Below are 115343 nucleotides of genomic sequence, written 5' to 3' on the forward strand. Positions count from 1 at the left end.
GACCAGTGAGTATCGACGGGCACTGATCTGGGTCGACTACCCGACGATGCCCGGCCCCGAGGTCGAGCGACGCATCGAGGTGTTCACCCGACGCAAGGCCCGCTTGGACAGTACCTCCGACCCGCTGCATCTCGACGCGGTGCTCGACGAGTCTGTGTTGCGCAGGCCGATCGGCGGCACGTCGGTCATGGCAGACCAGATCCGATATCTTGCGGAAGTAACTGAGCAGAACAACATTTCGGTGTATATCGTCCCCCTGGATGCGGCAGCATACGCAGGCCTGCGTGTCGGCCCGTTCGTGATGCTCGAGTTCCCTAGGCACCCGACGGCACATCTCACCGAGCCACCAGTCGTATACATGCAGGGTTTCACCGGCGACCTGTATCTTGAGAAGTCCGAGGAGATACGGGAATACCGACAGGCGTTCGCCGACATCCGACGATCGGCACTCGACGAGGTTCGCAGCCGATCCCTCCTCCGCAAGATCGCAAAGGAGTTTGCCGAGTGAACGTCGATCCCTCCACTGCCTTGTGGTTCAAAAGCAGCCATAGCAGCTCGGACAAAGAATGCGTTGAGGTCGCGTTCCTTGCTCCCGACCTCGTGGGTATGCGCGACTCGAAGAATCCCGCCGCACCGGCGCTTGTGTTCACAGCGAGTGAGTGGGACACGCTCACTGCCCGCATAACCAGAGGTGAACTCGACCGCTCACAGTTCTGAGACAGCCTCGACGGCAACTCCGGAACCTCCTTCGCCAGAGGTTCCGGGGGATGCTCGCTCACAACTCCCCCGGAACCATCGACCTGCTCGTCAGACCGCTTGCCCCCGATGAACCCCGGCGGTAGCGTCAACTTTCGTTGCGGGGGGCGGAGAAGCCGGTCCGGCCTCGAAGAGCCAGGGACAACACCGGTGCGCAAGGGGGACCAATGAAGTCAGGGCAGAGTTCGGGGCGTCTGGCCACCCTCGCCGTAGGTACCGCACTCGTTCTGACAGGCTGCGACTCCTCGACCGAGGGTGATGCGACTCCGACCGGGAGTTCCCCAACCAGCCAGAGCATCGCACAGGATGTCCCGACCGGCTACAACCCGTGCAACGACATCCCCCAGAGCGTGCTCGATTCCGAGAATCTGCGGGGGAAGCAGAACGAGGACTCCAACGCTTCCGGCGGCGTCAAATGGCGCGGCTGCGCATGGGTCCAAACAGATGGGTACTCGCCTGCCATTCGAACAACGAACCTCACTGTCGACATGGTGCGGGCCAAAAACTTCACTGACACCCGTGAGTACGCGGTAAGCGGACGCCGCGCCATATCCACGCGGCAGGTGGACGAACATCCCGAGGCTGTCTGCACCGTGAACGTGGAGATGAAGGGCGGTAGCCTCGAATTCTTCCTGAGCAATCCGCCGTCGAATCGTAAGACTGGCCAAACGGACACTTGCTCACTCGCACGAACTCTTGCAGAGAAAGTTGTCGCGACGATGCCCGCCAATGTGTAGACCACACTGATACTGGAGCAACTCACCGGGAGGGAAGAACAGATGGGTGACGACAAGACTCCACCGGATCGACCGATGGCGAACGTCCTCAGCGCCGTTCGCGACGGCCAAGCCAATCTCGAGATGAGAGCCGAGGACTTCGTCTACATAGATCGAGATTGCGAGTTCTTCAAGGATGCGATTCGCAACATTCAGCGCGCCATGGACATCGTTTCACAGCAGACGCATTGGGGACTGGGGGAATCCAACAGTGACATGGTGTCCGCCTCCACGTTGGTGGACCGCTTCAAGAAGAAGGCGCGCGGAGCGGAGGATGGCAACAGTGTCTACCAGATCATGGAAGAGCATTTTCGTATCGTTCAAGACATCCAAGAGGTCCACCGGATAGCCCGCGATCGGCTCATGCAGGCGGACAGCAACTTCGCCGCTGAGTTCAACCATTTGAACGCCACCCTCCCCGAGCGCCCACCCGTACAACTGCCATTCGGACCGGTCTCACTCCCGGACGGGACCGGCAGATGAACGGCTACGAGAGCACCCGTATCCCGAACGGCGGCGAACATCCCGATAGCTGGGAACACTCGCGGATCAACGAGACATTCAGCCCGCTCGACATCACCGACGCAATCAACCAGGCGAACAAGTACTGGCAGGCTCGCACCCAATGGGAGCAGGGCGTGGAAACCTTCGCCCGCTCCATCCAGACCTCCATCGCCCAAGCCTGGTCCGGCCCCGCTGCGGAACAATCCAAGAACGCGATCGCCAAGTACACCAGCGACGCGCAGAATCTCACGAACTCCTTGGAGGAGCTGTACTGCCGGGTCCGTGACGCCGCTACCGCCATCGCCAATACGAAGAGAGCCCTCCCGGATACCGTCGACTATTCCTTCCGCGAGCGGGTCTTCCACCCGACGCGCTGGAGTCTGTCGGACGAGCGGTCCGAGGCCGAGCAGGCCGCGCGGGCGGCGATGAAAGAGTTCTACGTACAGCCGTTCAGTGAGATGGACGGCAAGATTCCGGTGCTGCCCACTCCGGTCGGTCCGACCGCGTCGGTGGACATTCCCGCGCCTCCGCCAGGTGGGTACCAGAGTGGCGACAACAACGGTCCGGGCTCGAACGACCCGGGCACCAGTCCTGCCGCCACCGATTCGGGCACTCCCGGTGACAAGGACGGCGACGGCGAGCCCGACGAGACGAGCACCGAGGAACAGCAGTCCACCGACGAGTCGGCGCAGGACCAGCAATCCTCCGACACGACAGCTTCCGACACTTCGACCACACCCACCGGCGTGGACCCCGCCTCTACAACCCCCGCCACCACCACGGACCCGACCAAGACAGTGCCGGCTGGCACCCCGTCGCCGCACAGTCCAGGCACACCTGGCAGTCCTGGCAGTCCTGGCACACCCAACCAGCCGCAACCGGGACGCAGCGTCGCGGGCGCACCTGGGATGCCGACCACATCGATGAACCAGGCCGCCGCGTCGGCTGCCACGGCGGCGCGAGGTATGAGCGGTATGCCGGGCATGATGGCGCCCGGCGCTCGCGGCGGCGGCAAGGACGACGAATCCGAGCACAAGACGCCGGACTACCTGATCACCCAGGAGAACACCGACGAGCTGCTCGGCGAGGTTCCGAAAACCGTGCCCGGTGGCGTCATCGGCGGCACGCAGACCTGATCGGGGCCACTTACTCTCGACTCGGCACACGCCCGCACCACAGCTCGGCGGCGGGCGTGTGCGCGTGGACAGTGGCCGCTTCGACACGGCCGGATGGGATCGCACATGGCTGAATGGATTTGGGAACCGGACGATTTCGCCGCGCTCTGGTATGGCGACGCGCACGACCGGATCCCCGGCCCATTGCGCTACACCAGTCGTTTCGCCTTCCGCGACGACTTCGCCGCCCACCGCGCGGCCGTGTGGGGGCACTATTCCGCGGACGAACTCGACGAGATCAACGCGGCCCTGCACATCCTGGGCGCCTCCGAGTTCCGCATCGAGATCCTCGGCGGCACGTGCAAGCACAAGAACAGCACCGGCACCCAGGACGTCCGCGAGTACCGGATCCTCGGCGCCCGCGACAGCTACCGCGCTGTCGTTCTGAGCCAAGCGGGCAACCACCACAAGCACGGCCCGATCCGCGTGCGCATGTTCCCCGCCGAGCAACTCCCCGTCCGCCTGGTCAAGGCCGTTCCGGCCTGCGCGCCCGGAGCCGAGAAGCCCGCCACGTTCCATCCCGACGACCTGATCCCCCGCCGGGACACCTACCTCGAGGACAACGCGCGCAACACCCCCCGCGAGCAGTACCAGCGCCTCCTGGGCCGCCCGGTCGACGGCGGCGGCACCGCCGTCCTCCTCACCGCTCCCCTGCACACCCGGACGAAGCCCGCCAAAGTCCTCCAGTGGCACGACATCTCCGACGACGGCCGCTACACCGAACACCGCGCCGACCACATCACCGTCCGCCCCACCACCCCCACCGACCTGACAACCCACTTCACAACCTGGATCGACCAGGCCCTCCAACGCTTGGCAGCCGCCCGCCCGGAAAGTTGGTAGCGAGACCAGCGGAACCGAACCGGGTCACTCGGCGTCCAACTCTGTACGCAGGCAACTACCACAAGCCGACAGAAGTGACCGAGGAAGAGAGCCGCAGTGCCGAAGACGGTGTTCCCACAGCGGGTCGTTATCGAAAGACGAAGGAATTCGATGAGCGAGTTCACCCGTTCGATCGGCGTGGGACTGTTCACGATGCATCTCGACGACGGACGCCTTCCGGTGGATGTCGTTGTGAGCCGGAATATCCACGACCGCCTGGATCCACCGGACTTCTCCGCGGCGGCGATGACCGGCTATTACCTGGCGCTGTGGCGGCACGACGCGCCGGTCATCGCATCGGGCAGATGGACCGAATTGACCGTATCCCAGTCTCGCCGCACAGAACTGATCACGCTCCTCGACACCCGGTCGCTCGCCGAATTCGAGATGGTCGAACGCTCCTTACGGCTGAGTGATGAATTCGTCGGGCGAGGGCCAGTGACCGATTTCGGCGGGCCATCGATCACGATGGTCGCGAGCATCTCTCGCATCGGCAGCATCGAGGTAGATCCGCGGTGGGCTGCCACGGCCAGCCCGTCCTACATCGCGCACGACATCCTCGACTGCGCGAACCAGATCCGGCAACAGCGCCCACGGTTCCACGAAGACGGGTCATGGGCCGACCGCACCGACGATGAGCTCGAACACGAACTCGCGGAATACAAGCGCTACCTGATGAGGAACTCGTAATGGTCGATTTCGCAGCGGATCTGAACCAGTTGGTGAAGGCTGCCCGAGCCTGGGATCACGCGTCGGACACCCTCACCGTCGCCGCGACGCAGGCGCAGAGTATCCATTTCAGTCACCAGGACGTCGCCTGGGGGCTGTTCCGCGATACCTGGGAAGCCCAAGTGGCGGCCGCGCGGTACATGTACGAAAGACTGGTCGAGGGTAGAGATGAAACCAATGCCATCGCCGCGGTTCTGGACCATGTCGCGAAGGTCTATCAGGAGCAGGACCAGAACTTCGCAAACGTCCTGATCGAACTGGAAGCGGATCACTGATGGGTGACACGAAATCACTGGACGAGATCAACACCGTACTCGATCAGTTCTCGGACCAGATCGCGGAGATCAGGACGCAGCCAGCCAAGGTGGATGAGGCGTTCCGGAAGGCGGCGATCGCCGCTGCCGAGGCCGAGGCAGCGACCTTCTTCGGATTGGCCGGTGCGGTGGCCGGTGCCGTCTACGGTGCGATGACCGAGGACGACTTCACCGGCTACATGCAGGACCACAAGGAAGTAATCAAGAAGAGGATTCAGGAGCTCTTGGAAAAACTCCAGGGCGCGGTCGACAGTTTGAAGGCGCCCATCGCCTTCCTGCAGACGAGCGAGGCATGGTCGCAGCTGGAATCCAAGATCGGCGAGGCGCAGAACAACGAGGTGGCCAACGGCAACGTCATCGGTTACTGGGCAGGTGCGGCCGCTCTCAAGTACACGGCGGCTCGCACACTTCAGGACACCGCAATGGACTCCGCCAAATCGATCTGCAACAAGCTGAGCGCTGCGCTCGCCCAGGTATCGGATACGGCTTGGGATTTCTACTCCAAGATCGTCAAGGATGTCGCGGATCTGATCACCGCGCTGGGGTCGGCTCTCCTCAAGATCGGCACCTTTGTCGCCGCTCCGGTCGGAATATCGGATGCGATCGATGTCCTCGGAAAGATGATCAATAAAGCCATAGAATATACCGATCATCTCGCCAAGGGCTTGCTCACTCAAAGAGAAATCATCAAACAAATCACTACCGCCACATCGGAACCAAAAGGATTTCTCAACGATCGTTGGCCGCGCAGCGCCTCCGACGACTTCGTCATCAACTCTCCCAGCCCTGAATGGCAGGCGACATGAACTGGCGAAAAGTTGTCGCGACTTCGGCGCTGGCCCTACTACTTTCGGGTTGCGATCTGTTGCCGCGTACTCATCCCGAAACATATGAGGTGCCGACGAGCAACCACACCATCCAAGAGTTGTGCGACGCTACAAAACAGTTCTTCACCATCCGAGCTGGTACCGATAACCTGAAGATCAGCCCGGGCGCCGGCGGCAAGGCGCTGACCGATGAAATCGGCGGCGGCAACGGGTGCTTCTATGAGAAGGCAGACGGGTCCGCATGGCGTCACCTCGGATTGGTATCGCTGTTCCGCATAATCGTCAGTGGTAACACCCTGTCCGAGCCCCCGTCGACGACCGGGAACTACCCGGCCGAGTTCCTCACCGTGAACGGCGTGACTGTCAAGGTTGTCACCGAACCACTCCCCAAGGGGGCGAATCCCGCCACTACGCTGCTCGAGATCGAACTCACCGCCAGCATCGACGGCTGGGAGGGCGCACTTCACTTCTACGGCACCCGTGATCGAACGACGCCAGATGACCAACCGACACGAGAAGGCGCCCACGCACTGGTGAACATGATCCGCACGTTGAAGGGCTGATCGCTCCGCTCGACACGTGGAGCGGCAACGCGCACATAGCAGGGCAAGCACACCTCATGCTCTCGGAACAGATCACGGCCGTCGCTCTGGCGGTTCGGAGCTGTGCAGGTCACCGTCACAGGATCGGGCGGTACCAGGTATGCCCGCACCACACCTAGGTCTGATTGCGCCAACGACTGGGCCGTCGCCGGAATCCGGCGACGGCCCAGTCGTTGGCGCACCTCGGAGGCTCGGTTGTGCTCTCGTAAACCACCGCCCAGCAGACGGATTCGCAGGCGGCCGCGGGCACTGTGCGACTGATTTTCGTCTCCTAGCGTGGCGGCCGAAATCTCCGCGACATACTCCGATTGCTCACGTTCCCGAGAACGGCACCGCAGCAGGGCCGGACGATAAATCCGCACTGGAGCACCCCCCACCGGTCAACGCCTGGCAACGATCTGGAAAACGGACAAAAACGGATGCCAGGACGCGTTGCCGAGGCGCTGTTTCTAGGGCATTAATGGAAGTAACCGGGCCACACACAGAGTCGGGCACCCCCCGGTATAGAGGAACCAGCAAACAGAGAGGCAGCGACATGCCTACTTTCCTCTTCCCGTCCTCGGGACATCAATGGTGGGGTCCCCGTGTCACCGCGACCGGCGTCTCGGCGGACGACACCCCGGTACACGCGGAAGCGCGACACCACGAACCCTCCTCCTTCGCATACGGGTTCAACTAGATTCCCCGGTCCTTCGGCGAATCGACGTCACGACGCAGTCCGACGCGCGGGTTTACTCCCCCTACCGGGTGCAGTCCGGCTCCCCCGTCGTCCTGCTTCGACCCATCCTCGGCGACCGATGGTCGCCGCACCGCAATCCGATCATCGGGAGGCACGGAATGATGCCACCGGAATACACAGAACTCAATCGTATGGGCGCATCGGGGTCTTCGCGCCACGGAGCGCGGATCACCAATTTCCTGCTGCACACGCAGGAAGGCGACGGCACGGCCGAGAGCCTGGCCAGTTATCTCAACGATCCCGGCCACGGGGTCAGCTATCACTACACCGTGCGGGATGGCATCGTGTGCGATGTCCTCGACACCGACCTCGCGAGTTGGTCGGTGCTGGACGCGAACCCGTACACGATCAACTTGTGCTTCGCCGGAAGCCGCGCGGGGTGGGGACCGGACGACTGGGCACAGATCGACGGAGACATTCGGATCGCGGCGTGGCTGGCTGTCCAGGACGCGAGGAGATACGGCTTCGCCATCGACGTCATCACACCGCCTTACCAGCAGCGCGAGGGCGTGAGCGACCACAATTACGTGACGGAATGCCTCGGCCTCGGCACACACACCGACGTGGGCTTCAACTTCCCTTGGACCCGCTTCATAGGCTATGTCCAGGAATACGCCGCCGGTGCACCCGCCGCAGCGCCGCCGGACGCGATCGATGACATCTACGCCGTCAATCCCTGGCTCGGAGACCGAATCAGCGGCGGCGAGTCCGTCACTTCGGACAGAGTGGGCCGATACGCCCAGTTCGAGCACGGCTTCATCTACTGGCATCCCTCGACCGGCGCGCATCCGATCCCGCACACGTTGTGGCAGAAGTTCGGCGAGTTGGGCTGGGAAGCAGGCCCGCTCGGATATCCGGTCACCGACTGCACCGTGTTGGACGGACCTGACGGCCTGCCGTGGGGTGAGGTACAGGGCTTCCAAGGCGGTGCGCTGTACCGGCGTGACGGCGCGAAGGCCTACTGGATGCACGGTGCGATCCGCGACCGCTGGAACCGCAGCGGCTCCGAGAACGGCCGCCTCGGCTGGCCGACCTCCGACGAGATTCCCTGGGACACCGGTACCTACCAGAACTTCGAGAACGGTCTCGTCTACTGGACGCCGCGCCAGACCCTGGCCACGGTGACCGCCGACGGCATCGATGAACCCCTGCACGACCCACACAATGGAGAAAGGGAAAACCGATGAACAATGTCATCACCATCCTGCGCAGCGAGCCCGTCCGCGCCTTGCTGTACCCGCTGCTGGTAGCGCTGATCGGATACGGCGTCACCAAGGGCGTCGTCTCGTCCGATCTTTCCGGATTCGTTCTCGCCGTCGTCGCGGCGGCGCTGGGCCTGCCCGCGGTCGAGGCGGCACGGCACCGGGTGAGCCCCGCGCCACCCGACAGCGGTGAACCAGCATGAAAACCCCGAAGGAGAAGACCCGACACGACCCCTTCGAAGTAGTGCTGTGCGCCGTCTTCGGCGTCTCGATGGTGTTGCAGTGCGTCTATGGCCCGCCATCGGGTTCGGCGATCGCGGCCATGCCCTCGCATTTCCGCACGCTGTGGCTGATCCTCATGCTGATCGGCTGCGTGGCGACGCTGACCGGTGTGTTCGCCCGGCGTGTCTGGGGTTACCTGGTCGAACAAATCGGTTTAGGGGCGCTGGGCTGGTCACTGGTGGCCTTCGGTGCGCAACTGCTGCTGTTGCAGGTCCAGCATGGAACCCTGGGTCCGGCCACGGTTCTCGGGGGTCCGCTGCCCATCGCCTTGGGGATCGCTTTCCTGTGGAAGCGCAGACAGGTACTGCAGGACGTCAGGACGCTGCACGCGGTGAAGATTCGGGAGGCGTCATGAACGTGATCCAGCAGTCTCCGATTTTCGCGGCGCTGGTGCTCATCGCCAGCTCGTCGGTGCTGTCCGCGGCCGTGACGGCGTGGTTCAAGCGCGGCGACGTCGACGCCACCATGACGAAGACGAAAGCCGACGCCGCGAAAGTGCTGAGTGACCTGGCCATTTCGCAGACACAGCAGATGTCCGAGCAGATGGGCGCGTTCCGGATGGCGCTGCGGGCGCACCGGGAGTGGGACCGGAAGATGGTGACCAGGGCACGGCAGGCGGGCATCGAGTTCGACGACCCACCCGAACTGTTCCTGTGAGACCGGAAGTTTCCTTCCTGGCCGGACGCTGACGAACGTTCCGCTTGGTCGCCAATCGTTCGCCGGGACCGCGGCTCAGAAGGAGCCGCCCTCCGGCAGACGGCGGCACAGCGCTGCCGAAAACATCGCTGCCACACCGTCTGCCAGGAAGTTCGTGCCGCAACCTGCCGCACCGATGGCGATTCGAAAACGGACCAAAACGGAGCGCCAGACACGTTGCCAGGCATCGCTCCAGAGGTGTTAATGGAATTAGCCGGGCCGTTGAACAGCGGCGGGCGCCCCCCGGTGCAGAGGAATCATCACCACGGCAAATAGGAGGCAGCCATGCCTACCATCACTTCCCTCTCCCCGACCTCAGGCCCAACCACGGGGGGGACCAATGTCACGATCACCGGTACCGGTTTCAGCGGTCCAATGACCGTGCGGTTCGGGGGTACCGCGACCACGTTCACTATCAACTCCCCCACCCAGATCACGGCCATAGCTCCCGCCGGATCGGTCGGTACGGTGCAGGTCACCGTCACCAGCTCCGAGGGAACCAGCAACGGCCTTCCCTACACCTATGTTCCGGTCCCCGCGTTGAACAGCATCAACCCGAACCAGGGCTCCACCGGAGGCGGGACGACGGTCACCCTCACCGGCTCGGGCTTCACGGGAGCCACCGCGGTCAACTTCGGTAGCACACCGGCGACTTCGTTCACCGTCAACTCCGACACGCAGATCACGGCTGTGACGCCCGCCGGGACCGGGATCGTTCCGGTCACCGTCACCGGACCGGGTGGTACCAGCGGCGCGGTGCCGTTCATCTACGTCGTCGTTCCGACCATCACGTCGATTGTGCCGACCGCCGGTCCCGCCTCGGGCGGCAACACTGTCACGATCACCGGCACCGGATTCACCGGTCCCCTGACCGTCCGGTTCGGCAATACCGCAACCATTTTCACGGTCAACTCGCCCACTCAGATCACTGCCGTCGCACCCCCGGGAACGGGCACCGTGCAGGTGACGGTCACCGGCTCCGGGGGAACCAGCAACGGCGTCTCCTACACCTATGCCGGTGTCCCCGCACTCACCAGCCTTGTGCCCACCACCGGTCCGACAACCGGCGGGACGACGGTGATCATCACCGGAACGGGCTTGTCGACCGCCACCGCGGTCAACTTCGGCGGCACTCCGGCGACCTCGTTCACGGTCAACTCCGACACCCAGATCACCGCCGTAGCACCCGCCGGAACGGGGACCGTGCAGGTCACCGTCACGACACCTGGAGGGACCACTAATGGACTCCCCTTCACCTACGTGGCGGTGCCGACCCTGACGACGCTGGTGCCGAATGCCGGTCCGGTTACGGGCGGGACGACAGTCGTCATCACGGGCACGAATCTGACGGGAGCCACGGCCGTCAACTTCGGTGGCACACCGGCGAGCTCGTTCACGGTCAATTCGGCTACCCAGATCACGGCGGTCGCGCCGGCCGGCAGCGGGACCGTACAGGTCACCGTCACCACTCCGGGCGGAACCAGCAACGGCCTCCCCTACACCTACATTCCGGTGCCCGCCATCACCGCGGCGGTACCGAATGTCGGACCGGTGACCGGAGGGACGACCGTCGTCATCACCGGAACGGGACTGACCGGAGCGACCGCGGTCAACTTCGGCGCGACGCCGGCAGCCTCGTTCACGGTCAACTCCGACACCCAGATCACCGCCATCGCACCCGCCGGAACCGGAACGGTGCAACTCACCGTCACCACACCGGGCGGAACCAGCAACGGCGTCGCCTACACCTACGTCGCAGTGCCTACTGTCACCGCGGCGGTGCCGAACGCAGGTGTGGAAGCGGGCGGGACGACAGTGGTCGTCACCGGCACAGGGTTGACCGGGGCGACCGCGGTCAACTTCGGCGCCACACCGGCGACCTCGTTCATCGTCAACTCCGACACCCAGATCACCGCCATCGCACCCGCCGGAACCGGAACCGTGCAACTCACGGTCACCACACCCGGCGGAACCAGCGGCGGCGTCGCCTACACCTACATCCCGGTGCCCGCCGTCACCACGGTGGTTCCGAATGTCGGCCCGGCGACCGGCGGCACGACGGTGATCGTCACCGGAACGGGGCTGACCGGGGCGACCGCGGTCAACTTCGGCGCCACACCGGCGACCTCGTTCACCGTCAACTCCGACACCCAGATCACGGCCATCGTTCCCGCCGGAACCGGAACCGTGCAACTCACGGTCACCACACCGGGTGGAACCAGTAGCGGCGTCGCCTACACCTACATCGCGGTGCCCGCACTGACCGCAGCGGTTCCGAATGTGGGGTCGGAATCGGGCGGCACGACAGTCGTTCTCACCGGAACGAATCTGACCGGCACCACAGCGGTGAACTTCGGCGCCACACCGGCGACCTCGTTCACCGTCAACTCCGCCACGCAGATCACCGCCGTAGCACCCGCCGGGACCGGCACCGTGCAAGTCACGGCGACCACGCCCGGTGGAACCAGCAACGGCTTGGCCTTCACGTATGTGCCGGTACCCGCGCTCACCACGGCGGTTCCGAACGTGGGCCCGGTGGCCGGCGGGACGATCGTCGTCCTCACGGGGACAGGGCTGTCCACCACCTCAGCGGTGAACTTCGGCGCCACACCGGCGACCTCGTTCATCGTCGGTTCCGACACCCAGATCACGGCCGTGGCACCGGCGGGCACCGGGACGGTTCAAGTCACGGCGACCACCGCGGGTGGCACCAGCAACGGCGTGGCCTACAGCTACGTCGGGCTTCCCACCCTCACCACGACGGTTCCGAACCTGGGCTCGGTATCCGGCGGCACGACAGTCGTTCTCACCGGAACGAATCTGACCGGCACCACAGCGGTGAACTTCGGCGCCACACCGGCGACCTCGTTCACCGTCGACTCTCCCACCCAGATCACCGCCGTAGCACCGGCGGGAACCGGGATCGTGCAAGTCACCGCCACCACCCCGGGCGGAACCACCAACGGCGTTCTCTATACCTACGTCGCGGTTCCCACCCTGGCGGCGGCGGTTCCGAACCTGGGCTCGGCATCCGGCGGAACCACCGTCGTGCTCACCGGCACAGGACTGACCGGAGTCACGGCGATCGACTTCGGCGGCACACCGGCGACCTCGTTCACCGTCGACTCCGCCACCCAGGTCACCGCCGTAGCACCGGCGGGGACGGGGACCGTACAGGTTACCGCCACCACTGCGGGCGGGACCAGTAACGGCGTCGCCTACACCTATGTTCCGGTGCCCTCCCTCACCGTGGGGGTTCCGAGCGTAGGCCCGGCATCGGGCGGCACGACGGTCGTTCTCACCGGAACCGATCTGACCGGAACCACCGCGGTGAACTTCGGTGCCACACCGGCGACCTCGTTCACCGTCGACTCCGCGACACAGATCACCGCCGTAGCACCGGCGGGAACCGGGATCGTGCAAGTCACCGCCACCACCCCGGGCGGAACAACCAACGGCGTCGCCTTCACCTACCTGGCGGCGCCCAGCCTGGCGACTTTGCTGCCGAACGTAGGTTTGGAAACGGGCGGAACGGTCGTCGTTCTCACCGGTGCCGACCTGGCCGGGACCACAGCCGTGAACTTCGGCGCCACACCGGCGACCTCGTTCACGGTCGACTCACCGACCCAGATCACCGCCGTGGCACCCGCCGGGACCGGTACGGTGCAAGTCACCGCCACCACCTCCGGCGGAACCAGCAACGGCCTCGCCTACACCTACATCGCGGTACCGACACTGGCGGTCGTGCTTCCGAATGTAGGACCGGCGGCCGGCGGAACGACAGTCGTCCTCACCGGGACCGACCTGACAGGCACCACCGCCGTCGATTTCGGCGGCACACCGGCGACCTCGTTCACCGTCGACTCCGCGTCACAGATCACCGCCGTCACTCCCGCTGGAACGGGAACAGTGCAAGTCACCGCAACCACGTCCGCAGGAACCAGTAATGGTCTTCCATTCATCTATATCTGACGGCTGATGCGGCTGGGCCGTCGGCAGGCTTTTGCCGACGGCCCAGTTTCGTTGCGGTGAGCCAATACAAGAGAGCCTCCGTCATCGTCGACAGAGGCTGCAGGGGTAAGGGGGTTTCGTTGGCGACCGTACTGAAGATGCTGCTAGCGGAGCGGCATCTGAAAAGTCATCCGGATTTCCTTGCCGCGTACGACAGATGCGCGGCGCAGCTGGACCCGCCCATTCCCCCAGGGCATGGGCCGGCGAAAGCGCAGTACTACCAGTGGCTGTCGGGCCGTATGGTCGGGCTTCCTCGCGACTATCACTGCCGGGTGCTCGAGAAGATGTTTCCCGGCTGGACTGTTGAAGGACTGTTTCAAATGGCCAACTCGACACCGGAAGGCACGCGGTCACTCGGGTCGGGTCCTACCGGCACCGACATCCGGCTCGAGGCATTCCTCGGGGTGGAGACCAGCACCAGGGGCACAACTCTGGTGTATCCGTCGTTCGAGCTGTCCAGGTCGTCCGTGGAAGTACTGCGGGCGGCGGGGATCTCCCGTCGGCGAGTTTTCGGGAAGCAGGAGGGTGCTTTCCCGGAGCGTCCCGTCGACATTCCCTCCGTGCTGTCGGAGAACGATTTTCGCGGGCTGCTGTATGTGTTCTCCTTGCTGCAGCGCTACACCAACATCCGCGCCGAGGTTCGCAGCGACCGCTACATGGTCACCCATCACGATCGCCCGTACATCAGTTTCGGGTTGAGCGGCAACGACTGCACACAGTTGTATCCGCGAATCGTCGAGCACCCGCTGTTCACCATCCGGGACAGCGGCGACGACTCGGTGCACCTGGAGCTCAGTGACGGAAGCCGGTACGACTCGGGCGACGACCGCAACCTCGGCGTCATCGCGCGAGTGCGGCCGTGCCCGGATCAGCATCCCGATCGGTACTGGATCTATTGCGGGGGTTTGGGGCCGCGCGGCACCGCAGGAGCGGGCTGGTATCTCGCCAACTCGTGGTTACCCCTCCAGCACCGTGTCGGTGACAGCGAGTTCGTTGCGGTCATCGGCGTCGACGAGTACTCCGACCGGACGACCAGTTTGGAACATCTGCTGATCGCGTCGTCCGAGCGGGATCGACGGTAGGCCGCCGTCGGCCCGGACAGTCGCCATGACCACTGTCCGGGCCGGTGCGGATGCCTCGGCTCCCGTGCCTGCGCACGTATCGGGCCGGGCCTGACGAAGGAGGACTCCGTGAACTATCGGTCGACACTTGTTCGGGTGGCCCGGCTTCCCCGGCCACGAGACCGTGAACTCCGGTTCTGGGTCGTCCCCGTGTGGGAGCGAAGGCGCATCAGTACCCGGCGGGCAAGGCTGCCAGCATGTCCCGTGTCACCGCGACGGCATTGTCGGAGCTACCGCCTTTGACCAGCAGCGTGGCGAACGCGATGTCGCCGCGGAAGCCCACGAACCAGGAGTGCGAGCCGCCGTCGACTTCGGCCTCGCCGGTCTTGCCGTATACCTCGCCCTGATCGGCGATCCGTTCCGCCGTGCCGCCGACGACCACCTGGCGCATCATCGCGCGCAACCCCGCGACGACGTCGGGGGCGAGAGCCGGACGGTCGCCATCGATCCGGGTGGGCCGTCCCGCGATCAGGTAGGGCACGGGCGCCGAGCCGTGTGCGATGGTCGCGGCCATGAGCGCCATGCCGAACGGGCTGACCACCACTTTGCCCTGGCCGAGGCCGTCCTCGGTGCGCTGGATCAGGTCGTCGGCCGACGGCACCGAGCCGGAGGTCGTCGGCAGCCCCACTATCGAATAGGCGGGCCCGACACCGAGCTTCGCGGCGGCCTCGTGCAGAGCGGGACCGGGCAGCTCACTGGCGAGCTTGGCGAACGAGGTGTTGCAGGAGCGCTCGTAGGCCGTGGACATCGGCACGTTGCCGACGGTGAACAAGTTGTAGTTGGGAATGGTCCGCTCACCGATGACGATGCGGCTCGGGCACGGCAGCACCGTATCCGGGGTCGCGAGACCGTTCGACATGGCCGCGGCCGCGGTCACCGTCTTGAACACCGAGCCGGGCGGGTACTGGCCGATCGTCGCGATAGGCCCCTCCCGAGCGGCCGCCTTGTTCTGCGCGACCGCCAGGATCGCGCCGGTGGACGGGCGCAGCACCACCATCATGGCCTGCTCGGTACGCGGCTGCACGGCGCGCTGGGCGGCATTCTGCACGTGGCGGTCGACGCTGAGCGAGAACGACGGCGCGGGCTGCGAAGGTACCTCCATCAGCACATCGGTGTCGGCGCCGTTGGCGTTCATGGTGACCACGCTCCACCCCGCCTTGCCGTCCACCTCCGCGATCACCGTCTTGCGCACCTGGGTGAGCAGGTCGGGCGCGAATTCCCGGTCGGTGGCGACCAGATCCCACTGCTGGGTCAGCGTGACCCCCGGCAGCCCGATGAGATCGGTGGTGACCTGGCCGGATTCGTGTTCGTTGAGCAGGGCGACGGTGTAGGCGCCCGCGGCGGCCTTCGCCGCGTCGAGGATGGACTCCGGCGTCAGCGACTTGTCGAAACGGTGCAACGAGGCCGCCAGCGCGGTGGCCACGGTCGCGGGATCGGGGGCGTCGGCCGCGGCGAACGCCACCCGGGACACTCTGCCGGGCACCATCACGTCGCTGCCGGACTGCTCGTTGACCCGCGCCCGCGGCGGCGGATTGGACCGCAACGCCATGGTCTGGGTGTCACCGAGTTTGGGGTGAATGTTGGACGAGGTCCACCGGACCATCCAGCGTCCGTTGCTCCGGCCCATCTGCAACAGGCCCGAATACTTCCACATCCGGTTCTTGGGCAGCCGCCACTCGTAGGTGTACTCCACGGTCGCGGTGTCCCCGGTTACGCGGGCCGCGCCGGTGCGCGCGGTGAGCTGTTCGGCCTGCAGCTGATCCCAGGCCGAACGCAATGCGCCGCTGGCCTTCTCCGGCAGGTTGGTCAGGTCCGCCGCGGCGCCGACCCGGTGCTCGGCAAAAGCTTTGACGAACGCGTCCGCGGCGGGAACGGGTCCTTGCGGCTCGCTCGCGCACGCGGCGGCGGCCACCGTGAGGGCCGCGACGGTGAGCGAGAAGAGCATCCGAGTCGACATCGGCACCGATCGTAATGGTCACTGACGGGCAAACGCCTGCGGCACTCCGGAATTCGCCGGGCGTGCTCAGTCGACCAGGACGGTGGCGAAGGTCGCGATCTGCCGGAACCCGACCCGGCAGTAGGCGCGGCGGGCGATCGCGTTGAAGTCGTTCACGTACAGGCTCGCGGTGCGGCCGGAGGCCACCACGGCGTTCGCGACCGCCGCGGTGCCCGCGGTGCCACGCCCCTTCCCACGGTGATCGGGATGCACCCAGACCCCCTGGATCTGGCCCGTGCGCCTGGACAGCGACCCGACCTCGGCCTTGAAGACCACTTCCCCGTCCTCGAAACGGGCCCAGGCGCGGCCGGATTCGATCAAGCTCTGGATGCGGCGGCGATAGCCGCGACCGCCGTCGCCCGCGCGCGGATCGACGCCCACCTCCTCGATGAACATGGCGATCGCCGCCGAGAGGTATCGGTCGAGTTCGTCCTGACGTACGCGGCGAACCTCTTGGTCGGGCGTGGCCAGCGGCGGCTGGGCCAGCGCCAGCAGCGGCTGTTCCCCGCGCAGTTCCCGTTCCGGGCCCCAATGTCCGGCCAGCATCTCCCACAGCGGCAACGCCAGCTCTCTGCGCCCGACCACCGAGGAACAGATCCGCGGCCAGCGGATCGCCCGGTCGGCGAACGCGCGCAGTGCGTCTCGGTCGCCGAGCAGCGGCACCAGATTCGCACCCGAGAAACACAGTGACTCCGCGGGGCCGCCCCGGCTCCAGAGCTCGCCCTGACCACACCGGGTGTCCAGGCCGAACTCCTGCAACCGGGCGGCGACCATGCACGAAGCCACCGGATCGGCATCCAGCACACGCAGCACCTGAGCAAGGTCTCGATTAGCGAGCTGCCGCGCAGGGGCATATTTGGCCCGTCGCGCCGGCTCCAGCAGACTCCGCACGGTGACAGCCTGCCACGAACCGGCGCGATGCGGTATGGCTATGCCGAAAGCGCTGGTGAGCGGCTGCTCAGCTGACAGTGACGACGGGTTCGCCCGCGCCGGCGTCCGCACCCATCTCCTCGGCGATGCGCAGCGCCTCTTCGATGAGCGTCTCGACGATCTGCGCTTCGGGAACGGTTTTGATGACCTCGCCCTTGACGAAGATCTGGCCCTTGCCGTTGCCGGAAGCCACGCCCAGATCCGCTTCGCGCGCCTCGCCGGGCCCGTTCACGACGCAGCCCATGACGGCCACCCGCAGCGGCACCGCCATACCCTCCAGACCGGCGCTCACCTGATTGGCCAAGGTGTACACATCCACCTGCGCACGACCGCAGGAGGGGCACGACACGATCTCCAGCTTGCGCGGGCGCAGGTTCAGCGACTGCAGGATCTGCCCGCCGACCTTGACCTCCTCGGCGGGCGGCGCCGAGAGCGAAACGCGGATCGTGTCGCCGATGCCCTCCGAAAGCAGCGCGCCGAACGCGACGGCGGATTTGATCGTGCCCTGGAAGGCCGGGCCCGCCTCCGTGACGCCGAGGTGCAGCGGGTAGTCGCACTGCGCGGCCAGCTGGCGGTAGGCCTCCACCATGATCACCGGGTCGTTGTGCTTGACCGAGATCTTGATGTCGCCGAACCCGTGTTCCTCGAACAGGCTCGCCTCCCACAGCGCCGACTCCACCAGCGCCTCCGGCGTGGCCTTGCCGTACTTCTCCATCATTCGCTTGTCCAGCGAACCGGCGTTCACGCCGATGCGGATCGGGATGCCCGCCGCGCCCGCGGCCTTGGCGACCTCCGCGACCCGGCCGTCGAACTCTTTGATGTTGCCGGGGTTGACCCGTACCGCCGCGCAGCCCGCGTCGATGGCCGCGAAGATGTAGCGGGGCTGGAAGTGGATGTCGGCGATCACCGGAATCTGCGATTTCCGCGCGATCGTGGCCAGCGCGTCCGCGTCCTCCTGACGCGGGCAGGCCACCCGCACGATGTCGCACCCCGACGCGGTCAGCTCCGCGATCTGCTGCAGGGTGGCGTTCACGTCGTGCGTCTTGGTCGTGGTCATGGACTGCACCGAGATCGGGTGAGCGCTGCCCACCCCGACATTGCCCACCATCAGCTGGCGGGTCTTACGCCGGGGAGCGAGCACCGCCGCGGGAGCGGTCGGCATCCCCAATCCGATTGTGCTGGTCACCTTCGGCTGCCTACTTTCATCGTGTCCGGCCGGTTCGCTGCCGAGTCTAGCCGTGGCAGACGACGCCCACCTTGTGACAGCAATGACAAGGCCTCCCCCGGCCGACCGCGCCGACCGCTCGGCAGCCCCGGTCAGAACAACTTGATCGGGTTCACGATGTCGGCGGCCAGCGTCAACAGCATGTAGGCGCCGCCGATCACCACGACCACATAGGTCGCGGGCAGCAATTTCAGGTAGTTCACCGGGGCGCCGGGCGCGAGACCCTTCCAGCCGCGGATGGTGTTGCGGACCTTCTCGTAGAGCACCACCGCGATGTGCCCTCCGTCCAGCGGCAGCAACGGCAGCAGGTTGAAGACGCCGAGGAAGAAGTTCAGGCTGGCCAGCACGAGGATGAACAAGTTCCACAGGCCGCGTTCGGCGGTCTCGCCACCGATCTTGCTGGCGCCGTAGACGCTGACGGGAGTCTCCGGATCCCGCTCACCGCCGGTGACCGCGTCCCACAGCGAGGACACTTTGGCGGGCATCTGGGTCAGCGAGTCGACCGTGCGCACGAACATGTCACCGGTGAAGGCGCCTGCGGCGGGCACGGCTGCCAGCAGGCCGTACTGCACCGGCTCGTAGCGGTCCGGCGCCACGCCGACGGCTGACACTTCGCGGCCCGCGCCACCGCCCTCGGGGTAGCGGACGACCCGCTCGGGGGTGACCGGAATGCTGAGGGTGCGGCCATCCCGCTCGACGACGTAGGTGAAGGGGCCGGTCTGCTTCTGGGTTTCGGACTGGAACTCCCGCCAGGTATCCACCTCGACGCCGTTGACCTGTTTGACAATGTCACCGCGCTGCAATCCGGCGCGCTGCGCCGGGCCCGTGCCGGTGCACGGCTCGGTGGAGCCGTCGGCGTTCTGCTGCGCGACGCAGCTCATGGTGCCGAGCGCGGTGGCGGGCGGCTCTTTCAGGTTCGGCAACCCCCAGCCGACCGCGAGCACCACGATCAGGATGAAGCCGAGGACGAAGTTCATCGCGATGCCGCCGGACATGACCAGCAGCCGCTTCCAGGTGGCCTGGCGGTACATGGCGCGGTCGAGTTCTTCGGGGCGCAGTTCGTCCAGCGCCGTCATGCCCGCGATGTCACAGAAACCACCGAGCGGAAGCGCCTTCAAGCCGTACTCGGTCTCACCGCGGCGGAACGAGAAGATCTTCGGCCCGAATCCGATGAAATACCGCCGCACCTTCATGCCGGTCGCCTGGGCAGTCCACATGTGCCCACATTCGTGCAGCGCGATCGACACCGTGATGCCCAGCGCGAACAGCACGAATCCCAACGCGAACACCATTTGCTCTACAGCCCTCCTGCGTTTGCGCAGCTCGAATATCCCGCACGCACGCGTCCGCTCCTGGCCGCGAGCACTCTGATCACCCTAACCGGACAGAGACCTGCCCTGTGTCTTCAGTGTGCCAGGACGCCGTCGTTGCGCGCGTCCGATCCGTCATCGAGCGGTCTCAGCCGCCTACCCGAGCGGCGGCGAACTCCCGCGCCCAGGCGTCCGCGGCGAGAACCTCCTCGAGCGAATCCGGCTCGGTGCGCCACCGGTCGGCCGCCTCGACCGCGGCGGCCACCGTGCCGACGATCCGCGGGAAGCGGATGGCGCCGTCGAGGAAGGCCTGCACCGCGACTTCGTTCGCGGCGTTGTAGACCGCGGTGACGCTGCCCCCGGCCTGCCCGGCCGCGCGGGCCAGCTCGACCGCCGGGAAGACCTCGTTGTCGACCGGTTCGAACGTCCAGGTGGACGCGGCGCCGAAATCGCAGGCCGCGGCGGCGCCGGGCACCCGGTCCGGCCAGCCGAGCGCCAAGGCGATCGGCAGCTTCATGTCCGGCGGACTGGCCTGGGCGAGCGTGGAACCGTCGGTGAAGGTGACCATCGAATGCACGATCGATTGCGGGTGCACGGTGACGTCGATGCGGTCGTAGGGCACCCCGAACAGCAGGTGGGTCTCGATCAGCTCCAGTCCCTTGTTCACCAACGAAGCCGAGTTCAGGGTGTTCATCAAGCCCATCGACCACGTGGGATGCGCCTTGGCCTCGGCGGGCTCGACCGACTCCAGCATTTCGGCGGTCCACCCGCGGAACGGGCCGCCGGATGCGGTCAGCACGAGCCGGTCGACCTCGTCGGCGCGACCGCCGCGCAGGCACTGCGCCAGCGCGGAATGCTCCGAGTCGACCGGGACGATCTGCCCGGGAGCAGCGGCCCTTGTCACCAGAGAACCACCCGCGACCAGCGATTCCTTGTTGGCCAGGGCGAGGCGGGTGCCCGACTGGAGGGTGGCCAGGGTCGGCTCCAGCCCGAGCGAGCCGACCAGCGCGTTGAGCACGACGTCCGCCTCGGTGCGGCGCACCAGCTCGGTCACCGCCCCAGGACCACCCAACGGCAGATCCAACCGCTGGGCCGCCGCCGGGTCGGCGACTGCGACATTGCTGGTGCCCGTGGCGGCCATCTGGGCGGCGAGCAGCTCGGTGTTGCCGCCGCGCGCGGCGAGTCCGACCACCTCGAAGCGGTCGGGATTGGCGGCGATCACCTCGAGCGCTTGGGTGCCAATGGATCCGGTGCTGCCCAGCAGCAGGACTCTCACGATGTCGGACACGACTTCATTGTGTCCTACCCGCCGCACCGTGTTCGACGGGCGCGGGCCGACTTACAACGACGCACCGTCGTATGCCACGATATGCGGCAGTAGCTCATCGAGTGCGTACCGGAATCGCGGTACGAAGGAACAGCTAAGGAGCGATCGTGGCCGCCACGGAACTCGAACACGCCGACACCGAGCGCGGCATCGTCACTCGCGTGGACCCCGCCGAAGTTCCCTCCGCGGCCTGGGGTTGGAGCGGCGAGTCGCGGCGCACCTTCCGGGTCGCCGGCTGGATCGTCGCGCTGATCCTGCTGGCCATGCTGGTCGGCAACCACAGCGGCCAGGTCGAGAACCTCTTCCTCGTCGGCTTCGCCGCCCTGATCGTGGGCATCCTGATCCGCGACTCGTTGTTGCAGCGCAAGCCGCGCTAGTCACTACCGCGTAGCCGCGCCCCGGTACCGTGTGCGTCCGAGGTCCGCGTCCCAACCGGGTCGCGGGCCTCGATTTCTATTCACCCGAACCTTTAGGACGCAATGATCAAGACCTGTTCCGCCGCCCTGCTCGTCGCGAGCGCCTTCGGCTCGCTGCTGTTGCTGCCCGCGGCGCCCGCGTACGCCCAGTCGGCGGCGTGCGGCGCGGCCATCGACGCGATCAACGCCGCCATCGACCAGTCGGGCGGGAATCTGGACTCGACCGTGCAGCAATCCCTGGCCGCCGAGCTGTCGGCGATCCCGGCCGAAGGTGCGGAGAAGGACGCCATCGCCGCCTACGCCCACGCCCTCACCGACGACGAGGTCACGAATCTGAACCCGGCGACCGACGAACTGAACCGGGTCTGCAACGGCTGATCGCCGGGCGGTGCGGACCGGCCGGGGTTCGCACCGCCGCCAGTCCTGGGCGGCACGAAGCGGCTAGCGCCCGCGCCGCCGGGCGGGCTTGTTCTTGGCGGGAGCCGGACGACCGCCTGTCTTCTTGGCCGAAGGCTTCTTCCGCGGCTCGTTCGTGTCGGCCCGGGCCGGGGCGCGTGAGCTGCGCTCGGAGCGGCCGCGCACGACGCCGATGAAATCCTCGACCGCCTCGGTGGTGTGATCAGCGGGCCAGGCCAGCGCGATTTCCGTGTCGGAGACACCGAGCATCGTGCGGTAGACGAGGTCGCGGCGATGGTGCAGACGAGCCAGCGAGTGGGGCACGATCGCCGCCCCACCGGCCGCGGCGACGAGTTCCAACACGCCGGCCACCGCGTCGACGTCCGACGTGTCCTGCAGATGCTCATCGGCCAGGTCGTCCATGCGTACGTCGTCGAACACCGAGAGCGGGTGTTCCTTCTGCACCACCACGACGGGGACCTCGCGATAGAGCGGGATCGCGCTCATGCCTTCGCGGTCGATCGGCAGCCGGACGAAGCAGAGGTCGACGCGTCCCTCGCGCAAGGCCGCCTCCTGCTCCGCTTGCGGCAGCGCGATCACCTCGAGCGGTGTGCCCGGATACCGCTCAGCCCAGATCCGGGTCCATTTGGTAACGGTGACCCCGGGCACGAAACCCACACGCAGGACAGCCGGAGCCTCCGCCTGCTGCCGCACCGCCGATTCGGCCCGCGCGATGATCTCATCCGCCTGCTCCAGCAACTCCCGTCCCTCGTCGGTGAGCCGGGTCGGTTGCGCGCCGGGCACGAAAAGCTTCGTGCCGAGTTCGTTCTCCAGGTCGATGACGGTATGGCTCAGCTTCTGCCGCGAGATGTGCAGCGCCTTCGCCGCGCGCGCGAAGTGCAACTCTTGCGCGACCGCGACGAACCAGCGCAGGCGCACCACATCTATCGACTCCAACCGGCTCATTCGTGGAAGCGTATGCCAATGGCCGATGGGAACCGCCCGCGCCGCCGAGTAGCGGCTGCCCGCCTCCGCGTTGCGCGAGTCGGACTGCGGACGAATCCGTCCGGCGGCGCCCGTTAGGCTGTATCGGTGAGCCCGGACAATAAAACGCAGACGATGAAGCCGCTGACGGCGGCGAACAAACTCGGCATCTACCTTCCGGCCGCGCCCGAGGAGTTCCGCACCGCACCGATCTCGCGCGCCCAGCTCGACGCGCTGCGCGACGATCCCCCTGCCTGGCTCACCGAACTGCGGCGCAACGGCCCGTTCCCGCGCGACGTGGTGGCCCGCAAGCTCGGCGTCTCCAACACCGGCTTGACCCGCGCCGAGGTCTCCGATCACCTCACCGCCGACGAGATCGACGCCCTGCTCGCCGACCCGCCGGAATGGCTCGTGCGCGAGCGCGAGAATTACGCCGCGGTCCGCGCGGAGAACGCGCGCATCAAGGCGAAGGAAGCCGAACGTCGCGCCGCCACCAACCGCCCGGCGAAGAACCGCGGCTAGCGCGTTTCAGTTCTCCGCGGCCAGTTGTCCGCAGGCGGCCGCGATTTCCTGACCGCGGGTGTCGCGGACCGTGCACGGCACCCCCTGCGCGTTCACGCGCCGGACGAACTCCTGCTCGACCGGCTTGGGGCTGGCGTCCCACTTGGAGCCAGGGGTGGGGTTGAGCGGGATGACGTTGACGTGCACGCGGGAGCCGAGCGCCCTGTGCAGTTTCTCGCCGAGCATGTCCGCGCGCCATGGGTGGTCGTTGATGTCGCGGATCAGCGCGTACTCGACCGAGACGCGACGGCCGGTCGTGTCGGCGTAGTAGCGGGCCGCGTCGAGCACCTCGGCGACCGGCCAGCGATTGTTGACCGGGACCAGGGTGTCGCGCAGTTCGTCGTCGGGCGTGTGCAGCGAGACCGCGAGCGTGACCGACAGGCCCTCGTCGGCCAGCTTGCGGATGGCGGGAGCCAGCCCCACGGTCGAGACGACGACATTGCGCTGCGAGATGCCCAAGCCGTCCGGTGCGGGCGAAGTGATCCGGCGGACCGCGGCGACCACACGCTTGTAGTTGGCCAGCGGCTCGCCCATGCCCATGAAGACGATGTTGGACAACCTGCCCGGACCGCCCGCCACTTCCCCGTCCCGCAACGCGGCGGCCGCGGCACGCACCTGGTCGACGATCTCGGCGGTGGACAGGTTGCGGTTCAGCCCGCCCTGGCCGGTGGCGCAGAACGGGCACGCCATGCCGCAGCCGGCTTGGCTGGAGATGCACAGGGTCGCACGGTCCGGGTAGCGCATGAGGACGCTTTCCAGCAGCGTGCCGTCTCCAGCGCGCCACAATGTCTTCCGGGTCTCGCCGTCGTCACACGCGACGTGCTTGACAACGCTCAGCAGCGGAGGGAACAACGCCTCGCCGATCTTCTCCCGCACCCCGGCGGGCAGATCGGTCATCCGTGCCGGGTCGGCCTGCAACCGCGCGTAGTACTGCCGGGCGATCTGATCGGCGCGGAACTTGGGCAGGCCCAGTTCCTCGACGGCCGCGCGCCTGCCCTCGGCATCGAGGTCGGCGAGATGGCGCGGCGGCATGCCGCGGCGCGGAGCGTCGAAAACCAGGGGCAGGGAGACGGTCATAATCGCTCCATTCTCCCATCCGTGCGAACCGGTCGCACACTCGACCGCGTCCGAGCAGCCCGACATGCCGAGCCGCATGCGGGAAATGCCCGCGTCCGCGACAGCGGTCGGCCATGATCGAGACATGGCCACCCACTCCGAATACCCGCACGAACCGGATCCGGATCTCTCGCGTGGCGGGCGCGCTCCACAACCGGACGCTCAGATCACGCCGACACCGACGAAGTCCCTGTCGTCGCGTACCGGTTACACCTGGACCGGGCTCGTCACCGGCGTCCTGATCCTGGTTCTGTTGCTGATCTTCATCCTGCAGAACCTGGAGCAGATTCAAGTGCGCTTCTTCTTCTGGGACTTCTCGCTGCCGCTCGGCGTCACCGTGCTGCTGTCGATGATCGGCGGCGCGCTCGTCATGGCCTCCGTGGGCGGCGCCCGCATCCTGCAGTTGCGCCGCGCCGCCAAGAAAGGCTGACGCGCCGGATCACAGCAGCGTCGACAGCACCAGCCAGGAGACGAACGCCGAAGGCAGCATCGAGTCGAGACGGTCCATGATGCCGCCGTGGCCCGGCAAGAGCGTGCCCATGTCCTTGATGCCGAGTTCGCGCTTGATCTGCGACTCGATCAGATCCCCGCAGGTGGCCACCAGCACCAGGCCGACGCCGAGGACGACGCCGATCATCGAGTTGGCCTCCAGCAGCAGCGTCACCGTGAGCAGACCACCGATCACGCTGAACACCAGGGAGCCGCAGAAGCCCTCCCACGACTTCTTCGGGCTGATCGAAGGCACCATCGGATGTTTGCCGAACAGCACGCCTGCGACGTAACCGCCGACATCCGAGCAGACCACCAGGATCATGAACGTCAGCACTCGCAGGTTGCCGTCCGGCTCGAGCAGCAGCAGCGTGGCGAACGAGGCGAGCAGCGGAATCCAGGCCAGCGTGAACACCGTGATGGCGGTGTCACGCAGGAAGTTTCGCGGCGCGGTCTGCAAACCGTGGTCGAACAGCCGCCACACCATGCAGATCAAGGTGGTGGCGGCGAACGCGCCCGCGACACCGCTGGCGCCGTAGGGCCAGCCGAGCCAGAACACCGCCTGGCCGCCGACGATCAGCGGAACCCGCGGGACGAGCACGTCGGCTTCACGCAGGCGCTTGGCGACCTCCCAGGTCGCCACGCCCACACCGGCCGCCGCGACGCCGATGAACAGTTTCGGCACGAACAGCAGGATGGCGATCAGCGAAAGACCCAGACCGAAGCCGACGGTCAGCGCGGCGGGCAGATTACGACCCGCGCGCGAACCACTCGACGGCGCGGCGGTGCGGGCGGCCGCGGCATCCGACCCCGACGCCGCGGCGGAGCCTAACGGTTCATGACCGGACGCAGCAGCATCGTGCGACTGCTCGTGCATCGCATCGGCTGTCCCGTTCACCGGCGGCTCCTCTGCCGCACCGGCCGCGGCGGCGTTCTCGGCCACGATTGTCCCGTCGCTCAACTCGTCGTTCCGTTCGTCCCCCGCCCGGGCGGGCCTCCGCTGGGTTCCGGCGGCACTCGCGGTGACCGGGCCTCCTCCGGGCCCGTCACTCCTGCCGACCGATCCGCGTCAGACCTCGAGCAGTTCGGCTTCCTTGTGCTTGACCAGTTCGTCGACCTGGCCGACATACTTGGCGGTGGTCTTGTCGAGCTCCTTCTCGGCGCGCCCGACCTCGTCCTCCCCCGCCTCGCCATCTTTCTGGATGCGCGACAGTTCGTCCATCGCCTTGCGACGGACATTGCGGATGGCGACCTTGGCGTCCTCGCCCTTGCCCCTTGCCTGCTTGGCGAGTTCGCGGCGGCGCTCCTCGGTCAGCTGCGGCACCGAGATCCGGATGATGTCACCGTTGTTGGTGGGGTTGACGCCCAGATCCGAGTTGCGGATCGCGGTCTCGATCGCCCCGAGCTGGCCCGCCTCGTAGGGCTTGATCACGACCATGCGCGGCTCCGGCACCGTGATGCTGGACATCTGGGTGATCGGGGTCGGCGATCCGTAGTAGTCGACGACGACCCGGGAGAACATCCCCGGATTCGCCCGACCGGTACGAATGGTTCCGAGATCGTCCTTCGCCACCGAGACGGCCTTTTCCATCTTCTCCTCGGCGTCGAAGAGCGCTTCTTCAATCACGACCGTTTCCTCCACAGCGTCGTCATGTCACGATCCGCGGTCAGCGGGTATCAGGACCTAACCAGTGTGCCGATCTTCTCACCGGCGACCGCGCGGGCGATATTGCCCTTGGTCAACAAATTGAACACCAAAATCGGCATCTGGTTGTCCATGCACAAGCTGAATGCGGTCGCGTCGGCGACCTTGAGGTCGCGCTCGATGACCTCTTTGTGGGTGATCTCGGAGTACATGGTCGCGGTCTCGTCGACGCGCGGGTCGGCGGTGAACACTCCGTCGACCGCCTTGGCCATCAACACCACGTCCGCGCCGATCTCCAGCGCGCGCTGCGCCGCCGTGGTGTCGGTGGAGAAGTACGGCATGCCCATGCCGGCTCCGAAGATGACCACGCGGCCCTTCTCCAGGTGCCGCTTGGCGCGCAGCGGAAGGTAGGGCTCGGCGACCTGGCCCATGGTGATCGCGGTCTGCACCCGGGTGTCCACGCCCTGCTGTTGCAGGAAATCTTGCAGGGCAAGGCTGTTCATCACGGTGCCGAGCATGCCCATGTAGTCCGAGCGCGCGCGTTCCATGCCGCGCTCCTCGAGCTCGGCGCCGCGGAAGAAGTTTCCGCCGCCGATCACCACGGCCACCTGGACGCCGGTGGCGACCACCTCGGCGATCTGTTCGGCGACCGTCTGCACCACATCCGGGTCCAGCCCGACCTTGCCTCCGCCGAACATCTCCCCACCGAGTTTCAGCAGCACCCGGCGATATCCTGGGCGATCGGTCCCCGGGTCCGTCATGGGTCTCCAGTCTCCTTCGGCGGTGGATTGTCGATTTGCGGCGATTCGGCGCGCACGGCGGGAGCCCGTGGCGTGGAGCTAGGCAGAGCGGCATCCATCCTGCCTTACTCGGTTCCGGCGGCAGCAGAAGACCCCCCGTCAACCGGCGTTCGTTCGGTCGGCGGGGGGCCTGCTCGCTGGGGGTGCGGCGGGACTTAGTTCGCGCCGACCTCGAAGCGGGCGAAGCGGGTGACGGTGACACCGGCCTCGTCGAGCAGCTTCTTGACGGTCTTCTTCGAATCGGTGACCGACGGCTGCTCCAGCAGCACGACGTCCTTGAAGAAGCCGTTGACCCGGCCCTCGGTGATCTTCGGCAGCGCGGCCTCGGGCTTGCCCTCCTCGCGAGCGGTCTGCTCGGCGATGCGGCGCTCGTTCTCCACGATGTCGGCCGGGACCTCGTCGCGGGTCACGTACTTGGCCTTGAGCGCGGCGACCTGCATGGCGGCGGCGCGGGCGGCCTCGGCCGCGGCATCGCCCTCACCGGTGTACTCGACCAGCACGCCGACGGCGGGCGGCAGGTCCGAGGCACGCTTGTGCAGGTAGGTGGCGACCGGGCCGTTCAGCGAGATGACGCGGCGCAGTTCGAGCTTCTCACCGATCTTCGCGGCGAGCGCCTGCACGGCCTCCTCGACGGTCCTGCCGCCGAGGTCCAGCGCCTTCAGCGACTCCAGGTCGCCCGGCTTGGCGGCCGCCGCCGCGGCGACGACCTGCTCGGCCAGCTGCTGGAACTCCGCGTTCTTCGCGACGAAGTCGGTCTCGGAGTTGATCTCGACCATGACGCCGTCTTTGGCGGCGACCAGGCCTTCGGCGGTGGTCCGCTCGGCACGCTTGCCGACGTCCTTCGCGCCCTTGATGCGCAGCAGTTCGACGGCCTTGTCGAAGTCACCGTCGGTCTCGGCCAGCGCGTTCTTGCAGTCCATCATGCCGGAGCCGGTCAGCTCCCGGAGCCGCTTCACATCGGCAGCGGTGTAGTTCGCCATCCTCGGCGAGCCTCCTTCGGAGAAGTGTGGGTGTTGGCAGCGGCGATCACGATGGCACTCGCTCGTGATCGCCGCCGAAACAGCGGATGAAGAGTCTCAGGCCTCGGCCGAGCTCTCGGCGGCCTCGGCACCGGGCGCGGCCTGCGCGAGCAGCTCCTGCTCCCACTCGGCCAGCGGCTCACCCGCGCCCGCCTCCGGCTTCTCGTCGCCCGCGGACGCGCCGGCGCGCGCCTGCACGCCCTCGGCCACCGCGGAGGCGACCACCTTGGTCAGCAGGGCGGCGGAGCGGATCGCGTCGTCGTTACCCGGGATCGGGTAGTCGACCAGGTCGGGGTCGCAGTTGGTGTCCAGGATCGCGATGACCGGGATGTTCAGCTTGCGCGCCTCGCCGACGGCGATGTGCTCCTTGTTGGTGTCGACGACCCAGATGGCCGAAGGCACCTTCTGCATGTCGCGGATACCGCCGAGGGTGCGCTCGAGCTTGTTCATCTCACGCGTCAGCATGAGGATTTCCTTCTTGGTGCGACCCTCGAAACCACCGGTCTGCTCCATGGCCTCGAGCTCCTTGAGGCGCTGCAGGCGCTTGTGCACGGTGGAGAAGTTGGTGAGCATGCCGCCGAGCCAGCGCTGGTTGACGTACGGCATCCCGACGCGAGTCGCCTCGGCCGCGATCGACTCCTGGGCCTGCTTCTTGGTGCCGACGAAGAGGACGGTGCCGCCGTGGGCGACGGTCTCCTTGACGAACTCGTAGGCCTTGTCGATGTAGGTCAGCGTCTGCTGCAGGTCGATGATGTAGATGCCGTTGCGGTCGGTGAAGATGAACCGCTTCATCTTCGGGTTCCAGCGCCGGGTCTGGTGTCCGAAGTGTGCGCCGCTGTCGAGCAGCTGCTTCATGGTTACGACAGCCATAGCTCCCGTATCTCTCTTTCATTTGCCGGTTGACGCAGCGAATCGGCGATCCGCTGCCCTGGCGCCGCCGAATCGTCGGACCCGGCCGGGAAGGCGGGGACCAGCCGGCGATTCACTGTCCCGAACACGCTGCCGCGAACCCGGAAATCTCGGGCTCGATTCGGACAGCGCCGCTAGGAACAAGCACGGGTGGCGCGCGAAGTCGGTCCATGCAGGCACAGACCGCTCGATCAGTTTACGGCCTCGCCGCACGCAGACCTAAATCGATCCGAGCGGAACCCTTTGACCAGGCGGAACGGAGGCTTTCCACAGGCAAGCGAGTTATCCCCATTCCGGGGATCCGGCCGTCGGCCGCGGTTCGACCACGGGAGGGTGGAGGACATGAAACCGATTTCCACCGTGACGACCTTCCTGGTTCCACTGTTGTTCGTGCTCGGCGTCGTCGTCACGCCGCCGGCCGGGGCCGAGGCGCCCGCGCCGGAACCCGCGCTCGGGGCGTGCGCGGGTTCGGTCTGCCCGCCGTCGCTCTCCGATCTGCTGCGGCGCGCGCCTCGCCCGTTCCGGCAATCCGGCCGCGACGCCGGTGGGCACGACCGACTCGAGACGACTTCCGCCGAGCCGGCATCGCGACCGGAGACGGACTTCCCGGTACGGCGGGAATGACATCGCCGCACGGCAGGCGGCTGGGCCGGTGGCTTGCTCCGCTGCTCGGAATCGCCGTCGCCGCGGTCGCCGCCACGGAGCCGATGGCGACGGCCGCACCCGGCCGGTTCGGGTGGCCGCTACAACCGCGCCCCGCGGTGCTACAGCGCTTCGACAAGTCGGCGCAGAACTGGCTGCCGGGGCATCGGGGGGTCGATCTGGCCGGCAGCGAGGGGCAGGCCGTGCTCGCCGCGGGGGAAGGGATCGTCGTGTTCGCGGGGACGGTGGCCGACAAGCCGGTCGTGTCCATCGCCCACCCCGGCGGGCTGCGCACGACCTACGAGCCGGTTCGCGCCGAGGTTCCCGTCGGCAGGCGCGTCGGCCGGGGCACCCCGATCGGCGCGCTGGAGGCCGGGCATCCCGGATGCGCGACGCCGTGCCTGCACTGGGGCGCACGCGCCGAGGGCGATAGCCGACGCAGCCGTGAGTATCTGGACCCCCTGGGGCTCCTGTACCTCGCTCCCCTGCGGCTCAAACCTGTGCGTCCCTGAACCGGGCGCCTGGATTCGTTGCTTCTTCGCGCACTCAGGGGCGGGTGGCGCGCCGCTGGCGGTGCCAGGTGCGATGCGGCTGTGGACACGGGCCCATGGCGTCGCGGAAGCCCCCTCCACGAATCGGCGTGTCGGTGGGGAGAGCTGGCGGTACCGGGTGGGCGGGGTGAAGATCAGAGCATGGAGGATGGGCTGTCAGCGTTCACGTATTCCGAGGTCGGCGCGACCCGAGGGCCGCTGCCGGAGGGATATCACGGGTTGCGGCTGCGGCGGCGCATCGGGCGCGGACGAGCACTGTTCGAGCACGCGGGTGCGGAGATCCGCGCCTATCGGGTGCAGAAGGGCACCGGGATCTTTCGATCCGCCGACACCCCGACCGCCGAGCCCGGCACCACCATCACAGTGCGCCTGGGATTCGGTCCGTTCGGGATCGTCGCGCCGTGCCGGGTGGTGTACGTCCTCGACGAACCCGACAGGCGAGGCTTCGCGTACGGGACCTTGCCCGGACACCCCGCGTCCGGCGAGGAACTGTTCGCCGTCGAGTACGACGCCGCAGACGACGCGGTGTACGGACTGATCGTCGCGTTCTCCCGCCCCGCCACCTGGTACACCCGCCTCGGCGGACCCGCGGTCCGGCTGATCCAGCGCTTCGTCGCGAGCAGGTACCTGGCAGCCTTACCGAAGTCTGTTTGAGTGAGACGTCTCCGTCCGGCGCGGCGGAGACCTACAGCAGTTCGGTCAGGACCCGAGCCTCGGCATGCAAGGCCTCGCCACACACGGCTGGGCATGTGGCCGCGGCGTCTGAAATCGCTTCTATCAGAACTTCCGACTGTCCATCGATCGACCAAGAGGCGCGCGATACTTTTCCGGTGACCGCCGAACCCGAGATGGCCGGGGAGCCCTCGAATCTTCCGGTAGATCCAGCGTCGCCCGTCTACGACGAGATGCTTGACGCCCGTGTCGAGATCCAGGAGATCATCGAATCTTCACGGCTGATGGGCCTCGATTCCATGTCGTTCGATCAGTTGATGACCTACATCACGGCCAAGCGCGAATACCAGGCATCCGCGTATTCGGACACCGAAGCCGTCGACCGCGCCCGGCGCGACCACGAGTTGCAGGCGGAGTCGAGGCGCACCGAACTGGCGAAGGAAGAGGCGGAAGCGAGGAACAAGATCCTCGAATCGCGCTACCGCGCTGGACTGGCCACGGCGCTCGTGGCAGGTACGGTCGCCGGAGTCATGTTCGGCATTGTCAAAGGTGTACCGGCGCAGGAGCTGACGCAATATCTGGCGCCGGTATCCGGCCTTGCCGGGATCGTCGTCGGCTACTTCTTCGGGCGGGAGTCGAGATGAGATGCTCGCAGGCTCTCGTATCGGCGACCGGGCCGACACCGGCGCCCGCCCGAGGACCGGCCGCCTGTGGCGTGACCGGCCGGACGCCTACGGTGTGACGATCGCGAAATCGGGATCCGGGGCGTCGAAGATGTGCACCAGTTCGGCGAGCTTGGTGACATCTCCCTCGATGACGATATCGCCGGCGGCAGCCGCGACGCCGAAGTCGTCGCCGGCCAGCAACACCCGGATCAGGGTGGTTTTGGCCAGCGTGAATGTGGCGTCCGGTTCGGGTAGCCGCATGCCGGGGGCGACATCGAAGTGGGTGAGGCGACCGTTGCGCAGTTCGAGCCGGTGCGGGCGGTCCTGGTCGGTGAGGATCCAATCCGTGACGAGCCGATGGTCCCACGCCTTGGGACCGTCGACGCGCAGCGCCAGGGCGTCGAAGATCTGGTCGATACTCAGCGCCGCGACCATGGTCGGCGATTCGGGCTTGGCCGGCGTGCCGAACGAACCGTAGCGCAGCTCGTAGGCTCCGCTGAGATAGAAATTGCGCCAGGTCGCGTTCTCCGCACCATAGGCGAGTTGCTCGAAGGTACTGGCCTGCAACGCTTTCGCTGCATCGTTGTCCGGGTCGGCGAAGATGACGTAATCGAGCACCTGCGCCACCCAGCGATAGTCCCCGGCCTCGTAGGAAGCCCGGGCCTTGCGCAGCACCTCCTCCGCACCGCCCATGAATTCCACGTGCCGCCGGGCCGATTCGACCGGCGGGTGCTCCCAGAGGTGCGCCGGGTTGCCGTCGAACCAGCCCATGTAGCGCTGATAGATGGCCTTCACGTTGTGATTGACCGAACCGTAGTATCCGCGCGCATGCCAGGCCTCGGCGACCGCGGGCGGAAGCGTGATCAGTTCGGCGATCTCCGCGCCCACGTACCCCTGGTTCAGTAGACGGACGGTCTGGTCGTGCAGGTACCCGTACAGGTCCCGTTGCAGTGCGAGGAACTCCACCAGGCGCTCGGTGCCCCAGGTCGGCCAATGGTGCGAGGCGAAGACGACGTCGGAGTCCCGGGCGAACAGGTTGATCGCCTCGGTCAGGTATTTCGCCCAGACGTGGGCGTCGCGCACCACCGCACCGCGCAGTGTGAGCACATTGTGCAGAGTGTGGGTCGCGTTCTCGGCCATACACAGCGCGCGGCGGTCGGGAAAGTAGAAGTTCATTTCCGCGGGTGCCTCGGTGCCGGGCGTGAGCTGAAAGACCATTCGTATCCCGTCGATGGTCTCCTCCTGACCGGTCGCGGTGATGTCGACGGTCGGGGGGATCAGTGTGACGGTGCCGACCGACGTGGTCTGGCCGAGCCCGGAGCCCACCGCGCCGAGCGGACCGCGCGGCAGCACCGCGCCGTACATGTACCCCGCACGGCGCGCCATCGCCGTGCCCGCGTAAACGTTCTCCGCGACCGCGTGCTCCAAGAAACCGGCGGGCGCCAGCACCGGACAGCGCCCCTGCTCGACCGCCTCCGCTGTGACGACTCCGTGCGCACCGCCGAAGTGGTCGACGTGCGAATGCGTGTAGATCAACCCGGTCACCGGGCGATCGCCACGATGGGCGCGGTAGAGCGCGAGACCCGCCGCCGCGGTCTCGGCCGAGATCAGCGGATCGATGACGACGACGCCGGTTGCGCCTTCGACGAGCGTCATGTTGGACAGGTCGAGCCCGCGGATCTGGTAGATGCCGTCGGTGACCTCGAACAACCCCTGCCGCACGAGCAGGCCGGACTGCCGCCAGAGGCTCGGATGCACCGACGCGGGGCAGGGTTCCCGCAGGAACGCGTAGGAGTCGTTGTCCCACACGACGGTTCCGTCTTCGGAGGCGACCACGCCGGGTGTCAGCGCGGCGATGAATCCGCGCTCGGCGTCGGCCGGATCGGTCGTGTCGGCGAAGGGCAGTGCGGCGGCCGCACGCTGGTGCTCCGCGACGATGAAATCGCTCGGCTCGCTCGCTGTGCTCATTGTCGTCCTCCTGTCGTCTCGGACCTTGCTGAGCCGCCACCCTGCTCGGGTAGCGGTTCGAGGGAGCCGGCCGCCGCCGCGGTCACCGCGACCACGACCACCGCCGCGGCCGTCGCGGCGACAATGCGACCGCCATGGGCGTAGCGACCCCGGCGAAGACCGTGGTTGCGCAGGTAGCAGGCCCCGGCCAGCGCCGCCATCGCGAGCGCGGCCGCGACGGGCGCGAACGCGGAGGCACGCCACCCGCTGCCGAGGGCCTGATGCACGAACAGCGTGCCGACGACCATCGCCGCCACGGCGGTGCGCCGCCACGCCAGTGCGGTGCGTTCGGCGGACAGATGGGGCGCGCTCACCGCAGCAGCACCGCCACCGCCGCCAGCACCGAGACGACCGCGATGCCCGCCGACAGGATCGGCACCAGCACCGTGTCCGGCAGCGGTTCACCGCGCCGCATGGCCACGCCGACGCGCCGCCAGTGCGCGTACGCGCCGACCGCGACGACCGCCGCCAAGACCAGGCAACTCAGCGCGATCACGCGCCGCAGTCCCGCGATTCGGAACGACTGGACCAGGGTGTGCACCGCGACACCACCGGCCAGCAACCCCAAGGAGGTCCGCATCCACGCGAGGAAGGTGCGCTCGTTCGCGAGGGTGAAGCGGTAGTCGAGTTCCTCTTCACCGTCTTCCGATTCGGCTTCGGGATTCGGCAGCGTCACGCCGCCTCGGCTCGGATAGGAAGAACCCGGGTGCGCGACCGCGTGCGACCGGCCCACTCGCGCCGAAGCGCACGGCGCCCGGGATGCGGCGACGTTCCGGTGCACGGGATCACGCCGGACTGCACGGTGCTCACGGCACACCACGCTAGTGCGGATCGCGGCAACTCGCGGGACACCGTCGCCGACCGCGGGAACACGATCGATGTGGGGACGCACGCCGGACACCTCGCCACAGAAGGTTCGCTCGCCGCCGCGTTACGCGGATAGCTGATCGAAAGCCAGATCAGTCCCGGACCGCCCCGGATCAAGGCTCCAGTGGAGCACATGGAACGGCGCGCGTCTCGTGTTCGCTGGCCTATATCACGCAATCGGACCAGTTCGCAGCGCTTCTCCGCCGGGTAGCTCCGATTGGTGACGCTCACGGGCACCACTCCATAGCTGGTAGCGTTGGCAAATAATCAGCTACGTCAGCGTAACCGGCGCCACGGGACCCGTCCACGCTCCGCCCCGCCCGTGACCGGCTGGTTATGCGCGATTCGAGCGGGGTGTCAGATCACGATCGCGTTCTCGAACGTCATGGCCAGCCGCGCCACGGACGAGGACATCAGCGCGCGCCGCGGCAGGCCGAGCGACCGGAGTTCCGCGGCGATCTCGTGATCGCCGAGTTTCAGTTCCGCTCCGCCGACCCGCGCTCGCATGCCGGAAGGCCGCATTTCCCAGCGCGTACAACGGGTGACACCGTCGATGTGCGAGTAGGCGTCGAACGAGGAGGCGGCAGCGCGTCCGTTCGGGGTCGCGAACCCGGGCCGCACCCGGAGATCCGCGATCAGCCGCCCGTTCTGGTGCAGCGCGCCACTGCGCGTGCGGGCACCGTGGTCGACGACGAATTCGGCGAGTTCCTTGGGAAACCCCCAGATGCCGCGCCCGGCGGCCAGGGTGAAATCCCCGTCGACCGGCAGCCGGTGGATCAGTACGCCCGCACGCCCGGTCACCAGCGCCTTCGAATCACCGAAACGCTCCGCCGTTCCCGCGGTGTGGTGTCGCACCATGAACGAGACACCGAACTCGTTGTAAGGGCCGAGATCGCCGTCGACGTAGTCGACGAAGACCAGCGTGCACATCGCCCGCCCGCCGGGTAGCCGGAGGATTCGCAGCCCGGAGTAGTCGATGAGGCGTTGAGCCGACCCGGCAGGCACCAGGTAGGTGGCCATGAAGGCGTGCGCGAGCCGGATACGGACCGGCATGTGTATCTCACGACCGAGAACGGTGTGCGTGCTCACGTCGACGCCTTTCTGCGCATCGGCACGGGCGCGCCGGATCGCGTGTCCACTGGTCATGTATTGGAACACGTATCAGTTTATCGACGCAATGCACGTTTCCATGCGATTTCAGTCGCAAGGAACACGTTTCAATCTGATGGGCTCACTCCTCCGCGACACGAACCTCGGACGACTTCGGCGCGTTACGCAGGCGAGCTTCCAGGCCATCGAGGACGCACAGCAGGCCGAAGTCGAAGGCCATCGCGCGCGCGACCTCCGGGTCGGTCGGCACGGCCGCCTCATAGTCCGCGAGCATTTCGGGATAGTCGCCGGCCAGTTCGTTCATCACGCGCAGCATGCCGTCGGTGTCCATCTCGGCTCCCTGGGACGCCGCGTCCCAAGCGATTTCGGGAATCACCTGGCCGAGGACGAAACACATCACCGATCCGCTGGCCAGATAGATGTCCACACCCCGAAAACCCGCCTGGACGAACGCGCGGCGCAGCCGATCGCTCAGCCGCAGGGAATTCGGGCCGATACTGGGCAATCGCCCGACCAAGGACGCCACCCACGGATGCTCCCGGATGGTCGCGCGAAAGCTGTAGGCGAAGGTGGTCAGCAGTTCCCGCCAAGACGCCTGCTCGGGCTCCGGGGTCCGGACCATGCCCCAGAACTCGTCGAGCACCAGCTCCAGCAGCTCATCCTTGTTGGAGACGTGCCAGTAGAGACTGGTCGCTCCCGCACCCAGCTTCGCGCCGAGCTTGCGCATGCTCAGCGAATCCAGCCCTTCGGCATCGAGTATCTCGACCGCCGCGGCGATGATCTGCTCCCGGTGCAGCCCGGACGTCCTGGGCTGGCGCGGCTGCTTGGTCCATACCGACGAGAACTGCTGCTTGGTCACGACACGATCCTATATTCGCTCGCACACCGTTCGACTTTCTCGTACGCTGTGCGAGTGGAATCGAACGTTGTACGAGACCCCCGCCGGTGGTGGATCCTGGGGGTCCTCTGTCTTTCCTTGCTCGTGCTGATGCTCGACAGCACCGTGCTCAATCTCGCGATCCCGTCGCTGATCCGGGAGCTAGGCGCCACTCCGTCGGACGTGCAGTGGATTCTGGACGCCTACGTGCTGGTCTTCGCCGGTCTCCTGCTCACCGCGGGCAGCCTGTCCGACCGCTTCGGCCGGAGGCGAGCGCTGATCTGCGGGCTGGCCGTGTTCGGTGTGGCGTCGCTGGCCGCCGTACTGGCCACCGAACCGTGGCAGGTCGTGGCCGCGCGCGTCGCGATGGGCGTCGGCGGGTCGCTGCTGATGCCGTCGACCTTGTCGATCTTGATGACCACCTTCGCCGAGGACGAACGGCGTACGGCCATGGCGGCGTGGTCGACGGTCTCCATGGTCGGCATCGTCGCCGGACCGACGCTGGGCGGATTCCTGCTCCAGCACTACTGGTGGGGTTCGGTTTTCTTGCTCAACATCCCGGTGGCGGTTCTCGCGATCGTGGCGGCCGTCGTGCTGATGCCGGAGACCACCGGGGAGCAACGGCCGGTCGACCTGGTCGGCGTCGTGCTCTCGGTCGTGGCGCTGACCGCGACGGTCTACGTGATCATCGAGCGGGAATGGAACATTCCCGTGCTCGTGCTGGCCGCCGTCGCGGCGGCCGCGTTCGTCGTATGGGAGAGCCGGTCCGTCCATCCGATGCTGCCGTTGGCGGTGTTCCGCAGTCGCGACTTCACCGGCACCTGTTTCACCCTGCTGCTGATGGTGTTCGGGATGGGCGCGGTGATGCTGATGCTCACGCAGTACCTGCAGTTCGTGCTCGGCTACGGGCCGATGAAAGCGGGTCTGGCGCTGCTGCCGTACGCCGTGGCCGCGGCGGTCTGCAACGGCCTCGGCGCGACTCTCGGCAAAACGCTGAGCAACAAGACGCTCATCGTGTCCGGTCTGCTCGTCATGGGCGTGGCCTTCGGCATCCTCGCCCTCGCGACCGGCTATCTCTGGATTCTGGTCAGCATGCTCGTGATGGGCGTGGGCGGCGGTTTGGCGGGTCCGGCCGCCTACGCGGCGATCATGAGCGCGATCCCGCTGCAGCACGCCGGTGTCGGCTCCGCGATGAACGACACCATCCAGCAGGTCGGCATGGCGATCAGCATCGCCGTCCTCGGTAGCGTGCTGGCCGGTGTGTTCACCTCCCACATGCCCGCCGACGCGCCCGACATGGCGCGTGAATCCATCGGCGCCGCCTTCCAGCTCGGCTACATCGAGCCCGCCAAGGAGGCATTCACCGCCGCCATGTCCACCGGCGCGTGGATCAGCGCCGGATTCAGTATCGCGGCCGCCCTGCTCGGCGCGGGCCTGCTGCGGGCACGGCGACCGAAGCCGGCCGAACAGCCGGAGACCGTCCCGGTCGCGAACGCCTGACCGTGCCGGTGAGCCGTGACGGGCGCGTGCGCGTCATCCGCCCGTCACGGCGCAGCCGCCCCGGACGGTGGGCCTCCGGTTCGCGTCGAGTAGCGATGGCGACGCCTTCCCGGATCCCCCGGTATGAATGATTCCGACCCGGGGGTTGATGGTCTTGCGCGTGTCCTCCGAGCAAAGTTGAAGGTGTTCACATCTGACGGCCTTCAACAAACGAGGGCTAGTGAAAGCAATCAATCCTCTGGAGACATCATGACCACGAACAAAATGCGCGCAACGGCGGCGGCGGTAGCGCTCGCACCGATCATCGCACTCGGTTCAGGTTTTGCTTCCGCTGCCCCGGACGTATCCCCGGGACCAGTGGCGGATAATTCGACGCCGATCCCGGCGCAGGTCGAACCCGCGACGCTGGGCCTGGTTTGGCCGCTGGGTATTTTCTGTGCTCCTCTCCTGCTGCTTCCGCCGGTCGTCAACGCGGTGGCCGTATTCGTGTGCGCCGCCTGACCCGACTTCCGAGAAGGGAGCTGAGGACCAGGGCACGATGCGACTCGTCTCGGATCGTGTCGTAAGTGGCTCGCACATACCCTGACCGGGCTCTCCGTCGATGGGCCTGCCGATATGGCCGCCGGTCCACCGGCGCACCCGGTCAGGGAACTTCTGCGAATCAATCATGCGGCTCGGATAAGTGCGGTTGAATTACCGGATGGCCAAGTTCAGGAAACTCGTGAGCGCTGCCGCGGCACTCGCCGCAGGCACGGCGCTGTTCGGGGCGCCCGGGGCCGCACACGCCGAGTCTCCGTCCGTTCTGGGCGGCGGCTCGGGCATCGTCGTCGGCGGTCAGAACATCTGCAGCCTCACCACTATCGGACGTGATTCCGGTGGCCGGTTGGTCGGATTCACCGCAGCGCATTGCGGTGAAGTGAACTCAACGGTCGTGGCCGAATCCAACCGGGACGCCGGCGCCGTCGGCACTGTCGCCTATGCCGACAGCGGTTTGGACTATGCCGTGATCGTGTTCGATCCGGAAATGGTCGTGCCGGTCAATCAGGTGGGCGGTACGACGATCACCGATCTGGGCGGTCCCGCCCAATCCGGGGACTTCGTCTGCAAGGAAGGCCGGACAACCGGGCGGACCTGCGGGCCCGCCTATGGCAATGTCTTCACGGCCGGCAATGCGACCTGGACGCAGACGTGTGTCGTCGAGGGCGATTCGGGCGGGCCGGTAGTGGTCGGGACCACCCTGGTCGGCATGGTCAACGGCTACCTGGTCGTACCGTGCCTCGGACCGCAACTCGGAACCGACTTCAGCGCGGTCGTCGCCGACGCGAACGCTCGCGGCGAGGCAGGGGCCGGTTTCCAACCGATTTGATCGGACACACCGGTGCCCCGATCCCGCATCCGGTCCGGCCGAATCCTTTACCTCTCCTGATCTGTGACAACGCCGAATTCGATGGCGCGTTCGACCAGGAACAGCCGCTTTTGGTTCGGGGGTAAGGCTTCGACCCGGAATATCCGGAACAGCGCTCGCATATGCGTCTTGACCGTCGAGATACTCAAGCACAAATCGTGTGCGATCTGGCTGTTGGAGGCGGGGTACGCATACCCGTTGCGCGCGTCGTAGGGTCGGCACAGCGCCTCGAGGACCATATGCTGAGCCGGGGTCAGTGAATCGCGATTCGGCAGTGGTGAATGGGCAAGCGTCATCTCCTCGTCGGAGGATGACGCGGCCTTGAAGACGAATACCGATCGCCCCACCCGAATGGTGTCGCCGGAGTCGAGTTTCCGCCGCCCGCCGACGCGTTCACCATTGACGAATGTCCCATTCTTCGACAGCCCGTCGTCGACGATGACCCAGCAACCGCCCACCCGCTCGATAATGGCGTGCAAACGGGAGACGGTCACGTCGGTCAGGGCGATATCGGCGGCGGCGGACCGCCCGATGGTCACTTTCGACACTCCCCCGTCCAGAGAAATCTCGCGCGCCGTTTCGGGGCCGACGGGCTTGGAGGTAGTGGAAATGGCGGCGGACTGCCGCCACGCGGTCTGCCCTGCCAATGGGTATGTTCCGCGATGCAGGGCCTGTGGTCCGCTGAACGTAGACATCGTTCGTTTTCCCATCGAAGTACGTCGTGAACTGCGGGCACCGATTCGCTCTCTTCAGGGTGCGCCTCTTCGGCGGTGATCACATACGGTTTCGCCTACTTCGATGCCTGACCGGGACGTGCGGCCATCGACTGTGCGCCCGCAGCGAAAGGCGGATCAGGATGGTCGGATGAGCGTCATGATCCGACCGCGGACCGGCACCGACCTCGACGCCTGCGTCGCGGCCTTGCGCGAGGTCCACGACGTCGACCGATATCCGGAACTCTGGCCCACGGACCCCGGTGGGTTGGCTGTCGCCGCCCAAGCTCCTCGCGGCCGTTGTCGCCGAACGCGACGGGATGGTCATCGGGCATATCGGTCTCGGCGTGAGCGGCCGAACACCGCAAGCGGTGCGGGATGCGGTCGGCACGGCGGCTGTCGTCTCGGTGATCCGGCTGTTCGTGGTCCCGGGTGCGCGTCGGACCGGAGTGGGCGCGCGCTTGCTGGCGGCGGCGGTCGGCGTAGCCGAGAGCCGTGGGCAGCGGACAGTGCTCACCGTGGAGTCCGGCAGCGCTGCGGCGATCGCGATGTACGAGCGGAGTGGGTGGCTGCGCGTGCACAGCGGATCCGGCGGTTGGTACACGGCGAACGGGCAAGAGGCTCGGGTGCACTACTACGTCAGCCCGTCAAGGCACGGATCGTCATGGTGAACCGCGACCGACGCACTGTCCTCCGCCTTGCTCGGGCGGTGCGGCGCCTTCGAGCTAGCATCCGCGCGCGGTCGGTGGAGGCAGGGTGCGCTCGTACGCCGTTGCCCTAGACGGCTTCTTCTGGCCCAGGCGTATGGCTCGTCGTCGGCCTCGTCGTTGGGATGGGACGAGGCGCCCGGCGCGTGCCATGCGGTCGGCCGGCTGCGTCAGGCGCGAGGGTGGGCCTGGTCGTGCACCTTCTTGAGGCGGTCGATGGAGACGTGTGTGTAGAGCTGGGTGGTGGCCATACTGGCGTGGCCGAGGAGTTCCTGGACCACACGCAGATCCGCTCCCCCCTCGAGGAGGTGCGTCGCGGCGGTGTGCCGCAAACCGTGCGGACCCATGTCCGGTGCACCGGGGATGGCTGAGACCACCTCGTGCACAACGGTTCTGGCCTGACGCTGATCGAGGCGTCTGCCGCGGCGACCGAGCAGCAGCGCTCGACCGGATTCCGCGGTGGCGAAGGCCGGGCGCCCGTAGCGCAGCCAGTTGCCGACCGCCTCGTCGGCGGGCGCGCCGAACGGCGCCGAGCGCTCCTTGTTGCCCTTGCCGAGCACACGCACCACGCGCCGTTCGCGGTCCACGTCCTCGATATCCAGCCCGCACAACTCGCTGACCCGGATGCCGGTGGCGTACAGCAATTCCACGATCGTCCGATCGCGCAGTGCCATCGGATCACGCTGGGCAGCGCCGGATTCCGCCGCATCCATGGCGCCCAGCGCCTGTTGGCGACCGAGCACGGCGGGAAGGACGCGATGGGCCTTCGGCGAACCCAAGCGCAGTCCCGGATCGGCGGGCAACCGGCCGGTCGCGGTAAGCCAGGCGGTGAACGTGCGCGCCGAGGACGCCCGCCGGGCCAGGGTCGTTCGCGCCGCGCCCACCGCCGCTTGCCGTGCCAGCCACGACCGCAGCAATAACAGGTCCAGCTCGCGGATCGCCGAATCGGCCGACCGCGAGTACAGATGCTCCAGCAGCGATCGCGCATCCCCCAAGTAGGCGCGCACAGTGTGCTCCGAGCGGTTGCGCCCGAGGCGCAGATGCCTGCCGTACTCCACCAGCAGCGCTTCCAGATCTTCGGGCAGCTCCTCCATCCTTCCACCGTCCCGACCCGCGCCCCCGATGGCAAGCCCCCGCGCCGGACGCGCTCATGCGCGGTGAGCCCCTCGCCGCCAACCGCTTTCGTCGCCGACCACCAGATCCGCCAATTCGAGGGCAGACAGCGCCGCACAAACCACCGGAAGGGGCAACGCGCACTGTCTGGACAGCTCCAGCGGCAACCGCGAACCGACCCGTGGGAGCGCGGCGAAAATCAGCGCCTCGTCGCCGGTCAGCCGACTTTCCGGATCGGCGGCCGCCGCCGCTGCGGGAAGCGACAGCCGTAACGGCCCCGCCTCGTCGACGACTTCCTCGGCCCGGGTCACCAGGAGAGCTTCGCCGTCGCGGATCATGCGATGGCAGCCCACCGAAGCGGCCGAGGTCACCGGGCCCGGCACGGCCAGGGCGGGACGGCCCATGCGGCGGGCCCATTTGACGGTGTTGCGCGCGCCGCTGCGCAACCCTGCCTCGACGACGAGCACACCGTCGGCGAGGGCGGCGATCAAGCGATTCCGCGCGAGGAATCGGTATTTCTGCGCGGTCACCCCAGGCGGATATTCGCTGACCACCAAGCCGGATTCGGCTATGTCGACCAGCAAGCGCTCGTGCTGCACCGGATAAGGCCGGTCGATGCCGCAGGCCAGCACGGCGATCGTGAGGCCGTGCACCGCCAGCGCCGCCCGGTGCGCCATGCCGTCGACCCCGAACGCCGCCCCGGAGACGATGGTCCACCCCTGCGCGGCCAGGTCGCCCGCGATCTCCCCCGTGACTCGATTGCCGTACCCGGTACTGCACCGCGCCCCGACCACCGCCACCGCGCGTTCGCTGGCCTCCAGCAGCGAGCGTGGGCCGCGCACCCACAGCACGAGCGGTACGGCGCCGTCGCGGTCCCGGCCCGGCTCGAGCTGCGCGAGGCCCAGCATGCGCCAGGCGGGCCATTCCGGGTCGTCCGGTGTCACCACGCGCCCGCCGATCCGCTCGATGGTCTCGATATCCCGCTCCGCGACATCACTATGGCGCCGCTGCGCCGTCGGCCCGCGCAGCGCTTCGGGCAGCGCGCACTCCCGCACGGCACGCGCGGCTTCGACCACCCCGACCGACTCGATAAGCGCCGACAGCGGCGCACACGGCCCCTGCACCACCCTCGACAGGTAGACCCACGCCAGCCGCCGGGCGTCGAGTTCGCCGGACGGCGACCCGGAATCCGACGCCGGCGCGTCGACCACCCCAGCCGCCTCCGCCGCCGTGCCTTCGGTCGGCATCGTCGTGCTCATTGCGCACCCCGCTGACGAAAATTCAACGCGGCCAGCACATCCTGCGCTGCGGGCAGTTCGCCGCCGCGCAGATCGCAGATGGTCCACGCGACCCGGATGGCCCGGTCCGCGCCGCGCGCGGACATGCGACCGAGACGCAGAGCGGCCTCGACCGGAGCGAGCGATTCGCGTGGTAACCGGAACCGCTGGCGCAAGATGTGACCGGGCACTTCGGCATTGGTGAGCCACCCGTACTCGCGCCAGCGCTCAGCCGCGGCGCGCCGCGCGATGGCGACCCGGCTGCGGACGACTTCGCTGCTCTCGGCCTCGTCGGTGCTGAATGCGGCACCGGACTGCCCGTGCATCCGCACCCAGATGTCGATCCGATCCATCAGCGGCCCGGACAGCTTGCCCAGGTAGCGCCGGCGAGCCAGCGGCGCGCAGATGCAGTCGACATCGCGAGCCGGGGCGCACGGGCACGGGTTCGCCGCCAGCACGAGCTGAAAACGGGCCGGGTAGCGCGCGACACCGTCGCGGCGGGCGATGCGCACTTCCCCTTCCTCCAACGGCGTTCGCATCGCCTCCAGCACCTTCGTGCCGAGTTCGGCGCATTCATCGAGAAACAGCACGCCGCGGTGGGCCCGGCTGACCGCGCCCGGCCGGGCGGTCCCCGAACCGCCGCCGATCATCGCGGTCACCGAGGTCGAGTGATGCGGGGCGACGAACGGTGGCGCGGTGATCAACGGGTGGTCACCGGCGAGCGTGCCCGCCATGGAGTGGATCGCGGTCACCTCCAGCGCCTCGATCTCCGTGAGCGGTGGCAGGAGACTCGGAAGCCGTTGCGCCAGCATCGTCTTACCGATGCCGGGCGGCCCGGTGAGCAGCAGATGGTGCCCGCCCGCCGCGGCCACCTCCAATGCCCAGCGAGCTTCGTCCTGCCCCACCACCTCGCTCAGATCGCCGCTCTGCCGCACGGCGTCCGGCAGATCGCCGTCCGGCTCGTCGAGCGTGCCTTCGCCGCGCAGCCAGGCAACGACACCGCGCAGGCTGCGTGCCCCGAAGACCTCGATCCCCTCGACCAGCCCGGCCTCGGCCATGGTCACCGCGGGCACCACGACGGTCGACCAGCCCGCGTTGCGCGCCGCGAGCACGGCGGGCAGGACGCCACGCACCCGCCGCACTCGCCCGTCGAGCGCGAGTTCACCGAGCAGTACCGTCTTCGCGAGCCGCTCGGAGGGGACCGAGCCCGACGCGTCCAGCACCGCGACCGCCAGCGCCAGGTCGTAGACGCTGCCCAGCTTCGGCAAGGTCGCGGGCGACAGCGCGAGAACCACCCGGCCGTCGGGCCACTTCTCCCCCGAGTTCGCCACCGCGGAGCGGACCCGATCACGCGATTCCTGCAACGCGGTATCGGGCAGCCCGACCAGGTGAACGGAGGGCAGGCCCTGCCCGATATCCGCCTCGATCTCGACGAGCAGACCGTCGACACCGGTGACCGCGACCGAATGCGCCCGCCCGAGAGCCATCAGAACACCGCCTCGAGATGATCGATGACCGGTGCGCGACCGTGCGCAACCAGCACCGACACCACATCGAACCGGATGCGGCGCCACGGCCCGTCCTGCTCGGCCAGCCACAGCAGGGCCAGCCGCCGGATCCGCTGCTGCTTGGCGAAGGTGACCGACTCGGCGGGCGTGCCGTACCCGAGACCGGAACGCGTCTTGACCTCCACGAACGCGGTCACGTCCCCGTCCAGGACGATCAGATCCAGCTCGCCGTATCGGCAACGCCAGTTCCTGGCGACGATCTCCATCCCCGCGGCGCACAGAAACTTCGCCGCCAGTTCCTCCCCGCGCGCCCCGAGCGCCTGTTTGTCAGTCACCCGGCCAGCGTGCGCCGGGACCGCGTCAGGTCAGCGCCGCCGACCTGGGAAAACAGAAAACCTGTTGATAACCGAGTCGCTGTGGAGAACTCCGCGGCCGCTCACTCCGGCAGCCGCAGATCCGGCTTCTCCAGCTCCTCGATGTTGACGTCCTTGAAGGTGATGACCCGCACGTGCTTGACGAAGCGAGCCGGGCGGTACATGTCCCACACCCACGCATCGCTCATCCGCACCTCGAAATACACCTCGCCGTCCGCGTTCTGCGGCCGCAGCTCCACGGAATTGGCCAGGTAGAAGCGGCGCTCGGTCTCCACCACGTACGAAAACTGACCGACGATGTCCTTGTACTCGCGATACAGCGAGAGCTCCATCTCGGTTTCGTACTTCTCGAGGTCCTCGGCACTCATCGGGTGGGACGTCCTCCTTCTCGCCGCATCGCGTCGTGTGATGACATCATCGCGCATGCGCTGCGTCGGTAGCCACTCGGCCAGCCGTACGCTCATTCGGAAACTGCTCGGACAGCGCTTCGTCCAGTCCGCCCGCGAGCACCGCGTCCGCGTCGTCGGCCACCGCCGCGACCGGCCGCAGTCCCGCCGCTTCGCGCACGTTGCGCCAGGAGCGCCGGTGCTCACTGCTGGGACCGAGACGTCGCAACGCGGCGGTGTGCTCGGGCGTGTTGTAGCCCTTGTGGGCGGCGAAGCCGTAGCCGGGGAATCGCTGGTCCAACTCGACCATGATCCGGTCCCTGGTGACCTTCGCCAGGATGCTGGCCGCCGCGATGCACGCCGCCGCACCGTCGCCGCCGATCACCGGCAGCGAGGGCACCGGGATGCCGGGCACCCGGAAACCGTCGGTCAGCACGTAGCCGGGCGTCCGGCCGAGCCCGGCCACGGCGCGGCGCATTCCTTCGATATTGGCGACATGGATGCCGATCGAGTCGATCTCCCAGGCCGGGATGATCACGACCTGATAGGCCAGCGCCAGACGGACGATCACCGGATACAGCTCTTCGCGAGTGGCCTCGGTGAGCTTCTTGGAGTCGTCGAGGCCTGCCAGCTTGTCGTACGCCTTCGGGGCCAGCAGACACGCCGCGACCACGAGCGGTCCCGCGCAGGGACCGCGGCCCGCCTCGTCGACGCCGGCGACCGGCCCCAAGCCACTGCGGATCAATGCCGCCTCGAGCGTGCGCAGCCCTGCGGCCCTGCGCATCACCACGCGCGGCGGCCAACCGTTACCCACCGGCACTCGACCTTGCCCCACCCTCCGATTATCCTGCGCCCCGACCGATCAGTTCTGCTGGGGATTCTCCGAACTCACCGGTCCGATCCGGCCGGGCGGCCAGATCTTGAACACCGCCTTGCCGCGGATGTTGTCCACGGGGATGGTGCCCTGCAGCTCGTCGTTGATATGGGCGCGGGAGTCGGCCGACTGGTTGCGGTTGTCGCCCATCACCCACAAGTGCCCCTCGGGCACCTTCACGGGCTTGAACTCGCGTCCGCCACCGGCGCCATACGGCTGGCCCGGCACGTACGGGGCGAGGTAGCGGGCGTAGGGCTCGTCCAGCGGCTTGCCGTCCACGATGACCCGGCCCTGCGGATCGCAGCACTCCACGGTCTGACCGCCGACCGCGATCACTCGCTTCACCAAGTCGTTCTCGTCCGGCGGCACCAGGCCGAAGAACGAGAAGAAGTTCTGCACGCCGCGGATGGCGGGGTTGTCCGAGCGGATCGACTTGTAGTGGGTGTTCCAGGAGGGCGGGCCGACGAACACGACCACGTCGCCCGGTTGCGGATCACCCCAGTAGTAGGTCAGCTTCTGCACGTAGATGCGGTCGCCGGTGCATCCGGCGCACCCGTGCAACGTGGTTTCCATCGACTCCGACGGAATCACGTACGGCCGTCCGACGAAGGTGACCATCAGCGCGGCGATCACCGCCGCGATCACGATGAGGATCGGCAATTCCTGCCAGAACGGCCGCTGCTTCTTCTGCGACCGCCGCTTTGCGCGACCCGACCGCCTACCCTCGTCGCCCGATTCGGACACCGACACCGACCCACTTTCGTCTGCCACGCCGAACAGATTAGCCCGGCAGCGAAACCGAGGTCCGATGCCGGGCTGAGGAAGATCTGTTGAGCCGAAGAGCTAGCTCAGCGCTTTTCCTTGATCTTGGCGGCCTTGCCGCGCAGGTCGCGCAGGTAGTACAGCTTGGCGCGGCGGACATCACCGCGGGTCACGACATCGATGTGGTCGATGTTCGGGCTGTGCACCGGGAAGGTGCGCTCCACGCCGACACCGAACGACACCTTGCGGACCGTGAAGGTCTCGCGGATGCCACCGCCCTGGCGGCGGATCACGACGCCCTTGAAGACCTGGATGCGCTCCTTCGAGCCTTCGATGACCTTCACGTGCACGTTCAGCGTGTCGCCCGGCCGGAAGTCGGGGACGTCGCTGCGCAGCGACTTTTCGTCGACGAAGTCAAGGGTGTTCATTTTCATCCTTCTGGTTCGCGCGAACAGAGGACCCTGGCGGCACTGTGCGTGCTCGGCCGGTTCATGCTCCGATTAAGGGGGTGCGCCGGGTCGACAACCACCCAGGGCAACCTGAGCATTGTGCCAGATCGGCGCGACGCGGAAGAAATCGGCCCGCAGCGGCGGCGCGTCGGTGCTCCTTCACGGTACGCCCGGCACGGTGCACGGCCACGGCGAACCGCGGGCGGCCCTTCTCAGTGGTTCTGTTCGCCGGAGATCGCGTCCTGGGCGGGCGGGGGGCCAGGAGTATGCAGCGGACCGTGATCGGGGTGCCAGAGCGAATGGTGCCGGTGCGGAGCGGGCGGAGCGGGCACCACCGTGCGGGTGAGTTCCGCTTCCGCCGCCGTGCGGACGTGCTCGACGTCCGGTTTCCCCGCGACCAGATCCTGGACGAAGATCTTGGCTCGGATCACCGGGCGGCGATATCGCCGTTCCCGGACGATGGCGCGGTACATCAGGCGCCTGCGGTCGGCGTAACGCCAGCGCGCCCAAGGCGCGCCGGGACGACTCAGCCGCAGCGCGCCGACGAACAGCAGCGGCAGGAAGAACATGCCGAACAGGCCGGTCCAGATCTTTCCTTTGGCGATCACGATCGCGGCGAGCCCGAGGTTGACCACGGCGAACACGACGACGAACAGGCGGACCTCGATGCTCGGATCGCGCCGGAAGTCGTTGATGTCCAGCATCCACAGCGGATGGAAGCCGAGCAGCAGCAATCCCGTCACCGCGAGCGCGACGAACACCGCGTCCACCGACGTGCGGCCCTGTTCCTCCCAATACACGTCGCGCAGGTAGAAGATCAGCGCGAATTCGTCGAGGACCAGCGCGGCGCCCACGCCGAAGACGGCCGCGAGGACGCTGGCCGTGGTCGTGTCGGCGCTCTGGTATTCGGTGACCATGCCGATGCCCGAGGCGAGCACGAGGATCACGCCGAACACCATGTGGTGGATGTGGGTGTCACCGGCCCGCAGGTTGCCCGGCCACCAGCGCACCCGTGCGCGGATCATGCGGACGCTGAGGCGGATGAACAGGAATCCGACGATGAAGCCGAGCAGGAAGCACAGCAACGGCAGCCGCCCTTGGGCGATCACGTCCTCTTGGAGCCACCGTCGCATGCCGCTACTCCCTCCCGCGCACCGGACTACTGACCGAAGCCCGCCCTGCGCAACGCGTCCGCCATGGCGCCGCTCGGTGCGGGGGCGTTGCGGCGCTGGTTGCCGCCGCGCCCCTGCGCTTGACCACGGCCCTGGCCCTGCTGCTTGTTCTGACCGCTCTGCCGCTGCCGCGGCTCGCCTCCGCCTGGTCGGCCGCCCTGGCCGCGCTGCCGGTTGTCGCCGCCCTTCGCGGGCGTGCCTGGCTCGTCGTCCAGGCGCAGGGTCAGCCCGATGCGCTGGCGCGCCACGTCCACCTCGAGCACCTTCACCTTGACCACGTCGCCGGACTTGACCACGTCGCGCGGGTCCTTGACGAAATTGTGCGACATGGCCGAGACGTGCACCAAGCCGTCCTGATGCACGCCCACGTCGACGAACGCGCCGAATGCCGCCACGTTCGTCACCACGCCCTCGAGCACCATGCCCGGTTTCAGGTCGGCGACCTTCTCCACGCCCGCGGCGAACTCGGCGGTCTTGAACTCCGGCCGTGGGTCGCGGCCCGGCTTCTCGAGCTCGGCGATGATGTCGGTGACGGTCGGGACACCGAAGCGCTCGTCGGTGAAGTCCCCGGCGCGCAGCGAGCGCAGCACCGTGGTGTTGCCGATGACCTCCGCGACGGGGCGGCCGGTCGATTCGAGGATGCGCCGGACCACCGGATACGCCTCCGGGTGCACCGCGGAGGTGTCCAGCGGATCGTCGCCGCCGCGGATGCGCAGGAAGCCCGCGCACTGCTCGAACGCTTTCGGCCCCAGGCGCGGGACGTCCAGCAGCGCGGTCCTGCTGCGGAAGGGCCCGTTCTGGTCCCGGTGCGCCACGATGCTCTCCGCCACCGAGCCCGCGATGCCGGAGACCCGGGACAGCAGCGGCACGGAAGCCGTGTTCACGTCGACGCCGACCGCGTTCACCGCGTCCTCGACCACCGCGCCGAGCGAGCGGGCCAGCAGCGATTCGGACACGTCGTGCTGGTACTGGCCGACGCCGATGGACTTCGGGTCGATCTTCACCAGCTCGGCCAGCGGGTCCTGCAGCCGCCGCGCGATCGACACCGCGCCGCGCAGCGACACGTCCAGGTCGGGAAGTTCCTGCGAGGCGTAGGCCGAGGCGGAGTACACCGAAGCGCCCGCTTCCGACACCACGATCTTGGTGGGCTTGTTCTCCGGGATGCGCGAGATCAGCTCGGCGGCAAGGGCATCGGTCTCGCGCGAGGCGGTGCCGTTGCCGATGGCGATGAGTTCCACGCCGAACCGGGCGACCAGCGCGCCGAGCACCGCCAGCGACTTCTCGGTCTGGCCCTGCGGTTTGTGCGGGTAGATCACTTCGGTGGCGACCACCTTGCCGGTGGCGTCGACCACCGCGACCTTCACGCCGGTGCGGTAGCCGGGGTCCAGGCCCATGGTCGTGCGGGTGCCCGCGGGTGCGGCGAGCAGCAGATCGCGCAGATTCGTGGCGAATACGTCTACCGCGTCCTTCTCCGCCGCCTGCCGCAGGCGCATCCTGGTGTCGATGCCGAGGCTGACCTGCAGCTTGGTCCGCCAAGCCCAGCGCACGGTGTCCAGCAGCCAGGAATCGGCCCGGCGGCCCCGGTCGGCGATGCCGAAGCGGGCGGCGATGCGGCCCTCGTAGATGGTGCGCTCGCCCGGCTGCGGCTCCTCGGTGTCCGGCTCGAGGTGCAGGGTGAGCACCTCTTCCTTCTCCCCGCGCAGCAGAGCGAGGATGCGGTGGGAGGGCAGCTTGTCGAACGGCTCGCTGAACTCGAAGTAGTCGGCGAACTTCGCGCCCGCCTCCTCCTTGCCCGGGCGCACGGTCGAGGTGACCTGCCCGCGGTTCCACATCAGTTCGCGCAGCTCGCCGACCAGGTCGGCGTCCTCGGCGAAACGCTCGACCAGGATGGCGCGAGCGCCGTCGAGCTGCTCGGCGGTGTACTGCGCCGGATCGGTGTTCGGGTCCTGGATCAGGGCGTCGGCCACCGGCTCGTGCCCTGCCTCGCGGGCGATCTGCGCCTTCGTGCGCCGCTTCGGCTTGTACGGCAGGTAGATGTCCTCGAGGCGGGCCTTGGTCTCGGCGAGCAGGAGCTGCTGGTGCAGGGCGGCGTCGAGTTTGCCCTGGGCGCGGATCGATTCGACGATCGCGGCGCGGCGCTCGTCGAGTTCCCGCAGGTAGTGCAGACGTTCGTCGAGCAGGCGCAGCTGCGCGTCGTCCAGCCCGCCGGTGACCTCCTTGCGGTACCGGGCGATGAACGGCACCGTCGAGCCCGCGTCGAGCAGCTCGACGGCGGCGCGTACCTGGGTCTCGCGCACCGCGAGTTCCTCGGCGATGCGACGGTTCACGCTGGCTGGGCCCGCGGTGTCGGAGCGCGGCACGGCGGGGTTGGACTCTGCACTGGCAGTCTCGGGCGCTGTCGTCACGTCGGAGACACTACCGTCGCCGCCTGACAGGCGATCCACACCCAGGTGAACCTCCCCACATCAGTCCTCGCCCGGTCCCAGCAGTCGCCGGGACTGCTCCCGCATCTCGGTCTTGCGGATCTTGCCGGTGACCGTCATCGGGAATTCCTCGACCACGTGCACGTAACGAGGAATCTTGAAGTGCGCCAGCTTGCCGGTGGCGAACTCGCGCACGGCCGCCGCGTCCAACGGCGTTGCGCCCTCGCGTATCCGGACCCAGGCCATCAACTCCTCGCCGTACTTCGCATCCGGCACGCCGATCACCTGTGCGTCCAGGATGTCGGGATGGGTGTAGAGGAATTCCTCGATCTCGCGCGGGTAGATGTTCTCGCCGCCGCGGATGACCATGTCCTTGATCCGGCCGGTGATGGCCAGGTACCCCGCGTCGTCCATCACGCCGATGTCGCCGGTGTGCATCCAGCGGGCGGCGTCGACGACCTCGGCGGTCTTGTCCGGATCGTCCCAGTATCCGAGCATCACCGAGTAGCCACGGGTGCACAGCTCGCCGGGTACGCCGCGTGGCACGGTGAGACCCGTTGCGGGATCGATGATCTTGACTTCCAGATGCGGCCCGACCCGGCCGACCGTTGCGGTGCGCCGGTCGAGGTCGTCGTCGCGACGGGTCTGGGTGCTGACCGGGGATGTCTCCGTCATGCCATAGCAGATGCAGACCTCGCGCATGCCCATCCGGTCGATCACCCGCTTCATCACCTCGACCGGGCACGGCGAGCCCGCCATGATCCCGGTGCGCAGCGTGGACAGATCCGCGGCGGCCGTGTCGAGTTCGGCGAGCATGTCGATGAACATCGTCGGCACGCCGTAGAGGGAGGTGCAGCGCTCGGCCTCGACCGCCGCAAGCGTGGCCTTCGGATCGAACGACGGCGCTGGGATCACGATGGCCGCACCGTGGCTGGTGCTCGCCAGGTTCCCCATCACCATGCCGAAGCAGTGGTAGAACGGCACGGGGACGCAGATCCGGTCTCGCTCGGTGTATCCGCACAGCTCACCGACGAAGTAGCCGTTGTTCAAGATATTGTGGTGGCTGAGCGTGGCGCCCTTCGGGAATCCCGTTGTTCCGGAGGTGTATTGGATGTTGATCGGGTCGTCGGCCGACAACTGCGCGCCCAGCGTGGCGAGCCGGTCGGCGTCGATCTCGGTGCGCGTCAGCGCTTCCCACCCGGCTGTGCCGAGCACGAGCACCTGCGCCAGTGCCGGGCAGTTCGGCCGGACCTGCTCGATCATCGCGACGTAGTCCGAAGACTTGAACCGCTCGGCGGCGACCAGCATCCGCACACCCGCTCGGCGCAGCACGTACTCCAGTTCGCCGGTGCGATAGGCGGGGTTGAGGTTGACCAGGATCGCGCCGATCTTCGCCGTGGCGTACTGTACGAGCAGCCATTCCGCGCAGTTCGGCGCCCAGATGCCGACCCGGTCTCCCTTGGCGATGCCCTGGCCTGCGAGTCCACAGGCCAGCGCGTCGACCGCGGCGCCGAGTTCGCGATAGGTCCAGCGCCGGCCGGTCGGGCGGTCCACCAGCGCTTCCCGATCCGGGAACGCCGCCACCGCGCGATCGAGATTACCGCCGATGGTGTCGCCGAGCAGCGGGACGTCGGACACGCCGGAGGCGTAGCTGGGCAGGGGCATCGTCACCGGGCACCGCCCTGCCGCAGCACGAACCGCTGCACCTTGCCACTGGGCGTCTTCGGCAGGCTCGGCACGAAATGAACCTTGCGCGGGTAGGCGTGCGCGGCGAACTTCTTCTTCACCAGGCTCTGCAATTCGGCTTCCAACGCGGGACCGCCCGTGGCACCGTCGCGCAGCACGACGAACGCTTCGAGCACTTCGCCGCGCAGCTCGTCCGGCATGCCGACCACGGCCGCCTCCGCGACCTGCTCGTGCAGCACCAGCACGCTCTCCACCTCGAACGGGCCGATGCGGTAGCCCGCCATGATGATCACGTCGTCGTCGCGGGCGGAGAAACGGAAGCAGCCGTCCGCGTCCTGAGAGCCCGCGTCGCCGGTCAGGTACCAGCGGCCGTCGGCGGTGTAACGCTGTGCGGTGCGTTCCGGAGCGTCGAGGTAGCCGAGGAACCACAGCAACGGGCTGCCTTCGGTGTCGATCGCGACCCGGCCCAGTTCTCCTGCCGGAGCCACGGTGTCGGCGTCGTCGGCGAGCACGGCGCAAGTCCATCCCGGCAACGCGCGGCCCATGGATCCCGCGGGAGTCTCGGTGTCGAGGTCCTCGTGCCAGGCGTTGCAGATGACCATGCCGTGCTCGGTCTGGCCGTAGTGGTCGCGCACGGCGACACCCAGGTACTCCACGGACCAAGCGACGACCTCGGGTGTCAGCGGCTCCCCCGCCGACGACGCGCGCCGCAACCGGGAGTGCACCGGCGGCGTGGCGCCATCGGCACGCAGCGCGCGATAGACCGTCGGTGCGGCGGCGAAGTTCGTGACGCCGAAGGTCTCCAGCACCTGCCAGGTCAGCGCGGCGGAGAAGCCCGCGTGCAGCAGGATGCTGCGGATGCCGGTGGCCAGCGGGGCGAGGATGGCGTAGTAGAGGCCGTAGGCCCAGCCCGGATCGGCCGCGTTCCAGAAGACGTCGTCGGGCCGGACGTCCAGCGCGAATTCCTGGTACGCGTGGAAGGAGGCGAGCGCGCGCAGCGGAATCGGGACACCCTTGGGCGTGCCGGTGGTGCCGCTGGTGAACAACTGGACGAGCAGTCCGTCGCCGCCCACCGCGACCGCGCGAGCGTGCGGGTGGGTGGCCGAGTGGGTGCCGAGCAGTTCGTCCATCCGCAGCGCCCCCTCGGGAGCCGCACCCCCGGCGACGATCAATCGCCAGGACGGGTTCGCGGGCAGATCCGGGCCGGGCGCCAGTTTCGGCGCCTGGTCGGCGTCGGCGATGACGACCGAAGCCCGGCTCGCCTCCAGCCGCAGGGCGATGGCGGGCGGCGCGAACGCGGTGAAGAGGGGAACGTGCACCGCCCCGCGGCGCCAGATGCCGAGCAGCGCGACCACGAGGTCCGCCGATTTCGCCATCAGCGTGGCGACCCGGTGGCCGGGTTCGACGCCGAGTCCGGCGAGCGCGGCGGCGAAGCGGGCGGAACGTTCGCGCAGTTCGCCGTAGGTGAGGTCGGTCGAGGACAAGTCGGCCTCGACAATGGTGAAGGCGACCCGGTCGGCCGGGTGCCGATCGCACAGCAGGTCCGCCGCCGATGCGTCACCGCTGTCGTAACAGTCCAGCAGTTCGCGCACCCGCCGATTCAGATCGGTGCCCATCTTCGTTCTCCTCGTTCTGTGATCCAGCGCAACCCGGGTGTGCAATAGGATGTGGGTCACACCCCGCTGCCCACTACCCCCGAAAAGGGGTGAGTCTCGTGACCCACACCGCTCTGCTGCGTCCGCGCGACGGCGACGCTCTGCGTGCCGAGATCCGGTGGGTGGCCGGCACAGCGGGCGTGCCGGTGGCGTTCGGTGGCGAAGTGCACGGCGACGCGCTGCTGCTGTCGGAATTCGTCGGCACGCTGACCAACGGCCTGCGCGGCCTGGCCGTCGTGCGGACGTCAGGACTTGGTGGCCGGGTGATGGATTCCGGACGTCCCGCCGCGGTCACCGACTATCGCCGCGCCTCCTCGATCACCCATGACTACGACGGGCCGGTCTCCGGCGAGGGCATCCGTTCCGTGCTCGCCGTCCCCGTGGTGGTGGACCGCCGTTCCCGCGCCGTCCTCTACGCCGCGACCCGTGGCGCGAGCCCGCTGGGTGATCGCACAGCGGATCTCGTCGTCCAGGCCGGGCGCCGCCTGGCCACCGAGATCGCCGTTCGCGACGAGGTCGACCGCCGCCTGCGCATGCTGGAACTGGCCACACCGGCGACCGAGACCGCACCGGCTGTCAGCGAGGAACTGCGCGACATCCACGCCGAACTCCGCGGCATGGCGCGCTCCGCCGAAGACGACCGGTTGCGCGGACGCCTGCATGCTGTGTGCGAACGACTGACCCGGGTCCTGGTCGGCGAGCCGCACCCCGACAGCCCGAAACTGTCCCGCCGCGAATTGGACGTCCTCTCCCAGGTCGCCCTCGGCTGTACCAATCAAGAAGCGGCGCAACGCCTCTCACTCGGCGCGGAGACCGTGAAGAGCTACCTCCGCAGCGCGATGGTCAAGCTCGACGCCCACTCCCGGCACGAAGCGGTGGTGGCGGCCCGCCGCCACGGGCTGCTGCCGTGAGGACGAAGTAGCCGCCGACCGGGTGACCGTCAGGGCTGACCCGGCATGGCCTCGAGCGCGGAGCGGTCCCCGCCTATCGCCCGGGGCCGTCGGCTGCGTCCTGCCCCGCGAGCAGGTCGGGGCGGCGTTCACGGGTCCGGGCGAGGGATTGCTCGCGCCGCCAGGCTGCCACCTTGGCGTGGTCGCCGGACAGCAGGATCGGCGGGACGTCGAGGCCGCGCCAGGAGACCGGGCGGGTGTAGCTGGGACCTTCCAGCAGACCGTCGGAGAACGAATCCTCCTGATGGGACTGCTGATTGCCGAGCACGCCGGGCAGCAGCCGGACCACGGCCTCGGCCATCACCAGCACCGCCGCCTCGCCGCCGATCAACACGTAGTCGCCGATGCTGACCTCCTCCACCCGCACTCGGCGGGCGGCGTCGTCGAAGACGCGCTGATCGATGCCCTCGTAGCGGCCGCAGGCGAAGACGAGATGTTCTTCCGCGGCCCAGCGGTGCGCGGTGGCCTGGGTGAACGGCACGCCCGCCGGGGTGGGGACCACGAGCAGCGCGTCATCCGGGCAGACCTCGTCGAGCGCGTCGCCCCACACGGTCGGCTTCATGACCATGCCCGGCCCCCCGCCGTAGGGCGCGTCGTCGACGGACTTGTGCACGTCGTGGGTCCAGCGACGCAGGTCGTGCACGGTGAGAGAGATCAGTCCCCGGTCGATCGCCTTACCGAGCAGTGCCGTGCGCAGCGGCTCCAGATACTCCGGGAAGATCGTGACGACGTCGAGTTTCATCCGTGTCTCCTGTCGCCGGGCCGCACCGCGCCGGCCGGGCGCGCGCCACGCGCACGAGTCTTCGACCGCCTCATTCCGGGTCGAGCAGACCCTCGGGCGGATCGATCACGATCACGCCGTCGGCGAGCGACACCGTGGGCACGATGGCGGTGACGAACGGGATCAGGATCTCTCGCCCGTCCTCGGCGGCGCGCACCTCGAGCAGTTCCCCCGCCGCGGAATGCAACACTTCGCGCACCGACCCGACCACGGTGCCGTCCGTGAGCCGGACCTCCAGCCCCTCGAGCTCGTGGTCGTAGAACTCGTCCGGGTCCTCGGAAGGCGGAAGGTCCGCGCTGTCGACCACGAAGAGCATGCCGCGCAGCGCGTCGGCCGCGGCGCGGTCGCTCACACCGGCCAGGAACACCAGAAGCCGGCCCGAGTGTTCCCGGACCGACTCCACGGTGAAGTCGCGAAGCTCCGCCGCTCGCGGCAGCCTGCCGCGCAACGTGACACCCGGCGCGAAGCGCGCCTCGGGCTCGTCGGTGCGTACTTCGACGACGAGTTCGCCGCGCACGCCGTGCGACTTGGCGACCCGTCCGACGACGAGTTCCATCTACTGGTCGGTGTCGACCACGTCGACCCGGATCCCCCGGCCGCCGATGCCGGCGACCAGGGTGCGCAGCGCGGTCGCGGTGCGTCCGCCGCGGCCGATCACCTTGCCCAGGTCATCGGGATGTACATGCACCTCGACGGTGCGTCCGCGGCGACCGGTGATCAGCTCGACCCGGACGTCCTCCGGATTGGCGACGATGCCGCGCACCAAGTGCTCGACGGCATCGGCGACGACGGCGCTCACTGATCCATCACCTCGAGACGCGACTCACCCGTCGTCGGGGCCGACCGATGTACGGCTCCGGACGGGTACCCCGTGGACGGGTAACGTCGACTCATTACTCGGCGGCCTCGGCGGACTCGGCCTCTTCGGCGTCCTTCTTGGCCTTCTTCTTGGGGGTGACCGCCTCGGCGACCGGCTCGTTGTCGGCGGCGGCCAGCGCGGCGTTGAACAGGTCCAGCTTCGACGGCTTGGCCGGCTTGACCTTCAGGGTGCCTTCGGCGCCCTCGATGCCCTTGAACTTCTGCCAGTCACCGGTGATCTTCAGCAGCTGGAGGACCGGCTCGGTCGGCTGCGCGCCGACGCCGAGCCAGTACTGCACCCGCTCGGAGTCGATCTGGATGAGCGAGGGCTCTTCCTTCGGGTGGTACTTGCCGATGGACTCGATGGCCCGGCCGTCCCGGCGGGTGCGCGCGTCCGCGACGACGACGCGGTACTGCGGGTTGCGGATCTTGCCCAGGCGGGTGAGCTTGATGCGAACAGCCACTGCTGATCTGCCTTTCGTTGGTTGGTCACGACGCAATTCGGCGACCCGCATGGTCTGCGAGCCCGGTTTTGCGCTTTGGAGTGTGTGACCGCCGCGCGGTACGGAACCGGAGACGGGCTGACACTTGTCCGGAAGGACGGTGGTCCATTGTGCCAGACCCGGCGATCACGCCGGAAATCGCGTCCCGTGTTCACGAAACGGCGTCCGCCCGTCATTACCAGGCATGAGGCTCGTCCGACGCAACCGCGGGCGGCCCGCGCGCATCACTCGCGAGTGAACTCGGGCAGGAGGCCGCCGTCGAGTATGTGGCGCCGGCGTGTTCCGCGTGCTGCGCCTGATGGCCTCGGGCCTCGTCCGCGCCCTCGACTGGGGTCGGCGGACGACCCGCAGCGGTGCGATTACGCCGCAGCGGTGGCGGTGAGCGCGCGAGTGGGCACCCACGGGCCGCCCCACCACATCCGCCACCCCACGCCGCGTAGCGTGACAGCCGTCGCGCCGTCGGCCACCAGGACGGCGCGGTATTCGCGCGTCCTGCCGATATCGACGATGACCAGTTTGCCGCCGGGGCGCAGCACCCGGCACGCCTCCCGCACCGCCTTCGCACGGCCCTCGGCGGTCCTGATGGTGTGAATCGCCAAGCTGGAGACGACGACGTCGAACGCGCCGTCCGGAAACGGCATGCGGGTCATGTCGCCGGTGCGCAGCTCGACCCGGTGTGCGACGTTCTCGGCGAGAGCGTTCTGCCCGGCGGTGGCCGGGGTGTTGCCGCAGTGGTCGGCCGAGCACCACAGATCCAGGCCCACCGCGCGCCCGGCAGGCAGGCGGCGCGCGGCCGCGAGCAGCACCGCGCCGCGGCCGCACCCCATGTCGAGTAGTCGTTCGTCGCCGCGCAGGGCGAGGTCGTCGAGCAGACCGGCCCATACCCGGAACTTGCCCCGGCGGGTCGTGTGCAGGAACAACCCGAACTGCGCGGCCAGCACCACACCGATCAGCAGGAGCAGCAGACTCGGACGGACCTGCTGGAACAGTGCCACCACCAGAGCGGCGGCGAGATATCCGACCGCGAGAACTCCGAGCAACAGCAGCACCGACGGCGCGTCGATCCCGTACGACGCTCGCCACGGAGGGGCTATCATCGGCCGATTGTATCCAGCGCCAACGGCATTCGCGCCGGGTTCGCGCTCGTCAGCGCACCAGCGGAGCAAGAGTGCGCCCGGCGAGTTCGACAGCGCCCGGCTCGTGCCCGTTGAACACCATGTTGATGACGAGGCCGTCGACGCCCTGGTCGAGAACACGGGTCCGCAGCTGTTCGGCAACCTCGTCCGGCGTGCCGACGAACTGGCGGTCGGCCGGGCTCTGCGCGCGCTCGGAGTCCGACATCGCCGACAGATCGATTCCCATGCGGCCGAGGTAGTCCCGCTGCTGCTTGCGCACCAGATCACCGTCGGAGTCCATCATCACGAAGCACAGGTAGCTGGTCTCCAGGGTCTGCGGATCCCGGCCGACCTCGGCACAGCGCGCGTGCAGCGCTTCGATCTTGCGCGGCAGCTCGGAGGCGTTGCAGATGATGTTGAGGTGGTCGGCGAAGCGGGCGGCCAAGCCGAAGGTCTTCTTCTCGCCGCTGCCGCCGAGCAGGATGGGGAGGTCGTCGCGCACGCGCGGTTCGTTCATGGCGTTCTCCGCCTGGTACCACTCGCCGTGGAAGGTGGGGCGCTCACCGCGCAGCATCGGCTGAATGATCCCCAACGCCTCCTCGAGCCGCTGGAAGCGTTCGGTGAACGTGCCGAACTCGTATCCGTAGGAACGGTGCTCGAGCTCGAACCAGCCCGCGCCGATGCCCAGCACCGCGCGGCCGCCGCTGACCACGTCCAGCGTCGTGACGGTCTTGGCGAGCATGGCCGGGTTGCGGTAGGTGTTGCCGGTCACCAACGCCGACAACTGGATTCGTTCCGTTGCCGTGGCCAAGCCGCCGAGCGCGGTGTACGCCTCGAGCATCGGCTCGTCTGGCGTGCCGATGCCGGGCAGCTGATAGAAGTGGTCCATGACGAAGGCCGTGTCGAAACCGGCGGCTTCGGCCTCTCGGGCCTGCGCGACTACCGTGGGGAACAGCTCGCGCACCGACTTGCCGTAGCTGAAGTTGGGCATCTGATATCCGAGGCGAATTGTCACAGAATCCGACCTTACGCCGTATCGGGAAACGCACGAGACAACCGCGGTGACGAGTCAGCGATGGCTGGTGACCGGACCGCGCCGGTCGTACACGCGCCCGCGCAGGACGACGGCGTACGGCGTGGTGAGCGTGTCCGGGTGGATGCGGGGATCCTCCTGGTAGACGACGAAATCCGCCGGTGCGCCGGGTTCGATGCCGGGCCGTGCGAGCCAGTCGCGGGCGTTCCAGGAGGCCGCGCCGAGCGCGTCGTGCCGGGACAGGCCCGCGGCGGCCAGCGCGGCGATCTCGTCGGCGATTCGCCCGTGACGGATGGAGCCGCCCGCGTCGGTGCCCGCGAATATCGGCACGCCCGCCTCGTGCGCGGCGGCGACCGTGCCGCGCACCCGCCGGTGCAGATCGCGCAAGTGCGCGGCGTAGACGGGGAATTTGCCCGCGCTGTCGGCGATATCGGGGAAGGTGTCGATGTTGACCAGGGTGGGGACCAAGGCGGTGCCGTGCTCGACCATCATCTCGATGGTCTCGTCGGTGAGGCCGGTGCCGTGCTCCAGGCAGTCGATACCGGCATTGATCAAGCCGGGCAGCGCGTCCTCGCCGAACACGTGGGCGGTGACGCGGGCGCCGTTGACATGCGCGGCGTCGATGGCCTCCTTCAGGATCGCATCGCTCCACAGGGGGCGCAGGTCGCCCACGGAGCGGTCGATCCAGTCGCCGACGATCTTCACCCAGCCGTCGCCGAGGCGGGCCTGCTCGGCGACGATCTCCGGTAGGTCGCGCTCGTCGTCGAGCTCGATGCCCAGCTCGCGGATGTAGCGCTTCGGCCGGGCGATGTGGCGGCCCGCGCGGATGATGCGCGGCAGCTCCTCGTGGTCGTCGATGAAGCGGGTGTCGATCGGCGAGCCCGCGTCACGCAACAGCAGCGCACCGGCCGAGCGTTCGGTCTCGGCTTGCGCGACGGCTCCGGCGCGGTCCTCGTGACCGCCGCCGTAGCGAATACCGACGTGGCAGTGCGCGTCCACCAGACCCGGCACGATCCACCCTGTGCCGCACAGGGTTTCGGCTCCGGGCACGGGCTCGAAGGACACCAGGCCGTCGCGCACCCAGAGATCGCGCACCTCGTCTTCGGGGAGAACAACACCTCGCAGATGCACAGCAACCTCCTGGGCCTCGTAGCTGCCTCCAACCTACTGGCCGACGCCCAAGGCGGTCATCCGCGCACGAAGCGGCTACGGGACGGCTACGTCCTCCGATCGGACCGCTCCGCCGCGCCCGCTTGCGGGCGCGCCCGAACCAGGGAATGCAACGAGCAGCTCTGGCGTGCGGAACGGAGGTGCGCTGTCCTACTTCTTCGGGAACTTCAGCTTCGACAAATCGAAGCCGTCCAAGCCTGGCGGCAGCTGATCCAGGCCGGCGGGCATGTTCGACAGGTCGGGCATTCCGGCGGGCATTCCGGGCATACCGCCCATCCCCGGGAAACCTCCGCGTACCTTCGGCGGGGTCGGGCCGCGACCCTTCTTGCCCTTCTTGCCCTTCTTCGCGTTGCCGCGACGGGAGCCGGGCAGCCCCATCTGGCGGCCCATCATCGCCATCATCTTCTTGGCCTCGAAGAAGCGGTCCACGAGCTGGTTGACCTCGGAGACCTGGACGCCGGAACCGTTGGCGATGCGCAGGCGGCGAGAGGCGTTGATGATCTTCGGGTTCTCCCGTTCGGCCGGCGTCATGCCGCGGATGATCGCCTGCACCCGATCGAGCTGCTTGTCGTCGACCTGCGCGAGCACGTCCTTCATCTGACCGGCGCCGGGCAGCATGCCGAGCAGGTTGCCGATCGGGCCCATCTTGCGGATGGCCAGCATCTGGTCCAGGAAGTCCTCGAGCGTGAGTTCGCCGCTGCCGATCTTGCGTGCGGCCTCCTCGGCCTGCTTGGCGTCGTAGACCTGCTCGGCCTGCTCGATCAGGGTGAGTACGTCACCCATGCCGAGGATGCGGCTGGCCATGCGGTCCGGATGGAAGACGTCGAAGTCCTCGAGCTTCTCACCGGTCGAGGCGTACAGGATCGGGACGCCGGTGACCTCGCGGACACTCAGCGCCGCGCCGCCGCGGGCGTCGCCGTCGAGCTTGGTGAGCACCACGCCGGTGAAGCCGACGCCGTCGCGGAACGCCTCGGCGGTGTTGACCGCGTCCTGACCGATCATCGCGTCGAGCACGAACAGGGTCTCGTCCGGTTGCACGGCGTCGCGGATGCCCGCGGCCTGCCGCATGAGCTCCTCATCGATACCGAGGCGGCCCGCGGTGTCGACGATGACCACGTCGTACTGCTTCTGCCGCGCCTCCTCGACACCACCGCGCGCCACGTTCACCGGATCGGCGGCCGAGATGCCCAGCGGATTCTCGCCACTGCCGACGGACGTGCCGGGGTGCGGAGCGTAGACGGGCACGCCCGCGCGCTCACCGACGACTTGCAGCTGGGTGACGGCGCCGGGACGCTGCAGGTCGCACGCCACCAGCAGCGGCTGATGGCCCTGCGATTTCAGCAATCGCGCCAGCTTGCCCGCGAGCGTGGTCTTACCGGAACCCTGCAGACCGGCCAGCATGACCACCGTCGGCGGGTTCTTGGCCAGGTTCAGCCGCCTGGTCTCGCCACCGAGGATGCCGACGAGCTCCTCGTTGACGATCTTCACGACCTGCTGGGCCGGGTTCAGCGCCGCGGAGACCTCCGCGCCCTTGGCGCGCTCCTTGATCCGCCCGATGAAACCGCGGACCACGGGCAGCGCGACGTCGGCCTCGAGCAGTGCGAGGCGGATCTCGCGGCAGGTGGCGTCGATGTCGGCCGGTGACAGACGCCCCTTACCGCGCAGATCCTTGAGGGCACCGGTAAGCCGGTCGGACAGGGATTCGAACACCGATCGCGCTCCTGATCTCGGGGGACGTCACATTCTCTCCCAGGGTAATGGGCTCACCCGCGTGTTCGCGCAGGCGGTGCGTCCTTCCGTGCGCCAGGGGCTTGCTAGTCGAGCACACGACGGCGCGGTTTGACCGATTTGCGGTAGTCGCGGTTCTCCGCGGCCACCATGAAGACCGCCTCGTTGGCGGTCAGGCCCAGCTCGTGGGCCAGGTCGTCGAGCACGGCCCATTCCGCCGTGCTGGGGATGAGGGAGGTGGCGACCGTCGAGGCGATCGTCATCGCGGTCACCGCCTGTTGCCCGGTCAAGGTGCGACCCGGAAGCCAGGAGACCACCCACCGGTCTCCGCCGACGCAGCGCGCCATGTGCGTGGTCTCGTCACTCGTCATCGTGGACGCCGAAACGACTTCAATTGCCACCGACCTGCTCCCCTCGTGCTCGCGATAGCCCGGACGCACTAGATCGTAGGGGTCGGTCACCGGAGCGGAGCTCAGATGTAGCAAATATCCCGCAACAGATTGGTCACTGGGTAGAAGTACAGCTGGTCGCCGCTTTCCTATTTCTCCGCACCCTCGACAGGCGGCTTCGGCGCAGTTCTGGGAACCACCGCGAGAATCGCTTTCTCGATCGCTTCCCGGCGCGCCGGACCGTCCTCGGCTCCCAGCTCGAGGCAGAAGCTGTCGACCACAGCGGACCCCATCGTGACCACCTTGGCCCATCGGACGTCGGCTCCGCAGACGGCGAGTTCGGCGGCCAAGCGGCTGAGCAGGCCGATCCGGTCCTCCGCGCGCAGTTCCAGGATCGCTTGGCCGGGCACCGCGGTGTCCGCCCAGATGACCCGGGGCTGGGCCTGGGCGTACCGGCTCCGGCCGACGGTGCTCGCCTCACGCTCGCGTTTGGCCAGCGCCGCGGGCACGTCCAGTTCGCCTGCCGTGGCACGGATCAACTCCTGGCGGAGCAGCCCCGGGTCCGGTGGGTCGCCGAATCTCGGGGCGACGACGAACGTGTCCACGGCCGAAGCGCCTTCCACGCCGAGCGCGGCCGACAGCACCCGCAGCGAATGCAGCGCCAGCACGCCGGCGGCGTCGGAGAGCAGCCCGGGGCTGTCGGGCGCGATGACGGTCACCGTGTACGTGTGCTTGCTCTCCCCCGGCTTCAGGTCGACGTGCACCCCGCCCGCCCTGGCCTTCTCGACCAGTTCCGGTGCGATCGGCTCGGGCGTCGGCAGCTGGTCGCCCGCCATCACCATCCGGCAGCGCCGAACCAGCTCGCCGATCAGCGAGGCCTTCCAGTCCCCCCAGACACCCGGCCCGGTGGCCAGTGAGTCGGCCTCGGCCAGGGTGTGCAGCAGTTCCAGCAGCTGCGGATCGCCGTCGAGCGCGTCGACGACGGAGCGCACCGTCTCCGGATCGGACAGGTCGCGCCGGGTGGCGGTTTCCGGCAACAGCAGGTGATGCCGGACGATCGCGCTGAGCGTGCGCACGTCCGACGGCCACAGACCGAGCCTGCGGCCGATGTGGGTGGCGAGTTCCGCGCCCACCAGGCTGTGATCGCCCGCGCGGCCCTTGCCGATGTCGTGCAGCAGCGCGCCGAGGGCGAGCAGGTCCGGACGGGCCACCCGGGTGCTGAGCGCGCCCGCGTAGGCCACCGTCTCCATGAGATGACGATCGACGGTCCAGGTGTGCAGCGCGTCGCGCGGGGGCAGGTCACGGACCGCGCCCCATTCCGGGAGCAATCTGCCCCACAGGCCGGTCCGGTCCAGCGCCTCGATCGCATCGATGGTGCCGCGGCCCGCGCCCAACAGGACCAGCAGGTCGTTGAGGGCGTCCTTGGGCCACGGCTCGCGTAGCTCGGGCGCGTCCTCCGAGAGCCGGTTCAAGGTGGTGGCGGACATCGGCAGGCCGGTCTGCGCCGACGCCGCCGCGACGCGCAGGATCAGGCCGGGGTCGCGCTGGGGGCGCGCGTCCCTGGCCAGCACCACCTCACCGGCATGCTCGACGACTCCTTCGTCCAGCGGCCTGCGCACCGGCATCCGGCGCAGGCGCGCCAATCCCCTTCGGGGCAGCGCGTTGGCCGCGGTGCGCAGCCCGACGTCCACGGAGTAGCTGACCGTCCGGGCCGAGTCGCTCAGGGTTCGGGCCAGATCGAACCGATCGCCGATGCGCAGGGCCGCGCCGATCTCGTCGGCGTCCTGCGCCCGCAGCTGATCACGGGAACGGCCCGCCACGCGATGCAGTTCGGTACGCACGTCCAGCAGACGCCGGTGCGCCTGCTTCAATCCGCCGCCCGGCACGTCCGGCCCCAGTCCGGGCATGGCGTCGGTCAGCTGGGCGATGGCCAGCGCGTCGAGCAGCTGGATGTCGCGCAGGCCGCCGCGCCCATTCTTCAGATCGGGCTCGGCGCGGTGGGCGATCTCACCGCTGCGCTCCCATCGGGCCTGCGCCTGGGCGATGAGATCATCGAAACGGGACCGGATACCGGTACGCCATTCCCGGCGCACCCCGCCGATCAGCAGATTGCTCAGTTCCTGGTCGCCGACGATGTGCCTGGCCTCGAGCATGCCGAGGGCGGCGATGAGATCGTCGGCGGCCACCCGCAACGCCTGCGGCACGGTCCGCACACTGTGGTCGAGTTTGATATGCGCGTCCCACAGCGGGTACCAGAGCTGGTCGGCGACCTCGGCCACCCGGGCGGGATCCACGTCGTCGTGCAGCAGCACCAGATCCAGATCGGAGAACGGCAGCATCTCGCCGCGGCCGAGACCGCCGACGGCCACCACGGCCAAGCCGCTGTCGGGCCCTATGCCCAGTTCGGCGCCTTTACTGGTGAGCCAGAGTTCGTAGAGGTCGACCAAGGCCTGGCGCAGCGACTCGGCATCCAGCCGGGGATTGCGGGGCAGGCCGCCGTCGAGCAGTTGTCTTCGCGCGCGGACCAGGTCGGCCGCCCCGTTGGACACCCTGCCGTTGCCTTCTTCGGCGCCCTTCGGACCACCGTCGTGTTCGTGCCGACTTCCCACAACCCACCGCCCATCTCATGCGCGCGGCCCCGCCCCGACCGGGAGCTCCGGCGGGAGCGGGGCCGCCGCTCGACTCGATATTCCGCTACAGCGCGTCGGTGCCGCGTTCGCCGGTCCGCACCCGGATGATCGACTCCACCGGAGTCACCCAGACCTTGCCGTCGCCGATCTTGCCGGTGCGGGAAGCCTCCACGATCACCTCCACGACCTTGTCGACGGACGCGTCGTCCACGACGACCTCGACGCGGACCTTCGGCACGAAATCGACGGAGTACTCGGCGCCGCGGTACACCTCGGTGTGCCCCTTCTGCCTGCCGTACCCTTGGACCTCGCTGACGGTCATGCCCAACACACCCGCCTGCTCGAGCCCGGACTTCACGTCCTCGAGCGTGAACGGTTTGACGATTGCGGTGATCAGTTTCATGTTCGTCATGCCTCCTTGACGGCCGAACGTGCCGTGCTACCCAGAGCGGCGAAGTCGTAGGCGGTTTCCGCGTGCTCGGATTCGTCCAAGCCCACCGACTCTGCTTCCTCGCTCACGCGCAGCCCAATGGTGAACTTCACGATATAGGCAATGATCAGCGTCGCGATGAAGGAGAAGACAAGTACCACACCGGCACCCACCGCTTGCCGCCACAGCTGGTCGAATCCGCCGCCGTAGAACAGGCCGGTCTTGGCCGCACCCGCCTCGGGCGCGGCGACGAAACCGACCAGCAGGGTGCCGACGATGCCGCCGACGAGGTGCACGCCGACCACGTCGAGCGAGTCGTCGAAACCGAACTTGAACTTCAGGCCGACCGCCAGTGCGCACAGCGCGCCCGCGACCGCGCCGACGACCAGCGCGCCGAGCACGTTCACCGAGGAACACGCCGGGGTGATGGCGACCAGACCGGCCACGATGCCCGACGCCGCGCCCAGCGAAGTGGGCTTGCCGTCACGGATCTTCTCCACCAGCAGCCAGGCCAGCACGGCGGCGCAGGTCGCGATGGCGGTGATGATGAAGGTCGAACCGGCGAGGCCACCGGAGGTCACCGCGGAACCGGCGTTGAAGCCGAACCAGCCGAACCACAGCAGACCGGCGCCGAGCATGACGAACGGCAGGTTGTGCGGGCGGAACGGCGTGCCCGGCCAGCCCTTGCGCTTGCCGAGCACCAGCACAAGGGCCAGACCGGCGGCGCCCGCGTTGATGTGCACCGCCGTGCCACCGGCGAAGTCGACGGCGAGCAGTTTGTTGGCGATCCAGCCGCCCTCGTGCACGATGTTGCCGTCGGCGTCCTTCACGTCGAAGTCGAACACCCAGTGCGCGACCGGGAAGTAGACCACCGTGGCCCAGATGCCCGCGAACAGCAGCCACGCGCCGAACTTCATGCGGTCGGCGACCGCGCCCGAGATGAGGGCGACCGTGAGGATGGCGAACATCAGCTGGAAGGCGACGAAGACGGTCGCCGGAATCGTGCCTGCGAGCGGGATGTTCACCGCTTCGGTGGTGATGGCGCCCGCCGCGTCCTTGGCCTCGGCGACGGAGTTACCACCGATCAAGCCCTTCAGCCCGAAGAACTGCGTTGGGTCACCGATCACACCGAAGATGTTGTCGCCGAAAGCCATCGAGTATCCGTACAGCGACCACAGCACGCCGACCACGCCCATGGCGCTGACGCTCATCATGATCATGTTGAGCACGTTCTTCGAGCGGACCATGCCACCGTAGAAGAAAGCCAGGCCCGGGGTCATCAGCAACACCAGCGCCGAACTCACCAGCATCCAGGCGGTGTCACCGGTATCCGGTGCACCGGTAAGTGGAAAAGCCACCTTAATGTCCTCCTCATCTCGGGCCCAGCCGATTCCGGCAAATGGACCTGAACAGAAGGGTCCTCACTCGGTGTTTCATCCGTAGAGCTGTCGTGTTTCACCTACGTGAACGGATGACGCAGCTGTGTTGCCACTACGTTTCGTCACCTACACCGAGGGTTCTCCGACGCTGTGAGTACAGCGTCCGCCGAATCGGACATTCGTTACGGCGGAAGAGGCGTCGGCAAACATTCGGGGTGTGATGGACCTCGCACCCGGGCGGCCAGCGAGTGCTCGTCCTCCGGGTGCGCGCCACTGCCCGAAACAGCGCGGGCGCGAGCCTTTTCGAGGGGCTCGGCGAGCGGGAGGCTCAGCCCAGCAGCGCGTCCACGAACGCGGCAGGCTCGAACGGGGCCAGATCGTCGGCGCCCTCACCGAGCCCGACCAGCTTCACCGGAACACCCAGTTCGTGCTGGACCTGGAAGACGATGCCGCCCTTGGCGGTCCCGTCCAGCTTGGTCAGCACGACGCCTGTGATGTCGACCACTTCGGCGAACACTCTGGCCTGGGTCAGTCCGTTCTGCCCGACGGTCGCGTCCAGCACCAGCAGGACCTCGTCGACGGCGGCCTTCTTCTCCACGACGCGCTTGACCTTGCCCAGCTCGTCCATCAGACCCGTCTTGGTGTGCAGCCGGCCCGCCGTGTCGATGAGCACCACGTCGACGCCGCGCTCGACACCCGCGGCCACCGCGTCGAACGCGACCGCGGCCGGGTCGGCGCCCTCGCGGCCGCGGACGGTGTCGGCGCCGACCCGCTCGCCCCAGGTCTGCAGCTGATCGGCGGCCGCGGCGCGGAAGGTGTCGGCCGCGCCCAGCAGCACGCGGCGGCCGTCGGCGACGAGCACGCGCGCGAGCTTGCCGGTGGTGGTCGTCTTGCCGGTGCCGTTCACGCCGACCACCAGCAGGATCGACGGGTGATCCGGATGCGGCAGCGCGCGCACCGAACGGTCCAGTTCCGGTCGCAACTGCTCGATCAGCACGTCGCGCAGGACGGCGCGCGCCTCATCGGTGCTGCGCACGCTGCGCGCCGCCATCTCGGCGCGCAGCCGGGAGACGACGGCCGTGGTGCTCGCGGTGCCGAGGTCGGCCAGAACGAGGGTGTCCTCGACCTCTTCCCACGAGTCGTCATCGAGGTCGCCGCCGCCGAGCAGGCCGAGCAGGCTCTTGCCGACAGCGTTCTGCGACCGGGACAAACGCCCCCGCAGGCGGACCAGGCGACCGGCGGGGGGCTCGATCTCCTCCAGCGCGGCGGGAGCCTCGACGCCCGCGGGCGTGTCGGGAGCGACCACGTCGGGAGCGGCGCCGACCGCGTCGGTAGCAGCGGTTTCGGCGGTGGCGGGCTCGGCGTCGGCCGTGGCCGGTGCGGTGTCGGCTACCGAGCTCTCCGGCGACTGGGCCTCATCGGCCGTCGGCGGCACTGTCTCGGCCGTCGACGCGTCCGCCCCGGGTGCGGTGGCGGGTTCGGCGCCACCCGACGCGGCGGGCGTCTCGGCGACGTCGGCCTCCGGCAACGGGACGTTGGTGATACCGCGCTTGGGCGCGTCGCGCGGGATCGCGGCGTCGTCGCCGACGTGCGGCTGTCCTTCGGTATCGGTGCGCTCGACCGGTTGTGGTTCGGTCGCCGTCCCGCCCCGGCTGAAGTTGAATCCGCCGGAGGCGGTGTACCCACCGGAACGGTCGGTCACCTCCTTGTCCGGCGTGGGCGGAGTCAGCGACACGCGGCCGCGCTTGTACCGGACGAAACCGGCGACGAGCACGACGAGCAGCAGCGCGGCGACCGCGGCGATCAGGATCCAGACTTCGGGACTCACGCGGACCATCCTTGCAGACCGACCGTCACGTGTTCGGCCCCGAGCCGCACCCGGCGCGCGAGTCGCGCCACCGCGCCGACGCCGCGAACTCGGTGAACACCGCTGGTACCGGGCCTCGGACCCGCCCGCGCGGGCACCGACACAGCCCTCCAGATTTCTTGTCCTGCGGAACTTCTCGCGAAGGGACAATAGGATCGGCGACGTGACCGATCGAAACGTGCTTGGGGGGCCGCTGGAAGAGTGCGGCACCGATCCTCTCACCGGCTTCTACCGGGACGGCTGCTGCAGTACCGGGCCGGAGGATTTGGGCAGCCACACCGTGTGCACCGTCGTCACGGCAGAGTTCCTGGAGCATCAAACCTCCATCGGCAACGACCTGAGCACGCCGCGACCGGAGAACAACTTCCCCGGCCTGCAGCCGGGCGACCGGTGGTGCGTGGTGGCCGTACGGTGGCTGCACGCACACGAGGACGGCGTCGCCGCGCCCGTTGTGCTGGCGGCCACGCACGAGAACGCCCTGGAAGTGATCTCGATGGACATCCTGCGCAAGTACGCCGTCGACGTGCCCGACGACGTCAGCGACCTGCTGTGAGCAACCCGTAAACCCCCTCTTCGGCCCGCGGCGGGCGCCGCGAAACCACCTGCTCGCGCCGATCGCGGACCGGGTCCCGATCGGTCCGTGGCGCATCAGAGCACCGGATGACACAAATGCGCCATCCGGCTAGCGAGCCGACGCGACACGCCGACGATGAGCCTTCTGACGACAGGCCGCGGAGCAGTACCTGGCCCGCCGACCCGTCCCGGCCCGGGGCACCTCCCCGTGACACATCGGACAGCGCCCACTTCCAGTTTCGTTACGGTCCAATGATTCGTTACGGTTCTCGGGCCGAACCTCCGGTTTCGTCACTCCCGGCTGATCCGGCCGAGCGCGCAGCGCGTCGAGCACGATCGCCGCGGTGCGGTCCACACTCCCCCGCGTCTTGCGGAGCTGTTGGATAGCGACGCATCCGGTGAAGATCGCCAGCACGTCGTCGAGCTCGATGTCGGCTCGGACCGCACCCGCCTGCTTGGCCGCGGCGAGCAGGGCTTCCAGCGAACGGTGGAAACGCACGCCCGCGCTGTGCAGGAGTGCGCGCGGCCAGCCGTCGTCGGACTGGACCATGTCACAAAGCGCCTGGTTACCAGGCGTCGTGGCGATCACCGCGGTGCAGAAATCGAAGAAGGCCGCACCCGGGTCCGGTGCGCCGATATGCTCGGCGGCCAGTTTCGCCAACCGATCGATGCGTTGCTGCATAACGGCTTCGAGCAGGTCGGCCTTCGTCGGGAAGTGCCGGTAGACGGTGCCCGCGCCGACGCCCGCCCGGCGGGCCACCTCCGCGAGCGAGACCGAGGCGCCCTGCTCGGCGAAGGCGCGCTGCGCGGCTGCCAGCACGAGCGCGCGATTGCGCCGGGCATCAGCTCGCGATGTCCCGCCCGGGGCGAGAGATGTGGTCATTTCGTTACGCCTCTCCGAAAAGGGACCTGGTCGATCGGGTCGAGCCACCCGTATCGTCCGAATCCGGGTCACACGACCCGATTCTATCGAGCAGAGAAGGCGGAGCATGTCCCCTCAGCACAACCTGATCCTGGTCACCGGAGCCACCGGCAAGCAGGGCGGCGTGACCGCCCGCAGGCTGTTGGCGGACGGCACGGCGGTGCGCGCGCTGGTCCGCGACGCGCATGCGCCCGCCGCACAGCAGTTGGCCGCGGCGGGCGCCGAACTCGTCGTCGGCGACTTCGACTCGCCCGAGACGTTCCCCGCGGCGCTGGACGGTGCCACCGGATTGTTCCTGGTGCCGCCCGCCGCGTATAGCCCGCAGGGCTGGGATGTCGAAGTGGAAGCCGCGCGCGGAGAGTCGCTGGTCGCCGCGGCGCGCAACGCCGGTGTCCGGCAGATCGTGTTCACCGGCATCGCCTCGATGAACGACGACGTCTCCTGGGGCGCCAGCGGCAAGAAGCGCATCGAAGACGCCGTCATCGCCAGCGGCGCCCGCTACACCCTGCTGCGCCCGGTGCGCTTCATGGAGAACTACCTGCTGCGCACGTCACCGGTCGACGGCATCCACGATGGCGTCCACCGGCATCTCTTCCCGGCCGAAGGACCGATGAAGGTGATCGCCCTGGCCGATATCGGCGACATCGCCGGTCTCGTCTTCGCCGATCCGGACCGATTTCACGGTCGCGTCCTCGAACTCGCGGGCGACGCGCTCACCCCGCCCGCGGCCGCCGCGGCGATCAGCGCGGCCACCGGCCATCCGGTCCGCTATCAGGAGATCGGCGAAGCAGACGCGGACGCGCTGGGCGTGGCGATCGGCAACACCTGGCGACTGCTGCGCCGGACCGGCGGCTGGCGGGCCGACGTCGAGGAGATCCGCCAGATCCATCCCGGCTTGCGGACTTTCGACACCTGGCTGGCCGAAACCGGTGCGGCGCAGATCAAAGCCGTACTGGAAAGCGAAAAGGCTGGTGTCGCGGAGTGATTCGATCCGGAGCACCCGCGCCGGGCTGATCCGTACGCGTCGGGGGGAAGCAATAGCGCGGTGACGGATGAAGAGCGACGCATTCGCGCTGCTCGTGGAGGTATCGCGGCTGCCGGGCGTACCGTCGACATGGTGGTACGCCTGCGCAGGAGATCCGGTCGTTCTCGACGCGATCCGGTGGGCGCGGAAGTGGAGCCGCTCAGCCCACCGCGCCGACCGGGGCCAGATTCTCCCCGCGCAGCCGCTGGGAGATCACCTGGGTGATGCCGTCACCGCGCATGCTGACGCCGTAGAGCGCGTCGGCGATCTCCATCGTCGGCTTCTGGTGGGTGATGACGATCAGCTGGCTCTTCTCCCGCAGCTGTTCGAACAAGCCGATCAGGCGGCGCAGATTGGTGTCGTCCAGCGCGGCTTCCACCTCGTCCATCACGTAGAACGGCGAGGGCCTGGCGCGGAAGATGGCCACCAGCAACGCCACCGCGGTCAGCGACTTCTCCCCGCCGGACAGCAGCGACAACCGCTTGACCTTCTTGCCCGGCGGACGGGCCTCCACCTCGATGCCGGTGGTGAGCATGTCCGAGGGATCGGTGAGCAGCAACCTGCCCTCGCCGCCGGGGAACAGTTTCGCGAATACCTGGACGAACTCGCGCTCGACGTCGGCGTAGGCCTCGGTGAACACCTCCAGGATGCGGGCGTCGACCTCGGCGACGACGTCGAGGAGATCCTTGCGCGCGCTCTTGACGTCCTCGAGCTGGGTGGCCAGGAAGTTGTAGCGTTCCTCCAGCGCCGCGAACTCCTCCAGCGCGAGGGGATTCACCTTGCCCAAAGTGGCCAGGTCCTTCTCCGCCCGCTTGGCGCGACGCTCCTGGGTCTGCCGGTCGTAGGGCATCGGGGCCGGCGCGCTGACCTGCTCGCCACGTTCCCTGGCCTGCTCGTACTCCTGTAGTTCCAGCGCCGAGGGCGGCAACGGCACATCCGGGCCGTACTCGGCGATCAGATCGTTCAGCGCGATGCCGAACTGCTCGGCGATGGTCGCCTCCAGTTGCTCGATGCGCAGCGCGGCCTGCGCCTTGGCCACCTCGTCCCGGTGCACCGCGTCGGTGAGCTGGGACAGCTGCGCGGTGAGAGCCCGCACCCGCTCCTTGATCTGCTCGACTTGCGCGGCGCACTCCGTGCGCCTGCGCACCAGCTCGTCGCGGCGAGCGCCCGCCTCGGCGACCACCTGCTCGAGCTCTGCGGCGATCTTCGCACCGGACTCCGCGACGGCGGCGGCCAGCTCGGCGGCCTGCTTACGCGCGGCCTGGGCGCGTTCGGCGCGGGCGCGGGTCTCCCGCTCGGCACGTGCGGCGCGCCGCAGCGAATCCGCTTTGCCCCGAACCGATTCCGCTCGTTCCTCGGCGGTGCGCACGGCCAGCCGGGCCTCGACCTCCATCGCGCGCGCCTCGGCCAGCGCGGCCGCTGCCTCTTCCCGTGCGCGACCGGCGGATTCGGTGCCGGCCGCGCCCGCGCCGTCGGCGTCGACCTCGGACTGTTCGAGTTCCGCGTGCCGCAGGCGATCCTCCAGTTCGGCCAGCGACGCGAGCGCCTCCTCGCGGCCGGCCTCGGCCTCGTCGCGCTGGCGCAGCAGCCGCTCGCTTTCGGTCTGCGCGGTGCGGGCGGTCTGGCCGAGACGGCCCAGCCGCTCGTAGATCGCCACCAGCGCCTGGTCGGATTCGTGCAGGGCGAGCAGCGCCTGGTCGACGGCGTCCTTGCGGTCGGCCTGCTCCTCGAGCGCGCCGGACAGCGCGGCCTCGAGTTCCTCGGCGCGCCGCTGCGCCGCCACCAACTCGGCCTCGGCGGCATCGATGTCGGCCTGGATCTCCAATTGGCTGGGCGCGCGATCCGAACCGCCCAGCAGCCAGCCGTTTCCGGCGAGGTCACCGTCGCGAGTCACCACGCGCAGGTCGGGTCGCGCCGCGACCAGCGCGCGGGCGGCGGGCAGGTCGTCGGCCACGGCGATGCCCGCGGTCAGCGCCGCGATCGCTCCCTGCACGGTGCCGGGGCACTCCACCACGTCGATCAGCCAGCGGACGCCGTCGGGCAACGCGCCCGGCTGTGCCCGATCGGCGCTCTCGGCGCCGAAGACGACGGCGGCGCGGCCGCCGTCGGCCTCCTTGAGCGCCTGGATCGCGGCGTGCGCGGACTCGCCGGTGTCGGCGGCGACGGCGTCGGCCAGTGGGCCGAGCGCGGCGGCCACCGCCGCCTCATAGCCACCGTGCACGCGGAGCAGGGCCGAGAGCGGACCGAGCAACCCCTGCTCGCGATGCTCCACCAGCCAGGCCACACCGTCCCGGCGTGCCAGGTTCATCCCGAGCGCCTCGATACGCGCGCCCAGCGACGCGACCCGCTTGCTCGCGTCACGGTCCTGTTCGCGCAATTCGGTGACACGCTGATCGGCGAGTTCCAGTGCCTGCACCGCGTGCTCGTGCTGGGCGTCCAAGCCCTCCTCCCCCGCATCGAGTTCCGCGAGTTCGGCCTGCACCGTGTCGAATTCCGCCTGGGCGGTCTCGCCGCGGTGGCGGGCGTCGGCGATGGCGACCGAGAGTCGTGCGATCTCGGTGTCCATCGATTGCGCCCTGGCCCGCAAGGTGTCCACCTTGCCGGACAGCCGGGCCACACCCTCGCGCCGGTCGGCGATCGCCCGCACGGCCGCCAGATGCGCCTGTTCGGCGGCCTTGGCGGCGTGCTCGCGTTCGGCGAGCTGATCCCGTGCCGCTTCCAAGACCTCGGCGGCCATCTCGACCGCCTCGCGCAGTTCGGCTTCCTCGGCTTCGACGCGGTCGGCCTCGGCCTCCAACTGCTCGGGGTCGCGGCCGGTGCCGACCGGAGCCGCGGCGTCCAGGTGCCGCGCCCGGTCACCCGCGATGCGGATCGTCGCGTTGACGCGCTCGGCCAGCGCGGAGAGCTGGAACCAGATCTGGGCGGCGGCCTCGGCGCTCGGCGTCAGCCGGGACAGCTGGAATTCCTGCTGCGCCAGCGCCGCGTTGGCCGCGTCCAGCTCGGATTGCACCGTGATCTGCTGCTCGCGCGCGTAAGCCTCTTTGCTCTGCTGACCGGCCAGCTCCTCGCGGCGCGTGACCAGGTCGTCGGCGGCCAGGCGCAGCCGGGCGTCGCGCAGGTCGGCCTGCACCGTCTGCGCCCTGCGCGCCACCTCGGCCTGCCTGCCCAGCGGTTTGAGCTGCCTGCGCAGTTCGGTGGTGAGGTCGGTCAGACGAGCCAGGTTGGCTTGCATGGCCTCGAGCTTGCGTACCGCCTTTTCCTTGCGTTTGCGGTGCTTGAGCACACCGGCGGCCTCTTCGACGAAGGCGCGGCGGTCCTCCGGGCGCGACTCCAGGATGGCCGAGAGCTGACCCTGCCCCACGATGACGTGCATCTCGCGTCCGATGCCGGAGTCGCTGAGCAGTTCCTGCACGTCCATCAGGCGGCAGGAGTTGCCGTTGATCTCGTATTCGCCCGCGCCGTCGCGGAACATGCGCCGGGTGATGGACACCTCGGCGTAGTCGATCGGCAGGGCGCCGTCGGAATTGTCGATGGTGAGCGTGACCTCGGCGCGGCCGAGCGGTGCGCGCCCGGCGGTGCCCGCGAAGATCACATCCTGCATCTTGCCGCCTCGCAGCGCCTTCGCACCCTGCTCGCCCATGACCCAGGTGAGCGCGTCGACGACGTTCGATTTGCCCGATCCGTTCGGACCGACAACGCACGTGATGCCCGGCTCCAACCGCAGCGTCGTCGCGGACGCGAAGGATTTGAACCCCTTCAACGTCAGGCTCTTCAGGTGCAAGTTCGACGGCCTTTCCGTGTTCTGCCCGGTCGGCGTTCCGCGTGGTAGAGGCAGCGTATCCGGCGACCAGTCATGGTATCGGTCGCGTGCCGGGAGCTGCGGGGGCCCGGCGGCGCACGCGACCGAGTAGCGGTGCGGCGATATCGGTAGGTTATCGAGTCGCCTCCCGTTGGGGCGCATCAATGTGCCCGAGGTTTGCGGGACGCCCCCCGCGCTACCCGTCACGCCCGGTCGATGGACGCGGCGCGAGCAGGGCGGCTCCTCCGGTCCGCGCGCCGCGACCGGCGAAACGCGCGTCGGACCGACCAGAGGTCTCCACCGACCTCGGTCTCCGCCGATTCAGGCGGTCTCGAACTGGCACTGACGCCGCGCCCTCCGGCCACATACGATCCCTCTGATTCGCCAGCGGAACGTTCGGGAGCGCACCACGATGTCTGCCCCCTCACCAGGGACAAGCACCCGGTTCCGCCTTGCCCGGATCACGGGCCTGGTACTCGGCAGCCTGGTGTTCCTGCACGCCTGTGAGCGCAGCAAGAGCGCACTGCTCAGCGATGTGCGGGTGGAGGTGGCGATCGCGGCCACGCTCGGCGCCGCCGCGTTGGCCGCGGCGTGGTTCGAGATCAAGCTGCGGGCGCAGGAGCAGGACGACGACCCGCCGTGGGAGGAGCACGAGCCGGACCAAACCCCCAGGCGTGGGAATTTTCCCGGTCGATCCGGACGGTCCGCGGACCGGGCCCACGGCCACGGCGAGCCGGCCGGGCGCACCCGCCCCGCCGGCCGACCGGAGCCCGTGGCGCACCACGAGGACGACGACCAGCCCGAACTCACGCGATCCGCCGGGCCCGCCGACATCGTCGCCGGGATTGCGCGGACATTGCGGATCGCCCGCCCCGGCACCGAGGACGAACGGCCGCTGCCGCCCGCATTGAGCGCGGTGACCAAGTGGATGCGCCGTATCGACCGCGACGACGACACCGAGCCCGACGAAATCGACGACCACGACGAGATCGAGCAGATCACTCGCACCGAGACCGGGGAACTCGTCGTGGAGTCCAGCGGGCGAACGGTGCGAGCCAAGATCTCGCGCTCCGGCGACCTCGTCTTGCACGGCCGGTCGCACGCCGGACGGTCGGAATGGAAATGGACATTCCAGCCCGACGCCTTCCAGGCCATCCGCGCCGCGCTCGGCGAGGGACCCGGCGACCTTCTCGATCTGCTCGAGGACACCATTCCGTGGCTGGACGCCGACGCGCGCCAGGACCCCGGCGCATGGCTGCGCGCCCACGACATTCCCGCGACCTACCGGGAGAAAGGCGTCAGCGCCACGCAGGTCACCCGCGAACTTCCGGTCCTCCGGCCCGGGCGTCCGCCGCAACGGCCCCGGGCGGGAATGCCTCGCCGGTCGTCGCCGAACGACTCATTCGGGACCGCACGCGGGTCCGCCGAAGAGGACGATCACGCTCGGTACCCGGCCCGCCGCACACGTCCGCCGACCGACACCCGATCTCTCGAAAGCCCGCCGATACGCCGCGATGGCCGCTCTACACACCGGAGAGCCGCTGATCCACGGCAGTCATCCCCGGACGCGGATGCCGATCGGTGGCATCGCGGCCACGCGGCCGAGCCCGCCACACAGCGAAATCGCTGGTCCGACGACTACGATTCCCCCGCCCGCTCGCGCCCGGCACGCCGCCACCGCGACGAGCCCGAACCGGCTCGGCCCAGCGATCGGTTCCCGCCGACCGATGCGAATGATCCCGACCTGCCCGTGCGTCCCGCGCCCGGCCGTCCCGAACTACCGAGACGCCGACGCCGCGAACTCGCCGACGACGACCAGCACGACGCACACCGCACCGCCCGGCAGCCGGATCGCTACCCGGGCGACGCCGAGGGCCGCCGAACCCCAACGAATCGGCGAGCGCCCACGGATTTCGAGCCCGGACCCGCGCGACCGGATCGGGTCGATCCCGGATACCGCAACCGGTCGACACCGCCGGAACCGGCCTACGACCCACCCCCGCCGAGTCGCCGCCATCGCGGCGAACCACGGCCACGGCCCGATACCCGCGCCAACTCGCAGGAGCGCACTTCGCGGCACGGACGGTAGAACACGAATACGGCGCTGCCACCCGGTGATCCGGATGGCAGCGCCGCGAAGACGAACCTCAGCTCGCGCGTTGCCCGAAGCGGCCGTTCTCGAAGCCTGCCACCATACGGAACGCGAGGACGGCGCCCCAAGGACCGATCACCCACATCGGCCAGAAGTAGGTGAAAGCGCCGACTCCCAGCGAGATCGCGCCCCAGATGACGAGCACGAGCACGCTCACGGCGAGCCAGGTGCCGCCCTCGATGCGCTGCCAGATCGGGATACGCGGGGGCGCGGACGCCGGTGCGGCGGCATCCTTGCCGAGCTCGGGCAGATCGGACAGCACCGAGCGCAGATCGTCACGGTCGGTAGTGGCGTACACCTGCGCGACGCGCTGGTCGTACTCGGGCAGATCGATGCGGCCGTCCGCCATGTGCCTGCCGAGCAGGCGTACCACGGCGTCGCGTTCGGCGTTCGAGGCGCGGATGCCGGTGGAGATGTCCATGCTTGGTCCTATCGACGAAATTCATCTTCCATAGTGGAATGTTGCTCAGCATAACCCTCCTATGTGGAATGTCAACCCTTCCGCGATCACCCTCCCGAAACCTCGCGACCGCCCTCGTTCCGGCGGTAGGGTTCGAAGATCGGGAACAGCTGTATGGACAGCTGTTCAGCGCGCGGATCCACGGAGCGGCCGGATCCGCGTCACCAGCGAATTCGCTCAGGAGGCACAGGTGTCCGAAATCGTCCGCGGGGTCGTGGCCCGCAGCAAAGGCGCACCGGTCGAGATCGTCGACGTGGTGATCCCGGATCCAGGCCCGCACGACGTGGTGGTCCGGGTGCGGGCGTGCGGCGTCTGCCACACCGACCTGCACTACCGCGAGGGCGGTATCACCGACAGCTTCCCGTTCCTGCTCGGCCACGAGGCCGCCGGTGTGGTGGAGACCGTCGGCGCCGCGGTCACCCATGTGGCGGAGGGCGACTACGTCATCCTCAACTGGCGCGCGGTCTGCGGCGAGTGCCGGGCGTGCAAGCGAGGCCGCCCCTGGTACTGCTTCGACAGTCGCAACGCGAGCGAGAAGATGACGCTTGCCGACGGGACCGAGCTCACCCCCGCGCTGGGCATCGGGGCATTCGTCGACAAGACGCTGGTGCACGAGGGCCAGTGCACGAAGGTGGATCCGGAGGCCGACCCCGCGGTGGCGGGCCTGCTCGGCTGCGGGGTGATGGCAGGCCTCGGCTCGGCGCTGCACACGGGCAACGTCTCGATCGGCGACACCGTCGCGGTCATCGGTTGCGGCGGCGTCGGGGATGCCGCGATCGCCGGAGCCCAGCTGGCTGGGGCGGCGACCATCATCGCGGTGGACCGGGACTCCCAGAAACTGCACTGGGCCAAGGACTTCGGCGCCACCCACACCATCGATGCGTCCAGCGAGGACGTGGTGGAGAAGATCCAGGAATTCACCGACGGCTGGGGCGCCGACGTGGTGATCGACGCGGTCGGCAGGCCGGAGACCTGGAAGCAGGCGTTCTACGGCCGTGATCTGGCGGGCACGGTGGTCCTCGTCGGCGTGCCGACCCCGGAGATGACCCTCGAGATGCCGCTGCTCGACCTGTTCTCCCGTGGCGGCGCGTTGAAATCCTCCTGGTACGGCGACTGTTTGCCGGAACGCGACTTCCCCACCCTGATCGACCTCCACCGCCAGGGCAGGTTGCCGCTGGACCGGTTCGTCACCGAACGCATCGGACTCGATGAGGTGGAGCAGGCCTTCGCCAAGATGCACGCCGGCGAGGTACTGCGGTCGGTGGTGGTCCGGTGAGCGCCCGCGTCGACCGCGTCGTCACCTCCGGCGCTTTCTGTCTGGACGGCGGCGCCTGGGCAGTGGACAACAATATCTGGCTGGTCGGTGACGACGAGGAGGTGGTCGTCATTGATGCGGCGCACGACGCCGACCCGATCGTCGCGGCGGTCGCGGGCCGCGTCGTCCGCGCGATCGTGTGCACCCACGGGCACAACGATCACGTGACGGTCGCTCCCGAACTCGCCGAGCGCTTGGACGCGCCGATCTTGCTACATCCCGACGACGAACCGCTGTGGCGCATGACCCACCCGGAGGCCGGCTACCGTCCCCTCGCGGACAGCGAGCAAATCCCGGTGGCGAACACCTCGATGCGGGTCCTGCACACCCCTGGCCACTCACCTGGATCGGTCTCGCTGCATCTGCCCGCCGCGACGGCGGTGTTCACGGGAGACACGCTGTTCGCCGGTGGGCCCGGCGCGACCGGTCGCTCGTTCTCCGATTTCGGCACGATCATCGAGTCGATCCGCGAACGCCTGCTGACGCTCCCGGAGGACACCGCGGTGCACACCGGACACGGCGACTCCACCACCATCGGCACGGAGAAGCCGTTCCTCGCCGAATGGATCGCCCGCGGCCACTGAGTTATCCCCGCCACGGTGGCCGGCCCGCGTGGAATGGCGCGACCGGGCGCGGCGTTGCCAGGCGCGCGAACTCATTGCGACGACAATGGCAGGATCAGACTCATGGCTGAACAGACCGCTACACCCGCCACCGCCACCGCGGCGCCGATCACGCCGGAGCCGACCACGCTGTGGGTCGAGCGCACCGGCACCAGGGCTTACACCGGCCGCAGCTCCCGCGGCGCCGAGGTCTTGATCGGTTCGCAGGGCGTACCCGGTGTGTTCACACCCGGCGAGCTGCTGAAGATCGCGCTGGCCGCCTGCTCGGGCCTGAGCGCGGACTTCCCGCTGTCGCGCAAGCTCGGCGACAACTTCGACGCGACGATCCGGGTCTCCGGCGACGCCGACCGGGAGAACGAGGTCTACCCGCACCTGGAGGAGGTGTTCGAGCTCGATCTCAGCGACCTCGACAACGAGGCCAGGGAACGGTTGCTGGTCACCGTGCAGCGTGCGATCGACAAGGTCTGCACGGTGGGACGGACGCTGAAGGCGGGATCGAGGGTGTCACTGTCGTTCGACGTCGAGGCCTGATGGACGACCCGGTCCGTTTGAGCGCCTGGGTACACGGCATGGTGCAGGGCGTGGGTTTCCGCTGGTGGACCCGGTCGCGGGCGCTGGAACTGGGACTGGTCGGGCACGCGACCAATGCCACCGACGGCCGGGTGCACGTGGTCGCCGAGGGACCGCGACCGGCCTGCGAGGAGTTGCTCGAACGCTTGCGTTCCGGTGATACACCTGGTCAGGTGAGGTTGGTTGTGGAAAGCTGGGAGCCCGCGCGGGGTGAATTGACCGGTTTCGAGGAGCGGTAGTGGTGATTCGGGTGACGAGGGGGGCACAGCGGTGAGCACGCGGAATCCCGGTGACGACGAGCGCCGGGACGAACCCGAGCGTTCATCCGGCCCGGAACACCCGGCCGAGGACAAGCCGTCGCCCACCCCCGCCACGCCCGTGCCGGGCGAAGAGCAGGATTGGTCGACGCCCGTCTCCGCACCGGGTGGCGCCGCCGAGCAGCCCGAGATCGACTGGTCGACCCCGACTTCGGTGCCGCCCGGCGACACGAGTCCGGACGCCGAGCAACCGCCGCGCCCCGGCCGGATCCAGCGCCAGGAACCGGGCATCACGCAGCCCCGCCCACCCACGGTTGCCGAGGCACGGGCGAGAGAGAAGGCACGCAGGCGCGCCGAGGAAGCACAGCGCGCGGCCGCCTGGGCCGAAGAAGCCAAGAAGCGCAACCGCAAGCGCGTCATGATCGGCGGTGTCGCCATCGTCGGCGTAGCCGCCCTGGTCGGCGGCGGCTATCTGGCTTATCGCGCACTCACCGCGCCCGACCGCGTCACGGCCCACTGCGTGAAGACCGAGAACGGTCAAGAGATCGTGGTCGAGGATTCCTATTGCGGCGACGGCCGTCCCGGCTTCGTCGGCGACACCAGCCCGGGAGTCAGCCCGGGTCTGATCATCCTCGGCGGCGGGCCGCAATACCGCTACTACTACGGCGGCACCGGCACCGTCGGCAGACCCCCGACCGGCGGCACCACGATCAAGCCCAAGAGCGCCGAGATCAAGACCAAGAGCGGCACCACGATCCAGCGCGGCGGCTTGGGCAGCAAGAGCACCGGCGGAGGGTCGTAGATGCGGCGCGTGCGGGATACGCCCCGGCCGGGCTGGCAGCAGATCACCGAAAGCCAGGGCCTGGTCTACGGCTCCCCTGGGCGGGACGCGAGTGGTCAGCCACGGCCCTACTGGGACGAGTCGGTGCACTACGAGTTCGAGATGTCGGAGATCCTCGCGTTGGAGGCCGACGTCGAACTGCTGCACTCGATGTGCCTGAACGCGGTGGAGCACATCGTGCTCACCGAACGGTTCGCCGATTTCGGCCTGCCCGAGTGGAGCTGGGGCCCGATCGCCGAATCCTGGCGACGCTCCGACCCGCACGTGTACGGGCGCTTCGACCTGCGCTACGACGCGCGGCGTCCGGCGAAACTGCTGGAGTACAACGCGGACACGCCGACCTCCCTGCTGGAGGCCGCGATCGTGCAGTGGCACTGGCTGACCGATCGCTACCCCGGCGGCGACCAGTGGAACTCGTTGCACGAGAAGCTGGTCGAGCGGTGGGGTGAGCTGCGTGACGTGCTGCCCACCGCGCAGCTGCACTTCACCTGGTCCGGGGCGGACGCCACCGGCGAGGACAACGTCACCACCGCCTATATGCAGGAGACCGCGGCCGAGGCCGGATTCGACACCGTCGCGCTGCCGATCGAGGAAGTCGGATTCGACTCGGAACTGGAGCGTTTCGTCGATCTGGCGGAGGCTCCGATCGAGGCCGTCTTCAAGCTCTACCCGTGGGAGTGGGTGCTCGACGACGATTTCGGCAAGCGCGTCGTCGACAGCCTGCCACAGACCATGTGGATCGAACCGCTGTGGAAAACCCTGCTGAGCAACAAGGCGATCCTGGCGGTGCTGTGGGAGATGTATCCGGGCCACCCGAATCTGTTGCCCGCCTACCTCGACCAGCCCAACGAGCTCACCGAGTACATCCGTAAACCGAAGCTGGGACGAGAGGGCGCCAACATGACCATCGTCGGCGCCGGTCTGGAGACCGCGACCGGCGGCGTCTACGGCGAGGAAGGTTACGTCTACCAGTTGCTGGACCCGTTGCCAGAGTTCGACGACATGCGCCCGGTGCTCGGCGCGTGGATCGTCGGCGACGCCGCGGCGGGTCTCGGCATCCGCGAGACCGCGGGGCTGATCACCGACGACGGCTCGGCATTCGTCCCGCACCGCATCGTCACCGACTGAGCATCGTCACCGATAATCACCCATCCAAACTCGGCCGCACGCCAACCCGTCTCGGAAGGATCAAGATGACCGCAGTCGCCCTGGAATCGGGGTACTGGAGCTCGCTGGGCGAGGGTGTGGGAGCGATCGTCCTCTACGCCCTCATCGGCTTGGTGCTCATGCTCGTCGGCTTCTACGCCATCGACCTGACCACGCCGGGCAAGCTGCGGAAGCTGGTGATGGCGGGCAAGCCGAACGCCATCATCGTCACCGCCGCGGGCATGATCAGCATGGCGTTCATCGTCGTGCTCGCCATCTTCGCCGTGGGCGGCGGCGGCAAACTCTCCGAGGGCTTGATCGCCGCGCTGGTGTTCGGCTTGGTCGGCATAGTCGCCCAGGTCATCTCGGTGCGCGTCATCGAACGGGCCATCGGCATCGACATCGGCAACGCACTGCACGCCGACACCTACACCACCGAGGTACTCGTGGTGGCGGCAGCGCATTTCGCGCTCGGGCTCGTCGTCGCCTTCGCGATTCTGTAGGCGTCACCGCGGTCCGCGAACCTCATCGGGCGGGAGGATCATCCCCCGTCCGATGGCCGCGTCCTGCCGCGAAACCGCTGGATCAGGGCTCGTCCGCGTGGTCGAGGCAATACGCCGCCGCGGCAAGGTATTGGCGACACTCCGGACCGTGACCGGCATGCACGCTGCGGATGAACAGCGCGCGATCCAGATCGAGATCCGTCGAGGGCTCCGCGGAACAGTCCCGGTGCTGGGACCGCCACAAGTCCTGTGTATCCAGCGATGTCTGCATCGTGCACCTCCCGTTGCCTGCATATCAGTGCGAGAAGGCTTGCCAATGTCTCTACGCCGGAGGCATACCCGCTCGGGGCTCTCGGCAACCGATGCGCGTCACCGGGTTACCATTCGCCAGTCGTCGGGTAGGCGCGCCGCGGTGATCTGCGCTCCCTCGGCCTCCAGGTCGACAGTGGTCGCACCGAGCCGCAACGCGCGCAAGGAAATCTTGCCCCACCGCGCCGGCAGCTGCGGTCGAACAGTGAGCGTCCGGTTCGGAGCGTCGGGATCGAGGCCGAGGAACGAGCGCACCAGCAACAGCGGCGCCGCGCTCGCCCACGCCTGCGGCGAGCAGGACGTCGGATACGGCACGGGCGTGGCGAACCGCGATCGGGGAAAGCCGCAGAACAACTCCGGCAGGCGGCCGTCGAACACCGCCGCCGCGTCCAGCAGACCGGTGGCCAGCCGAGTCGCCAGTTCGACCGCACCGGGAACGTGCCGGTAGCGCAACAGACCCGCCACCGCGATCGCCGTATCGTGCGGCCACACCGAGCCGCAGTGGTAGCTCATCGGGTTGTAGGCGCCCATGTTCGACGCCAGAGTGCGCAGCCCGAAGCCGGAATCCATCTCCGGACCCGCCATCCGCGAGACCAGTTCGGCCGCGTGCTCGTCGGTGGCGATGCCCGACCAGAGGCAGTGTGCGGCGTTGCTGGTCAGCGCGTCGACCTGACGCTTGCCGCCGTCCAGCGCCACGGCGTACCAGCCGCGGTCGGGCAGCCAGAACTGCTCGGCGAACTTGACGCGCAACTCCGCGGCGCGTTCCCGCAGCTGACCCGCCAGCCGCAGGTCGTCGAAGGCCTCGGCGAGTTCGGCCCGGGCGAGCATCGCGGCGTGCACGTACCCCTGCACCTCGCACAGCGCGATGGGCGCCTCGGCGATATGGCCGGTGGCGTCGTTGATTCCGTCGAAGCTGTCCTTCCACCCCTGGTTGATCAGGCCGCGGTCGGTGGCGCGGCGGTACTCGACGAAGCCGTCGCCGTCCCGGTCGCCGTAATCGGTGATCCAGCGCAGCGCCGCGTCGGCGGCGGGCAGCAAGTGCCGGATCACCTCCGAATCGCCGCCCCAGCGATGGCATTCGGCCAGCAGCATCACGAACAGCGGTGTGGCATCAGCGGTCCCGTAGTAGATGTTGCCACCGAACACCTGGCCGCCCGCCGGTCCACGGCGCATCTCGTGCATGATGCGCCCCGGTTCCTCCTCGGTGAGCGGATTGACCTCCTGCCCCTGCAGTTCCGCGAGCTGCTGGAGCGTGCCGAGCGCCAGGTCGACTTCCAGCGGCAGCGCCATCCACGCGGTGAGCAGGCTGTCACGGCCGAACAGGGTCATGAACCACGGCGCGCCCGCGGCGACGAACGGCCGGGCGTCGCCGGATTCGTCGTGCATCTGCAACGCGCCCAGATCGCTTTCGGTGCGCCGCAGCACCCGGGTGAGCGCCGGGTCGGACGCGGCGATGTCGGTGGCGGTGTCCCGCCAGGCCTCGATCTTGCGGCCCGGCGCGCTGACCCCGTAGTGCTCACCCGGTGAGATGGCCTGAAATCGCTGGTTGCCCACCGTCGGCTGGGCGATGATCTCGGTTTGCCAGGATTCACCGACGGGCACGATCACCCGCCACACCAGCGAACCCGGCATGACCTCGGGTTCCACGGTCGCCGAGATCGAGATCCCCCGGCTGCGGTCGGCGTGATCGTGCAGCACCAGCTCACCGTCGGCCACCGTCACGTCGGCCCGCGAATGCCCGGCACGGCCTTCCTTCACCGCGAACAGGTCGACGAAGTCCGCGTCCACGTGCAGTTCCAGTAGCACGGCCGTGGGTTCGCGGCCCATGTTCTCCAGCGTGATCAGCTCGTGCATGCCGTCGGCCACGATCCGTTCGCGCACCACCAGCAGCGTGCTGTCGGCCAGGCCCGCCTGCGGCGGCCTGCGCAACACGAACCTGGCGGCGAACGCCTCTGGACTCAGCACCGAAAGCGGCTCGGCGGGTCTGCCGTTCACCAGCAATTCCCACCGCGACAGCACCCGCGCGTCCCGGAAGAACAACCCGTGCGGCTTGCCCGTCTCGACATCGCCGAGCCGATTGGACAGGCAGAACGTGCCGCCTTCGACGAGGGTGACCGAGCCGCACCCCCCGAACCCGGTCGGCTCACCGGAGTTCAGGGGGGCGGGGCCCAACGGTGCGGTACCGGTCACGCCAGTCCGCTCGCCGCGATCCTGACCGGGGCGGGCCCCGGCGTCGTGGCGTCGAGCGGCGCGGCGGTGGGCACCGCGATGTCCAGCGGCGCGGCGCCGAATCGCTTCTTGGAGCGCAGTAGCCGGCGATACACCTGTTCGTAACCGAAGCCCAGCGTGTCGGAGCCGAATTTGGCCTGCACGTGGGCGCGGCAGGCGTACGGATCCATCGCCCGGACCTCTTCGATGGCCGTAGGCAATTCGGCGGGGTCCTCGCAGATGCGGCCGGTCACGCCGTCGACGATCACCTCGGACACCGCCCCGCCGCGCAGCGCGACCACCGGCGTGCCACAGACCATGGATTCGATCATCACCATGCCGAACGGTTCCTCCCAGCGAATCGGGAACAACAGGCAACGCGCATTCGCGAGCAGCTTACGCTTGGCCGCCGCGTCGGCGAGACCGAACACGTGATCGTTTTCCGTCAACAGCGGGCGCACCTTCGCCTCGAAGTATGCCTGCTCGGGACGTTCACTGCACTTACCCGCGAGTACCAGCGGGATGCCCGCGTCGTGCGCGGCCTCCAGCGCCAGGTGCGGGGCCTTGCACTCGTTGAACCGGCCGAGGAACAGCGCGTAGTCGTCCTTCTCGACGCGGAACGGCCAGTCGTCGACGTGCAGCGCATTGTGCACGCGTCCGGTCCAATTGAGCCCCGGCGCGAGTTCACGCTGGCGGTCGCTGATCGCCACCAGCGCCACCTCGTCGCCCAAATCCTGGTAATAGCGATAGATGTCGTCCTCCACCGGCCCGTGCACGGTCAGCACCGTCGGCAGGCCCATGCTCTGGAAGACCGACGCGTTGAGCGGTCCGGCGAAAGTGTGGTCGTGCACCAGGTCGATACCCGATGTCGCAGCGAGTTCCTCGATGGCGCGGCGCACTCGCAACGCGTGCACGACCTCGGGGAACGGCTCGCCCAGGCGCTCTGGCAGCGCGCGGTCCCACACCGGCACGAACTTGGCCTTCGTCCCCGGCTCCCCCGCGCCCAACAGAGTGACGTCGTGGCCACGGGCCACCAATGCGTCGACCAGATCGGCGACCACGGCCTCGACACCGCCATATGCCTTGGGCGGGACGTCGAAGTACGGCGGCACCACCATCGCGATACGAAACGGGCCGCTGGAACGATCTGTCGACAGGTAGTCGGACGACGGCATCTCCGAATCGGACGACGCCTGCGCGGAAATAGGCACGGAAAGCGCGCTCATGACCCTCCTTCCAGGGACAACCAAGTAGCACTCGCATTCACCCAGCACTCGGAGTACCGGGCGCCGAACTGAACTAAGTGGCCGCCGCGGCGGGGGTGAAGACCTAGCTGCACCGCCGTCCATGGGGCTTGGTTGGCCTGGTCACGCCTCCGGCATGAACAGGGGGGCCGAGTGGGAGGTACCTCAGGCGGGATCCTTCAAACCAAACAGTTCGGGAAAAATCGCGCCACCCAGCGTTCGTTCAGCAACCGATGGGTAGTCCGGTGGCCCTCCTTTCGGCCGGACACCGGACGACCGATCGGATCCGGCGTGTCATGCCTCGATGACAACCCGCGGGTCGCGGTCCGGCGTGATAGCATCGCCGCCCGCCACGATGAACGCCAGCAGATCTTCCGCCTCGGCGCGCACCGCCGCCTCGTCGGCCGCCGACAACGGGTGCCAGGGCACGACGCGCAGCGTGGCGCCGTCGAGCGACCAGCGGCCGTGGACGAAACCGTCGACCAGGTACACGGGTACGCCCGCGGACGCCTCCGCGGCGGTGCGCTTGCGGTCCTCCTCGCTGATGATCCTGCGGCGGTCCTTGTGGCCGAGCACCGCGTTGTCGAAAGCGGGCAGAAAGCGCACGGGCACAGGCAGATCCGGCTCGGCCAGCGGCGCGTCCGGCAGGTCGAACAACACGCGGTGACGGTCGTCGGTGAACACCCGCAGCCGCTCGCGCAGGTCGTCGACGACCTCCGCGAGCCGGGTGATGCCCGCCCACGCCTGCATGTCGGCCACCGTGGCCGGACCGAACGCGGCCAGGTAGCGCAGCACCAGCGTCTGTGGCCGCGGCGCCGTGGCCATCGGCGCGCCCGTCCACTCCTCGGCCAACCCGACCGTGACGTACCGATTGCGCCACCGTCCCCACGCACCGGTCTCCGGGCCGTGCGTCAACGGGACCAGCAACTCGACGGTCTCGGCGAGTCTGCGCGTGTGCCGGTCCGGGAAGCGCTGGGCCAGCGCTTCACCCAGTTCCCGGCGGCGCAGCCGCTGTCCGGCCAGCAGTTCGCGTCCGGCGGCGGCGAGTTCGTCCAGGTCGACACCGTCGATCTCGTCTCGGTAGTACGACGCCTTCAGCGCGGCGTCGACCACCGGCTGCACCGTGGGCCGCAACCAGCGGAAGTCCGCGGCGTCGGCGAGGTGCACGGTCCGGCGGATCATGGTGGAGCGCACCAATCGCCGATCACGCAGCAGCGCGGCCAGATCGTCGTGCCGGAACCCCGCCAGACGCGACCACAACCCCACATAGGGCCAGTTCGGCTCCTGGCCTTGCACCGCGACCAGATGCCGGACGAGTTCGAGCGGGGGCAGCGCCACCCGCTCCACCAGCTTCTGCCGGACCAGTAGCGTCCGATTCAGCTCGCGCAGCGTTAGTTCCGTCATGCGTCCATCCTCGCCCAGCCCACCGACATCTCGGTGCCGAGGCGACGCGACTCCGCCGTGCTGCGGGGGTGGGGGTACGGGCCGCCGGCTATTGATCCGGCAGGCACCGGCCGGGATCGGGCAGGTCGGCGCACGGGGCGTTGCCGTGCGCGCGCAGCACTTCTTTGCCCATCTGATCGGTCAGGAAGTGCAGAAAGCTCGCTGCCAGCGAGTCTCCGGGCAACTCGCCGTTGCTGTAGGCGTACTCGACGCCCCAGAAGGGGTAGGTGCGGTGGACAGCCGCGTCCCGGCCTGCACTCACACCGTCGATGGCCAGGGTCGGCAGCTTCGCCTCGACAGCCTCGGAGAACTCCGAATAGCCGATGGCACCCGGGATGTCGGCCACCGCTTTGCTCATGTCGGCCGTCACCTGCACTTCGCAGTGCGTGAGCGCGGCGGTGACCGTGCCCTTCAGCGCCGTGCAGCTGACGTGCGAGCGATCCGGCTGCGTGCCGTCGAGCAACCTGCGCTCGAACGTGTTTCGCGAACCGGAACCCGGTATGCGGTTGACCAGCACTACCGGCAGATCCGGGCCGCCCACCTCACGCCAGTTGCCGATCTTGCCCCGGTAGAGATCCTGGATCTGCGCGACGGTCAGGCCCCGGACCCCGACGTCGGGATGGACGATCATGGTGAACAGCGACAAGGCGAGCGGACGGTACACCAGTGCCGGATAACCGGCGCCTTTCGGACCGTCGCTGATGGCCAGCAGCCCGGAGTTCCCCGTGCCTTGCTCGGCCAACCGGTCCAGACCGCGTTCGGTCCCTTCGAATTCGAAGGCGAAATCCGCCCGGGTGCAACGCTTTCGGTACTGCTCGGCCGCCTCCCGGAGCACCGGGCCGAACGCCGAGGATCCGATCACGGTCAGCTTGCCCGACTCGCATTCCATCGGCGTCGGTGACGGCTCCCGCCAGACCACCACGAGCAGGAACCCGATGACCAGCACCAATGCCACCGTGAACACGACCAGCCGTCGGGAAGTGCCCGCCCGGGTCTCGATGATCCTGCCGCCTTTGATGCCGCCGCGCAGCACCGGATCCGGATAGTTCCCCGTGCCGCCGGAGCGTTCCAGGATGGCCAGGATCTTGTAGTGATCGCTCTTGCCGAGCGGCACCTTCGGCAGATCGATCACGCCGGTGGGGCCGCCGGCGTTCTCCTCGCGCACGTCGATGCCGGAGTTGCGGCCGAGGTGGTCGGCCAGCGACGAAGGGTCGCTCAGCTCGTTGACCGCCATGCCGATCACCCGCCGCTGTGCGAAGTGCAGGTGCAGACCGATCTGAGCGGTCGGCGCCGTGTAGTCCTCGGTGTCGATCCGGGTGATGCCCGCGTTCTCGATGCGCACCAGGACGACCGAGACGTCCTTCAGGTCCGGGGTCGCTCCGTCGGCGGCGGGACGCAGTTGCGTGAGCACACCGGGAAATCGGGACTCGATCTCGCCGGTGACCGGCGTATCCATCTGTACCCGGTAGCCGAGCCGTTTACGCCCGGCGAAGACGAACTCACGCAGGAAGGCGGCGACCGCTACGAGGAGGGCTACCACCGCCGCCGCGGTACCTATGAGTTCCAGAACGGTGTCGAGCGGCCAGTCGCCCACCAGATGATCCCACTCCCCGAGAAATCCATATGCCCTCATTCTCGGCGCCGATCACCTTCCGGCACACCGAGAGTCGAACTGTTCGGCAACAGTTAACCCCTCGGTCATACGCTCTCGCGAGTCCAGGCCAGCAGATCCGCCAAAGGCCAGGTGTTGATCACCCGTTCCGCCGCAACGCCGTTCGCGAGCGCGCGCTCACACCCGTACCCCTGCCAGTCGAGTTGTCCCGGCGCGTGCGCGTCGGTGTCGATCGAGAAGTGACAACCCATCTCGGCGGCCAGACGCAGCAATCGCGAAGGGGGATCGAGTCGTTCGGGCCTGCTGTTGATCTCCACGGCGGTGCCGTAGGTGCGACACGCCTCGAACACCACCTCGGCGTCGAACGTCGATTCCGGTCGGGTGCCGCGTCCACCCGCGACCAGGCGGCCGGTGCAGTGGCCGAGCACGTCGACATTCGGGTCGGCGACCGCGTGCACCATGCGCTTGGTCATGGTCGCGCTGTCGTCGCGCAGACGCGAATGGACGCTGGCCACGACGATATCCAGCCGCGCGAGCAGATCCGCCCGTTGGTCGAGGGCGCCGTCGTCGAGGATGTCCACCTCGATGCCGGTGAGGACCCGGAACGGCGCCATCCGGTCGTTGAGTTCGGCGACCACGTCCAGTTGCTTGCGCAGCCGGTCGGCGGACAGACCGTTGGCCACGGTCAAGCGCGGCGAATGGTCGGTCAGGGCACAGTATTCGTGCCCCAGCGCGGACGCGACCCGCATCATCTCCTCGATCGGACTGCCGCCGTCGGACCAGTTCGAGTGCGTGTGCAGATCACCGCGCAGACGCTCCCGCAACGGCTTGCCCGGCGCCCCGATCGGCTGCGCGGCAGCGCGCAATTCGGCCAGGTAGCGCGGCACCACACCCGCGTAGACCTGCTCGATCACGGCCGCGGTCTTGGGACCGATGCCCGTGAGCTCGGTCCAGTTGCCCGCCGCCCGGCGCGCCTCGCGCTCGTCGGCGGACAATCCCGCGACGACGTCGGCGGCGCGCCGGTAGGCCTTGACCCGGTGGGTTTCCGCCCGGGAGCGCTCCAACCAGAAACCGATCTCCCGCAGCGCCGCCTCCGGACCGGGCGCCGTGGCGCGGTCCGGTATACCACTGGGATCCGGGTCGGGCACGTGCTATCGCACCCGGCTGTATTTCACGAAGGCCACCCCGTCCTCGAACACCGTGCTGGTGATCACCCGGAACTTGGCCGGTTCCGGCAGCCGCGACCCGGTGCCGAACAGTGCCCGGCCCCGGCCGAGCACGATCGGATAGAGCTTGAGGAAGATCTGGTCGATTTCCGGCAGCAGCACCTGCGCCAGTTCGCCGCCGCCGCACAGCCAGATGCCCAGCCCGCTCTCCCGCTTGAGTTCACGGACCTTCTCGACCGGATCCCGGGAGATCAGCTCGACGGCCGGATCGGGACTCTCCGGCAGAGTGGTCGAGACGACGAACTGCCGCAGATGCGAGTAGGGGCTGGAGGTGCCGGTGCGGACGCCGAAGTCGTGCGTCTTGCGTCCCATCAGTACCGTGTCGAAGTAGCAGTTGCGCTCCTCCACCCCGATCGCCTCGCGCACCTTGGTCGGCAGGGTTTCGGGGTACTGCGCGTTGATCGACGGACCGTGATCACCGCCGACCGGGAAGAAGTCGACCGAGCCCTCTTCGGTGGCGATGAATCCATCGATGGTCGACGCGACGTAATAGGTGAGCTTGCGCATGCTTCCTTCCTCACGGTCGGGGTGACATTCCGAACCGCCCTGAGGAAACGGTAGCTCGCGCGAGCTAGCGACGGCGAGGCTTCGGCTGGCAGCGCGGGCAGGAGTAGGACGAGCGGTTCATGAACCGCTCCCGGATGATCGGCGCACCACACCGGCGACACGGCTCGTTCTCCCGACCGTATACGGCCAGGGACCGTTCGAAGTAGCCCGACTGGCCGTTGACGTTCACATAAAGTGCGTCGAACGACGTGCCGCCCGCCGCGAGCGCTTCGCCCATCACCGCGCTCACTTCGGCGAGCAACCGGCGCACCGCGGGCCGCGACAGCCCCGAGGCAGGCCTGCCACCGTGGATTCCGGCGCGCCACAGCGCCTCGTCGGCGTAGATGTTCCCGATCCCGGAGACGACGCCTTGATCGAGCAGGACACGCTTGATCTCACTCTGCTTGCCCCGGATGACGGCGACCACGGTTTCGATGTCGAAACGCGGATCCAGCGGATCGCGGGCGATGTGCGCGACCGGCTCCGGCACCAGGGTGCCGTCCACCTCGACCAGGGGCGCGAGCGCCCAGCCGCCGAAGGTCCGCTGGTCGACGAACCGCAACTGGGTGCCATCGCCGAAGGTGGCGCGGATGTGCGCGTGCTTCTCCAGCGGCGCGTCGGCGGGCTGGACCAGCATCTGACCGCTCATGCCCAGATGCACGACCAAAGCGGCTTCCGGGTCGTCGAAAGTCAGCCAGAGGAACTTGCCGCGCCGCTCGGCCGACTCGACCGTCAGGCCGGTCAGCCGCGCGGCGAGATCGGCGGCGCCTTCGAGATGGCGGCGCACCGAGCGGGGATGGGTGATCGCCACCGATTCGACGACCCGGCCGACCACATGCTCGGCCAGCCCGCGGCGTACGACCTCGACCTCGGGAAGTTCGGGCACGTCAGCTTTCGGCGGTCAGCGCCTCGTAGGCGGCCCCCGCGGCCTTCTGCTCGGCTTCCTTCTTGGACCGGCCGACGCCTTGCCCGTATGCCCGTCCGCCGATCACCGTGGTGGCGGTGAATTCCTTGTCGTGGTCCGGCCCGGTCGAGGTGATCTCGTAACTGGGCACACCGAGACCACGCTCGGCGGTGAGTTCCTGCAAGCTGGTCTTCCAGTCCAGGCCTGCGCCCATCCGTGGGCCGCGCTCGAGCAGCTCGGCGAACAGCCGCAACACCACGGCACGCGCCACCTCGATGCCGTGCTCGAGATGCACGGCGCCGAGCAACGACTCCATGCCGTCGGCGAGGATGCTCTCCTTGTCCCGGCCACCGGTGAGTTCCTCACCTTTACCGAGCAACAGGTGCGCACCGAGGCCGCCCTCGCCGAGGCTGCGGGCGACTTCGGCGAGCGCGCGCATGTTCACCACGCTCGCGCGCAGCTTGGCCAGCTCGCCCTCGCTTTTCGAGGGATGCTCGTGATACAGCCGTTCGGTGATGCTCAGGCCGAGCACGGAGTCGCCGAGGAACTCGAGACGCTCGTTCGTCGGCAGACCGCCGTTCTCGTACGCGTACGACCGGTGGGTCAGCGCGAGACGCAGCAGATCCGGATGTAGGTCGACGCCTAGCGCTGCGAGCAGGCTCGCGTGTTCACCGGACGAGTCGGGTTCGTCGGTCACGTCGCTACGACAGGTCGAACGATCAGACCGCTGCGGTGACCTGGCGGCCCTTGTAGGTGCCGCAGGACGGGCAGGCGATGTGCGGCAGCGTCTTCTCGCCGCAAGCGCGGTTCGGGCAGGTGATCAGGGTCGGCGCGGTGGCCTTCCACTGGCTGCGCCGCGACCTGGTGTTGGAACGGGACATCCGGCGCTTGGGAACGGCCACGACTACTTCTCCTCTGTCTGATTGCTCTGCCGGTTCGGCTGATCGGTCTTGCTCAGTGGTCTCGGTCGGCCGCACCGTCGTCGGGGCTGCCGGTGCCGGGCGATCCGGAGGCGAAGTTAGCCAGCCCGGCCCAGCGAGGGTCAAGTATCTCATGCCGGTGCTCGGATCCCGCAATCGCCATCCGGACGCCGCATTCCGGGCACAGTCCCGCGCAATCGGGCGTGCACAACGGCTGCAGCGGCAGTTCCAGCCCGACGGCGTCGATCACGACGGGCTCGAGGTCGATGAGGTCGTCGACCAGGCGGTGGACCTCGTCGTCCTCGGTGGTCTGCTCGGTGGTGCTGTCCGGATAGGCGAACAGCTCGGTCAGCCGCACGGCGACCTCGCCGGTGAACGGCTCGAGGCAGCGCGAGCACTCCCCCTCGATCGGCGCGGCCACCGTCCCGGTGACCAGCACTCCTTCGGACACCGCCTGCAACTGCAGGTCGAGCTCCACCTGCGCGCCCACGGGAACGGCGATCAGATCCAAACCGATCCGCTCCTGCGTGGTGACGGTGCGGCGCAGCTCGCGCATGGTCCCGGCCCTGCGGCCGAGGCTGCGGGCGTCCAGCACGAAAGCCGCGTCCGGCGACCGGCGCTTGGCCGATCGGGGACGCGACGCGGAACCGGAACCGGCGGACATCACGAACTCACTCACGATCGAGGGGATATGGGCAACCACCCAACAATACGCGACCGGGTGGCGCCCACCCAAACGCGGCTGATCATCGCCGCGTAGCGCTACCTGCGGAATTCGTCGGCGTAGTCGGGCACTCCCGCCCCGGTGCGCAGCTGGTGACGCCCGCGCCCGACCGTGCGCAGCGTGCTGGCCAGCGTCTCCTCGAAATCAGCCAGCCGGGAGTCGACGTAGTGGTCGCATTCCTCGCGCAGGCGATCCGCTTCGGCGTGGGCGGCATCGATCACCCTGGCCGATTCGGCGTGCGCGGCGCGGACCACCTCGGTCTGGGCGACCAGCCGCTCCTGCTCGGCGAGACCTTCGGCGACGGAGCGATCGTAGGCGGCCTTGCCCGCCTCGATCATCCGCTCCGACTCGATCCGCGCCCGGCCGGTCACCGCCTCGTATTCCGCGTTGCCGTCGGCCACCACGCGATCGGCCGCCTCCTGGGCGGAGGCGACCAGGTGATCGGCGTGTGCGCTCGCCTCGGCCACCATCCGGTCGGCGTGGGCCTTGGCGTCGGCCAGGATGCGATCGGCTTCCTCGCGCGCCGAGCTGATCGTGCGCTCGGCCTGGTCGTTCGCGCCGGTCACGGTGGCCTCGGCCGCGGTCCTGGCATCGGAGACGATCTTGTCGCGATGGTCGAGCACGTCCTGGGCGTCGTCCAGTTCGCCGGGCAGCGCGTCCCGGACGTCGTCGAGTAGTTCGAGCACGTCGCCGCGCGGCACGATGCAGCTGCGGGTCGGGGGGATGCCGCGCGCCTCTTCGACGATGGCGACCAGTTCGTCGAGCGCTTCGAATACGCGATACATGCTCACTACCCTCCTGCGGACTCACGGCGAAACTCTCCGCCCGCAGCCCAGTGTGCCCCTCGTCACGGCTCGTGCCGAGTCACTTTCCGGTGTGTCGTGCCAGTGTCTCGCACGCCACACAAGTCAAGTGGAGACCGCCTCTCCGCTTCGTGTTACATTTTTCTGGAAGGTCGGATCAAGATCTTCAGCACCAACCGCGGCCATGCCCGACCGCGGACGAGGAAGCCGGAGGTGTGGACAACCCGCCGTCGAGTGTCGACAGGCTCCGACAGTCAGCGAACGCCGAACGCGCGCCACGAACGGAACCCGCCGAGAGTCGACGGTGGAAGCAAGCGACCACCATCGCTGTTGTCCCCGCCGAAGGCTGATGTTCGGATCGGAAAGACGATGACTGTTCTGGAACTACCGCGACCGGCGGCAGTGAGCGCCACCAGCTTCTTCGTGCCGTGGGCCAATCTCTACCCGGTGCTGCCGAGGACATCGGTCGCGACCAGGTTCGGACAGCTCGCCCACTACCTGCGCGGCGACCGCGCCTTCGCCCAGCTGATCCGGTTCGCGCTGGTCGGCGGCTCCAGCAACGTCGCCTACGTCCTGCTGTTCTTCGCCATGCACGGCGTCGGACCGCTGGTCGCCAACGTCGTGGGCTCCGTGGTCAGCACCGTGATCGCCAACGAACTGCACCGTCAGCTCACCTTCCACGCCGCGGGCCGCGTCGGCTGGTTCACCGCACAGTGGGAAGGCGGCGGACTCGCGCTGGTCGGTCTGGGCATCACCACCGCGGCGCTGGCCTCGCTGGGCGTGTGGGCGCCCGGCCTCGGGGACACCGCCCAGGCCGCCGCCGTCCTGGCGATCACCGCGGCCGTGGGTGGCATGCGCTTCCTCGCCCTGCGCGGCCTGGTGTTCTAGGGTCCGGCGCGGGCTCTCGCCTTCGCGCCGGGTATCAGCTCTTACGCTCGGCCAGCCGGTCGACCAGGCGCTTGTGCACCGACGGGGGCAGCATGTCGCTGACGTCGCCCCCGTACGCGGCTACCTCCTTGACCAGGGAGCTGGACAGGAAGCTGAAAGACGGATTGGTGGCGATGAAGAAGGTGTCCACGCCGGAGAGCTTCTTGTTCATCTGCGCCATCTGCAGTTCGTAGCCGAAATCGCCCGCGTCGCGCAGGCCCTTCACGATCGCGGTGATGCCCTGCTCCCGCGCGAAGTCGACCGTCAACCCCTGCCATGACTCCACCCGGACGTTGCCGAGGTGCGCGGTCGACTCGCGCAGCATCTCCATGCGCTCCTCGACGGTGAACATGCCCTGCTTCTTCGGGTTGATCATGACGGTGATGACGACCTCGTCGAACTGGGCCGCTGCCCGGGTGAAGACGTCGAGGTGTCCATAGGTCACGGGGTCGAACGATCCGGGGCACAGTGCTCCTGCCATGAGCCGACGCTAGCAGGGCGAGCCCCGCGCGGCACGCAGGGCCGGACCGCGCCTACCCGTCCGGATCGAACTCCGCGAGATCGATCCGGGTTTCGCCGTACCGGCGCGACTTGGCCGGGAGGAAGCCTGCGGGCCAAGCCGTTTCGGGCGAGCGCGACGAACGCTCCAGCACGACCAACGCCCCCGGACGCAGCCAACCGTGCTCGGTCAGTGCGTGCAGGTCGGCCAGCACGGCAGCGTCGTCCACCGCGTAGGGCGGGTCGGAGAACACGACGTCGAAGCCGCCCGCCCCGCCCAGCCGCAGCACACTGGCCACCGTCGCGACCCGCAGTTCGGCGCCGGGCAGCCCCAGGTCGGCGATGTTGCCGCGCACCACGGCGGCCGCCTTGCGGTCGGACTCGACGAGCAACGCGTGCTCGGCGCCACGCGAGAGCGCCTCCAGCCCGAGCGCGCCGGACCCCGCGTACAGGTCCAGGACGCGCGCGCCCGCGAAGTCCAGCCGGGCGTCCAACGCGCTGAACAGCGCCTCCCGTACTCGGTCGGAGGTCGGTCGGGTGCCGGACGGCGGCACTCGAAGGCGCCGCCCGCCCGCCGTACCCGCGACGATCCGCGTCATCCGGCGGACGACTCCCGTACCGCCAGCTCGATGAGCAGGTCGCCGCCTTCGACCTGTTGCACGGCGCCGATGGCGACCCGGCCGACGGTGCCCGCGCGGGGCGCGGTGATCGCGGCTTCCATCTTCATGGCTTCGATGGTGCCGATGGTGTCGCCCGCGGCGACCGAATCACCTTCGGACACAGCGAGTGTCACGACACCGGCGAACGGCGCGGCGATGTGGCCCGGGTTGGTCTTGTCGGCTTTCTCGGCGGCCGGGATCTCGCTGGCGATGGACCGGTCGCGCACCGAGACCGGACGCAGCTGCCCGTTGAGGATGCACATCACCGTGCGCATGCCGCGCTCGTCGGGTTCGGAGATGGCTTCCAGGCCGATGAGCAGGGTGACGCCCTTCTCCAGTTGCACCCGGTGTTCCTCGCCGCGGCGCAGGCCGTAGAAGAACTGGTTGGCCGACAAGCCGGAGGTGTCGCCGTACTTCTCGCGGTGGGCGAGGAATTCGGCGGTGGGGCCGGGGAACAGCAGCCGGTTCAACGTCGCGCGCCGCTCTTCGGAGCTACCGGCCAACCCCTTCTCGTCCGCCGGGGTCAACGGGGTTTCGGGTTTGGCCGCGCCGCGCCCGGCAAGCGCCTTGCTGCGGAACGGCTCGGGCCAGCCACCGGCAGGAGTGCCGAGTTCACCGCGCAGGAACCCGATCACCGAGTCCGGGATGTCGAAGCGGCCGGGGTCGGCGGCGAAGTCCTCGACCGAAACATCGGTGCCGACCAGCGCCAACGCCAGGTCGCCGACGACCTTCGAGGACGGGGTGACCTTCACCAAGCGGCCCAGCAGCCGGTCGGCTGCGGCGTATTTCGCCTCGACCTCCTCGAACCGGTCACCCAAGCCGAGCGCGATGGCCTGCTGACGCAGGTTGGACAACTGCCCGCCGGGGATCTCATGGGTGTAGACCCGGCCGGTAGGCGCGGGCAGCCCGGACTCGAACGGCGCGTACACCTTCCGCAGCGCTTCCCAGTACGGTTCCAGATCGCAGACGTTCTGCAGGTTCAACCCGGTGTCGTACTCGCTGTGCGCTGCCGCGGCGACGATCGCCGACAGCGCGGGCTGGCTGGTGGTGCCCGCCATCGCGGCGCTCGCGCCGTCGACCGCGTCGGCGCCGGCCTGCCAGGCGGCCAGGTAGGTGGCCAGCTGCCCGCCCGGGGTGTCGTGGGTGTGCACGTGCACCGGCAGATCGAAATTGCGGCGCAACGCGGTAACCAGTGTGGTCGCGGCGGGAGCGCGCAACAGTCCGGCCATGTCCTTGATCGCCAGCACGTGCGCGCCCGCGTCGACGATCTGCTCGGCCAGTTTCAGGTAGTAGTCCAGGGTGTAGAGCGATTCGTCCGGATTCGACAGGTCCCCGGTGTAGCTGATCGCCACTTCGGCGACGGCGGTGCCCGTTTCGCGCACCGCGTCGATGGCCGGGCGCATCTGGTCGACGTTGTTGAGGGCGTCGAAGATGCGGAAGATATCGATACCCGTCGCGGTCGCCTCGGACACGAACGCTCGGGTCACCGCCTCCGGGTACGGGGTGTAACCGACGGTGTTACGGCCACGCAGCAGCATCTGCAGGCAGATGTTGGGGATCGCCTCCCGCAACGCCGCCAACCGCTCCCACGGATCCTCGTACAAGAACCGCAACCCCACGTCGTAGGTCGCCCCACCCCAGCACTCCACCGACAACAACTCCGGGGTCAGCCGCGCCACATGCCCCGCCACACCCAGCAGGCCGTTGGTGCGCACGCGAGTGGCCAGCAGCGACTGGTGCGCGTCCCGGAACGTGGTGTCGGTGACGCCGACCGCCTTCTGCTCACGCAAGGCCCGAGCGAAACCCTCCGGTCCCAGCCGCAGCAGCCGCTGCCGGGAGCCGTCCGGCGGCGGCACGCTCAGATCGATCCCGGGCAGCTTTTCGTGCGGATACATCGTGGTCGGCCGCTCACCGTGCGGCTTGTTCACGGTGACATCCGCCAGGTAGTCGAGGATCTTGGTGCCGCGGTCGGCGGACCGGCGCAGCGTCAGCAGCTGCGGGCGCTCGTCGATGAACGAGGTGGTGACCCGGCCCGCCTTGAAGTCGGGATCGTCCAGTACCGCGAGCAGGAAGGGAATGTTGGTCGCCACACCGCGGATGCGGAATTCCGCCAGTGCCCGGCTCGCCCGCGCCACCGCCGCACCGAAGTCGCGGCCACGGCAGGTGAGCTTGACCAGCATGGAGTCGAAGTAGGCTCCGATCTCCGCACCCAGGTTCGCGCCGCCGTCGAGGCGGATACCCGCGCCACCCGGCGTGCGATAGGCGGTGATGCGCCCGGTGTCGGGACGGAAGCCGTTGGCCGGGTCCTCGGTGGTGATCCGGCACTGCAATGCCGCGCCCCGGATCGTCACCGCGTCCTGGCTCAGACCCAATTGCTCGAGCGTCTCCCCCGCGGCGATGCGCAGCTGCGACTGCACCAGGTCCACATCGGTGATCTCCTCGGTGACCGTGTGCTCCACCTGGATTCGCGGGTTCATCTCGATGAAGACGTGGTTGCCGCGCTCGTCCAGCAGGAATTCCACAGTGCCCGCGCACGAGTAACCGATCTGCCGGGCGAAGGCGACCGCGTCGTCGCAGATCCGTTCCCGCAGCGCGGGATCCAGATTCGGGGCAGGCGCGAGCTCGATCACCTTCTGATGCCTGCGCTGCACCGAACAGTCCCGCTCGAACAGGTGCATGACGTTGCCGTGCCGGTCGGCGAGGATCTGCACCTCGATATGGCGTGGGTTCACCACCGCCTGCTCCAGGAATACCGTCGGGTCACCGAACGCCGACTCCGCCTCCCGCGACGCCGCCTCGATCGACTCGCGCAGCTGCTCGGGAGCGGCGACCCGGCGCATGCCGCGCCCGCCGCCGCCCGCGACCGCCTTGACGAAGATCGGATACTCCAGCTCCCGCGACGCGGCCAGCAACTCCTCCACGTCCGACGAGGGCGCGCTCGAGCGCAGCACCGGCAGGCCTGCGGCCTTGGCGGCCTCGATGGCGCGCGCCTTGTTCCCCGCCAGCTCCAGCACCTCGGCCGACGGGCCGATGAAGGTGATGCCCTCGCGGGCGCAGGCCGCCGCCAGGTCCGGGTTCTCCGACAGGAACCCGTAGCCCGGATAGATCGCGTCCGCCCCCGCCGACTTGGCCGCCGCGATGATCGCCTCGATCGACAGGTAAGCCCGCACCGGATGGCCGGGCTCCCCGATCTGGTACGACTCCGCCGCCTTCAACCGGTGGACCGAATTGCGGTCCTCGTGGGGGAACACGGCGACCGTCCCGATGCCGAGTTCGTAAGCCGCGCGGAAGGCTCGAATGGCGATCTCGCCACGGTTGGCAACCAAGACTTTCGAGAACATTGAACTAAGGTACCCGGCTGCGTGAACCGCACCGACACGCAATCCCCCTTCGTAAACCTCTTCACAACGCCGACTAACACCGTTGCGAAGTTGCGTTCATCGCGCCGACACATGGGCGGCGCGCCGGCAACCGGTGTGCTGTCCGAACGCCGACTTCCGGCTCGGGGGGCGGTGGTGAAGGTTCGGGGTCGCAGCGTCCACCTCGTGCCCGAGCCGCTGATGTCCCGGCCATCGGCGCTCTGTCGCGGGCCGGTCGCCCCGCTCGGGCCCGCCGCGTCCTATGCTGAGGGGGCAGCTGGTTCACCGCAGTGCGACGAGATGGAGCCCCGACGTCGCGCGACGGAGTCGAGCCCGCCCGGGCGGCGACGTCACGGCGGGTGAGAGGGAACCCGGTGGGAATCCGGGACTGTCCCGCAGCGGTATGCAGGAACGACCGCCGTCACCAGGCACTGAGTTCAGCGGAGTCGGAAAGCTTCGCGACTCGGGAAGCGACGGCCAGTAGGTCGGCCATCGGGGAGCACCCCGGCGTATGCCGGTCCCCCGGCCGGTGCCCGCGAGTCCGAAGACCTGCCAGCCGTGCCGGGTACGCCGTACCCGGCGGCCACCGCCTCGTGGATTGGGCGTGCGGATCACCAGCTGACGTGTCGGGCTCCTCGCCGGGATATCACCGGCATGTCGCAGGTCTCCGCCTGCCCGTACGGCGATGGCTTCTCGTCCTCGGCAATGGAGAAACATCGTGACTGTTGCACAGCAAAAGCCGTTCACCGCAACGGTTCTCGGGCTACCGCGAGTGGGGCCCCGGCGTGAGCTCAAGCGGGCCACCGAAGCCTATTGGGCAGGTGGGATCGACGCCGGACAGTTGCACGCCGTAGCGCGCGACCTGCGGCAGGCCCAGCTCACCGGATTGCGATCCGCGGGACTGGACTCGATCCCGGTCGGCACGTTTTCCTACTACGACCAGATGCTCGACACCGCCGTCCTGCTCGGCGCGCTGCCCGCACGGGTCGCCGGGATCGCGGACCCGCTGGAACGCTACTTCGCCGCCGCGCGCGGCACCGACACTGTCGAGCCGCTGGAGATGACCAAGTGGTTCGACACCAACTATCACTACTTGGTTCCGGAGATCGGTCCGCAGACCGCGTTCTCGCTGCACCCGGACAAGCTGCTGGCGGAAGTGCGGGAATCGCTCGAGCTCGGCGTGCCCGCGCGGCCGGTGGTGATCGGCCCGATCACCTTCCTGAAGCTGGCCAAAGCGACCGGCGGACCCGCCCTCGCGCGGCTCATCGAGCTGCTGCCGCTGTATCGGGAACTCCTGCGCAGACTGGCCGTCGCCGGTGCTGAGTGGGTGCAGATCGACGAGCCGGTGCTGGTCACCGACCTCACGGCGGAGGAGATCGGCCTGGTGCAGATCACCTACGACGAACTCGCCGATGCCACCGATCGTCCGGCGATCCTGGTGGCGACCTATTTCGGGCAGCCGGATGCCGCGCTCACCGCGCTGGCGGGCACCGGTATAGAAGGAGTAGCCCTCGACTTCACCGCCGGGACCGACGTCTCCGCGGTGGCGTCCGTGCCCGCGCTGGCGGGCAAGCTGGTCGTCGCGGGGGTCGTGGACGGTCGCAATGTGTGGCGCACCGATCTCGACCGCGCCCTGGCCACCCTCGGTACGTTGCTGGGCTCGGCCGCGCACGTAGCGGTCTCGAGCTCGTGTTCGTTGTTGCACGTGCCCTACACCCTGGCGGCGGAGACACGCTTGGACGAGCGGCTGCGGTCCTGGCTGGCGTTCGGGGCGGAGAAGGTGACCGAAGTGCGCCTGCTCGCGACGGGACTGAACGAAGGCACGGAGGCGATCGCGGCCGACTTGGCCGCGGCGCGTGCGGCGCTGGCCTCGCGGAGGTCGGATTCACGGCTGCACGATCCGCGGGTGCGCGCCAGGCTGGCCGCGCTCGGGCCGGACGCCACCCGCCGCGCTCCCGCCGAACAACGCCGGGAACTGCAACGGGACCGTTTGCGGCTGCCCGCGCTGCCGACCACGACGATCGGTTCCTACCCGCAGACCTCGGCTATCCGACAGGCACGAGCCGCGCTACGGAAGGGCGAGATCGACCAGGCCGAGTACGCGCGCCGGATGCGCGCCGAGATCGCCGACGTCATCGCGCTACAAGAGGAGCTGGGACTCGACGTGCTGGTGCACGGCGAGCCGGAGCGCAACGACATGGTGCAGTACTTCGCCGAGCAACTCGACGGGTTCGCGGCGACCGAACACGGGTGGGTGCAGTCCTATGGGACGCGCTGCGTGCGGCCGCCGATCCTGTTCGGAGACGTCGCGCGGCGCGAGCCGATGACCGTCGAGTGGATCGGTTACGCGCAGTCGCGCACCGACAAGCCGGTGAAAGGCATGCTGACCGGCCCGGTGACGATTCTGGCGTGGTCGTTCGTACGCGACGACCAGCCGCTCGGCGAGTCCGCCAGGCAGGTGGCGCTGGCGATCCGGGACGAGACCGTGGATCTGGAACAGGCGGGCATCCGGATCATCCAGGTCGACGAACCGGCGCTGCGTGAGCTGCTTCCGCTGCGCGCGGCCGATCAGGCCGCGTACCTGGAGTGGTCGGTGCGGTCGTTCCGGCTGGCGACCTCCGGGGTGTCCGACGCGACGCAGATCCACACCCACCTGTGCTACTCGGAATTCGGCGAGGTGATCGATGCGATCGCCGGGCTGGACGCCGATGTCACATCGATCGAGGCGGCGCGCTCCCACATGGAGGTACTCGACGACCTCAACGCGGCGGGGTTCGACCTCGGCGTAGGCCCCGGCGTGTACGACATCCACTCACCGCGGGTGCCGAGTGTGGACGAGCTCACCACGGCGCTGCGCGCGGCACTGAAGGCGGTTCCTGCCGAACGGCTCTGGGTGAATCCGGACTGCGGGTTGAAGACCAGGGGCCGCGTGGAGGTGGAAGCCGCGCTGCGCAACATGGTCGCCGCGGCGGCGGCCGTGCGGTGACCCTGCCCGCCTGATCGAAGATCGGTGCCCCCTTCCAGGATTCCGGGCGAGGAGCCTGACGAAGGGGGCACCGAACATCGACGGCCTCAGTCGGATTCCGGCTCCGGCCGTGGCGGCTGCCGCCGCCGCGAGGTGTACCGATCACACGGCTCTTCCCGCCGCGTCACCGGTAACTCCCGCGCCCGCGCCCGCATCCCCCGCCGCCACGCCGTATGACACCCCGAACAACGTTCCACCGGCTACCCCTCCTCACATGTCGACCACGACACCGTCTTTCCGGCTTACCTACTTCGACGCGCCCATCCTCCAATCGGTTCCCGCACCCGCGCCGTGTTTCGCCACGGACATCGGTGGCGGCCGAGCCTCACAGTCCGAAGGCCCGATTGATGGCGGCCATGTCGAAATAGTCGCGCCAGGTGGTGATGGCGCCGTCGGCGACTTCGAAGAAACCCATGACCGGGAGCGGGGTCGCGCGTCCGGCCGAGTGCAGGGTGTCGGTGCGCTCGTTCATCACCACGCCCCCTGCCGCGATCTGGTGGTGGATGTCGAAGTCGATGGAGTCGAAGGTGGTCAGGAAGCCCGCGATGAAATCGCGGATGGCGGTGCGGCCGACGATGGGTTCCATCGGGATGTTGTGGTACACGGCGTCCTCGGCGAAGTACGCGCTGATTCGATCCGGATCGGGGTCGGACCAGCTTCGGCACATCGCGCGCACGAGTTCGTCGGGATCGGGCATTCGCTTGACTCGCTTTCCTGCTACCGAAGGGCGGAGTGCCGCCGCCCTCGATTCAACCAAGCAATCGTTCGGTAGGGAAGGGGCGATCGACAGCCGCCCGCGCCTACGGGGACGTGCCCGGCAATAGGCGGTGATCCTGGACGAGAACTGAGGCCCCCCAACAGACGATCCCTTTCGCAGTCCGCGGCGCCCGTTCCAGGCACCGGGTGATCGAGGGTTTCGCGGCGGACGTGCGGAGCGAACGCCCCCTCTCTTCGCACGCTACGCAGATCGGACACGATGCTGAACACCTCGAAAAATCGTACATTGGCGGGTAATAGCGCGCGTTCTTGCGATGATTGCGAATAATCGCAGCTACCATCGTGCAGGTGCGCAAGATGTATGCGGGCGCCCGGCTTCGGCGATTGCGTGAAGAGCGGAGAATGACTCAGGCGGCTCTGGCGAAATCGCTGGATCTGTCGCCGAGCTACCTCAACCAGCTCGAGCGCGACCAGCGCCCCCTCACCATTCCCGTACTGCTGAAACTCAATTCCACCTTCGACCTCGACGTCCAGTTCTTCGCCGCCGATTCGGACGCGCGCCTCGTGTCCGACCTGCACGAAGTGCTGGTGGACGCCGCGGGCGGGCACACCGCGCCGCTGACCGAGGTGGAGGAGCTGGCGACCCGGCAGCCGGAGGTCGCCAGGATCGTCGTCGCGATGCATCGCCGACTACGCGCCGCGACCGATCAGCTCGACCTGTTGTCGGCGCGAGTGTCCGCACCCGCGGGCGCGCCCGGGGTGCCCATGCCCTACGAGGACGTGCGCGACTTCTTCTATGACCACCACAACCACATACCGCAGCTCGACATCGCCGCCGAGCAGCTGTTCGAGAACCACGGGCTGACCATCGGCTCGCTCGATCGCCAGCTCGCCCGGATCGCCGAGGAACGCGCCGGAGTCACCGTTCTGGTGCGCGGCGACGGCGCCGACCCGAGCGTCCCGAAACGGCACTACGACCCGGCGAGCCGGACGCTCACGCTGGCCCGGCGGTTGCGGCCCGGCCAGCGCGCCTTCCAGATCGCCACCACGCTCGGTTTGCTGCTCTACGGGGCCGAGCTGGATGCCGTACTGGCCGAGACCCCTTCGCTCAGTGGCGAATCCCGTACGCTCGCGCGCATCGGACTCGCCAATTACTTCGCGGGCGCGCTGGTGCTGCCGTACGGGCGATTCCTGCGCTCGGCAGAGGAGCTGCGCTACGACATCGACCTGCTCGGCCTGCGTTTCGAGGTCGGCTTCGAAACCATCTGCCATCGGCTCAGCACCTTGCAGCGGCAGGGCCAGCGCGGGGTCCCGTTCTTCTTCGTCCGCACCGATCGCGCGGGCAACATCTCCAAACGTCAGTCCGCCACCGCGTTCCATTTCTCCCGGGTCGGCGGCAGTTGCCCGCTGTGGGTGGTGCACGAAGCCTTCTCGCATCCCGGCCGCATCCTCACCCAGGTGGCGGAGATGCCGGACGGCCGCCGCTATCTCTGGGTCGCCCGTACCGCGGCGGTCGCGCCGCACGGGTTCGGCGCGGCAGCGAAGAATTTCGCGATCGGACTCGGCTGCGACATCGAATACGCCGACCGCCTGGTGTATTCGGCCGGGTTGCCGCTGGACGACCCGGCCGCCGCGGTCCCGATCGGCGCGGGCTGCAAGGTGTGCGAGCGTCCCGCGTGCCCGCAGCGCGCCTTCCCGCACATCGGCAGCCCGTTGGCGGTAGCCGAGCACACCAGCACCGACCTGCCCTATCCACGGCTCGGGCGCTGACCGGTACCGATCCTGGTGAGCTTGTCCGGGTTGGTCACGGCGTAGATCGCCCCGATCCGCTCGGTGGGCACGTCGATGTCGAGCACGACCACCGCGAACGGCGCGCCCGCGGAGAAGATCAGCACGGCCGCGTCGCCGTTGACGAAGCGGTATGCGACACCGAGGTCGGGCACGTGACGGCGCACGGCCGGGCTGACGATCAGGCGAGCGACCTTGTCCCTGCCGTAGATCGGCCGCAGCGCGGCCTGCCGCTTTCCGCCGCCGTCGGACCAGAACGCTACGTCCGGCGCGAGCAGTTCCAGCAGTCCGGCAAGATCACCGTCGAGCTGTGCGGCGAGGAGCTTCTCGGTCACCCGCCGCTGCGTGTGCGGATCGGCCCGCCACCGTGGCCGCCGAGCGTGCACATGCTCCCTTGCGCGATGCGCGAGCTGGCGAATCGAGGCGGGCGCGCGGCCGAGGATCTCGGCGATGTCGGCGTGCGGATAGCCGAACACCTCGTGCAGCACGAACACCACGCGCTCCAGCGGGGTCAGCGTCTCCAGCACGACGAGCACGGCCATGGACACCGACTCGGCGCGCAGCGCGCCCTGCGCCGCGTCTTCGACGAGATATCCGCTCGCCCCGTCGGTGACCAGCGGTTCGGGCAGCCACGGGCCGACGTAGGTCTCCCTCCGCCGATTGATCGCCGCCCGCCGGGCCAGCGCGTGGTTGACCGCGACGCGCACCAGATATGCCCGGGAATGCCGGATTTCGGCACCGCCGTCGCGTAGGCGCGCGGCCCAGGACAGCCAGGTCTCCTGCAACACGTCCTCGGTGTCGGCGACACTGCCGAGCATGGAGTAGACCATCGAGAAGAGCAACTCCCTGTGGTCGGCGAACACACGTGTGGCGGCTTCGTCCGCGGTCTCGGTCATCGGTCTCCTCCGGTCTCACGGATAGGAGCGCGGCAGCGCCGCGTTCTGTGACGTGCGTGCCCGAATTGTGATCTGCCTCTCGCCTGCGCGTCGCCGTGTCACATCCACCGGATGCCGTCGCTCTCGGTTCGCAACGGAGGACAAGGTTCGTCCGTCTCGAGAGAGGAAAATAGGAGTGCGCGCACCCACCGAAACACCGTCGTCCTTGGCGACCCGCCGCGGCAAACTCTTGCTGGCACTGCTGTGCACGGTGGCCTTCCTGGATTTCGTGGACGGTTCCATCGTCAACGTCGCGCTGCCGACCATTCAGCGCGAACTCGGCATGTCGGTGCCCACGCTGCAGTGGCTCACCAGCGGATACCTGCTCACCTACGGCGGATTGCTGCTGCTCGGCGGCAGGCTGGCCGATCTGCTCGGACGCCGCCGCGTCCTGATCGCGGGCACCGTGATCATCGGTCTGTCCTCCGCGCTCGGCGGACTGGCCGACAGTAGCGGCCCGCTGATCGGGGCTCGATTCGCCCAGGGGATCGGCGCCGCGCTGATGCTGCCTGCCGCACTGTCGATTCTCACCACCAGTTTCCGGGAGGGCTCCGATCGCCACACCGCCGTCGGAGTCTGGGGCGGCGCGGCCGGACTGGCGTCGGCGGCCGGCGTGTTCCTCGGCGGGGTGATCACCGAAGGGCCGGGCTGGCGTTGGGTCTTCTACGTGAACACGCCGGTCTGCCTACTGGTTCTGGTGACCATCCCCCTGCTGATCCCGGACGATCAGCGCAACGACATCCGGCGCGGGTTCGACGTGCTGGGGACGGTCCTGGCGACCGCAGGCCTGATGACGCTCGTGTTCGGACTGGTGAAGGCGCCCGAATACGGGTGGGGCGACGCGCGCACGATCGGTGTGCTGGGTATCGCGGCAGCGCTGCTCGTCGCGTTCGTCGCCAACGAGCGCACCGCGGCGGACCCGCTGGTCCCGCTGTCGATCTTCGGTGTGCGTGGATTGGCCGCGGCCAATCTGACGCATCTGGTGATCGCCGCGGGCATGCTGTCGATGTTCTTCTTCGTCACGTTGTACATGCAGACGGTGCTCGGCTACGGGGAATTCCAGGCAGGGGTCGCGTATCTTCCGGTGAGTTGCACGATCGGCATCGCCGCAGGGCTGGCGACGAAATACTTCGCCAAGACCGGAACCCGGATCTTCACGGTGCTCGGGTCACTGCTGTGCGGGCTGGGGGTGCTGCTTCTGTCGCGCATGTCCGTCGACGGCTCCTACCTCACCGATCTGCTGCCGGGCATGCTGGTGCTGTCGGTGGGGGCGGGCGCGGTCTTCGTCGCGAACACCACGGCGGCGAACGCGGGCGTGCCACCCGAGCAGGCCGGTCTGGCCGCCGCCCTGCTCAACACCGGGCAGCAAGTGGGCGGGGCGCTGGGTCTCGCGGTGCTCACCGCCATCGCGACTTCGCACACCGACACGCGACTCGCGGCCGGTCACGCGCCGATCGAGGCCCTGAACGCCGGCTTCGGCCGGGCGCTGTTCGTCGGCGGCGTCATCGCGGTGGCCGCCGCGATCGTGGGGCTGCGGACCGTCAACGCGCGCGGGGACGCCGAACCCACTACGTCCGCCGCGGAAACCGCCGCGGTCTGATGAGGAAGCCGGGAGCCGAGCGGCTCCCGGCCATCACACGCACGAACAGCTCGACCGATAAACCGGCACAGCCGGTGTCAGGACTTGGCCAAGTACTCCAAGCGCTCGGAATCGACGGCGGCGTGCATCATCCCCGCGAGACCGGGATGCCTGCGCAGCCCGGGATCGGATGCCACCACGGCCCGGGCGAATTCCTGAGCGGCGGTGATGACCTCCAGATCGTCCAGCAGCGACAGCAGCCGCAGCGAACGGGCCGTACCGGACTGCGCGGCGCCGAGCACGTCGCCCTCGCGGCGGGTACGCAGGTCGAGCACCGCGAGTTCGAAGCCGTCGGTGGTGGCGGCCACCGCGTCCAAGCGCGCCATCGCGGACCCGCCCGGCGCGGCATCCGTGACCAGCAAGCACAATCCAGGGTGCTTGCCCCGGCCGATCCGGCCACGCAGCTGGTGCAACTGGCTGACGCCGAACCGGTCCGCGTCGACGATCACCATCACCGTCGCGTTGGGCACGTCCACACCGACCTCTACCACCGTGGTGCACACCAGCACGTCCACCGATCCGTCGTTGAACGCGCGCATCACCTGGTCTTTCTCGTCGGCGGGCAGTCGGCCGTGCAGCAGGCCCACCCGCACGCCCGACAGCGGCCCGCCGCGCAGCATCTCGAACACGTCCAGCACCGCCTGGGTGTTCGGGGCCTCCTTCTCGCCGTCGCCGGACTTCGAGCGTCCATTGCGGGACTTGCCCGCCGTCTCTTCGTCCTCGCCGATGCGCGAACACACCACGTACGCCTGACGTCCCGCGGCGACCTCCTCCACGATCCGCTCCCAGGCACGATCCACCCAGTTCGGGTGCTGCCTGCGCGGCACCACCTTGGAGACGATCGGCGAGCGGCCTCTCGGCAGTTCGGTCAGCGTGGAGGTCTCCAGATCGCCGAGGGTGGTCATGGCGATCGTGCGTGGGATCGGGGTGGCGGTCATCACCAGCAGATGCGGGCTTGCACCCGCTTTCGCCTTGGCGCGCAGAGCATCTCGCTGCTCCACACCGAAACGATGCTGCTCGTCGACCACGACCATGCCGAGGTCGAAGAACTCGACGTTGTCCTGGATCAGCGCATGCGTGCCGATCACGATGCCCGCCTCGCCGGTCACCGCCTCCAGCAGCGCCGCCTTCTTGGCCGCGGCCGACATCGACCCGGTCACCAGCACCACGCGGGTGGCGTTGTCGGCCGCGCCCAATTCGCCGGCGGCGCCCAGTTCGCCGAGCATGCCGCGCAGCGACCGGTAGTGCTGCGCGGCCAGTACCTCCGTCGGGGCGAGCAGTGCGCACTGGAGGCCGGCGTCGACCACCTGCAGCATGGCGTGCAGGGCGACGATCGTCTTCCCGGAGCCCACCTCACCTTGCAGCAACCGGTGCATCGGCTGCTCGCGGGCCAGATCGGCGGAGATCTCCGCCACGACCTGCTTCTGCCCGGCGGTCAGGTCGAAAGGCAACCGCTGGTCGAACGCGGCGGCGATGCCGTCGGCGCGCGGCGCGCAGGCGCGAGCGCGGCGTCCGGAGACCTCGTGCCTGCGCTCGGCCAGCACCAGTTGCAGAGCCAGCGCCTCGTCGAAGCGCAGCCGGTCCTTGGCCTGATCGATGTCGGACTTGTGTTCGGGCAGATGGATCAGGCGCAGCGCGTCGGACAGGTTCGGCAGGGCCCGTTCGGCCCGCACGTCCTCCGGCAGCGGATCTTCGATGGGATCGAGCTGATCGAGCACCTGACGCACGCACGCGAGCACGTCCCAGCTCTGCACCTTGGCCGTCGCCGGGTAGACCGGGATGAACTCGCGTTCCATGAAAGAGGTGTCCACGCCCCCCGCGCCTTTCGCGCTCTCCGCGAGACCGCGCAGGTCACCGCCGCCGCGCACCTTCGTCAGCGCGCCGACCGACGCGGCGTCGTCCTCGGCTTCCGGCAGGATCAGGTAGCCGGGGTGGCTGAGATTCCACTGCCCGGGGCGCCAGTAGTTCACCGTGCCCGACATCATCGCGCGCAGGCCTTCGCGAACAACGTATTTCACCTTGTCGCCATTGAAGAAGGTGACGTCGACGCCGCGACCGGAGCCGGTGTCGAGCACCACCTTCAGCAGAGAACCGCGGCGGTTGCGCATCGGACGCAGCTCGGCCTTGGTGATCCGTCCGATGACGGTGATGTGCGAACCGTCCTCCGGCGCCTCCTCGGTGAGCGGCTGGCCCTGCGTCGCGTACCGCAGGGGGTAGTGCCGCAGCAGATCCTCGACGGTCTGCATGTCGAACGCGTCCGCCAGGGAGGCCGCCGCCTTGGCCCCGAGAATGTGGTCGAGCCGATCGCTCAGTGTCGCCATGCCCTACTCCACTCCGATCTGCACCGAATCACCCTGCTGCCCACCGGAATACACGATCACCTCGACACCGGGGAAGTTCTGTGCGATATGGGCGGCGAGTTCGTCGCCGAGGTCGTCCGGAGCCGCCGCTCCCATCAGCAGCGTGACCAGCTCGCCGCCGAAGGCGAGCAGCCGATCCAACAGGGTCCGCCCGGCCGTGCGCACGTCGCGCTCGATCACGACGACATCGTGACCGGTCAGACCGAGTCCGTCGCCCGGCGCGCAGGTGCCGACCATGGTGAGCGCGCGCTCGGTCGCCACGCGCAGCGACCCCCAGCGTGTCGTGGCGGCCGCCTCCGACATGGCGAAGGCGTCGTCCACCGCGATCCGTCCGCGGTCGTGCACGGCCAGGGCCGCCAACCCTTGCACCATCGACGCGCTCGGCAGCAACAGCACGTCCCGGTGGGCGTCGCGCGCGGCGACGCCCACGGCGACCAACTCGTGCGCGGGCAGCGCGCCGTTGGGCAGCACCAGCACCTCGCGGTTGGGCATCCGCCGGATCGCGGCCAGCAGCGTCGTGGCGGCGACCGGCTCGTCGCCCGCCAGCACCACGGCGCCCGCGTCCTCGAACAGCGTCGCGGCGCCCGCGCCGTCGACCACCGCCAGGATTCCGCGATCGGCCGGAGTCCCGGGAGCCGCCGCCGTAGCCGGGCCGAGCGAACCCGCCACCACCTGGGTCGAATCGGCGGGCGGAGCCGATCCCGTGACGTCTTCGGTCCGCATCGGCGGGACACGAGAGTCGCAGGCGCGGTCGCCGGGGTTGGTCCTGTCCTCTGTTCGTGCTCTCCCGCCGCGATCGGCCGCGACGAGGTCGCCGGACCCGGCGAGCACGTCCGGGCGCGACCCGAGGGCGACGTTCTCGACGCGGATGCGGCTGAGCTTGCCCGCCGCGATGCCCGCCTCCACCGCCGCACCCGCGTCGGCACAGTGCACATGCGCCGACCAGGCTCCGACACCGTCGCCGACGACCACGACCGAGTCGCCGAGTTCGCCGAGACGGGCGCGCAGCGCGGCCACTTTCGGCTCGTCGGAGTCGGCCAGCAGGTACATCACCTCGTACTGCGGTTCGGCCTCGCCGGGGGGCGCGATTCGCGCCGCCGTCGGGGGCCGTGGGTACTCCGGCCGAGCGGGCGCCGCACCTCGTGTGACGGTGACCAAGCTGTCCAGCAGTACGACCAGCCCGCGAGCTCCCGCGTCGACGACACCGGCCTGCCGCAGCACACCCAATTGAAAGGTCGTGTCGCCGAGCGCTTTGGCCGCACCGTCGGCCGCCGCGAGCGCCACGTCCCCGAGCGCCTGATCCGGGCACCCCGCGGCCGCCGCGGCCGCACAGTCCAGCACGGTGAGAATGGTTCCCTCGATCGGCACGCTCAGCGCCTCGCGGACCAGTTCGGATGCCCTGGTCAGCGCAGCCCGGAGACTGTCGGCCGTGAACGGACCACCGTCCACCGCATCCGCGACGCCACGCAGCACCTGAGACAGGATGATGCCCGAGTTGCCGCGGGCGCCGACGGTCGCGCCGTGGGCCATCGCGACGGCGACGGCATGGGCCACGCTCCCGCCCGAGTTCGCCCGCTGCGCCGCGGCCGCTTCCCCCGCCTCGACGGCGGCGCGCATGGTGGCCAGCAGATTGGTGCCGGTGTCCGCGTCCGGGACGGGAAAGACATTGAGCGCGTTGATCTCCGCGCGCCGGTGTTCCAGGCCGGCGAGACAGGTGCGGCCCCAGCGCAGCAATGCCGTGCCGTCCATCCCATCTCGCGCTCCGGACACCGTCCCCTCACTCCCTTCCGCCACCTGCGCACCACCACCGCCCGCCAGGTTAGCGGGCGGTCCCGACAGGCGACCGGCAAGACCGCGCCGTTAGACTGGGGATGCCCAGCAACCGCTCCGGCACTCGTGGCACGGGGACCGGTTTGGTGGATCGGTGTCGGCACAGCTACCCTTGCAGGGTTGCCTCGCGCGGCCGTCACCGGTCTGCGCTGGTCGGCTCCCCGCCGACAAGGCACACACTCGACATTGCACGAGGACGCGCCGCACCGCGAAAGCGGCGGTCCCCACCATTGACATGAAGGAGTTCGCGACTATGGCTGCCGTCTGCGACGTCTGCGCCAAGGGCCCCGGCTTCGGGAAGTCGGTCTCGCACTCGCACCGGCGCACCAACCGTCGTTGGAACCCGAACATTCAGACCGTGCGCGCGCAGGTCGCCCCGGGCAACACCCGCCGCATGAACGTGTGCACCTCGTGCCTGAAGGCGGGCAAGGTCGTCCGCGGCTGATCCGCCCTCCGGCTGACCAGCACCCCGGCACACGCCCCGGCACCCGTATCGGGTGGTCCGGGGCGTCGTCATGACTGTGGGGGTCAGCGAGTGCGGCCACTGTGAGCGAACATCCGTGGCGAGTCCAGCCCTTGGCCGCGGGGTACACCCACAGCCTCGCCGAATGTCACATCGCCTGCTGGCGCGAGGCGTTTCGGGGACTGGCGCCCGCGCACGTGCTCGACGCCTTCGATGTCGGGCGGCGGGCCGAGCAGTGGGAACGCGATCGGGTGCGCTATCCGGGCCGCACCCACGTCGCGATCATCGATGACGAAGTGATCGGATTCTCCAGCGCGGGCCCGCCCGATGACGCGGACGCGGTGACTCCACTCGAACTGCACGCACTCTACGTTCGATCCCGCTGGCACGGCAGCGGTGTGGCCGACGATCTGATCCGCGCCGCACTCGACCCGGCCGCTGCATGCTCGCTCTGGGTGTTCGAGCGGAACGCGCGCGCTCAGGCGTTCTACCGGCGGCATGGTTTCGTGCTCGACGGCACCCGCAAGGTCGAGTCGTTCACCGCCGCGATGGAGGTGCGCATGGTGCGCAAGCCGACGATGCGCGCGGACCCCGCACCGGACGGCACTCGCTAGGCGTATCCGCGCCTTCGCTTAAGGTGCAGATCATGACCTCCAGCGAGCAAGCCGGGTACGTGACAACCGTCGACGGCGTCCTCCAGATCACCATCGCCACCTCCGCCAACGGCACGTCCATGGATTTCGCGGGCATCAACGCGGGCACCGCCGCGCTGAACGCACTCGGCTCCGAAGCGGGCGCGGTGCTGCTGCGAGGCACCGGTCGCAACTTCTGTGCGGGCGGCGACGTGCGCGGCTTCGCCGCGGCGCAGGACCGCTCGGCGCACATTCACGGTCTGGCCACCGACCTGCACGAATTCGTCCGGGCGCTGGACGCTGTACCGCTCCCGGTGGTGGCCGCGGTCCAGGGTTGGGCGGCGGGTGCGGGCATGAGCCTGGTCTGCGTGGCCGACATCGCCCTGGGCGGTCCGGGCACCAAGCTGCGCCCCGCTTATC

The 115343-nt window shown here is 68.5% G+C and carries 111 protein-coding genes and 1 riboswitch (2 of these 112 only partly in view); of the genes, 46 read left to right on the plus strand and 65 right to left on the minus strand.

The annotated features are described in order from the left end of the window. The 16 genes from M8859_RS01450 to M8859_RS01525 form a co-directional block, all read left to right on the plus strand. Window positions 1-508: the 3' portion of a helix-turn-helix domain-containing protein gene (locus M8859_RS01450; RefSeq protein WP_249643698.1), read on the plus strand. 341 nt of this gene lie to the left of the window's left edge; the window shows 508 of its 849 coding nt (coding positions 342-849); the start codon falls outside the window, past its left edge; the stop codon is at window positions 506-508. Continuing rightward, window positions 505-717 (plus strand): DUF397 domain-containing protein, encoded by a 213-nt coding sequence (locus M8859_RS01455; protein WP_195070466.1) that lies wholly within the window; start codon window positions 505-507, stop codon window positions 715-717. The genes M8859_RS01450 and M8859_RS01455 overlap by 4 nt, the downstream gene beginning before the upstream one ends. Before the next feature lie 206 nt (window positions 718-923). After that, window positions 924-1493, plus strand: coding sequence for a DUF3558 domain-containing protein (locus tag M8859_RS01460; protein ID WP_195070465.1), 570 nt, complete (start codon window positions 924-926; stop codon window positions 1491-1493). A gap of 42 nt (window positions 1494-1535) precedes the next feature. After that, window positions 1536-2015, plus strand: a complete 480-nt coding sequence (locus M8859_RS01465) for a hypothetical protein (protein ID WP_249643625.1) — start codon at window positions 1536-1538, stop codon at window positions 2013-2015. Further along, window positions 2012-3172, plus strand: coding sequence for a WXG100 family type VII secretion target (locus M8859_RS01470; RefSeq protein WP_195070464.1), 1161 nt, complete (start codon window positions 2012-2014; stop codon window positions 3170-3172). Before M8859_RS01465 ends, M8859_RS01470 begins: the two co-directional genes overlap by 4 nt. A gap of 105 nt (window positions 3173-3277) precedes the next feature. Further along, a complete protein-coding gene (locus M8859_RS01475) occupies window positions 3278-4054 on the plus strand; it encodes an ESX secretion-associated protein EspG (protein ID WP_159919856.1) in 777 nt (258 codons plus the stop codon). 150 nt (window positions 4055-4204) lie between these two features. Beyond that, a complete protein-coding gene (locus M8859_RS01480) occupies window positions 4205-4783 on the plus strand; it encodes a hypothetical protein (protein WP_195070462.1) in 579 nt (192 codons plus the stop codon). After that, on the plus strand, window positions 4783-5097 hold the full coding sequence (locus M8859_RS01485) for a hypothetical protein (protein ID WP_195139027.1): 315 nt from the start codon (window positions 4783-4785) through the stop codon (window positions 5095-5097). The genes M8859_RS01480 and M8859_RS01485 overlap by 1 nt, the downstream gene beginning before the upstream one ends. Beyond that, a complete protein-coding gene (locus M8859_RS01490; protein ID WP_195070460.1) occupies window positions 5097-5942 on the plus strand; it encodes a hypothetical protein in 846 nt (281 codons plus the stop codon). Before M8859_RS01485 ends, M8859_RS01490 begins: the two co-directional genes overlap by 1 nt. Then, window positions 5927-6526, plus strand: a complete 600-nt coding sequence (locus tag M8859_RS01495) for a hypothetical protein (RefSeq protein WP_195070459.1) — start codon at window positions 5927-5929, stop codon at window positions 6524-6526. The genes M8859_RS01490 and M8859_RS01495 overlap by 16 nt, the downstream gene beginning before the upstream one ends. Window positions 6527-7435: 909 nt before the next feature. Next, a complete protein-coding gene (locus M8859_RS01500; RefSeq protein ID WP_249643626.1) occupies window positions 7436-8491 on the plus strand; it encodes an N-acetylmuramoyl-L-alanine amidase in 1056 nt (351 codons plus the stop codon). Beyond that, window positions 8488-8709 (plus strand): hypothetical protein, encoded by a 222-nt coding sequence (locus M8859_RS01505; RefSeq protein ID WP_159919866.1) that lies wholly within the window; start codon window positions 8488-8490, stop codon window positions 8707-8709. Before M8859_RS01500 ends, M8859_RS01505 begins: the two co-directional genes overlap by 4 nt. Next, a complete protein-coding gene (locus M8859_RS01510) occupies window positions 8706-9143 on the plus strand; it encodes a hypothetical protein (RefSeq protein WP_159919868.1) in 438 nt (145 codons plus the stop codon). The genes M8859_RS01505 and M8859_RS01510 overlap by 4 nt, the downstream gene beginning before the upstream one ends. Further along, entirely contained in the window at window positions 9140-9445 is a 306-nt protein-coding gene (locus tag M8859_RS01515; protein WP_159919870.1) for a hypothetical protein, read from the plus strand. The genes M8859_RS01510 and M8859_RS01515 overlap by 4 nt, the downstream gene beginning before the upstream one ends. 324 nt (window positions 9446-9769) lie before the next feature. Further along, window positions 9770-13456 (plus strand): beta strand repeat-containing protein, encoded by a 3687-nt coding sequence (locus M8859_RS01520; protein ID WP_249643627.1) that lies wholly within the window; start codon window positions 9770-9772, stop codon window positions 13454-13456. 119 nt (window positions 13457-13575) lie between these two features. After that, entirely contained in the window at window positions 13576-14577 is a 1002-nt protein-coding gene (locus tag M8859_RS01525; RefSeq protein WP_195070457.1) for a hypothetical protein, read from the plus strand. A gap of 208 nt (window positions 14578-14785) precedes the next feature. Here M8859_RS01525 and M8859_RS01530 read toward each other — a convergent pair whose 3' ends face one another. The 5 genes from M8859_RS01530 to dxr all read right to left on the minus strand — a co-directional run bounded on the left by M8859_RS01530 (window position 14786) and on the right by dxr (window position 21365). Continuing rightward, a complete protein-coding gene (locus tag M8859_RS01530) occupies window positions 14786-16573 on the minus strand; it encodes a penicillin-binding transpeptidase domain-containing protein (protein ID WP_159919876.1) in 1788 nt (595 codons plus the stop codon). A gap of 66 nt (window positions 16574-16639) precedes the next feature. Further along, window positions 16640-17503 (minus strand): GNAT family N-acetyltransferase, encoded by an 864-nt coding sequence (locus M8859_RS01535; RefSeq protein WP_159919878.1) that lies wholly within the window; start codon window positions 17501-17503, stop codon window positions 16640-16642. Window positions 17504-17570: 67 nt separating this feature from the next. Next, the gene (gene ispG / locus M8859_RS01540; RefSeq protein WP_159919880.1) at window positions 17571-18728 is read right to left on the minus strand and encodes a flavodoxin-dependent (E)-4-hydroxy-3-methylbut-2-enyl-diphosphate synthase; all 1158 of its coding nucleotides are present in this window, start codon (window positions 18726-18728) and stop codon (window positions 17571-17573) included. 131 nt (window positions 18729-18859) lie between these two features. Next, on the minus strand, window positions 18860-20059 hold the full coding sequence (locus tag M8859_RS01545) for a M50 family metallopeptidase (RefSeq protein WP_195070456.1): 1200 nt from the start codon (window positions 20057-20059) through the stop codon (window positions 18860-18862). Between the two features lie 166 nt (window positions 20060-20225). Then, window positions 20226-21365 (minus strand): 1-deoxy-D-xylulose-5-phosphate reductoisomerase, encoded by a 1140-nt coding sequence (gene dxr, locus M8859_RS01550; RefSeq protein ID WP_195070455.1) that lies wholly within the window; start codon window positions 21363-21365, stop codon window positions 20226-20228. A 146-nt stretch (window positions 21366-21511) separates the two neighbouring features. On the opposite strand from dxr, the gene M8859_RS01555 reads away from it, so the two are divergent. Together M8859_RS01555 and M8859_RS01560 are read left to right on the plus strand one after the other, a co-directional pair. Further along, window positions 21512-21781 carry a DUF2631 domain-containing protein gene (locus M8859_RS01555; RefSeq protein ID WP_159919886.1) on the plus strand — a complete coding sequence of 90 codons (270 nt, stop codon included), beginning with the start codon at window positions 21512-21514 and terminating at the stop codon, window positions 21779-21781. Window positions 21782-21883: 102 nt separating this feature from the next. After that, window positions 21884-22198, plus strand: coding sequence for a hypothetical protein (locus M8859_RS01560; protein WP_159919888.1), 315 nt, complete (start codon window positions 21884-21886; stop codon window positions 22196-22198). Window positions 22199-22261: 63 nt separating this feature from the next. Here the strand turns inward: M8859_RS01560 and M8859_RS01565 are convergent, their stop codons facing one another. After that, window positions 22262-23182, minus strand: a complete 921-nt coding sequence (locus tag M8859_RS01565) for a LysR family transcriptional regulator (RefSeq protein ID WP_249643628.1) — start codon at window positions 23180-23182, stop codon at window positions 22262-22264. A 126-nt stretch (window positions 23183-23308) separates the two neighbouring features. On the opposite strand from M8859_RS01565, the gene M8859_RS01570 reads away from it, so the two are divergent. Continuing rightward, window positions 23309-23722: a DUF5997 family protein gene (locus M8859_RS01570; RefSeq protein WP_195070453.1), complete on the plus strand. Its 414-nt coding sequence runs from the start codon at window positions 23309-23311 to the stop codon at window positions 23720-23722. 6 nt (window positions 23723-23728) lie between these two features. On the opposite strand, the gene rlmN is transcribed toward M8859_RS01570, so the two are convergent. Continuing rightward, window positions 23729-24838 carry a dual-specificity RNA methyltransferase RlmN gene (rlmN, locus tag M8859_RS01575; RefSeq protein WP_159919892.1) on the minus strand — a complete coding sequence of 370 codons (1110 nt, stop codon included), beginning with the start codon at window positions 24836-24838 and terminating at the stop codon, window positions 23729-23731. A gap of 124 nt (window positions 24839-24962) precedes the next feature. On the opposite strand from rlmN, the gene M8859_RS01580 reads away from it, so the two are divergent. Beyond that, window positions 24963-25307 (plus strand): LapA family protein, encoded by a 345-nt coding sequence (locus tag M8859_RS01580; protein WP_159919894.1) that lies wholly within the window; start codon window positions 24963-24965, stop codon window positions 25305-25307. Window positions 25308-25316: 9 nt separating this feature from the next. Here the strand turns inward: M8859_RS01580 and M8859_RS01585 are convergent, their stop codons facing one another. The 5 genes from M8859_RS01585 to rpsB form a co-directional block, all read right to left on the minus strand. Continuing rightward, window positions 25317-26327, minus strand: coding sequence for a phosphatidate cytidylyltransferase (locus M8859_RS01585; protein ID WP_201295130.1), 1011 nt, complete (start codon window positions 26325-26327; stop codon window positions 25317-25319). Window positions 26328-26435: 108 nt separating this feature from the next. Next, window positions 26436-26993, minus strand: coding sequence for a ribosome recycling factor (gene frr / locus M8859_RS01590; RefSeq protein WP_040868343.1), 558 nt, complete (start codon window positions 26991-26993; stop codon window positions 26436-26438). 50 nt (window positions 26994-27043) lie between these two features. Further along, window positions 27044-27772, minus strand: a complete 729-nt coding sequence (gene pyrH / locus M8859_RS01595; protein ID WP_040780648.1) for a UMP kinase — start codon at window positions 27770-27772, stop codon at window positions 27044-27046. Window positions 27773-27966: 194 nt separating this feature from the next. Beyond that, window positions 27967-28791: a translation elongation factor Ts gene (gene tsf / locus M8859_RS01600; protein WP_159919896.1), complete on the minus strand. Its 825-nt coding sequence runs from the start codon at window positions 28789-28791 to the stop codon at window positions 27967-27969. Between the two features lie 96 nt (window positions 28792-28887). Then, entirely contained in the window at window positions 28888-29700 is an 813-nt protein-coding gene (gene rpsB, locus M8859_RS01605; protein ID WP_159919898.1) for a 30S ribosomal protein S2, read from the minus strand. 381 nt (window positions 29701-30081) lie between these two features. On the opposite strand from rpsB, the gene M8859_RS01610 reads away from it, so the two are divergent. The 4 genes from M8859_RS01610 (at window position 30082) to M8859_RS01625 (ending at window position 32248) form a co-directional block, all read left to right on the plus strand. After that, complete coding sequence (locus tag M8859_RS01610) at window positions 30082-30363, plus strand: hypothetical protein (protein WP_195070452.1); 282 nt, start codon at window positions 30082-30084, stop codon at window positions 30361-30363. Beyond that, window positions 30360-30893 (plus strand): M23 family metallopeptidase, encoded by a 534-nt coding sequence (locus tag M8859_RS01615; RefSeq protein WP_195070451.1) that lies wholly within the window; start codon window positions 30360-30362, stop codon window positions 30891-30893. Before M8859_RS01610 ends, M8859_RS01615 begins: the two co-directional genes overlap by 4 nt. Window positions 30894-31073: 180 nt before the next feature. Continuing rightward, window positions 31074-31586 carry a DUF1990 domain-containing protein gene (locus M8859_RS01620; protein ID WP_249643629.1) on the plus strand — a complete coding sequence of 171 codons (513 nt, stop codon included), beginning with the start codon at window positions 31074-31076 and terminating at the stop codon, window positions 31584-31586. Window positions 31587-31762: 176 nt separating this feature from the next. Next, window positions 31763-32248, plus strand: coding sequence for a hypothetical protein (locus M8859_RS01625; RefSeq protein ID WP_159919906.1), 486 nt, complete (start codon window positions 31763-31765; stop codon window positions 32246-32248). Window positions 32249-32335: 87 nt separating this feature from the next. On the opposite strand, the gene M8859_RS01630 is transcribed toward M8859_RS01625, so the two are convergent. The 5 genes from M8859_RS01630 to M8859_RS01650 all read right to left on the minus strand — a co-directional run bounded on the left by M8859_RS01630 (window position 32336) and on the right by M8859_RS01650 (window position 37112). After that, window positions 32336-34237 carry an alkyl/aryl-sulfatase gene (locus tag M8859_RS01630; protein WP_159919908.1) on the minus strand — a complete coding sequence of 634 codons (1902 nt, stop codon included), beginning with the start codon at window positions 34235-34237 and terminating at the stop codon, window positions 32336-32338. Continuing rightward, complete coding sequence (locus M8859_RS01635) at window positions 34234-34590, minus strand: DUF202 domain-containing protein (protein WP_159919910.1); 357 nt, start codon at window positions 34588-34590, stop codon at window positions 34234-34236. Before M8859_RS01635 ends, M8859_RS01630 begins: the two co-directional genes overlap by 4 nt. Continuing rightward, window positions 34587-34952, minus strand: a complete 366-nt coding sequence (locus M8859_RS01640; protein ID WP_195070450.1) for a YidH family protein — start codon at window positions 34950-34952, stop codon at window positions 34587-34589. The genes M8859_RS01635 and M8859_RS01640 overlap by 4 nt, the downstream gene beginning before the upstream one ends. Window positions 34953-35500: 548 nt before the next feature. Further along, window positions 35501-36232, minus strand: coding sequence for an acetoacetate decarboxylase family protein (locus M8859_RS01645; protein WP_159919914.1), 732 nt, complete (start codon window positions 36230-36232; stop codon window positions 35501-35503). A gap of 142 nt (window positions 36233-36374) precedes the next feature. Continuing rightward, window positions 36375-37112, minus strand: coding sequence for a TetR/AcrR family transcriptional regulator C-terminal domain-containing protein (locus M8859_RS01650; RefSeq protein ID WP_159919916.1), 738 nt, complete (start codon window positions 37110-37112; stop codon window positions 36375-36377). A gap of 54 nt (window positions 37113-37166) precedes the next feature. Between M8859_RS01650 and M8859_RS01655 the strand changes: the two genes are divergently transcribed. The 3 genes from M8859_RS01655 (at window position 37167) to M8859_RS01665 (ending at window position 39996) form a co-directional block, all read left to right on the plus strand. Further along, entirely contained in the window at window positions 37167-38630 is a 1464-nt protein-coding gene (locus M8859_RS01655) for an MFS transporter (protein WP_249643630.1), read from the plus strand. Between the two features lie 123 nt (window positions 38631-38753). After that, a complete protein-coding gene (locus M8859_RS01660) occupies window positions 38754-39131 on the plus strand; it encodes a hypothetical protein (RefSeq protein WP_159919918.1) in 378 nt (125 codons plus the stop codon). 199 nt (window positions 39132-39330) lie between these two features. Then, window positions 39331-39996, plus strand: a complete 666-nt coding sequence (locus tag M8859_RS01665; protein WP_159919920.1) for a chymotrypsin family serine protease — start codon at window positions 39331-39333, stop codon at window positions 39994-39996. 47 nt (window positions 39997-40043) lie between these two features. Here the strand turns inward: M8859_RS01665 and M8859_RS01670 are convergent, their stop codons facing one another. Then, entirely contained in the window at window positions 40044-40730 is a 687-nt protein-coding gene (locus M8859_RS01670) for an FHA domain-containing protein (protein WP_159919922.1), read from the minus strand. Window positions 40731-41011: 281 nt separating this feature from the next. Here M8859_RS01670 and M8859_RS01675 point away from each other — a divergent pair, with 281 nt between their 5' ends. Continuing rightward, window positions 41012-41419: a GNAT family N-acetyltransferase gene (locus M8859_RS01675; protein WP_249643631.1), complete on the plus strand. Its 408-nt coding sequence runs from the start codon at window positions 41012-41014 to the stop codon at window positions 41417-41419. 206 nt (window positions 41420-41625) lie between these two features. Here M8859_RS01675 and M8859_RS01680 read toward each other — a convergent pair whose 3' ends face one another. The 12 genes from M8859_RS01680 to M8859_RS01735 all read right to left on the minus strand — a co-directional run bounded on the left by M8859_RS01680 (window position 41626) and on the right by M8859_RS01735 (window position 55095). Continuing rightward, complete coding sequence (locus tag M8859_RS01680; protein WP_159919924.1) at window positions 41626-42549, minus strand: tyrosine recombinase XerC; 924 nt, start codon at window positions 42547-42549, stop codon at window positions 41626-41628. Window positions 42550-42603: 54 nt separating this feature from the next. Then, the gene (gene dprA, locus M8859_RS01685) at window positions 42604-43827 is read right to left on the minus strand and encodes a DNA-processing protein DprA (protein WP_223512646.1); all 1224 of its coding nucleotides are present in this window, start codon (window positions 43825-43827) and stop codon (window positions 42604-42606) included. After that, entirely contained in the window at window positions 43824-45332 is a 1509-nt protein-coding gene (locus M8859_RS01690) for a YifB family Mg chelatase-like AAA ATPase (protein WP_159919928.1), read from the minus strand. The genes dprA and M8859_RS01690 overlap by 4 nt, the downstream gene beginning before the upstream one ends. Then, complete coding sequence (locus M8859_RS01695; protein WP_159919930.1) at window positions 45332-45688, minus strand: YraN family protein; 357 nt, start codon at window positions 45686-45688, stop codon at window positions 45332-45334. Before M8859_RS01695 ends, M8859_RS01690 begins: the two co-directional genes overlap by 1 nt. Before the next feature lie 101 nt (window positions 45689-45789). Then, window positions 45790-46095, minus strand: coding sequence for a DUF2469 domain-containing protein (locus M8859_RS01700; protein WP_011210678.1), 306 nt, complete (start codon window positions 46093-46095; stop codon window positions 45790-45792). 46 nt (window positions 46096-46141) lie between these two features. Beyond that, window positions 46142-46948 (minus strand): ribonuclease HII, encoded by an 807-nt coding sequence (locus M8859_RS01705; protein ID WP_321212474.1) that lies wholly within the window; start codon window positions 46946-46948, stop codon window positions 46142-46144. Window positions 46949-46975: 27 nt separating this feature from the next. Beyond that, window positions 46976-47758: a signal peptidase I gene (lepB, locus tag M8859_RS01710; RefSeq protein WP_159919932.1), complete on the minus strand. Its 783-nt coding sequence runs from the start codon at window positions 47756-47758 to the stop codon at window positions 46976-46978. A gap of 77 nt (window positions 47759-47835) precedes the next feature. Continuing rightward, complete coding sequence (gene rplS, locus M8859_RS01715; RefSeq protein ID WP_011210681.1) at window positions 47836-48177, minus strand: 50S ribosomal protein L19; 342 nt, start codon at window positions 48175-48177, stop codon at window positions 47836-47838. 233 nt (window positions 48178-48410) lie between these two features. Next, entirely contained in the window at window positions 48411-49331 is a 921-nt protein-coding gene (locus M8859_RS01720) for a hypothetical protein (RefSeq protein WP_223512641.1), read from the minus strand. A 26-nt stretch (window positions 49332-49357) separates the two neighbouring features. Continuing rightward, window positions 49358-51730 (minus strand): Tex family protein, encoded by a 2373-nt coding sequence (locus tag M8859_RS01725; protein ID WP_159920322.1) that lies wholly within the window; start codon window positions 51728-51730, stop codon window positions 49358-49360. A 105-nt stretch (window positions 51731-51835) separates the two neighbouring features. After that, a complete protein-coding gene (locus M8859_RS01730) occupies window positions 51836-53458 on the minus strand; it encodes an AMP-binding protein (RefSeq protein ID WP_195070566.1) in 1623 nt (540 codons plus the stop codon). Between the two features lie 2 nt (window positions 53459-53460). Then, on the minus strand, window positions 53461-55095 hold the full coding sequence (locus tag M8859_RS01735) for an AMP-binding protein (protein WP_159919934.1): 1635 nt from the start codon (window positions 55093-55095) through the stop codon (window positions 53461-53463). Between the two features lie 98 nt (window positions 55096-55193). Here M8859_RS01735 and M8859_RS01740 point away from each other — a divergent pair, with 98 nt between their 5' ends. After that, on the plus strand, window positions 55194-56045 hold the full coding sequence (locus tag M8859_RS01740) for a helix-turn-helix transcriptional regulator (RefSeq protein ID WP_236565249.1): 852 nt from the start codon (window positions 55194-55196) through the stop codon (window positions 56043-56045). A gap of 73 nt (window positions 56046-56118) precedes the next feature. Here M8859_RS01740 and trmD read toward each other — a convergent pair whose 3' ends face one another. From trmD to ftsY, 13 genes are all read right to left on the minus strand, one after another. After that, entirely contained in the window at window positions 56119-56826 is a 708-nt protein-coding gene (gene trmD / locus M8859_RS01745) for a tRNA (guanosine(37)-N1)-methyltransferase TrmD (RefSeq protein WP_159919938.1), read from the minus strand. A gap of 70 nt (window positions 56827-56896) precedes the next feature. After that, window positions 56897-57421 carry a ribosome maturation factor RimM gene (gene rimM, locus M8859_RS01750; protein WP_159919940.1) on the minus strand — a complete coding sequence of 175 codons (525 nt, stop codon included), beginning with the start codon at window positions 57419-57421 and terminating at the stop codon, window positions 56897-56899. Then, the gene (locus M8859_RS01755) at window positions 57422-57664 is read right to left on the minus strand and encodes an RNA-binding protein (protein WP_040708791.1); all 243 of its coding nucleotides are present in this window, start codon (window positions 57662-57664) and stop codon (window positions 57422-57424) included. It abuts the gene before it with no gap. Between the two features lie 94 nt (window positions 57665-57758). Beyond that, complete coding sequence (gene rpsP, locus M8859_RS01760; protein ID WP_159919942.1) at window positions 57759-58187, minus strand: 30S ribosomal protein S16; 429 nt, start codon at window positions 58185-58187, stop codon at window positions 57759-57761. A 398-nt stretch (window positions 58188-58585) separates the two neighbouring features. Continuing rightward, window positions 58586-59323 carry a class I SAM-dependent methyltransferase gene (locus M8859_RS01765; RefSeq protein ID WP_195070442.1) on the minus strand — a complete coding sequence of 246 codons (738 nt, stop codon included), beginning with the start codon at window positions 59321-59323 and terminating at the stop codon, window positions 58586-58588. A 49-nt stretch (window positions 59324-59372) separates the two neighbouring features. Continuing rightward, complete coding sequence (locus tag M8859_RS01770; RefSeq protein WP_195070441.1) at window positions 59373-60356, minus strand: LLM class F420-dependent oxidoreductase; 984 nt, start codon at window positions 60354-60356, stop codon at window positions 59373-59375. A gap of 54 nt (window positions 60357-60410) precedes the next feature. After that, window positions 60411-61505 carry an amidohydrolase family protein gene (locus M8859_RS01775; RefSeq protein ID WP_249643632.1) on the minus strand — a complete coding sequence of 365 codons (1095 nt, stop codon included), beginning with the start codon at window positions 61503-61505 and terminating at the stop codon, window positions 60411-60413. A 189-nt stretch (window positions 61506-61694) separates the two neighbouring features. Continuing rightward, the gene (ffh, locus tag M8859_RS01780; protein WP_249643633.1) at window positions 61695-63254 is read right to left on the minus strand and encodes a signal recognition particle protein; all 1560 of its coding nucleotides are present in this window, start codon (window positions 63252-63254) and stop codon (window positions 61695-61697) included. Window positions 63255-63358: 104 nt separating this feature from the next. After that, window positions 63359-63673: a hypothetical protein gene (locus M8859_RS01785; RefSeq protein WP_223512631.1), complete on the minus strand. Its 315-nt coding sequence runs from the start codon at window positions 63671-63673 to the stop codon at window positions 63359-63361. A gap of 137 nt (window positions 63674-63810) precedes the next feature. Further along, window positions 63811-66210: a [protein-PII] uridylyltransferase gene (locus M8859_RS01790; RefSeq protein WP_304654068.1), complete on the minus strand. Its 2400-nt coding sequence runs from the start codon at window positions 66208-66210 to the stop codon at window positions 63811-63813. 145 nt (window positions 66211-66355) lie between these two features. After that, on the minus strand, window positions 66356-66694 hold the full coding sequence (locus M8859_RS01795) for a P-II family nitrogen regulator (RefSeq protein ID WP_040868325.1): 339 nt from the start codon (window positions 66692-66694) through the stop codon (window positions 66356-66358). Window positions 66695-66699: 5 nt separating this feature from the next. Beyond that, window positions 66700-68079, minus strand: a complete 1380-nt coding sequence (locus M8859_RS01800; protein WP_304654067.1) for an ammonium transporter — start codon at window positions 68077-68079, stop codon at window positions 66700-66702. Between the two features lie 349 nt (window positions 68080-68428). Continuing rightward, window positions 68429-69937 carry a signal recognition particle-docking protein FtsY gene (ftsY, locus tag M8859_RS01805; protein ID WP_249643634.1) on the minus strand — a complete coding sequence of 503 codons (1509 nt, stop codon included), beginning with the start codon at window positions 69935-69937 and terminating at the stop codon, window positions 68429-68431. 193 nt (window positions 69938-70130) lie between these two features. Between ftsY and M8859_RS01810 the strand changes: the two genes are divergently transcribed. Next, window positions 70131-70520, plus strand: a complete 390-nt coding sequence (locus M8859_RS01810; RefSeq protein WP_159919954.1) for a DUF2237 family protein — start codon at window positions 70131-70133, stop codon at window positions 70518-70520. Between the two features lie 129 nt (window positions 70521-70649). Here the strand turns inward: M8859_RS01810 and M8859_RS01815 are convergent, their stop codons facing one another. Continuing rightward, window positions 70650-71423 (minus strand): TetR/AcrR family transcriptional regulator, encoded by a 774-nt coding sequence (locus M8859_RS01815; protein WP_159919956.1) that lies wholly within the window; start codon window positions 71421-71423, stop codon window positions 70650-70652. A gap of 106 nt (window positions 71424-71529) precedes the next feature. Between M8859_RS01815 and M8859_RS01820 the strand changes: the two genes are divergently transcribed. After that, window positions 71530-72447 (plus strand): NmrA family NAD(P)-binding protein, encoded by a 918-nt coding sequence (locus M8859_RS01820; RefSeq protein WP_249643635.1) that lies wholly within the window; start codon window positions 71530-71532, stop codon window positions 72445-72447. 199 nt (window positions 72448-72646) lie between these two features. On the opposite strand, the gene smc is transcribed toward M8859_RS01820, so the two are convergent. Further along, complete coding sequence (gene smc / locus M8859_RS01825) at window positions 72647-76267, minus strand: chromosome segregation protein SMC (RefSeq protein ID WP_195070438.1); 3621 nt, start codon at window positions 76265-76267, stop codon at window positions 72647-72649. Window positions 76268-76697: 430 nt separating this feature from the next. On the opposite strand from smc, the gene M8859_RS01830 reads away from it, so the two are divergent. After that, the gene (locus tag M8859_RS01830) at window positions 76698-78374 is read left to right on the plus strand and encodes a hypothetical protein (protein WP_249643636.1); all 1677 of its coding nucleotides are present in this window, start codon (window positions 76698-76700) and stop codon (window positions 78372-78374) included. Between the two features lie 58 nt (window positions 78375-78432). Here M8859_RS01830 and M8859_RS01835 read toward each other — a convergent pair whose 3' ends face one another. Beyond that, complete coding sequence (locus M8859_RS01835; protein WP_159919964.1) at window positions 78433-78858, minus strand: DUF1707 SHOCT-like domain-containing protein; 426 nt, start codon at window positions 78856-78858, stop codon at window positions 78433-78435. Between the two features lie 229 nt (window positions 78859-79087). Here M8859_RS01835 and M8859_RS01840 point away from each other — a divergent pair, with 229 nt between their 5' ends. From M8859_RS01840 to M8859_RS01870, 7 genes are all read left to right on the plus strand, one after another. Next, window positions 79088-80173, plus strand: a complete 1086-nt coding sequence (locus M8859_RS01840; protein ID WP_249643637.1) for an S-(hydroxymethyl)mycothiol dehydrogenase — start codon at window positions 79088-79090, stop codon at window positions 80171-80173. Continuing rightward, window positions 80170-80796, plus strand: coding sequence for an MBL fold metallo-hydrolase (locus tag M8859_RS01845; protein WP_249643638.1), 627 nt, complete (start codon window positions 80170-80172; stop codon window positions 80794-80796). The genes M8859_RS01840 and M8859_RS01845 overlap by 4 nt, the downstream gene beginning before the upstream one ends. A 102-nt stretch (window positions 80797-80898) precedes the next feature. After that, the gene (locus M8859_RS01850; RefSeq protein ID WP_159919970.1) at window positions 80899-81366 is read left to right on the plus strand and encodes an OsmC family protein; all 468 of its coding nucleotides are present in this window, start codon (window positions 80899-80901) and stop codon (window positions 81364-81366) included. Beyond that, window positions 81366-81644 (plus strand): acylphosphatase, encoded by a 279-nt coding sequence (locus M8859_RS01855; protein ID WP_159919972.1) that lies wholly within the window; start codon window positions 81366-81368, stop codon window positions 81642-81644. The genes M8859_RS01850 and M8859_RS01855 overlap by 1 nt, the downstream gene beginning before the upstream one ends. Before the next feature lie 31 nt (window positions 81645-81675). Then, window positions 81676-82464, plus strand: a complete 789-nt coding sequence (locus M8859_RS01860) for a hypothetical protein (protein WP_236565251.1) — start codon at window positions 81676-81678, stop codon at window positions 82462-82464. Next, the gene (locus tag M8859_RS01865) at window positions 82465-83631 is read left to right on the plus strand and encodes a glutathionylspermidine synthase family protein (protein WP_159919974.1); all 1167 of its coding nucleotides are present in this window, start codon (window positions 82465-82467) and stop codon (window positions 83629-83631) included. A 65-nt stretch (window positions 83632-83696) separates the two neighbouring features. Beyond that, on the plus strand, window positions 83697-84152 hold the full coding sequence (locus tag M8859_RS01870; RefSeq protein ID WP_159919976.1) for a DUF350 domain-containing protein: 456 nt from the start codon (window positions 83697-83699) through the stop codon (window positions 84150-84152). Window positions 84153-84234: 82 nt separating this feature from the next. On the opposite strand, the gene M8859_RS01875 is transcribed toward M8859_RS01870, so the two are convergent. From M8859_RS01875 to M8859_RS01930, 12 genes are all read right to left on the minus strand, one after another. Further along, window positions 84235-84423 (minus strand): hypothetical protein, encoded by a 189-nt coding sequence (locus M8859_RS01875; RefSeq protein WP_159919978.1) that lies wholly within the window; start codon window positions 84421-84423, stop codon window positions 84235-84237. A 98-nt stretch (window positions 84424-84521) separates the two neighbouring features. After that, on the minus strand, window positions 84522-86651 hold the full coding sequence (locus tag M8859_RS01880; protein WP_321209520.1) for an amylo-alpha-1,6-glucosidase: 2130 nt from the start codon (window positions 86649-86651) through the stop codon (window positions 84522-84524). Further along, window positions 86648-87844, minus strand: coding sequence for a glycosyltransferase family 4 protein (locus M8859_RS01885; protein WP_195070563.1), 1197 nt, complete (start codon window positions 87842-87844; stop codon window positions 86648-86650). The genes M8859_RS01880 and M8859_RS01885 overlap by 4 nt, the downstream gene beginning before the upstream one ends. A gap of 363 nt (window positions 87845-88207) precedes the next feature. Further along, a complete protein-coding gene (locus M8859_RS01890) occupies window positions 88208-89317 on the minus strand; it encodes a winged helix DNA-binding domain-containing protein (protein ID WP_159919980.1) in 1110 nt (369 codons plus the stop codon). A gap of 88 nt (window positions 89318-89405) precedes the next feature. Beyond that, window positions 89406-90989 carry a PstS family phosphate ABC transporter substrate-binding protein gene (locus tag M8859_RS01895; protein ID WP_249643639.1) on the minus strand — a complete coding sequence of 528 codons (1584 nt, stop codon included), beginning with the start codon at window positions 90987-90989 and terminating at the stop codon, window positions 89406-89408. Between the two features lie 65 nt (window positions 90990-91054). Then, a complete protein-coding gene (locus M8859_RS01900) occupies window positions 91055-92116 on the minus strand; it encodes a PHP domain-containing protein (protein WP_223512592.1) in 1062 nt (353 codons plus the stop codon). A 3-nt stretch (window positions 92117-92119) separates the two neighbouring features. Further along, window positions 92120-92701, minus strand: coding sequence for a dihydrofolate reductase family protein (locus M8859_RS01905; protein ID WP_159919982.1), 582 nt, complete (start codon window positions 92699-92701; stop codon window positions 92120-92122). A 64-nt stretch (window positions 92702-92765) separates the two neighbouring features. After that, a complete protein-coding gene (gene mutM, locus M8859_RS01910; protein ID WP_195070436.1) occupies window positions 92766-93626 on the minus strand; it encodes a bifunctional DNA-formamidopyrimidine glycosylase/DNA-(apurinic or apyrimidinic site) lyase in 861 nt (286 codons plus the stop codon). Window position 93627: 1 nt separating this feature from the next. Beyond that, window positions 93628-94341 (minus strand): ribonuclease III, encoded by a 714-nt coding sequence (gene rnc / locus M8859_RS01915; protein WP_249643640.1) that lies wholly within the window; start codon window positions 94339-94341, stop codon window positions 93628-93630. A gap of 22 nt (window positions 94342-94363) precedes the next feature. Continuing rightward, the gene (gene rpmF, locus M8859_RS01920) at window positions 94364-94546 is read right to left on the minus strand and encodes a 50S ribosomal protein L32 (protein WP_014987105.1); all 183 of its coding nucleotides are present in this window, start codon (window positions 94544-94546) and stop codon (window positions 94364-94366) included. Between the two features lie 52 nt (window positions 94547-94598). Beyond that, window positions 94599-95228, minus strand: a complete 630-nt coding sequence (locus M8859_RS01925) for a YceD family protein (protein WP_195070561.1) — start codon at window positions 95226-95228, stop codon at window positions 94599-94601. Between the two features lie 98 nt (window positions 95229-95326). Beyond that, a complete protein-coding gene (locus M8859_RS01930) occupies window positions 95327-96073 on the minus strand; it encodes a DivIVA domain-containing protein (RefSeq protein WP_159920344.1) in 747 nt (248 codons plus the stop codon). 387 nt (window positions 96074-96460) lie between these two features. On the opposite strand from M8859_RS01930, the gene M8859_RS01935 reads away from it, so the two are divergent. Further along, window positions 96461-96979, plus strand: a complete 519-nt coding sequence (locus tag M8859_RS01935; protein WP_195070435.1) for a GtrA family protein — start codon at window positions 96461-96463, stop codon at window positions 96977-96979. Between the two features lie 34 nt (window positions 96980-97013). Here the strand turns inward: M8859_RS01935 and coaD are convergent, their stop codons facing one another. From coaD to M8859_RS01950, 3 genes are read right to left on the minus strand one after another with little or no spacing between them, the layout of a single operon-like run. Further along, the gene (gene coaD, locus M8859_RS01940; RefSeq protein WP_159919988.1) at window positions 97014-97499 is read right to left on the minus strand and encodes a pantetheine-phosphate adenylyltransferase; all 486 of its coding nucleotides are present in this window, start codon (window positions 97497-97499) and stop codon (window positions 97014-97016) included. Between the two features lie 52 nt (window positions 97500-97551). Next, window positions 97552-98115: a 16S rRNA (guanine(966)-N(2))-methyltransferase RsmD gene (gene rsmD, locus M8859_RS01945; protein WP_195070434.1), complete on the minus strand. Its 564-nt coding sequence runs from the start codon at window positions 98113-98115 to the stop codon at window positions 97552-97554. After that, window positions 98112-101516 carry a pyruvate carboxylase gene (locus M8859_RS01950; protein WP_249643641.1) on the minus strand — a complete coding sequence of 1135 codons (3405 nt, stop codon included), beginning with the start codon at window positions 101514-101516 and terminating at the stop codon, window positions 98112-98114. Before M8859_RS01950 ends, rsmD begins: the two co-directional genes overlap by 4 nt. 358 nt (window positions 101517-101874) lie before the next feature. Continuing rightward, a riboswitch (cobalamin riboswitch) is annotated at window positions 101875-102105 on the plus strand. A 144-nt stretch (window positions 102106-102249) separates the two neighbouring features. On the opposite strand from M8859_RS01950, the gene metE reads away from it, so the two are divergent. Further along, a complete protein-coding gene (gene metE, locus M8859_RS01955; RefSeq protein ID WP_372492831.1) occupies window positions 102250-104520 on the plus strand; it encodes a 5-methyltetrahydropteroyltriglutamate--homocysteine S-methyltransferase in 2271 nt (756 codons plus the stop codon). Window positions 104521-104884: 364 nt separating this feature from the next. Here metE and M8859_RS01960 read toward each other — a convergent pair whose 3' ends face one another. Beyond that, window positions 104885-105256: a nuclear transport factor 2 family protein gene (locus M8859_RS01960; protein ID WP_159919996.1), complete on the minus strand. Its 372-nt coding sequence runs from the start codon at window positions 105254-105256 to the stop codon at window positions 104885-104887. Window positions 105257-105624: 368 nt separating this feature from the next. On the opposite strand from M8859_RS01960, the gene M8859_RS01965 reads away from it, so the two are divergent. Then, window positions 105625-107046, plus strand: coding sequence for a short-chain fatty acyl-CoA regulator family protein (locus tag M8859_RS01965; protein ID WP_195070432.1), 1422 nt, complete (start codon window positions 105625-105627; stop codon window positions 107044-107046). On the opposite strand, the gene sigJ is transcribed toward M8859_RS01965, so the two are convergent. Further along, window positions 107025-107960 carry an RNA polymerase sigma factor SigJ gene (sigJ, locus tag M8859_RS01970; RefSeq protein ID WP_249643643.1) on the minus strand — a complete coding sequence of 312 codons (936 nt, stop codon included), beginning with the start codon at window positions 107958-107960 and terminating at the stop codon, window positions 107025-107027. The genes M8859_RS01965 and sigJ overlap by 22 nt on opposite strands. 175 nt (window positions 107961-108135) lie before the next feature. On the opposite strand from sigJ, the gene M8859_RS01975 reads away from it, so the two are divergent. Next, window positions 108136-109599, plus strand: a complete 1464-nt coding sequence (locus tag M8859_RS01975) for an MFS transporter (protein WP_249643644.1) — start codon at window positions 108136-108138, stop codon at window positions 109597-109599. 77 nt (window positions 109600-109676) lie between these two features. Here M8859_RS01975 and recG read toward each other — a convergent pair whose 3' ends face one another. Together recG and M8859_RS01985 are read right to left on the minus strand one after the other, a co-directional pair. Then, window positions 109677-111959 carry an ATP-dependent DNA helicase RecG gene (gene recG, locus M8859_RS01980; protein ID WP_195070430.1) on the minus strand — a complete coding sequence of 761 codons (2283 nt, stop codon included), beginning with the start codon at window positions 111957-111959 and terminating at the stop codon, window positions 109677-109679. Window positions 111960-111962: 3 nt separating this feature from the next. Next, window positions 111963-113747, minus strand: coding sequence for a DAK2 domain-containing protein (locus M8859_RS01985; RefSeq protein WP_283779284.1), 1785 nt, complete (start codon window positions 113745-113747; stop codon window positions 111963-111965). A 334-nt stretch (window positions 113748-114081) separates the two neighbouring features. On the opposite strand from M8859_RS01985, the gene rpmB reads away from it, so the two are divergent. From rpmB to M8859_RS02000, 3 genes are all read left to right on the plus strand, one after another. Further along, a complete protein-coding gene (rpmB, locus tag M8859_RS01990; RefSeq protein ID WP_011210730.1) occupies window positions 114082-114273 on the plus strand; it encodes a 50S ribosomal protein L28 in 192 nt (63 codons plus the stop codon). A gap of 101 nt (window positions 114274-114374) precedes the next feature. Next, a complete protein-coding gene (locus M8859_RS01995) occupies window positions 114375-114905 on the plus strand; it encodes a GNAT family N-acetyltransferase (protein ID WP_159920004.1) in 531 nt (176 codons plus the stop codon). Between the two features lie 32 nt (window positions 114906-114937). Further along, window positions 114938-115343, plus strand: partial view of an enoyl-CoA hydratase/isomerase family protein gene (locus M8859_RS02000; protein WP_159920006.1) — the 5' portion only. 383 nt of this gene lie beyond the right edge of the window; the window shows 406 of its 789 coding nt (coding positions 1-406); it begins with the start codon at window positions 114938-114940; its stop codon lies off the right edge, out of view.

The organism is Nocardia sputi (genome assembly GCF_023501985.1).

Excerpts from the sequence above, each read along its gene's own strand:
- M8859_RS01460 (WP_195070465.1), top strand. The coding sequence starts at position 924 with ATGAAGTCAGGGCAGAGTTCGGGGCGTCTGGCCACCCTCGCCGTAGGT.
- M8859_RS01465 (WP_249643625.1), top strand. The coding sequence starts at position 1,536 with ATGGGTGACGACAAGACTCCACCGGATCGACCGATGGCGAACGTCCTC.
- M8859_RS01470 (WP_195070464.1), top strand. The coding sequence starts at position 2,012 with ATGAACGGCTACGAGAGCACCCGTATCCCGAACGGCGGCGAACATCCC.
- M8859_RS01475 (WP_159919856.1), top strand. The coding sequence starts at position 3,278 with ATGGCTGAATGGATTTGGGAACCGGACGATTTCGCCGCGCTCTGGTAT.
- M8859_RS01480 (WP_195070462.1), top strand. The coding sequence starts at position 4,205 with ATGAGCGAGTTCACCCGTTCGATCGGCGTGGGACTGTTCACGATGCAT.
- M8859_RS01485 (WP_195139027.1), top strand. The coding sequence starts at position 4,783 with ATGGTCGATTTCGCAGCGGATCTGAACCAGTTGGTGAAGGCTGCCCGA.
- M8859_RS01490 (WP_195070460.1), top strand. The coding sequence starts at position 5,097 with ATGGGTGACACGAAATCACTGGACGAGATCAACACCGTACTCGATCAG.
- M8859_RS01495 (WP_195070459.1), top strand. The coding sequence starts at position 5,927 with ATGGCAGGCGACATGAACTGGCGAAAAGTTGTCGCGACTTCGGCGCTG.
- M8859_RS01500 (WP_249643626.1), top strand. The coding sequence starts at position 7,436 with ATGGGCGCATCGGGGTCTTCGCGCCACGGAGCGCGGATCACCAATTTC.
- M8859_RS01505 (WP_159919866.1), top strand. The coding sequence starts at position 8,488 with ATGAACAATGTCATCACCATCCTGCGCAGCGAGCCCGTCCGCGCCTTG.
- M8859_RS01510 (WP_159919868.1), top strand. The coding sequence starts at position 8,706 with ATGAAAACCCCGAAGGAGAAGACCCGACACGACCCCTTCGAAGTAGTG.
- M8859_RS01515 (WP_159919870.1), top strand. The coding sequence starts at position 9,140 with ATGAACGTGATCCAGCAGTCTCCGATTTTCGCGGCGCTGGTGCTCATC.
- M8859_RS01520 (WP_249643627.1), top strand. The coding sequence starts at position 9,770 with ATGCCTACCATCACTTCCCTCTCCCCGACCTCAGGCCCAACCACGGGG.
- M8859_RS01530 (WP_159919876.1), bottom strand. The coding sequence starts at position 16,573 with ATGTCGACTCGGATGCTCTTCTCGCTCACCGTCGCGGCCCTCACGGTG.
- M8859_RS01545 (WP_195070456.1), bottom strand. The coding sequence starts at position 20,059 with ATGGTGTTCGCGTTGGGATTCGTGCTGTTCGCGCTGGGCATCACGGTG.
- M8859_RS01560 (WP_159919888.1), top strand. The coding sequence starts at position 21,884 with ATGATCAAGACCTGTTCCGCCGCCCTGCTCGTCGCGAGCGCCTTCGGC.
- M8859_RS01565 (WP_249643628.1), bottom strand. The coding sequence starts at position 23,182 with ATGAGCCGGTTGGAGTCGATAGATGTGGTGCGCCTGCGCTGGTTCGTC.
- rlmN (WP_159919892.1), bottom strand. The coding sequence starts at position 24,838 with ATGACCGTCTCCCTGCCCCTGGTTTTCGACGCTCCGCGCCGCGGCATG.
- M8859_RS01580 (WP_159919894.1), top strand. The coding sequence starts at position 24,963 with ATGGCCACCCACTCCGAATACCCGCACGAACCGGATCCGGATCTCTCG.
- pyrH (WP_040780648.1), bottom strand. The coding sequence starts at position 27,772 with ATGACGGACCCGGGGACCGATCGCCCAGGATATCGCCGGGTGCTGCTG.
- tsf (WP_159919896.1), bottom strand. The coding sequence starts at position 28,791 with ATGGCGAACTACACCGCTGCCGATGTGAAGCGGCTCCGGGAGCTGACC.
- rpsB (WP_159919898.1), bottom strand. The coding sequence starts at position 29,700 with ATGGCTGTCGTAACCATGAAGCAGCTGCTCGACAGCGGCGCACACTTC.
- M8859_RS01610 (WP_195070452.1), top strand. The coding sequence starts at position 30,082 with ATGAAACCGATTTCCACCGTGACGACCTTCCTGGTTCCACTGTTGTTC.
- M8859_RS01615 (WP_195070451.1), top strand. The coding sequence starts at position 30,360 with ATGACATCGCCGCACGGCAGGCGGCTGGGCCGGTGGCTTGCTCCGCTG.
- M8859_RS01620 (WP_249643629.1), top strand. The coding sequence starts at position 31,074 with ATGGAGGATGGGCTGTCAGCGTTCACGTATTCCGAGGTCGGCGCGACC.
- M8859_RS01630 (WP_159919908.1), bottom strand. The coding sequence starts at position 34,237 with ATGAGCACAGCGAGCGAGCCGAGCGATTTCATCGTCGCGGAGCACCAG.
- M8859_RS01660 (WP_159919918.1), top strand. The coding sequence starts at position 38,754 with ATGAATGATTCCGACCCGGGGGTTGATGGTCTTGCGCGTGTCCTCCGA.
- M8859_RS01665 (WP_159919920.1), top strand. The coding sequence starts at position 39,331 with ATGGCCAAGTTCAGGAAACTCGTGAGCGCTGCCGCGGCACTCGCCGCA.
- M8859_RS01670 (WP_159919922.1), bottom strand. The coding sequence starts at position 40,730 with ATGTCTACGTTCAGCGGACCACAGGCCCTGCATCGCGGAACATACCCA.
- M8859_RS01680 (WP_159919924.1), bottom strand. The coding sequence starts at position 42,549 with ATGGAGGAGCTGCCCGAAGATCTGGAAGCGCTGCTGGTGGAGTACGGC.
- dprA (WP_223512646.1), bottom strand. The coding sequence starts at position 43,827 with ATGAGCACGACGATGCCGACCGAAGGCACGGCGGCGGAGGCGGCTGGG.
- M8859_RS01690 (WP_159919928.1), bottom strand. The coding sequence starts at position 45,332 with ATGGCTCTCGGGCGGGCGCATTCGGTCGCGGTCACCGGTGTCGACGGT.
- M8859_RS01700 (WP_011210678.1), bottom strand. The coding sequence starts at position 46,095 with ATGAGTGCCGAGGACCTCGAGAAGTACGAAACCGAGATGGAGCTCTCG.
- rplS (WP_011210681.1), bottom strand. The coding sequence starts at position 48,177 with ATGAACACCCTTGACTTCGTCGACGAAAAGTCGCTGCGCAGCGACGTC.
- M8859_RS01720 (WP_223512641.1), bottom strand. The coding sequence starts at position 49,331 with ATGCGACGGTGGCTCCAAGAGGACGTGATCGCCCAAGGGCGGCTGCCG.
- M8859_RS01730 (WP_195070566.1), bottom strand. The coding sequence starts at position 53,458 with ATGCCCCTGCCCAGCTACGCCTCCGGCGTGTCCGACGTCCCGCTGCTC.
- M8859_RS01735 (WP_159919934.1), bottom strand. The coding sequence starts at position 55,095 with ATGGGCACCGATCTGAATCGGCGGGTGCGCGAACTGCTGGACTGTTAC.
- trmD (WP_159919938.1), bottom strand. The coding sequence starts at position 56,826 with ATGAAACTCGACGTCGTCACGATCTTCCCGGAGTATCTGGAGCCGCTG.
- rimM (WP_159919940.1), bottom strand. The coding sequence starts at position 57,421 with ATGGAACTCGTCGTCGGACGGGTCGCCAAGTCGCACGGCGTGCGCGGC.
- M8859_RS01765 (WP_195070442.1), bottom strand. The coding sequence starts at position 59,323 with ATGATAGCCCCTCCGTGGCGAGCGTCGTACGGGATCGACGCGCCGTCG.
- M8859_RS01795 (WP_040868325.1), bottom strand. The coding sequence starts at position 66,694 with ATGAAACTGATCACCGCAATCGTCAAACCGTTCACGCTCGAGGACGTG.
- ftsY (WP_249643634.1), bottom strand. The coding sequence starts at position 69,937 with ATGGTCCGCGTGAGTCCCGAAGTCTGGATCCTGATCGCCGCGGTCGCC.
- M8859_RS01815 (WP_159919956.1), bottom strand. The coding sequence starts at position 71,423 with ATGACCACATCTCTCGCCCCGGGCGGGACATCGCGAGCTGATGCCCGG.
- M8859_RS01820 (WP_249643635.1), top strand. The coding sequence starts at position 71,530 with ATGTCCCCTCAGCACAACCTGATCCTGGTCACCGGAGCCACCGGCAAG.
- M8859_RS01830 (WP_249643636.1), top strand. The coding sequence starts at position 76,698 with ATGTCTGCCCCCTCACCAGGGACAAGCACCCGGTTCCGCCTTGCCCGG.
- M8859_RS01835 (WP_159919964.1), bottom strand. The coding sequence starts at position 78,858 with ATGGACATCTCCACCGGCATCCGCGCCTCGAACGCCGAACGCGACGCC.
- M8859_RS01850 (WP_159919970.1), top strand. The coding sequence starts at position 80,899 with ATGGCTGAACAGACCGCTACACCCGCCACCGCCACCGCGGCGCCGATC.
- M8859_RS01855 (WP_159919972.1), top strand. The coding sequence starts at position 81,366 with ATGGACGACCCGGTCCGTTTGAGCGCCTGGGTACACGGCATGGTGCAG.
- M8859_RS01865 (WP_159919974.1), top strand. The coding sequence starts at position 82,465 with ATGCGGCGCGTGCGGGATACGCCCCGGCCGGGCTGGCAGCAGATCACC.
- M8859_RS01870 (WP_159919976.1), top strand. The coding sequence starts at position 83,697 with ATGACCGCAGTCGCCCTGGAATCGGGGTACTGGAGCTCGCTGGGCGAG.
- M8859_RS01875 (WP_159919978.1), bottom strand. The coding sequence starts at position 84,423 with ATGCAGACATCGCTGGATACACAGGACTTGTGGCGGTCCCAGCACCGG.
- M8859_RS01885 (WP_195070563.1), bottom strand. The coding sequence starts at position 87,844 with ATGCCGTCGTCCGACTACCTGTCGACAGATCGTTCCAGCGGCCCGTTT.
- M8859_RS01890 (WP_159919980.1), bottom strand. The coding sequence starts at position 89,317 with ATGACGGAACTAACGCTGCGCGAGCTGAATCGGACGCTACTGGTCCGG.
- M8859_RS01895 (WP_249643639.1), bottom strand. The coding sequence starts at position 90,989 with ATGAGGGCATATGGATTTCTCGGGGAGTGGGATCATCTGGTGGGCGAC.
- M8859_RS01905 (WP_159919982.1), bottom strand. The coding sequence starts at position 92,701 with ATGCGCAAGCTCACCTATTACGTCGCGTCGACCATCGATGGATTCATC.
- M8859_RS01925 (WP_195070561.1), bottom strand. The coding sequence starts at position 95,228 with ATGTCCGCCGGTTCCGGTTCCGCGTCGCGTCCCCGATCGGCCAAGCGC.
- M8859_RS01930 (WP_159920344.1), bottom strand. The coding sequence starts at position 96,073 with ATGTATCGCGTATTCGAAGCGCTCGACGAACTGGTCGCCATCGTCGAA.
- M8859_RS01935 (WP_195070435.1), top strand. The coding sequence starts at position 96,461 with ATGACTGTTCTGGAACTACCGCGACCGGCGGCAGTGAGCGCCACCAGC.
- coaD (WP_159919988.1), bottom strand. The coding sequence starts at position 97,499 with ATGGCAGGAGCACTGTGCCCCGGATCGTTCGACCCCGTGACCTATGGA.
- rsmD (WP_195070434.1), bottom strand. The coding sequence starts at position 98,115 with ATGACGCGGATCGTCGCGGGTACGGCGGGCGGGCGGCGCCTTCGAGTG.
- M8859_RS01950 (WP_249643641.1), bottom strand. The coding sequence starts at position 101,516 with ATGTTCTCGAAAGTCTTGGTTGCCAACCGTGGCGAGATCGCCATTCGA.
- M8859_RS01960 (WP_159919996.1), bottom strand. The coding sequence starts at position 105,256 with ATGCCCGATCCCGACGAACTCGTGCGCGCGATGTGCCGAAGCTGGTCC.
- sigJ (WP_249643643.1), bottom strand. The coding sequence starts at position 107,960 with ATGACCGAGACCGCGGACGAAGCCGCCACACGTGTGTTCGCCGACCAC.
- recG (WP_195070430.1), bottom strand. The coding sequence starts at position 111,959 with ATGGCGACACTGAGCGATCGGCTCGACCACATTCTCGGGGCCAAGGCG.
- M8859_RS01985 (WP_283779284.1), bottom strand. The coding sequence starts at position 113,747 with ATGGACGGCACGGCATTGCTGCGCTGGGGCCGCACCTGTCTCGCCGGC.
- rpmB (WP_011210730.1), top strand. The coding sequence starts at position 114,082 with ATGGCTGCCGTCTGCGACGTCTGCGCCAAGGGCCCCGGCTTCGGGAAG.